The 113,775-nt window shown below is 71.8% G+C and carries 104 protein-coding genes, 1 tRNA gene, 1 pseudogene and 2 riboswitches (2 of these 108 running past the window's edge); of the genes and pseudogenes, 34 read left to right on the plus strand and 72 right to left on the minus strand.

Annotated features, from left to right (window positions below; all coding sequences use genetic code 11):
* Positions 1–496: the 5' end (the start) of a sensor histidine kinase gene (locus OG509_RS11255; RefSeq protein ID WP_406182153.1), read on the minus strand. The gene continues 932 nt to the left of window position 1, outside the view; only the first 496 of its 1,428 coding nucleotides appear in the window; the start codon lies at positions 494–496; the stop codon falls past the left edge of the window.
* Positions 493–1,206, minus strand: a complete 714-nt coding sequence (locus OG509_RS11260; protein ID WP_406182155.1) for a response regulator transcription factor — start codon at positions 1,204–1,206, stop codon at positions 493–495. The genes OG509_RS11255 and OG509_RS11260 overlap by 4 nt, the downstream gene beginning before the upstream one ends.
* Positions 1,207–1,312: 106 nt before the next feature.
* Between OG509_RS11260 and OG509_RS11265 the strand changes: the two genes are divergently transcribed.
* On the plus strand, positions 1,313–2,476 hold the full coding sequence (locus OG509_RS11265; protein ID WP_406182156.1) for a UDP-N-acetylglucosamine--N-acetylmuramyl-(pentapeptide) pyrophosphoryl-undecaprenol N-acetylglucosamine transferase: 1,164 nt from the start codon (positions 1,313–1,315) through the stop codon (positions 2,474–2,476).
* Positions 2,473–3,489, plus strand: coding sequence for an SDR family NAD(P)-dependent oxidoreductase (locus OG509_RS11270; protein WP_385581688.1), 1,017 nt, complete (start codon positions 2,473–2,475; stop codon positions 3,487–3,489). The genes OG509_RS11265 and OG509_RS11270 overlap by 4 nt, the downstream gene beginning before the upstream one ends.
* Positions 3,490–3,519: 30 nt before the next feature.
* Here OG509_RS11270 and OG509_RS11275 read toward each other — a convergent pair whose 3' ends face one another.
* From OG509_RS11275 to OG509_RS11295, 5 genes are all read right to left on the minus strand, one after another.
* Positions 3,520–5,112 carry a Na+/H+ antiporter gene (locus tag OG509_RS11275; RefSeq protein ID WP_406182158.1) on the minus strand — a complete coding sequence of 531 codons (1,593 nt, stop codon included), beginning with the start codon at positions 5,110–5,112 and terminating at the stop codon, positions 3,520–3,522.
* Positions 5,113–5,319: 207 nt separating this feature from the next.
* Positions 5,320–5,787, minus strand: a complete 468-nt coding sequence (locus OG509_RS11280) for a GNAT family N-acetyltransferase (protein ID WP_385581694.1) — start codon at positions 5,785–5,787, stop codon at positions 5,320–5,322.
* Positions 5,784–6,725, minus strand: a complete 942-nt coding sequence (locus tag OG509_RS11285) for an RluA family pseudouridine synthase (RefSeq protein ID WP_406182161.1) — start codon at positions 6,723–6,725, stop codon at positions 5,784–5,786. The genes OG509_RS11280 and OG509_RS11285 overlap by 4 nt, the downstream gene beginning before the upstream one ends.
* 41 nt (positions 6,726–6,766) lie before the next feature.
* Positions 6,767–7,327, minus strand: a complete 561-nt coding sequence (lspA, locus tag OG509_RS11290) for a signal peptidase II (protein WP_406182163.1) — start codon at positions 7,325–7,327, stop codon at positions 6,767–6,769.
* Between the two features lie 130 nt (positions 7,328–7,457).
* Positions 7,458–8,360, minus strand: a complete 903-nt coding sequence (locus OG509_RS11295) for a TraR/DksA family transcriptional regulator (protein ID WP_406182165.1) — start codon at positions 8,358–8,360, stop codon at positions 7,458–7,460.
* 594 nt (positions 8,361–8,954) lie between these two features.
* On the opposite strand from OG509_RS11295, the gene ileS reads away from it, so the two are divergent.
* On the plus strand, positions 8,955–12,101 hold the full coding sequence (gene ileS, locus OG509_RS11300) for an isoleucine--tRNA ligase (protein WP_406182167.1): 3,147 nt from the start codon (positions 8,955–8,957) through the stop codon (positions 12,099–12,101).
* A gap of 62 nt (positions 12,102–12,163) precedes the next feature.
* On the opposite strand, the gene OG509_RS11305 is transcribed toward ileS, so the two are convergent.
* The 17 genes and pseudogenes from OG509_RS11305 to rsmH all read right to left on the minus strand — a co-directional run bounded on the left by OG509_RS11305 (position 12,164) and on the right by rsmH (position 30,661).
* Positions 12,164–12,237 (minus strand) — tRNA-OTHER (locus OG509_RS11305).
* A 130-nt stretch (positions 12,238–12,367) separates the two neighbouring features.
* Entirely contained in the window at positions 12,368–13,621 is a 1,254-nt protein-coding gene (locus OG509_RS11310; protein ID WP_406182169.1) for a DivIVA domain-containing protein, read from the minus strand.
* 82 nt (positions 13,622–13,703) lie between these two features.
* A complete protein-coding gene (locus tag OG509_RS11315) occupies positions 13,704–14,000 on the minus strand; it encodes a YggT family protein (protein WP_053689581.1) in 297 nt (98 codons plus the stop codon).
* Between the two features lie 60 nt (positions 14,001–14,060).
* Positions 14,061–14,669: a cell division protein SepF gene (locus OG509_RS11320; RefSeq protein ID WP_048480482.1), complete on the minus strand. Its 609-nt coding sequence runs from the start codon at positions 14,667–14,669 to the stop codon at positions 14,061–14,063.
* Between the two features lie 151 nt (positions 14,670–14,820).
* A complete protein-coding gene (locus tag OG509_RS11325) occupies positions 14,821–15,540 on the minus strand; it encodes a YggS family pyridoxal phosphate-dependent enzyme (protein WP_406182172.1) in 720 nt (239 codons plus the stop codon).
* Positions 15,540–16,319, minus strand: a complete 780-nt coding sequence (gene pgeF, locus OG509_RS11330; protein WP_406182174.1) for a peptidoglycan editing factor PgeF — start codon at positions 16,317–16,319, stop codon at positions 15,540–15,542. Before pgeF ends, OG509_RS11325 begins: the two co-directional genes overlap by 1 nt.
* Positions 16,316–17,521 carry a cell division protein FtsZ gene (gene ftsZ, locus OG509_RS11335; RefSeq protein ID WP_406182176.1) on the minus strand — a complete coding sequence of 402 codons (1,206 nt, stop codon included), beginning with the start codon at positions 17,519–17,521 and terminating at the stop codon, positions 16,316–16,318. Before ftsZ ends, pgeF begins: the two co-directional genes overlap by 4 nt.
* A gap of 280 nt (positions 17,522–17,801) precedes the next feature.
* Positions 17,802–18,662 (minus strand): cell division protein FtsQ/DivIB, encoded by an 861-nt coding sequence (locus tag OG509_RS11340; protein WP_406182177.1) that lies wholly within the window; start codon positions 18,660–18,662, stop codon positions 17,802–17,804.
* A 16-nt stretch (positions 18,663–18,678) separates the two neighbouring features.
* Positions 18,679–19,773: an undecaprenyldiphospho-muramoylpentapeptide beta-N-acetylglucosaminyltransferase gene (murG, locus tag OG509_RS11345; RefSeq protein ID WP_406182179.1), complete on the minus strand. Its 1,095-nt coding sequence runs from the start codon at positions 19,771–19,773 to the stop codon at positions 18,679–18,681.
* A gap of 6 nt (positions 19,774–19,779) precedes the next feature.
* Entirely contained in the window at positions 19,780–21,186 is a 1,407-nt protein-coding gene (gene ftsW / locus OG509_RS11350; protein ID WP_406182181.1) for a putative lipid II flippase FtsW, read from the minus strand.
* Between the two features lie 78 nt (positions 21,187–21,264).
* Positions 21,265–22,836: a UDP-N-acetylmuramoyl-L-alanine--D-glutamate ligase gene (murD, locus tag OG509_RS11355; protein ID WP_406182183.1), complete on the minus strand. Its 1,572-nt coding sequence runs from the start codon at positions 22,834–22,836 to the stop codon at positions 21,265–21,267.
* The gene (mraY, locus tag OG509_RS11360) at positions 22,818–23,888 is read right to left on the minus strand and encodes a phospho-N-acetylmuramoyl-pentapeptide-transferase (protein ID WP_030156005.1); all 1,071 of its coding nucleotides are present in this window, start codon (positions 23,886–23,888) and stop codon (positions 22,818–22,820) included. The genes murD and mraY overlap by 19 nt, the downstream gene beginning before the upstream one ends.
* Positions 23,885–25,309, minus strand: a complete 1,425-nt coding sequence (gene murF / locus OG509_RS11365; protein WP_406182185.1) for a UDP-N-acetylmuramoyl-tripeptide--D-alanyl-D-alanine ligase — start codon at positions 25,307–25,309, stop codon at positions 23,885–23,887. Before murF ends, mraY begins: the two co-directional genes overlap by 4 nt.
* Positions 25,306–27,039, minus strand: coding sequence for a UDP-N-acetylmuramoyl-L-alanyl-D-glutamate--2,6-diaminopimelate ligase (locus OG509_RS11370; protein ID WP_406182187.1), 1,734 nt, complete (start codon positions 27,037–27,039; stop codon positions 25,306–25,308). Before OG509_RS11370 ends, murF begins: the two co-directional genes overlap by 4 nt.
* A gap of 111 nt (positions 27,040–27,150) precedes the next feature.
* Positions 27,151–29,085: pseudogene (locus OG509_RS11375) on the minus strand (peptidoglycan D,D-transpeptidase FtsI family protein); the annotation flags it as partial.
* Positions 29,082–29,735 (minus strand): hypothetical protein, encoded by a 654-nt coding sequence (locus tag OG509_RS11380; protein WP_406182189.1) that lies wholly within the window; start codon positions 29,733–29,735, stop codon positions 29,082–29,084. The pseudogene OG509_RS11375 and the gene OG509_RS11380, both read right to left, overlap by 4 nt.
* On the minus strand, positions 29,732–30,661 hold the full coding sequence (gene rsmH, locus OG509_RS11385) for a 16S rRNA (cytosine(1402)-N(4))-methyltransferase RsmH (RefSeq protein WP_030156013.1): 930 nt from the start codon (positions 30,659–30,661) through the stop codon (positions 29,732–29,734). The genes OG509_RS11380 and rsmH overlap by 4 nt, the downstream gene beginning before the upstream one ends.
* Positions 30,662–31,001: 340 nt before the next feature.
* On the opposite strand from rsmH, the gene OG509_RS11390 reads away from it, so the two are divergent.
* The 4 genes from OG509_RS11390 to OG509_RS11405 all read left to right on the plus strand — a co-directional run bounded on the left by OG509_RS11390 (position 31,002) and on the right by OG509_RS11405 (position 36,519).
* Positions 31,002–31,553: a beta-class carbonic anhydrase gene (locus OG509_RS11390; RefSeq protein WP_406182191.1), complete on the plus strand. Its 552-nt coding sequence runs from the start codon at positions 31,002–31,004 to the stop codon at positions 31,551–31,553.
* Positions 31,554–31,688: 135 nt separating this feature from the next.
* Complete coding sequence (locus OG509_RS11395) at positions 31,689–32,699, plus strand: AAA family ATPase (protein ID WP_406182193.1); 1,011 nt, start codon at positions 31,689–31,691, stop codon at positions 32,697–32,699.
* Complete coding sequence (locus OG509_RS11400) at positions 32,699–34,093, plus strand: DUF58 domain-containing protein (protein WP_406182195.1); 1,395 nt, start codon at positions 32,699–32,701, stop codon at positions 34,091–34,093. Before OG509_RS11395 ends, OG509_RS11400 begins: the two co-directional genes overlap by 1 nt.
* Positions 34,090–36,519 carry a DUF3488 and DUF4129 domain-containing transglutaminase family protein gene (locus OG509_RS11405; RefSeq protein WP_406182197.1) on the plus strand — a complete coding sequence of 810 codons (2,430 nt, stop codon included), beginning with the start codon at positions 34,090–34,092 and terminating at the stop codon, positions 36,517–36,519. The genes OG509_RS11400 and OG509_RS11405 overlap by 4 nt, the downstream gene beginning before the upstream one ends.
* Positions 36,520–36,880: 361 nt before the next feature.
* Here OG509_RS11405 and OG509_RS11410 read toward each other — a convergent pair whose 3' ends face one another.
* The 3 genes from OG509_RS11410 to OG509_RS11420 are packed head-to-tail and all read right to left on the minus strand — an operon-like array spanning position 36,881 to position 40,465.
* Positions 36,881–37,507 carry a TetR/AcrR family transcriptional regulator gene (locus OG509_RS11410; RefSeq protein WP_030156018.1) on the minus strand — a complete coding sequence of 209 codons (627 nt, stop codon included), beginning with the start codon at positions 37,505–37,507 and terminating at the stop codon, positions 36,881–36,883.
* Between the two features lie 44 nt (positions 37,508–37,551).
* Positions 37,552–39,636 (minus strand): YhgE/Pip family protein, encoded by a 2,085-nt coding sequence (locus OG509_RS11415; RefSeq protein ID WP_406182199.1) that lies wholly within the window; start codon positions 39,634–39,636, stop codon positions 37,552–37,554.
* Positions 39,608–40,465, minus strand: a complete 858-nt coding sequence (locus OG509_RS11420) for an ATP-binding cassette domain-containing protein (RefSeq protein ID WP_406182200.1) — start codon at positions 40,463–40,465, stop codon at positions 39,608–39,610. Before OG509_RS11420 ends, OG509_RS11415 begins: the two co-directional genes overlap by 29 nt.
* 195 nt (positions 40,466–40,660) lie before the next feature.
* On the opposite strand from OG509_RS11420, the gene OG509_RS11425 reads away from it, so the two are divergent.
* The 5 genes from OG509_RS11425 to OG509_RS11445 all read left to right on the plus strand — a co-directional run bounded on the left by OG509_RS11425 (position 40,661) and on the right by OG509_RS11445 (position 44,989).
* Positions 40,661–41,152: an SAV_6107 family HEPN domain-containing protein gene (locus tag OG509_RS11425; RefSeq protein WP_406182202.1), complete on the plus strand. Its 492-nt coding sequence runs from the start codon at positions 40,661–40,663 to the stop codon at positions 41,150–41,152.
* An 85-nt stretch (positions 41,153–41,237) separates the two neighbouring features.
* A complete protein-coding gene (locus OG509_RS11430; RefSeq protein ID WP_406182204.1) occupies positions 41,238–42,026 on the plus strand; it encodes a methyltransferase in 789 nt (262 codons plus the stop codon).
* A gap of 308 nt (positions 42,027–42,334) precedes the next feature.
* The gene (locus tag OG509_RS11435; RefSeq protein WP_030156028.1) at positions 42,335–42,736 is read left to right on the plus strand and encodes a DUF3040 domain-containing protein; all 402 of its coding nucleotides are present in this window, start codon (positions 42,335–42,337) and stop codon (positions 42,734–42,736) included.
* Positions 42,737–42,865: 129 nt separating this feature from the next.
* Positions 42,866–43,501, plus strand: coding sequence for a DUF4126 domain-containing protein (locus OG509_RS11440; RefSeq protein WP_406182206.1), 636 nt, complete (start codon positions 42,866–42,868; stop codon positions 43,499–43,501).
* A 75-nt stretch (positions 43,502–43,576) separates the two neighbouring features.
* Complete coding sequence (locus tag OG509_RS11445; RefSeq protein WP_406182207.1) at positions 43,577–44,989, plus strand: phytoene desaturase family protein; 1,413 nt, start codon at positions 43,577–43,579, stop codon at positions 44,987–44,989.
* Between the two features lie 67 nt (positions 44,990–45,056).
* Here OG509_RS11445 and OG509_RS11450 read toward each other — a convergent pair whose 3' ends face one another.
* The 5 genes from OG509_RS11450 to OG509_RS11470 form a co-directional block, all read right to left on the minus strand.
* The gene (locus OG509_RS11450; RefSeq protein ID WP_406182209.1) at positions 45,057–46,028 is read right to left on the minus strand and encodes a hypothetical protein; all 972 of its coding nucleotides are present in this window, start codon (positions 46,026–46,028) and stop codon (positions 45,057–45,059) included.
* Between the two features lie 51 nt (positions 46,029–46,079).
* Complete coding sequence (metF, locus tag OG509_RS11455; RefSeq protein ID WP_385581772.1) at positions 46,080–46,997, minus strand: methylenetetrahydrofolate reductase [NAD(P)H]; 918 nt, start codon at positions 46,995–46,997, stop codon at positions 46,080–46,082.
* Positions 46,998–47,089: 92 nt separating this feature from the next.
* Complete coding sequence (gene thiE / locus OG509_RS11460) at positions 47,090–47,752, minus strand: thiamine phosphate synthase (protein WP_406182210.1); 663 nt, start codon at positions 47,750–47,752, stop codon at positions 47,090–47,092.
* Positions 47,753–47,887: 135 nt separating this feature from the next.
* Entirely contained in the window at positions 47,888–48,253 is a 366-nt protein-coding gene (locus tag OG509_RS11465; RefSeq protein ID WP_030156038.1) for an Rv2175c family DNA-binding protein, read from the minus strand.
* Between the two features lie 114 nt (positions 48,254–48,367).
* A complete protein-coding gene (locus OG509_RS11470; protein ID WP_406182212.1) occupies positions 48,368–49,588 on the minus strand; it encodes an NAD(P)/FAD-dependent oxidoreductase in 1,221 nt (406 codons plus the stop codon).
* A gap of 104 nt (positions 49,589–49,692) precedes the next feature.
* Positions 49,693–49,805: riboswitch (TPP riboswitch) on the plus strand.
* Between OG509_RS11470 and thiO the strand changes: the two genes are divergently transcribed.
* The 3 genes from thiO (at position 49,803) to OG509_RS11485 (ending at position 52,062) form a co-directional block, all read left to right on the plus strand.
* Complete coding sequence (thiO, locus tag OG509_RS11475) at positions 49,803–51,065, plus strand: glycine oxidase ThiO (protein ID WP_406182214.1); 1,263 nt, start codon at positions 49,803–49,805, stop codon at positions 51,063–51,065. (Overlaps the previous riboswitch by 3 nt.)
* The gene (thiS, locus tag OG509_RS11480) at positions 51,062–51,262 is read left to right on the plus strand and encodes a sulfur carrier protein ThiS (protein ID WP_385581783.1); all 201 of its coding nucleotides are present in this window, start codon (positions 51,062–51,064) and stop codon (positions 51,260–51,262) included. The genes thiO and thiS overlap by 4 nt, the downstream gene beginning before the upstream one ends.
* Before the next feature lie 5 nt (positions 51,263–51,267).
* Positions 51,268–52,062 (plus strand): thiazole synthase, encoded by a 795-nt coding sequence (locus tag OG509_RS11485; RefSeq protein ID WP_406182217.1) that lies wholly within the window; start codon positions 51,268–51,270, stop codon positions 52,060–52,062.
* Between the two features lie 407 nt (positions 52,063–52,469).
* Here the strand turns inward: OG509_RS11485 and OG509_RS11490 are convergent, their stop codons facing one another.
* Both OG509_RS11490 and OG509_RS11495 read right to left on the minus strand, forming a co-directional pair.
* Positions 52,470–52,727, minus strand: a complete 258-nt coding sequence (locus tag OG509_RS11490) for a hypothetical protein (RefSeq protein ID WP_406182218.1) — start codon at positions 52,725–52,727, stop codon at positions 52,470–52,472.
* Positions 52,720–52,920, minus strand: coding sequence for a hypothetical protein (locus OG509_RS11495; RefSeq protein ID WP_406182220.1), 201 nt, complete (start codon positions 52,918–52,920; stop codon positions 52,720–52,722). The genes OG509_RS11490 and OG509_RS11495 overlap by 8 nt, the downstream gene beginning before the upstream one ends.
* 237 nt (positions 52,921–53,157) lie before the next feature.
* On the opposite strand from OG509_RS11495, the gene OG509_RS11500 reads away from it, so the two are divergent.
* From OG509_RS11500 to OG509_RS11520, 5 genes are all read left to right on the plus strand, one after another.
* The gene (locus OG509_RS11500; protein ID WP_406182222.1) at positions 53,158–54,225 is read left to right on the plus strand and encodes a helix-turn-helix domain-containing protein; all 1,068 of its coding nucleotides are present in this window, start codon (positions 53,158–53,160) and stop codon (positions 54,223–54,225) included.
* A gap of 19 nt (positions 54,226–54,244) precedes the next feature.
* Complete coding sequence (locus OG509_RS11505; RefSeq protein ID WP_406182224.1) at positions 54,245–54,826, plus strand: HD family hydrolase; 582 nt, start codon at positions 54,245–54,247, stop codon at positions 54,824–54,826.
* Positions 54,827–55,432: 606 nt separating this feature from the next.
* Positions 55,433–57,367 (plus strand): Stk1 family PASTA domain-containing Ser/Thr kinase, encoded by a 1,935-nt coding sequence (pknB, locus tag OG509_RS11510; protein ID WP_406182226.1) that lies wholly within the window; start codon positions 55,433–55,435, stop codon positions 57,365–57,367.
* 4 nt (positions 57,368–57,371) lie between these two features.
* Positions 57,372–58,259: a deoxyribonuclease IV gene (locus OG509_RS11515; protein WP_406182227.1), complete on the plus strand. Its 888-nt coding sequence runs from the start codon at positions 57,372–57,374 to the stop codon at positions 58,257–58,259.
* Positions 58,259–58,699, plus strand: coding sequence for a DUF4396 domain-containing protein (locus OG509_RS11520; RefSeq protein WP_406182229.1), 441 nt, complete (start codon positions 58,259–58,261; stop codon positions 58,697–58,699). The genes OG509_RS11515 and OG509_RS11520 overlap by 1 nt, the downstream gene beginning before the upstream one ends.
* 22 nt (positions 58,700–58,721) lie before the next feature.
* On the opposite strand, the gene OG509_RS11525 is transcribed toward OG509_RS11520, so the two are convergent.
* Positions 58,722–59,354 (minus strand): sulfite oxidase-like oxidoreductase, encoded by a 633-nt coding sequence (locus tag OG509_RS11525; RefSeq protein ID WP_406182230.1) that lies wholly within the window; start codon positions 59,352–59,354, stop codon positions 58,722–58,724.
* A gap of 201 nt (positions 59,355–59,555) precedes the next feature.
* Here OG509_RS11525 and bfr point away from each other — a divergent pair, with 201 nt between their 5' ends.
* Positions 59,556–60,035: a bacterioferritin gene (gene bfr / locus OG509_RS11530; protein ID WP_030156056.1), complete on the plus strand. Its 480-nt coding sequence runs from the start codon at positions 59,556–59,558 to the stop codon at positions 60,033–60,035.
* Between the two features lie 39 nt (positions 60,036–60,074).
* Here bfr and OG509_RS11535 read toward each other — a convergent pair whose 3' ends face one another.
* Both OG509_RS11535 and OG509_RS11540 read right to left on the minus strand, forming a co-directional pair.
* Positions 60,075–60,314 (minus strand): bacterioferritin-associated ferredoxin, encoded by a 240-nt coding sequence (locus OG509_RS11535; RefSeq protein ID WP_030863597.1) that lies wholly within the window; start codon positions 60,312–60,314, stop codon positions 60,075–60,077.
* Between the two features lie 185 nt (positions 60,315–60,499).
* Positions 60,500–61,864 carry a class II 3-deoxy-7-phosphoheptulonate synthase gene (locus tag OG509_RS11540; RefSeq protein WP_384706323.1) on the minus strand — a complete coding sequence of 455 codons (1,365 nt, stop codon included), beginning with the start codon at positions 61,862–61,864 and terminating at the stop codon, positions 60,500–60,502.
* Positions 61,865–62,154: 290 nt separating this feature from the next.
* Between OG509_RS11540 and OG509_RS11545 the strand changes: the two genes are divergently transcribed.
* Positions 62,155–64,119: an anthranilate synthase family protein gene (locus OG509_RS11545; protein WP_406182233.1), complete on the plus strand. Its 1,965-nt coding sequence runs from the start codon at positions 62,155–62,157 to the stop codon at positions 64,117–64,119.
* Between the two features lie 23 nt (positions 64,120–64,142).
* Here the strand turns inward: OG509_RS11545 and OG509_RS11550 are convergent, their stop codons facing one another.
* From OG509_RS11550 to OG509_RS11575, 6 genes are all read right to left on the minus strand, one after another.
* Positions 64,143–64,442 carry a hypothetical protein gene (locus OG509_RS11550; protein ID WP_406182235.1) on the minus strand — a complete coding sequence of 100 codons (300 nt, stop codon included), beginning with the start codon at positions 64,440–64,442 and terminating at the stop codon, positions 64,143–64,145.
* Between the two features lie 69 nt (positions 64,443–64,511).
* Complete coding sequence (locus OG509_RS11555) at positions 64,512–65,510, minus strand: 2-hydroxyacid dehydrogenase (protein WP_406182236.1); 999 nt, start codon at positions 65,508–65,510, stop codon at positions 64,512–64,514.
* A 107-nt stretch (positions 65,511–65,617) separates the two neighbouring features.
* Positions 65,618–66,646: a 6-phosphofructokinase gene (locus OG509_RS11560; RefSeq protein WP_406182238.1), complete on the minus strand. Its 1,029-nt coding sequence runs from the start codon at positions 66,644–66,646 to the stop codon at positions 65,618–65,620.
* A 176-nt stretch (positions 66,647–66,822) separates the two neighbouring features.
* Entirely contained in the window at positions 66,823–67,467 is a 645-nt protein-coding gene (locus OG509_RS11565) for a response regulator (RefSeq protein ID WP_406187539.1), read from the minus strand.
* A gap of 44 nt (positions 67,468–67,511) precedes the next feature.
* Positions 67,512–68,723 carry a MacS family sensor histidine kinase gene (gene macS, locus OG509_RS11570; protein WP_406182240.1) on the minus strand — a complete coding sequence of 404 codons (1,212 nt, stop codon included), beginning with the start codon at positions 68,721–68,723 and terminating at the stop codon, positions 67,512–67,514.
* A 35-nt stretch (positions 68,724–68,758) separates the two neighbouring features.
* Complete coding sequence (locus OG509_RS11575) at positions 68,759–69,526, minus strand: lysophospholipid acyltransferase family protein (protein ID WP_406182242.1); 768 nt, start codon at positions 69,524–69,526, stop codon at positions 68,759–68,761.
* A gap of 142 nt (positions 69,527–69,668) precedes the next feature.
* On the opposite strand from OG509_RS11575, the gene OG509_RS11580 reads away from it, so the two are divergent.
* Both OG509_RS11580 and OG509_RS11585 read left to right on the plus strand, forming a co-directional pair.
* The gene (locus OG509_RS11580) at positions 69,669–70,451 is read left to right on the plus strand and encodes an alpha/beta hydrolase (protein WP_406187540.1); all 783 of its coding nucleotides are present in this window, start codon (positions 69,669–69,671) and stop codon (positions 70,449–70,451) included.
* On the plus strand, positions 70,444–71,028 hold the full coding sequence (locus OG509_RS11585) for a hypothetical protein (protein ID WP_406182244.1): 585 nt from the start codon (positions 70,444–70,446) through the stop codon (positions 71,026–71,028). Before OG509_RS11580 ends, OG509_RS11585 begins: the two co-directional genes overlap by 8 nt.
* A 52-nt stretch (positions 71,029–71,080) precedes the next feature.
* Here OG509_RS11585 and OG509_RS11590 read toward each other — a convergent pair whose 3' ends face one another.
* The 6 genes from OG509_RS11590 to OG509_RS11615 all read right to left on the minus strand — a co-directional run bounded on the left by OG509_RS11590 (position 71,081) and on the right by OG509_RS11615 (position 76,066).
* A complete protein-coding gene (locus OG509_RS11590; RefSeq protein WP_406182246.1) occupies positions 71,081–71,830 on the minus strand; it encodes an endonuclease/exonuclease/phosphatase family protein in 750 nt (249 codons plus the stop codon).
* Between the two features lie 71 nt (positions 71,831–71,901).
* Positions 71,902–72,843, minus strand: coding sequence for an ROK family glucokinase (locus OG509_RS11595; RefSeq protein WP_053692921.1), 942 nt, complete (start codon positions 72,841–72,843; stop codon positions 71,902–71,904).
* 61 nt (positions 72,844–72,904) lie between these two features.
* Complete coding sequence (locus tag OG509_RS11600) at positions 72,905–73,384, minus strand: DUF5304 domain-containing protein (protein ID WP_406182248.1); 480 nt, start codon at positions 73,382–73,384, stop codon at positions 72,905–72,907.
* 92 nt (positions 73,385–73,476) lie between these two features.
* Positions 73,477–74,718: an ArsA-related P-loop ATPase gene (locus OG509_RS11605; protein WP_406182249.1), complete on the minus strand. Its 1,242-nt coding sequence runs from the start codon at positions 74,716–74,718 to the stop codon at positions 73,477–73,479.
* Positions 74,719–74,721: 3 nt separating this feature from the next.
* Positions 74,722–75,162 carry an SRPBCC family protein gene (locus OG509_RS11610; RefSeq protein ID WP_030863550.1) on the minus strand — a complete coding sequence of 147 codons (441 nt, stop codon included), beginning with the start codon at positions 75,160–75,162 and terminating at the stop codon, positions 74,722–74,724.
* A gap of 121 nt (positions 75,163–75,283) precedes the next feature.
* Positions 75,284–76,066 (minus strand): metallophosphoesterase, encoded by a 783-nt coding sequence (locus OG509_RS11615; RefSeq protein ID WP_406182251.1) that lies wholly within the window; start codon positions 76,064–76,066, stop codon positions 75,284–75,286.
* 229 nt (positions 76,067–76,295) lie between these two features.
* Here OG509_RS11615 and OG509_RS11620 point away from each other — a divergent pair, with 229 nt between their 5' ends.
* A complete protein-coding gene (locus OG509_RS11620) occupies positions 76,296–78,092 on the plus strand; it encodes an AMP-dependent synthetase/ligase (RefSeq protein ID WP_406182253.1) in 1,797 nt (598 codons plus the stop codon).
* 13 nt (positions 78,093–78,105) lie between these two features.
* Here the strand turns inward: OG509_RS11620 and OG509_RS11625 are convergent, their stop codons facing one another.
* From OG509_RS11625 to OG509_RS11660, 8 genes are all read right to left on the minus strand, one after another.
* Positions 78,106–79,722: a GMC oxidoreductase gene (locus OG509_RS11625; RefSeq protein WP_406182255.1), complete on the minus strand. Its 1,617-nt coding sequence runs from the start codon at positions 79,720–79,722 to the stop codon at positions 78,106–78,108.
* A 97-nt stretch (positions 79,723–79,819) separates the two neighbouring features.
* Positions 79,820–80,581, minus strand: a complete 762-nt coding sequence (locus OG509_RS11630) for an SDR family NAD(P)-dependent oxidoreductase (RefSeq protein ID WP_406182257.1) — start codon at positions 80,579–80,581, stop codon at positions 79,820–79,822.
* 153 nt (positions 80,582–80,734) lie between these two features.
* Complete coding sequence (locus tag OG509_RS11635; protein ID WP_406182259.1) at positions 80,735–81,877, minus strand: glycosyltransferase family 4 protein; 1,143 nt, start codon at positions 81,875–81,877, stop codon at positions 80,735–80,737.
* 45 nt (positions 81,878–81,922) lie between these two features.
* Complete coding sequence (locus OG509_RS11640; protein WP_406182261.1) at positions 81,923–83,053, minus strand: hypothetical protein; 1,131 nt, start codon at positions 83,051–83,053, stop codon at positions 81,923–81,925.
* Positions 83,054–83,099: 46 nt separating this feature from the next.
* Positions 83,100–84,140, minus strand: a complete 1,041-nt coding sequence (locus OG509_RS11645) for an NlpC/P60 family protein (RefSeq protein ID WP_406182263.1) — start codon at positions 84,138–84,140, stop codon at positions 83,100–83,102.
* Positions 84,141–84,391: 251 nt separating this feature from the next.
* Positions 84,392–85,426 (minus strand): NlpC/P60 family protein, encoded by a 1,035-nt coding sequence (locus OG509_RS11650; protein ID WP_406182265.1) that lies wholly within the window; start codon positions 85,424–85,426, stop codon positions 84,392–84,394.
* A gap of 259 nt (positions 85,427–85,685) precedes the next feature.
* Positions 85,686–87,050 (minus strand): NYN domain-containing protein, encoded by a 1,365-nt coding sequence (locus tag OG509_RS11655; protein WP_406187542.1) that lies wholly within the window; start codon positions 87,048–87,050, stop codon positions 85,686–85,688.
* A 40-nt stretch (positions 87,051–87,090) separates the two neighbouring features.
* On the minus strand, positions 87,091–87,330 hold the full coding sequence (locus tag OG509_RS11660) for a hypothetical protein (protein ID WP_008738811.1): 240 nt from the start codon (positions 87,328–87,330) through the stop codon (positions 87,091–87,093).
* A gap of 127 nt (positions 87,331–87,457) precedes the next feature.
* On the opposite strand from OG509_RS11660, the gene OG509_RS11665 reads away from it, so the two are divergent.
* Together OG509_RS11665 and OG509_RS11670 are read left to right on the plus strand one after the other, a co-directional pair.
* Positions 87,458–88,180 carry a rhomboid family intramembrane serine protease gene (locus OG509_RS11665; protein ID WP_406182267.1) on the plus strand — a complete coding sequence of 241 codons (723 nt, stop codon included), beginning with the start codon at positions 87,458–87,460 and terminating at the stop codon, positions 88,178–88,180.
* The gene (locus OG509_RS11670; RefSeq protein WP_030291798.1) at positions 88,177–88,458 is read left to right on the plus strand and encodes an Lrp/AsnC ligand binding domain-containing protein; all 282 of its coding nucleotides are present in this window, start codon (positions 88,177–88,179) and stop codon (positions 88,456–88,458) included. Before OG509_RS11665 ends, OG509_RS11670 begins: the two co-directional genes overlap by 4 nt.
* A gap of 51 nt (positions 88,459–88,509) precedes the next feature.
* Here the strand turns inward: OG509_RS11670 and OG509_RS11675 are convergent, their stop codons facing one another.
* From OG509_RS11675 to OG509_RS11700, 6 genes are all read right to left on the minus strand, one after another.
* Positions 88,510–89,892: an aminotransferase class V-fold PLP-dependent enzyme gene (locus OG509_RS11675; protein ID WP_406182269.1), complete on the minus strand. Its 1,383-nt coding sequence runs from the start codon at positions 89,890–89,892 to the stop codon at positions 88,510–88,512.
* Between the two features lie 254 nt (positions 89,893–90,146).
* Positions 90,147–90,263: riboswitch (SAM riboswitch) on the minus strand.
* A 200-nt stretch (positions 90,264–90,463) separates the two neighbouring features.
* The gene (gene trpD, locus OG509_RS11680) at positions 90,464–91,528 is read right to left on the minus strand and encodes an anthranilate phosphoribosyltransferase (protein ID WP_406182270.1); all 1,065 of its coding nucleotides are present in this window, start codon (positions 91,526–91,528) and stop codon (positions 90,464–90,466) included.
* Positions 91,529–91,694: 166 nt separating this feature from the next.
* Positions 91,695–93,323, minus strand: coding sequence for a cytochrome bc complex cytochrome b subunit (locus OG509_RS11685; protein WP_406182272.1), 1,629 nt, complete (start codon positions 93,321–93,323; stop codon positions 91,695–91,697).
* Positions 93,320–94,378 (minus strand): Rieske 2Fe-2S domain-containing protein, encoded by a 1,059-nt coding sequence (locus tag OG509_RS11690; protein ID WP_406182274.1) that lies wholly within the window; start codon positions 94,376–94,378, stop codon positions 93,320–93,322. Before OG509_RS11690 ends, OG509_RS11685 begins: the two co-directional genes overlap by 4 nt.
* Positions 94,375–95,184, minus strand: coding sequence for a c-type cytochrome (locus OG509_RS11695; RefSeq protein ID WP_406182275.1), 810 nt, complete (start codon positions 95,182–95,184; stop codon positions 94,375–94,377). Before OG509_RS11695 ends, OG509_RS11690 begins: the two co-directional genes overlap by 4 nt.
* A 76-nt stretch (positions 95,185–95,260) precedes the next feature.
* Positions 95,261–95,881 carry a heme-copper oxidase subunit III gene (locus tag OG509_RS11700; RefSeq protein WP_030156112.1) on the minus strand — a complete coding sequence of 207 codons (621 nt, stop codon included), beginning with the start codon at positions 95,879–95,881 and terminating at the stop codon, positions 95,261–95,263.
* Between the two features lie 199 nt (positions 95,882–96,080).
* Between OG509_RS11700 and OG509_RS11705 the strand changes: the two genes are divergently transcribed.
* Entirely contained in the window at positions 96,081–96,482 is a 402-nt protein-coding gene (locus OG509_RS11705) for a hypothetical protein (protein ID WP_385591494.1), read from the plus strand.
* Positions 96,483–96,504: 22 nt separating this feature from the next.
* Here the strand turns inward: OG509_RS11705 and OG509_RS11710 are convergent, their stop codons facing one another.
* The 4 genes from OG509_RS11710 to coxB form a co-directional block, all read right to left on the minus strand.
* Entirely contained in the window at positions 96,505–97,752 is a 1,248-nt protein-coding gene (locus OG509_RS11710) for an Ig-like domain-containing protein (protein ID WP_406182278.1), read from the minus strand.
* A gap of 116 nt (positions 97,753–97,868) precedes the next feature.
* Positions 97,869–98,267 carry a cytochrome c oxidase subunit 4 gene (locus tag OG509_RS11715; RefSeq protein WP_030156117.1) on the minus strand — a complete coding sequence of 133 codons (399 nt, stop codon included), beginning with the start codon at positions 98,265–98,267 and terminating at the stop codon, positions 97,869–97,871.
* On the minus strand, positions 98,264–99,994 hold the full coding sequence (gene ctaD / locus OG509_RS11720) for a cytochrome c oxidase subunit I (protein ID WP_385591498.1): 1,731 nt from the start codon (positions 99,992–99,994) through the stop codon (positions 98,264–98,266). The genes OG509_RS11715 and ctaD overlap by 4 nt, the downstream gene beginning before the upstream one ends.
* Complete coding sequence (gene coxB / locus OG509_RS11725; protein WP_385591500.1) at positions 99,991–100,965, minus strand: cytochrome c oxidase subunit II; 975 nt, start codon at positions 100,963–100,965, stop codon at positions 99,991–99,993. Before coxB ends, ctaD begins: the two co-directional genes overlap by 4 nt.
* Positions 100,966–101,248: 283 nt before the next feature.
* On the opposite strand from coxB, the gene OG509_RS11730 reads away from it, so the two are divergent.
* A complete protein-coding gene (locus OG509_RS11730) occupies positions 101,249–102,628 on the plus strand; it encodes a cysteine desulfurase/sulfurtransferase TusA family protein (protein WP_406182281.1) in 1,380 nt (459 codons plus the stop codon).
* A 48-nt stretch (positions 102,629–102,676) separates the two neighbouring features.
* Here the strand turns inward: OG509_RS11730 and OG509_RS11735 are convergent, their stop codons facing one another.
* A complete protein-coding gene (locus OG509_RS11735) occupies positions 102,677–103,654 on the minus strand; it encodes a carbohydrate kinase family protein (RefSeq protein WP_406182283.1) in 978 nt (325 codons plus the stop codon).
* A 133-nt stretch (positions 103,655–103,787) separates the two neighbouring features.
* Here OG509_RS11735 and OG509_RS11740 point away from each other — a divergent pair, with 133 nt between their 5' ends.
* Positions 103,788–104,015, plus strand: a complete 228-nt coding sequence (locus OG509_RS11740; RefSeq protein ID WP_385591506.1) for a hypothetical protein — start codon at positions 103,788–103,790, stop codon at positions 104,013–104,015.
* A 97-nt stretch (positions 104,016–104,112) separates the two neighbouring features.
* A complete protein-coding gene (locus OG509_RS11745) occupies positions 104,113–105,567 on the plus strand; it encodes a hypothetical protein (RefSeq protein WP_406182285.1) in 1,455 nt (484 codons plus the stop codon).
* 73 nt (positions 105,568–105,640) lie between these two features.
* On the opposite strand, the gene erpA is transcribed toward OG509_RS11745, so the two are convergent.
* Entirely contained in the window at positions 105,641–105,997 is a 357-nt protein-coding gene (gene erpA, locus OG509_RS11750) for an iron-sulfur cluster insertion protein ErpA (protein WP_030010511.1), read from the minus strand.
* Positions 105,998–106,219: 222 nt separating this feature from the next.
* Here erpA and OG509_RS11755 point away from each other — a divergent pair, with 222 nt between their 5' ends.
* Positions 106,220–107,110 (plus strand): RNA-guided endonuclease InsQ/TnpB family protein, encoded by an 891-nt coding sequence (locus tag OG509_RS11755; protein ID WP_406182287.1) that lies wholly within the window; start codon positions 106,220–106,222, stop codon positions 107,108–107,110.
* Between the two features lie 158 nt (positions 107,111–107,268).
* Positions 107,269–108,468, plus strand: a complete 1,200-nt coding sequence (gene nadA / locus OG509_RS11760) for a quinolinate synthase NadA (RefSeq protein ID WP_406182288.1) — start codon at positions 107,269–107,271, stop codon at positions 108,466–108,468.
* Positions 108,469–108,548: 80 nt separating this feature from the next.
* Here nadA and OG509_RS11765 read toward each other — a convergent pair whose 3' ends face one another.
* The 3 genes from OG509_RS11765 to OG509_RS11775 all read right to left on the minus strand — a co-directional run bounded on the left by OG509_RS11765 (position 108,549) and on the right by OG509_RS11775 (position 113,462).
* Positions 108,549–111,680, minus strand: a complete 3,132-nt coding sequence (locus tag OG509_RS11765; RefSeq protein ID WP_406182290.1) for an efflux RND transporter permease subunit — start codon at positions 111,678–111,680, stop codon at positions 108,549–108,551.
* 201 nt (positions 111,681–111,881) lie between these two features.
* The gene (locus tag OG509_RS11770) at positions 111,882–112,580 is read right to left on the minus strand and encodes a response regulator (protein ID WP_406182291.1); all 699 of its coding nucleotides are present in this window, start codon (positions 112,578–112,580) and stop codon (positions 111,882–111,884) included.
* A 39-nt stretch (positions 112,581–112,619) separates the two neighbouring features.
* The gene (locus tag OG509_RS11775) at positions 112,620–113,462 is read right to left on the minus strand and encodes an adenosylcobinamide-GDP ribazoletransferase (RefSeq protein WP_406182293.1); all 843 of its coding nucleotides are present in this window, start codon (positions 113,460–113,462) and stop codon (positions 112,620–112,622) included.
* Positions 113,463–113,550: 88 nt separating this feature from the next.
* Here OG509_RS11775 and OG509_RS11780 point away from each other — a divergent pair, with 88 nt between their 5' ends.
* On the plus strand, positions 113,551–113,775 hold the start of the coding sequence (locus OG509_RS11780) for a hypothetical protein (RefSeq protein ID WP_406182294.1). It continues 546 nt past the right edge of the window; only the first 225 of its 771 coding nucleotides appear in the window; its start codon is at positions 113,551–113,553; the stop codon falls past the right edge of the window.

Below are 113,775 nucleotides of genomic sequence, written 5' to 3' on the forward strand. Positions count from 1 at the left end.
CCTCCTCGATCCCGTCCTCGACGGTATCGGCCCGCAGCGCCACCTGGAGCGCCCGCCCCTTCGCGTAGTCGGTGGTGAGCATCCGCGTCGGGTGTCCCGCGTGCACGATGTCTGTGTAGAACGGCGCGTGCCGCCCGGCCGCCACCGCCCGCGTCGCCGCGTCCACCGGCAGCAGGTACCGGGCCGCCGGGTCGTTCGCCGGGTCGGCCGGCACCACCTCCGCGCAGGCGGGCGCCGCCAGGAACCGGCACTCCCCGGCCAGGGTGTCCGGCCCGGAGTCCGGGTTGCGCTGCGCCGCGAGCCGCGCGGACTGGGTCAGGCTCAGGTTCAGCTGCTCGTACAGGGCGCTCCGTACGACGAAGAACGCCGCCGTGCACACCCCGACCGCGACCAGCGCCACCGCCGCGGTGGCCGCCAGTGCCAGCCGGGTCCGCAGCGGCCGGCGTCTGCGCCAGGGCGCCCCGAGCCGGCGCCTGCCCCGCCCGGCGGCGCTCACGCCGGGCCCAGCCGGTAGCCGACCCCGTGGACGGTGTGAACGAGCCGCGGCTCGCCGGCCGCCTCCAGCTTCCGCCGCAGGTAGCCGACGTACACGGCGAGGGAATTGGAGTCCGGTCCGAAGTCCCGCCCCCACACCAGCTCCAGGATCAGCTCCCGCGGCAGCACCTGCCCGGGGTGGCGCAGCAGCAGCTCCAGCAGCGCCGCCTCGGTCCGGCTGAACTCCAGCGGCCGCCCGCCGCGCCTTCCGGTGCGCGTCCCGGAGTCCAGTACGAGGTCCGCGAACCCGAGTACGGCCGTACCGGCGGGATCGGGCGCGGCCCGCCGCAGCAGGGCCCGGACCCGGGCCACCAGCTCGTCCAGCGCGAACGGCTTGACCAGGTAGTCGTCGGCGCCCGCCTCCAGGCCGTCGACCCGCTCGCTCACCGAGTCCAGCGCGGTCAGGACGAGTACGGGCGTACGGTCGCCCAGGGCCCGCAGCCGCCGGCAGACCCCGAGCCCGTCGAGCACGGGCATCATCACGTCGAGCACCACCGCGTCGGGCTGCCAGAGCGCCACCTCCGACAGCGCGGCCAGCCCGTCGCCGGCTCCCCGTACCTCGTACCCCTCGACGGCCAGCCCGTCCTGGACGGCGGCCCGTACCTCGGGCTCGTCGTCCACGACCAGGATCCGCTGCGCGCTCGTGCCACTCGTGCTGCCCATGCTGCTCATGGGTCAAAGCCTGCCAAACAGTTCTGAGAGAACCTCTTAGAACGTTCTTAGGGCGCCCCGGAAGGCTGCGCCCATGACCACACGAGGCACACGAGACACGCAAGGAATGCCACCCCTGTCCGTCGTGATCGGCGCGGGCGGCACCGGCGGCCACATCTATCCCGGGCTCGCCCTCGCCGAGGCGCTGCGCGCGGCCGTCCCGGGTGCCGTGGTCTCGTTCATCGGGACCGAGCGGGGCCTGGAGACCGAGCTGATCCCGGCCGCCGGGTACCGCCTGCACACCGTCGACATGATCCCGTTCGACCCCTCGCTCGGCGCGAAGCGCTACCTGCTGCCCGCCGCGCTGCTGCGCTCCGCCGGGCAGGCCCGCTCGGTGATCCGGGCCCAGGGCGCGCACGCCGTCGTGGGCATGGGCGGCTACCCGAGCGCGCCGGCCGTGCTGGGGGCCCGGATGGCCGGGCTGCCGGCCCTCATCCACGAGTCCAACGCGGTGCCGGGCCGTGCCAACCAGTTCGCCGCCCGGCTCACCGCGCACATCGCGGTGGCCTTCGACCGCAGCCGGGCCCATCTGGCGGGCGGCGCGCACGCGCTGACCACCGGAATGCCGATCTCGGCGGCCCTCGCGAGGCTGGCCGGCCTGTCCCGGCCGGAGCGCGCGGCCCTGCGCGCCGAGGCCCGGCGGGCCCTGCACATCCCCGACGGGCGCCGCCTGATCGTCTTCAACGGCGGCAGCCTGGGCGCCGCCCGGCTCACCGCGGCCGCCGTCGGGCTGGCCGGCCGCTGGCAGGGGCGGGACGACGTACAGCTGCTGATCAAGACGGGTCCGCGGGCGCTGCCGGACACCGCCGCCGATCTCGCCGCCTGCGACGGACAGCGGATCGCCCGGGCCGTGCCGTACCTGGACCGGATGGACCTCGTGTACGCGGCCGCCGACCTGGTGGTGTGCCGGGCCGGGTCCGCGACGGTCGCGGAGCTGGCGGCGACCGGGGTCCCGGCCGTGCTCGTCCCGTACCCGCACGCCCCCGGCGACCACCAGACCCACAACGCCCGGGTCCTCGTCGACGCGGGCGCGGGCCTGCTGCTGCCGGACGCCGCGACCACCGCCGACCAGCTGGCGGTGCTGCTCGGCCCGCTGCTGGCCGACCCGGCCCGGCTGGCCGCGATGGCCGGCGCTGCCGACCCCGGCCCGCACGCCCGGGCCGCCGAACTGCTGGCCGCGGAGGTCCTCCGCGTGGCCGGCGTCCCTTTCCCCACCCTGGAGCGCATATGAACACGCAGACGAACGCCGTGAACCCCTGGGCCGGCCGCACGGTCCTGGTCACCGGAGCCGAGGGGTTCATCGGGTCCACCCTGGTCGACCTGCTGGTGGCGCGGGGCGCCCGGGTCCGCGCCTTCGTCCACTACAAGCCGTACGCGGAGAAGGGCCACCTGGCCCGGTACCTCGCCGACCCCGAGGGCCCGGTGGAGATGTGGGCGGGCGACATCCGCGACGCGGGCCGGGTCAGCGACGCGGTGGCGGGCTGCGACACAGTGTTCCACCTGGCGGCGCTGATCGGGATCCCGTACAGCTACGCCTCGCCGGGCGCGTACGTGCAGACGAACGTGACCGGTACGGAGAACATGGCGGAGGCCTGCCGCCGGCACGGGGTGCGGCGGCTGGTGCACACGTCCACGAGCGAGGTCTACGGCACGGCGCTGACGGCCCCGATCCCGGAATCGCATCCGCTCCAGCCGCAGTCCCCGTACTCGGCGTCGAAGATCGGCGCGGACATGATGGCGCTGTCGTTCCACCACGCGTTCGAGCTGCCGGTGACGGTGGTCCGGCCGTTCAACACGTACGGCCCCCGCCAGTCGGCGCGGGCCGTGATCCCGACGATCCTGGCGCAGCTGCACGCGGGCGCGCGGGAGGTCCGCCTGGGCTCGCTCTCCCCGACCCGGGACTTCACGTACGTGACGGACACGGCCGAGGGCTTCCTCGCGGTGGCGGAATGCGACCGGGCACTGGGCGAGGTGGTCAACCTCGGCACGGGAGAGGAGATCTCGATCGGCGACCTGGCGCAGGCCCTGATCAAGGCTTCGGGCCGGGACGCCGAGGTGGTGGTGGACGCCTCCCGCCTGCGCCCGGCGGGCAGCGAGGTCCTCCGCCTGCTGTCGGACAACTCCCGCGCCCGGGACTGGGCGGGCTGGAAGCCGCAGGTCCCGCTGGCGGAGGGGCTGTCGCGCACGTCGGACTGGATCGCCTCGAACCTGGACCTCTTCGCCCCGTCCCGCTACCAGGTCTGACCGACCGGGCCGGACGTTGCGGACGGCCTCCTAACTGCTGCGGAGGCTGCGGACGTCCAGGTGGCGCAGGACCCGGTCCACGATCTCCGGGTCCGCGCCCGGCTCGCTGCGCGCGGCCAGCACCTCGTGCCGGGCCGCCGACATCATCTCGCGCTGGATCCGCTGGACGTCCCGGATCCGCTCCACCCGCTTCGCGTACGCCTCCCGCCGCTCCTCGTCCACCATCTCGGGACTGATCCTGGCCCCCACGTCGTACGCCCGCCGGTACAGCACCTCCACCAGGTCCTCCGGCAGGTCCTCCACCTCCTCGATCTCCTTCAGCCGCCGCTTCGCGGCCTTCGCCGCGCGGATCGCCAGCTGCCGCTCCGTCTCCCGTTCGGCGTCCTCGTCGGCCTCCACGCCCAGCAGCCGCACCAGCCACGGCAGCGTCAGCCCCTGGCAGACCAGCGTCACCATGATCACGGCGAACGCGATGAAGATGATCTGGTCCCGTGCCGGAAACGGCGCCCCGCCCTCCACCTTCAGCGGGATGGCCAGCGCCAGCGCCACCGAGGCCACCCCGCGCATCCCGGCCCACCACATCACCACGCTCTCCCGCCAGCTCAGCGGGATCTCCTCGTCGTAGTCGCGCCGCGTGTGCAGCCGCTTGGCCAGCCACCCGGCCGGCAGCAGCCACAGCAGCCGTACGCCGACCACCACCGCGGTCACGGCGGCCGCCCACCCCGCCATCTCCCACTCGCGGCCGGCCGCGACGCCGAACACGTTGTGCAGCTCCAGCCCGATCAGCCCGAACGCCGCGCCCGTGACCAGCATGTCCACGACCTCCCAGAACGTGTGCCCGGCGAGCCGTCCCAGCACGTCGTCCGCGTCGGAGGCGTACTCCGCGAGGAACAGGGCCGTCGTCAGCACGGCCAGCACCCCCGACCCCTGGAGCTCCTCGGCGACCACGTACGACACGAACGGCACGAGCAGCGTCAGCCCGATCTGGAGCGTGGCGTCGCCGAGCAGCCCCATGAGCGCGTTGGTGACCCAGCCCAGACCGAGCCCGACGGCTACGGCGACCACCGCGGAGAGCACGAACTCCCCCAGCGCGTCCGGCCAGGAGAAGCTGCCGCTGACGGCGGCGGAGATGGCCACGTGGTAGAGCACGATCGCGGTGACGTCGTTGAACAGGCCCTCGCCCTCCAGGATCGACACCATGCGGCGCGGCAGCCCGAGCGCTCCGGCGACGGCGGTCGCGGCGACGGGGTCGGGCGGGGCCACGAGCGCGCCGAGCGCGACCGCGGCGGCGAGCGGCAGCCCGGGGACGACGGCGTTCGCGACGGCGGCGACCGCGGCGGTCGTGACGAAGACGAGGGCCACGGCGAGCAGGAAGATGGGCCGGACGTTGGCGGCGAACTGCCGCCAGGAGGTGCGCTGCGCCGAGGCGTAGAGCAGCGGGGGCAGGACGATCGGCAGGATGTACTCGGGCGGGATGTCGACGTTCGGCACGGCCGGAACCAGCGCGAGCACGACCCCGCCGATGGTCATCAGGACGGGTGCGGGCAGCCCGAGCCGATCCCCGAACGGCACGCTGACCACGGCCCCGAGCAGCAGTACGAACAGCAGAGCAAGCTGATCCACTCCCCCACCCTGCCGCACCGCCGGCCGCGGATGACCCTGCCCCGACGAAGCCTCGCCCACCTGGCGGCTCCACCGGCACTGCCGGAGCCCGGGGCCGGCCCCGGGAACCCGGTTGCGGCGGAGCCCCGCAAGCGCCCCTGGCTCCGCCGGGGCCTCCGGGGCTCCGCCCCGGACCCCGTGCCTCAAACGCCGGCGGGGCTGGATCTGCTACGGCAGGGCGCGCCGCATCGAGCGGTGCGGGATCCCCGCGTCTTCGAACTCCGGGCCGTAGGCCACGTACCCGAGCCGCTCGTAGAAGCCGAGCGCATGCGTCTGCGCGCCCAGGTCCACGGCGGACAGGCCCAGCCGGCCGGCCTCCGCCTCGATGGCCCGCACCAGCGCGACCCCGACGCCCAGCCCGCGCGCGGCCTTGCGTACGGCCAGCCGCCCGAGCGAGCCGACCGTCGGGTCACCGCCCGTCTTGCCCAGCGCCGCCGGCCCGTGCAGCAACCGGCCGGTGCCCAGCGGCTCCCCGTCCGGCGCCACGGCCAGCACGTGCACCGCGACCGCGTCGTACGCGTCGTACTCGATCGACTCCGGCACGGACTGCTCGACCACGAACACCTCGGTCCGCACGGCGAAGCACGCCGCCAGGTCGGCCTCCCCCTCGGCCACCCGGACCGCGAAAGCCGTCACTCGCTCTCCGCGCGGATCACGTCCAGCGCGTGCTGCAGGTCCGCCGGGTACGTGCTCTCGAACTCCACCCACTGCCCGTCCGACGGGTGCTCGAAGCCGAGCCGCACGGCGTGCAGCCACTGCCGGGTCAGGCCCAGCCGCTTCGCCACCGTCGGGTCGGCGCCGTACGTCAGGTCGCCGACGCACGGGTGCCGGTGCGCGGACATGTGCACGCGGATCTGGTGCGTACGCCCGGTCTCCAGCTTGATGTCGAGCAGCGAGGCCGCGCGGAAGGCCTCGATCAGGTCGTAGTGGGTGACGGAGGGCTTGCCCTCCTGGATCACGGCCCACTTGTAGTCCGCGCTGGGGTGCCGGCCGATCGGCGCGTCGATCGTGCCGCTCATCGGGTCCGGGTGGCCCTGTACGAGCGCGTGGTAGCGCTTGTCCACCACCCGCTCGCGGAACTGGTTCTTCAGCGAGGTGTACGCACGCTCCGACTTTGCGACGGCCATCAGGCCGGACGTGCCGACGTCGAGGCGGTGCACGATGCCCTGGCGCTCGGACGCGCCGGAGGTGGAGATCCGGTAGCCCGCGGCGGCGAGGCCGCCGATGACGGTGGTGCCGGTCCAGCCGGGGCTCGGGTGGGCGGCGACGCCCACCGGCTTCATGATGACGACGATGTCGTCGTCGTCATGGACGATCTCCATGCCCGGGACCGGCTCGGCGACGAGCTCGACCGGCCGCGCCGGCGCGGGCATCTCGACTTCGAGCCAGGCGCCGCCGTGCACGCGCTCGGACTTCCCGACGACGCTGCCGTCGACCGACACCTTCCCCGCGGCGGCGAGCTCGGCCGCCTTCGTCCGGGAAAAACCGAACATACGGGCGATGGCGGCGTCGACGCGCTCGCCTTCGAGGCCATCGGGAACGGGCAGGGTGCGGATCTCGGGAATCGTACTCACCTGTCGAGTATGCAGGACTCGACGGCGCACCCGTCCCGCGATCAGTCCTTGTGGACCGTACCGTCCGGGTCCAGACCCCTGAACGAAAGCAGCACGATCAGGATGCCGCCGCACACGATCGCCGAGTCCGCGAGGTTGAAGACGGCGAAATGGGCGGGAGCGATGAAGTCGACCACGGCGCCCCGGAACACCCCCGGCGAACGGAAGATCCGGTCGGTGAGGTTGCCCAGCGCACCGCCCAGCAGCAGGCCCAGCGCGATCGCCCACGGCAGGCTGTAGAGCTTGCGGGCCAGCCGCACGATCACGACGATCACGGTGGCCGCGATGCACGTGAAGATGATGGTGAAGGCCTCGCCGAAGCCGAACGCGGCGCCCGGATTGCGGATCGCCTCGAACTTCAGCAGGTCGCCGACGATCCGGATCGGCGGCTGGTGCTCCAGCTTCGCGACGACGAGCATCTTGCTGCCGAAGTCGAGCAGGTAGGCGAGCAGCGCGACGACGAGCAGCGCGACGATCCGCCGGCGCCCCTTGGGCGCGGCGGACTCCGACTGGGCGTCGTCCCCGACCTCCGGCGTACCGATGATGCTCTCCGCCTCTGCCACGTGAGTCCCTCGACTAGCTCGAACCAGGTTGCAGACGACACGGCTCCACGGCCCTGCCGGGCCCCTGGACCCCGACGAGACACGAGAGTACGTCAGGGTCCGCCCGTGGCGGCAGCCCGGCCCGTGCCCCTCAGTGCCTGCGCTCCTGCTTCTGCTTGCAGTCCACGCAGAGGGTCGCCCGCGGGAAGGCCTGCATCCTGGCCTTGCCGATGGGCCGGCCGCAGTTCTCGCAGAGCCCGTACGTACCGGCGTCCAGCCGCTCCAGGGCCCGCTCGGTCTGTTCGAGCATCTCGCGGGCGTTCGCGGCGAGGGCCAGCTCGGACTCCCGGGTGATGTTCTTGGTGCCCGTGTCGGCCTGGTCGTCGCCCGCCCCGTCGCCGGAGTCCCGCATCAGGCCCGTGATGGCCTCGTCGGAGGCCTGGAGCTCGTCGCGCAGCCGCAGCACCTCGCTCTGGAGCTCGGCACGGGCCTCGGCCACCTCCGCCGGGGTCCAGGGGTCCTCGCCGGGCCGTACGGCCAGCTCACCCGGCGCCAGGGCCGCTGCTGCGGTGGCCCTGGCCTTCGGCAGCCCGCTGGTGGCGGCCGCAGCCGTCTTCCTGGCCGTGCCGGTGCTCTTCTTGGCAACCACTTTCCGGGCTCCCGTCTGTTGCGCGGCCTGCGCCGCCCCCTCGGCCCCGGCCGCCTTGACCGTGGCCTTCCTCGCGGTCGTCTTCCCGACGCCGGTCGCCTTCTCGGTGGCCGCCTTCGCCGCGGCCGACGCCTTCTTGGCCGGCGCCTTCTTGGCCGAGGTCTTCTTGACGGCGGTCTTCTTGGCGGCGGTCTTGTCGGCCGAGGTCTTCCCGGTCAGCGCTTTCCTGGCGGGCACCTTCTCGGCCACCCGCTTCGTCACCGATTCGGCCGCCGCCTTGGCCGTGGAGTTCACGACCGTCTTCTTCTTCCGGGCCGGAGCCGCGTCCTCGGCCGCCGTAGCCTTCCCGGCGGCCTTTCCGACAGCCTTCTCGGCAGTTCTCCCGGCGGTCTTCTTCGCCACCATGGCCGCGGCCCCTTCACATACTGTGATCTTGCTCGCGAATCGTGCCGGAACGATAAATCGACTCCAGCCTCGCGGCAACGGGGCACGCGTCCATCGATGCCAACCTGCATCCGTTGTGCCCAGCAGGGAGCCCGGTAATCCGCCACTCCCGTCCCACCGGAGCCCGGACCGTCCCATCGGCCCATTCGGGTCACGCCGCGACCCGCCCGGCCCCGCCCCCGAGCCCGGCCGAAACCCCCCGCCCCGACCCCCCGTAAACCGGTCTGCCGAGCGAGCCCCCGCCCCGTACACTGGGCCCAGCGAAAGGCATGGACGGGGACGAGTAGCGTCGGACGCAGCCATGAGCGACCCGGGGACGGTGAGAGCCCGGGGGCGAGCGCGATGCGAAGGATCACCCCTGAGCCGCCGGAAGAAAGCCCGTACGGATTCCCGTCGGGCCAGTAGAACCGGCTTCGCACCCCAATGAGGGGGCCACCGGATCCGTCCGGCGGCCAAGGAGGGTGGTACCGCGGGAGCAGCAGGTCCTTGAAAACGAGGACGGCTCTCGTCCCTCCGGACGGAAGTGACACCCCGCCGGAGGAAGAGTTCAGCCTCATGACCACACCGCCGCAGTACCGCCCGGTACCCGCCCAGGTCGACCTGCCCGCCCTCGAACACGCCGTTCTCGACTTCTGGCGCGAGAGCAAGACCTTCGCCAAGACCCTTGAGCAGTCCGAGGGCCGCCCCGAGTGGGTCTTCTACGAGGGCCCGCCCACCGCCAACGGCATGCCCGGCGCGCACCACATCGAGGCCCGCGTCTTCAAGGACGTCTTCCCCCGGTTCCGCACCATGCGCGGCTACCACGTGGCCCGCAAGGCCGGCTGGGACTGCCACGGCCTGCCCGTCGAGCTCGCCGTCGAGAAGGAGCTCGGCTTCAACGGCAAGCAGGACATCGAGGCGTACGGCATCGCCGAGTTCAACGCCAAGTGCCGCGAGTCCGTGACCCGCCACACCGACGCGTTCGCCGACCTCACCACCCGGATGGGCTACTGGGTCGACCTGGACGACGCCTACCGGACCATGGACCCCGAGTACGTCGAGTCCGTGTGGTGGTCGCTGAAGGAGATCTTCAACAAGGGCCTGCTCACCCAGGACCACCGCGTGGCTCCCTGGTGCCCGCGCTGCGGCACCGGCCTCTCGGACCACGAGCTGGCCCAGGGCTACGAGACGGTCGTCGACCCCTCCGTCTACGTCCGCTTCCCGCTCACCTCCGGCCCGCTGGCCGGCGAGGCCGCGCTGCTGGTGTGGACGACGACCCCGTGGACCCTGGTGTCCAACACCGCGGTCGCCGCGCACCCCGAGGTCACCTACGTGGTCGCCACGAACGGTGAGGAGAAGCTGGTCGTCGCCCAGCCGCTGCTGGAGAAGTCCCTGGGCGAGGGCTGGGAGGCCACCGGCCAGACCTTCACGGGCAAGGAGATGGAGCGCTGGACGTACGAGCGTCCGTTCTCCCTCGTGGAGTTCCCGGCTCCGGCCCACTACGTCGTGAACGCCGAGTACGTCACGACCGAGGACGGCACCGGTCTGGTCCACCAGTCCCCCGCCTTCGGCGCCGACGACCTCGCGGTCTGCCGCGCGTACGGCCTGCCCGTCGTGAACCCGGTCCGCCCCGACGGCACCTTCGAGGAGGAGGTCCCGCTGGTCGGCGGCGTCTTCTTCAAGAAGGCCGACGAGAAGCTGACCGCCGACCTCGACGCGCGCGGCCTGCTCTTCAAGCACATCGCCTACGAGCACAGCTACCCGCACTGCTGGCGCTGCCACACGGCCCTGCTCTACTACGCGCAGCCGTCCTGGTACATCCGCACCACCGCCGTCAAGGACGCGATGCTGCGGGAGAACGAGAAGACGAACTGGTTCCCGGACTCGGTCAAGCAGGGCCGCTTCGGCGACTGGCTGAACAACAACATCGACTGGGCGCTCTCCCGCAACCGCTACTGGGGCACCCCGCTGCCGATCTGGCGCTGCGAGGAGAACCACCTCACCTGCGTCGGCTCCCGCGCGGAGCTCTCCGAGCTGTCCGGGCAGGACCTCTCCGCCCTGGACCCGCACCGCCCGTACATCGACGACGTCACCTTCACCTGCACCGCCGAGGGCTGCTCGCTGGAGGCCGTCCGCGTGCCGGAGGTCATCGACGCCTGGTACGACTCGGGCTCGATGCCGTTCGCGCAGTGGGGCTACCCGCACAAGAACAAGGAGATCTTCGAGAAGCGCTACCCGGCGCAGTTCATCTCGGAGGCCATCGACCAGACGCGCGGGTGGTTCTACACGCTGATGGCGGTCGGCACCCTCGTCTTCGACAAGTCCTCCTACGAGAACGTGGTCTGCCTGGGCCACATCCTCGCCGAGGACGGCCGCAAGATGTCCAAGCACCTGGGCAACACCCTTGAGCCGATCCAGCTCATGGACCAGCACGGCGCGGACGCGGTGCGCTGGTTCATGGCGGCCGGCGGCTCCCCGTGGGCGGCCCGCCGGGTCGGCCACGGCACGATCCAGGAAGTGGTCCGCAAGACCCTCCTCACGTACTGGAACACCGTCGCCTTCCAGGCGCTGTACGCCCGTACGTCGAACTGGGCCCCGTCGGCGGCCGACCCGGCCCCGGCGGACCGCACGGTCCTGGACCGCTGGCTCCTCTCGGAACTCCACACCCTCACGTCCGAGGTCACCGAGGCGATGGAGTCGTACGACACCCAGCGCGCCGGCAAGCTGCTCTCCTCGTTCGTGGACGACCTGTCCAACTGGTACGTGCGCCGCTCGCGCCGCCGCTTCTGGCAGGGCGACGCCTCGGCGCTGCGCACCCTGCACGACGTGGTCGAGACGGTGACCCGCCTCATGGCCCCGCTGACCCCCTTCATCACGGAGCGGGTCTGGCAGGACATGATCGTCCCGGTCACCCCGGAGGCGCCGGAGTCGGTCCACCTGTCCACGTGGCCGACGGCGGATACCTCGGCCGTCGACCCGACCCTCTCCCAGCAGATGCTGCTGGTCCGCCGCCTGGTGGAGCTGGGCCGGGCCACGCGCGCCGAGTCGGGCGTGAAGACCCGCCAGCCGCTGTCCCGGGCCCTGGTCGGTGCGGTGGGCTTCGACGCCCTGTCCCCCGAGCTCCAGGCCCAGATCACGGAGGAGCTGAACGTCTCCTCGCTGGCCTCCCTGTCGGAGGTCGGCGGCTCGCTGGTCGACACCACGGCGAAGGCGAACTTCCGCGCGCTGGGCAAGCGCTTCGGCAAGGGCGTCCAGGACGTGGCGAAGGCGGTGGCGGCGGCCGACGCGGCGGCGCTCTCCCTGGCCCTGCGCTCGGGCGAGGCCGTGGTGGAGGTGAACGGCGAGTCGGTCGCCCTCACCCCCGAGGAGGTCATCATCACGGAGACCCCGCGCGAGGGCTGGTCGGTGGCGTCCGACTCCGGCGCGACGGTCGCCCTGGACCTGGAGATCACCCCGGAGCTGCGGCTGGCGGGCCTGGCGCGTGACGCGATCCGCCTGATCCAGGAGGCCCGGAAGAACTCCGGCCTGGACGTGGCGGACCGGATCGCCCTGCGCTGGTCCTCGTCGGACCCGGAGGTCGTGACGGCCCTGACGGACCACGCGGCACTGATCGCGGACGAGGTCCTCGCCACGGACTACGCGTCCGCCGACGCGGACGCCGCGTACGGCGAGCCGTTCACGGACGAGTCCCTCGGCCTGACGTTCCGCCTCCGCAAGGCCTGATCACGAAGAAACCGAACGGCGCCCTCCGTCCCGGGGGGCGCCGTTCGTCGTTCCACACGCAGCGGGCCGAGCCGGATTCGAACCGGCGTCCTCCCTCCTGCGGAGAATGGCGCGACGACCTCTGCGCTACCGACCCGCTGCGCGCCGCCACTGTACCGGCCGGCACGGCAGCGGGCCGCGACGGCCGGGTACGGAAACGGGCCGGGCCCGGTGCCCCCGAAGGGGAACCGGGCCCGGCCCGTGACTGCCGACCTACTGGCGGGCGCCTAGTTGTCGTCCTCGTCGATCAGGAAGCCGCGCATCGGCGACGGCGCCTGCTGCATCGGCTGCGGCGCGGCCGGACGCACCGGAGCCATCGGCTGCGTCATCGCGGGGGACATCTGCTGCTGACCACCGTACGAGGGGCCACCCATCGGGGACGGGCCACCCATCGGCGAGGGACCGCCCATGGGCGACGGAGCGCCCATGGAGTGCCCCATCGCTCCGGCCGGAGCCATCGACGGGGTCGGCGACGGCGGCAGCGCCGGGCCGGCCGGGTTGCGCGGCGGGGCCAGGGAGTCGTCCGCCTGGGTCTCCAGCTGGCGCAGCTGCGACTCCAGGTAGGACTTCAGACGCGTACGGTACTCACGCTCGAAGCCCCGCAGGTCCTCGACCTTGCGCTCCAGCGTGGCGCGGGCGGACTCCAGGGAGCCCATCGCGACGCGGTGCTTCTCCTGGGCGTCCCGCTCCAGCGCGTCGGCCTTGGCACGGGCGTCCCGCTCCAGGCCCTCGGCGCGGCTGCGCGCCTCGCCGACGATCTTGTTGGCCTCGGAGCGGGCCTCCGCGATCGCCTGGTCGGCGGTCTGCTGCGCCAGCGACAGGACGCGGGCGGCGCTGTCGCCACCGGGGCCCTGCTGCGGGAGCTGCGGCTGCTGCATCTGCTGCATCGGCTGCATCTGCTGCCCCATCGACTGCATCTGCTGGCCCATCGGCTGCATCTGCTGGCCCATGGGCTGCATCTGCTGGCCGAGCGGGTTCTGGCCGCCCATGGACTGCTGACCCATGCCCTGCTGGCCCATACCCTGCTGGCCCATGCCCTGCTGGCCCATCTGCTGCTGGCCGCCCATGGTGTGCATGGGGCCGCCCATCGGACCCGGGCCGCCCGGACCCTGCGGTCCTTGTCCGCCGGGGCCGGCCGGAAGCTGCGGCTGGCCGCCCGGCAGCTGCGGCGGGCCCATCTGCGGCGGGCCCTGCTGCGCCGGCGGGCCGGATATGGCGGCGGGCACGGGGGCACCGGGGCCTCCGGGGCCGCGCTGGTCCTGGGGCTCGGGCTTGCGCATGCCCTGCTGCTGCTGGTTCTGCGCGGCGGCACGCGTGGCGGCGGCCAGCTTGGCGCGCAGGTCCTCGTTCTCGCGCAGCAGGCGCGTCAGTTCGGACTCGACCTCGTCGAGGAAGGCATCGACCTCGTCCTCGTCATAGCCTTCTCGGAGGCGGACGGTCGTGAACTGCTTGTTCCGCACGTCCTCGGGAGTCAGCGGCATGTCTTCTTCACCTCTACGTAGTCGTCGGCAGTCGGCAAGACCGTATCGGGACTGTCCCCGCGCTCACGGGGAAGCTCATCGTTCACACGCTTCTCGCAGCGGTGCTCACGAAACTGATGAGGATGTAAACGATGATCATCAGAACGAAGAAGGACAGGTCGAGTGCCACGCCCCCGAGACGCAACGGCGGAATGAAACGCCGGAGAAGCTTGAGCGGTGGATCGGTGACAGTGTAGGTGGCCTCAAGGACGACCACCATCGCCTTGCCGGGTGTCCATGAACGTGCGAACTGGAAGACGTAGTCCATCACCAGTCGGAAGATCAGCACGATAAGGAAGCACATCAGCACGATGTAGACCACCTGCAGTGCGACGCCCATCCCGCGCTTCCCTCTCCCCTGCTCTCGCTCTGTCCCCGGCCCCGTGTCTGACGGATCGGTCTAGCTTTGGTTGAAGAACCCGCCCTCCGCGATGCGGGCCTTGTCCTCCGCCGTGACATCGACGTTAGCAGGCGACAGCAGGAACACCTTCTGTGTCACGCGTTCAATACTGCCGTGCAGGCCGAAGACGAGGCCGGCGGCAAAGTCGACAAGTCGCTTCGCATCCGTGTCGTCCATCTCCGTGAGGTTCATGATTACCGGAGTGCCCTCACGGAAGTGTTCCCCGATGGTACGGGCCTCGTTGTAGGTCCGGGGGTGCAGCGTCGTGATGCGGTACGGCTCCCGCTCGGAGACGACCTTGGGCATGATCACGGGGGCGTTCTTCTCCAGGTTCGAGCGTTCAGGTGTGATGGATGCCACGGGGGCAATTCGCGCAGGACGTCCGTTTTCCACCGGCAATGGGATGGGTTCCCGTTGCGCCGGGGGCTGGGCAACTCGTACCGGTTCGTCCGTTACGGGCGGTTGGTGCACGGCCTGCTGGCGCCGGCGGTCCCGCTCCGGTTCCGGCTCGGGCTCGAACTCGTCGTCGGGGTCGTACCCCGGGTTGTCGTACCGGTCGTCCTCCACGAGGCCGAGGTAGACCGCCATCTTGCGCATCGCGCCGGCCATTCTCTGAATCCTCCGCTCTGTGGTGGATCGCCCTGTCGCAGGTGTGTCGCTGTGTCACCAAAGTCACCAACTGCCCGCGATCCACGTGGTCTGTCCGCCCGTCAGCGGTAATGACCATATTTTCTGCTGTGGTCCGACTTTCTTCGCGACGTTACCCGAGCCGGGGTCTCGCGCCGAGTACCGCAGTGCCGACGCGTACATGTGTCGCACCGGCCGCAACGGCCTGTTCCAGGTCTGCACTCATCCCGGCCGACACCATCGTGGCAGTCGGATGGTCCGCGCGCAGGCTGGATGACAATTCCACCAGCCGCTCGAAAGCGGCCTGTTCGCGTCCCGCGTAGGCCCCGGCCAGCGGAGCGACGGTCATCAGGCCGTCGAGCCGCAGTCCCGGCGCCCCGGCGACGAGGTCCGCGAGTTCGGCCAGCTGCTCCGGAGCGGCGCCGCCCCGGGTGCCGCGCTCCCCCGACTCCGCGTCGAGGGCGATCTGTACGAGGCAGCCGAGTTCGCGCCCGGCCCCCTCCGCGGCCGCCGAGAGCGCCGTGACGAGCTTCGGCCGGTCGACGGACTGCACGACATGCGCGTATCCCGCCACGGAACGGACTTTGTTCGTCTGCAACTGACCCACGAAGTGCCAGGTGAGCGGCAGATCCGCGCAGGCCGCGGCCTTGGGGGCGGCGTCCTGGTCACGATTCTCCGCCACATGGCGGACGCCCAGGTCCGCCAGCAGTCGTACGTCACTCGCGGGGTAGGTCTTGGTGACGACGATGAGCGTCACCTCGTCCCGTCCCCGCCCCGCGGCCGCGCAGGCGGACGAGATACGTTCCTCCACCCGCGCGAGGTTCCCCGCGAGCTCCGACTTACGGTCCGTCATCAGTCTTTTCCTACCGGGGGTCCGGGGGTTGCCCCCCGGGAAGACACAGTGTCCAACCAGACATATCCGGCAAGCCGCCCGGTCACCCGGTCGCGGCGGTACGAGAAGTGGTCCCGCGACTCCAGTGTGCAGACCGCCGAGCGGTGCAGGTTCACCACCCCCGCCTCCGCGAGCTGGGCGTGCACCCCGGCGACCACGTCGACGGACGGGGTCCCCCAACTCGTCTCGCCGTAGGCGGCCGGTACCACCTCGGCGACCGCGGCCCGCATCTCGGCCGGCACCTCGTAGCAGCGCCCGCAGACCGCCGGGCCGGTACGGGCGACGATCCGCCCGGGCTCGGCGCCGAGGGCGACCATCGCCTCCACGGCGGCGGGCACCACTCCGGCGACCAGTCCGGGCCGCCCCGCATGGGCCGCGCCCGCGACCCCCGCGACGGGGTCGGCCAGCAGGACCGGGGTGCAGTCCGCGGTGAGCACCGCGAGGGCGAGCCCCCGACGTGCGGTCACCACCGCGTCCACCGCCGGGACGTCGGCGGCGGCGCCCCAGGGTCCGGAGACCACCGCCACGTCACGGCCGTGCACCTGGTTCATCCAGACCACCCGGTCCGGCTCGATGCCCAGGGCCCCGGCGGCGGCCGCCCGGTTCGCGAGAACGGCGGTGGGGTCGTCTCCGACCGCGCCGCCGAGATTGAGCTCCTCGTACGGAACGGCGCTCACCCCGCCCCACCGGTCGGTGAAGGCGAAGTGGGCGCCGCTCTCGTCGTACTGGTCCAGCGTCACTTCAAGAAGTCCGGGACATCCAGTTCCTCGGCCGGGCTGTCCTGGTACGGCCGGGCCGTCGGGACCTGCGGCGCGGGGGCCGCGGTCTCCATCGGAGCCGCCTCGACCGGGGCCGGGGGCTCTTCGCGCGGGGTGACCGTGCCCAGTCCGCCGAAGGCCGGGCGCACCGGCTCGGCCGCGCGGACCGGCGCCGGGGCCGGCTCCTCGCGCTTGGTGGACGCGGCACCGATGACGTTGTCCCGGCGGGCGGGGGGCTGTCCGCCGTCGAAGCCGGCGGCGATGACGGTGACCCGTACCTCGTCGCCGAGCGCGTCGTCGATGACGGCGCCGAAGATGATGTTCGCCTCGGGGTGGGCGGCCTCGCTCACCAGCTGCGCGGCCTCGTTGATCTCGAAGAGGCCGAGGTCCGAGCCACCGGAGATGGAGAGGAGCACTCCCCTCGCACCGTCGATGGACGCCTCCAGCAGCGGCGAGGAGATCGCCATCTCGGCGGCGGCCACCGCGCGGTCGTCGCCGCGGGCCGAGCCGATGCCCATGAGGGCCGAGCCGGCCTCGGACATGACGGACTTGACGTCCGCGAAGTCGAGGTTGATCAGACCCGGGGTGGTGATGAGGTCGGTGATGCCCTGGACACCCGAGAGCAGGACCTGGTCGGCCGACTTGAAGGCGTCCAGGACCGAGACCTGGCGGTCCGAGATGGACAGCAGCCGGTCGTTCGGGATGACGATGAGGGTGTCGACCTCTTCGCGGAGCTCGGCGATGCCGTCCTCCGCCTGGTTCGCGCGGCGCCGGCCCTCGAAGGTGAACGGCCGGGTGACCACACCGATCGTCAGGGCGCCGAGCGAGCGCGCGATGTTGGCGACGACGGGTGCGCCGCCGGTGCCGGTGCCGCCGCCCTCGCCGGCGGTCACGAAGACCATGTCGGCCCCCTTGAGGACCTCCTCGATCTCCTCGCGGTGGTCCTCTGCCGCCTTGCGACCGACTGCCGGGTTGGCGCCGGCGCCGAGGCCCCGGGTGAGTTCACGGCCGACGTCGAGCTTGACGTCGGCGTCGCTCATCAACAGCGCCTGGGCGTCCGTGTTGATGGCGATGAACTCGACGCCCTTGAGACCGACCTCGATCATTCGGTTGATGGCATTGACACCACCGCCGCCGACACCGATGACCTTGATGACTGCGAGGTAGTTCTGCGGTGCTGCCACGTCGAAGGCCTCTCGCCTCGAGTTACGTGTCGCCGCCTCGCGGGCCTGCGTTGCGACGACTGATGCCGAAATGTGGGACGGTCCGAACGCGCCGACCCGAACCCTAACCCTGAAGTTTAGGGTTAAGTATGTGCCTGTTCCCTGGACTCTTCCGAACAGGACACTAAGTCGACAAGTAGCGCGTGTTCAACGAACACGCCGAACCTCCCGTTTTTCTTTTCACCCTATGTGATCACCCGTATCGGTGGCCAACCAGGGTGCGTCGCTGTTCGACCCGGCGTCAACTCCCGGACACCGCAGGGGCGGTGGGGACGCTCACGTCAAAGTGGTCAGCCTTGGGCGCGGCTTTCAGCAGGGCGGTCAGCGCACGGCCCTTCGCCTCGCCCTGCTCCCCGCTGCCCCACACCACGGTCCGGCCGCGGGTCAACTCCAGTACGACCGAGTCGTACGAGCCCACCCTGACCTGCACGGTCTCCTTGGCGACCGCTTCGGGGAGGTCCCCGGCGACGCCCACGGCCTCGTGCAGCAGCCGCTCCTCGTCGAAGCGGCGGCCGCTCGGCGACTGCGCCGCGGACAATTCGAGGACCGGAACGCCCGCGGGAGCTTTCGCGGTCGTGTCGAATCGCACACCCGAAGCGTCCACTTCCACGAACTTGGCGTCCTTTTTGATGAGCAGGACGGGTTTGCGCTCCGTCACTTTCAGCCCGATTCCGTGCGGCCAGGCCCGCACCACCTCGACCGAATCGACGCGGGCCAGCCGGCTGCGGACCCGGCCCGCGATCTCGTCGGTGTCCACGGACACCAGCGGCGCCCCGACCGGTACGGCCGCGGCGCCCAGCACCTGCTCGGGGGTCAGCACCTGGGTTCCGCTCGTGGTCACCTTCTCGACGCGGAGCCAGGAGGAGCCGTAGAGCACCCAGCTGCCGCCCCCGGTGAGGAGGACGGCGGCGAGGAGGGAGAGCAGCACGGGACCCCGGCTGCGCAGACGCCGGACGAGGCGCTGAACACCGGGGCCCCGCGGGCCGGACTCCCCTGAGGGCCCCGACGACCTGGGCGGCTTGGGCGGCTTGGGAGAGCCGGAGCCCTTGCCCTTCCGGGCGGACCCGGGGTTGCCGCGCTGTGCGGTCGTCGCTCCGGCCACTCCTGTGCCTCCTGCGCTAGCGGTTCCTGTGTGCGGCGATCGCCTCGTACACCATCGCGACGAGCAGGTCGTCGGCGTCGCGGCGGCCGAACTCGGCGGCGGCGCGGGACATCTCGTACAGGCGGTGCGGGTCGGCGAGCACCGGGAGGACCTGGCTGAGCACCCACTCGGGCGTCAGCTCCGCGTCGTCGACGAGCAGGCCGCCGCCGGCCTTGACCACCGGCTGGGCGTTGAGCCGCTGTTCGCCGTTGCCGATCGGCAGCGGGACGTATGCGGCCGGCAGCCCGACGGCGGAGAGTTCGGCGACGGTCATCGCGCCCGCGCGGCACAGCATCATGTCGGCGGCGGCGTACGCGAGATCCATCCGGTCCACGTACGGTACCGGCACATACGGCGGCATCCCGGGCATGTTGTCGACACGCGGCAGTTCGTTCTTCGGGCCGACCGCGTGCAGGATCTGGATCCCGGAGCGCTGGAGGGTCGGAGCGACCGCCTGGATCACCTCGTTGAGCCGGCGGGCGCCCTGCGAGCCGCCGGAGACCAGCAGGGTCGGCAGGTTGGGGTCCAGGCCGAAGGCGGCGCGCGCCTCCGGGCGGACCGCGGCCCGGTCCAGGGTGGAGATGCTGCGGCGCAGCGGGATGCCCACGTAGCGGGCGCCGCGCAGCTTGCTGTCGGGGGTGGAGACCGCGACGGCGTGCGCGTAACGGGAGCCGATCTTGTTGGCCAGTCCCGGACGGGCGTTGGCCTCGTGGACGATGATCGGCACCCCGAGCCGCTTGGCGGCGAGGTAGCCGGGCAGGGCCACGTAGCCGCCGAAGCCGACGACGCAGTCGGCCTTGGTGCGCTCCAGGATCTCCTCGGCGGCCTTGATCGTCCCGCGCAGCCGTCCTGGGACGGTGATGAGCTCGGGGGTGGGCTTGCGGGGCAGCGGGACGGCCGGGATCAGTCCCAGCTCATAGCCGCGCTCGGGCACGAGGCGGGTTTCGAGCCCGCGCTCCGTGCCGAGGGCGGTGATGCCCACGGAAGGGTCCTGCCTGCGCAGGGCGTCCGCGAGGGCGAGCGCCGGCTCGATGTGGCCGGCGGTCCCCCCACCGGCGAGTACGACATGCACCGAAATTCACCGCTCTCCGGACGGACGCCTCTTGACGCTCCGTCTCATCGACTTCCATCTCTGCCCGGTCCGCTTCCAGCCGGTCTTCGGCTGGCGCATCGCGAGCGCCGCGCGCGCCGCCGGCTCCTCCCGCGCGAAGGCGATGAGCAGTCCGACCGCGAACATCGTCGGCAGCAGCGCGGACCCTCCGTACGAGAACAGCGGGAGCGGGACTCCGGCGATCGGCAGCAGACCGAGCACCGCACCGATGTTGATCACGGCCTGGGCCGTGATCCAGGTGGTCACGCCTCCCGCGGCATACCGTACGAAGGAGTCCTCCGTGCGTCCGGCCACGCGGATACCCGCATAGCCTAGAGCCGCGAACAGGGCGAGTACCGACAGCGTCCCCGCCAGACCCAGTTCCTCCCCGGTGATGGCGAAGATGAAGTCGGTGTGGGCTTCGGGCAGTTGCCCCCATTTTTCCACACTGGCACCCAAACCGGAACCGAACCATCCGCCGGATGCGAGGGCGTAGATCCCGTGCACGGCCTGCCAGCACAGGTCGCCCCGGCCGGGATCCGTCGCGCCGATGCAGGCGAGCCGGTCCATCCGGTGCGGGCTGGTCCTGATCAGCAGTGCGACGATCACACCCGCGAAGGCGAGCACCGCCACGAACATCCGCGTCGGGGCTCCCGCCAGCCAGAGCAGGCCGAACAGGATGGCCCCGAGGATCATCGCGGTGCCCATGTCCCCGCCCAGCATGATCAGCCCGAGCAGCAGGAACGCCACCGGGACCAGCGGCACCAGCAGGTGCTTCCACTGGCTCAGCAGCTCCTTCTCGCCCTTGCGGGCCAGCAGGTCGGCGCCCCAGAGGATCAGTGCCAGCTTGCCGAACTCACTGGGCTGGAGCATGAACGGACCACCAAGGGAGATCCAATTCTGGTTGCCGTTGATCGCCACCCCTATCCCGGGCACCTGGACCAGGACCATCAGGAACAGGGTTCCCGCGAGCACGGGGTACGACAGCGCCCGGTGCAGTTTGACCGGCATCCGGGAGGCGACCAGCAGCAGCCCGGTGCCGATCAGGGCGGCGAGGAACTGCTTCTTGAAGAAGTACGCGTCACCCAGCCCCAGCTGGAGCGCTTTGATCATCGAGGCCGAGTAGACCATCACCAGGCCGAGCACGGTGATGAGCAGCGAGCTGCCGAAAATCAGGTAGTACGCGGTGAGGGGTCGGTCCCAGGCCTTGCGCAACTGCCGCTGCGTACGCCGCAGCCGCTCCAGCGGCCCGCGCCCGCCGGGCGGCCGCACGCTCCCCGCCGGACGCCTGCGGCCCTGGGCCTTGACCGTCCGGGCGGACTTGGCGCCGTTCACGGACTTGGCGGCCTTCACGGCGGACGGCCGCCGCCCCGGCAGCACCTGCTTGGCCGGCATGTGTGACCTTCCCCTCCACTCGTACGAGGCGAGCAGCCGTCGGGGAGGCTCGCCGGCCTGGGAGCGGGCCGGCCGGACCTACGCGCCCTCGGCGGCCAGCTCGCGCACCGCGTCCGCGAATGCGTCCCCACGCTTGTTGTAGTTCGCGAACATGTCCATCGAGGCACAGGCCGGGGCCAGCAGAACCGTGTCGCCGGGCTCTGCGAGCCGGGCCGCTTCCCGGACCGCTGCGAGCATCGCCCCAGTGTCGGTCCGGTCGAGGTCGACGACCGGGACCTCGGGGGCGTGTCGCGCCAGCGCCTCGGCGATCAGCGCCCGGTCGGCGCCGATCAGCACCACGGCGCGCATCCGCTTCTGCGACTTCTGGACGAGCTCGTCGAAGGTCGCGCCCTTGGCGAGGCCGCCGGCGATCCACACGACGGGCTCGAAGGCCGCCAGGGAGGCCTCGGCGGCGTGCGTGTTGGTGGCCTTGGAGTCGTCGATGTACGTGACCCCCGCGACCTCGTCCACGTACGCCACGCGGTGCGCGTCGGGGCGGAAGTCGCGCAGCCCGTCGCGGACCGCGCGCGGCGCGACGCCGAAGGCGCGGGCCAGGGCCGCCGCGGCGAGCGCGTTGGCGATGTTGTGCGGGGCCGGCGGGTTGACGTCCTTGACCTCGGCGAGCTCCTGGGCGTTCTTCTGCCGGTTCTCGACGAAGGCGCGGTCCACGAGGATGCCGTCGACGACGCCGAGCATGGAGGGGCCGGGGGCGCCGAGGGTGAAGCCGATCGCCCGGCAGCCCTCCTCGACGTCGGCTTCGACGACCAGGGCCTCGGTGGCCGGGTCGGCGACGTTGTAGACGCAGGCGACCGTGTTGCCCTCGTAGATCCGGCCCTTGTCGGCGGCGTACGCCTCCATGGAGCCGTGCCAGTCGAGGTGGTCGGGGGCCAGGTTGAGCACGGCCGCCGAGTGGGCGCGCAGCGAGGGCGCCCAGTGGAGCTGGTAGCTGGAGAGCTCGACGGCGAGGACGTCGTACGCCTCCTCGCCGAGGACCACGTCGATGATCGGGGTGCCGATGTTGCCGACGGCCGCGGTCTTCAGGCCCGCGGCCTTCAGGATCGACGCGAGCATCTGGGTGGTGGTGGTCTTGCCGTTGGTGCCGGTGATCGCCAGCCACTCGGCGGGCCCGGCCGGGGCCTGCCCGGCGTCGGCTTCCCCACCGGCATCCGCTGCCGCGGCCCGGCGGGCGGCGCGCAGTTCCACTCCGGCCCCGCGCAGCCGCCAGGCGATCTCGACGTCTCCGACGACGTCGACGCCCGCCTCGGCGGCGGCCCGGAAGAGCGGGCTCTCGGGCTGCCAGCCCGGCGAGGTGACGACCAGTTCGGTGCCCTCGGGCAGGGCTTCCCCGGCCCGGACGCCGCCCGGCAGGTGTCCCAGGCGGACCTCGATGCCCAGCTCCGCGAGTTCGGCGGCCTTCGCGCGGTGCGCGTCGCCGTCGCCGTTGTCGACGACGGTCACCTTCGCCCCGAGCCCGGCCAGCGCCCGGGCGGCGCTGATGCCGCTGATGCCGAGGCCGGCCACGGTGATCCGGCCCGGCAGACCGTACCGGCCCAGGGCATCGGGGCCGAGCAGGCCGGCCAGGTCGGTGGTGCTCACTTGTCGGCTGCCCATCCCGCGTAGAAGAGTCCGAGACCCACGATCACGCACATGCCCTGGATGATCCAGAACCGGACCACCACCAGGACCTCGGACCACCCCTTCAGTTCGAAGTGGTGCTGGAGCGGGGCCATCCGGAAGACGCGCTTCCCGGTGAGCTTGAAGGAGCCGACCTGGATGACGACCGACATGGTGATGAGGACGAAGAGGCCGCCGAGGAGGGCGATCAGGAACTCCGTGCGGGAGCAGATCGCGAGACCGGCGAGGGCGCCGCCGAGGGCCAGCGAGCCGGTGTCACCCATGAAGATCTTGGCGGGCGAGGTGTTCCACCACAGGAAGCCGAAGCAGGCGCCCATCAGCGCGGAGGCGACGATCGCGAGGTCCAGCGGATCTCGTACCTCGAAGCAGGCGTTGGGGTTCGTCAGGGTCTGCGCGTTGGCGCACGACTCCTGGAACTGCCAGACGCCGATGAAGGTGTACGCGCCGAAGACCATCACCGCGGCGCCGGTGGCCAGGCCGTCCAGACCGTCCGTCAGGTTCACGCCGTTGGACATCGCCAGGATCATGAACAGCGCCCAGACCACGAACAGCACCGGGCCGATCGACCAGCCGAAGTCCGTGACGAACGACAGCTTGGTGGAGGCCGGGGCGTTGCCGCGGGCGTCCTTGAACTGCAGTGCGAGCACGGCGAAGGCGATGCCGACGATCAGCTGGCCGGCCATCTTGGCCTTGGCCCGCAGACCGAGCGAGCGACGCTTGACGATCTTGATGTAGTCGTCGAGGTAGCCCACCAGGCCCATGCCGGACATCAGGAAGAGCACCAGCACGCCGGAGAACGTGGCCGGGCTGCCCGTGATCACCTTCGTCAGGGCGTACGCGATGATCGTCGCCAGGATGAAGGAGATGCCGCCCATGGTGGGCGTGCCCTTCTTCCCGGCGTGGCCGCGCGGGCCGTCGTCGCGGATGAACTGGCCGTAACCCTTGCGGGCCAGCAGCTTGATCAGCAGCGGGGTGCCGACCACGGTCAGGAACATGCCGATGACACCGGCGAAGAGGATCTGCCTCATCGGTCGGCGACCTCACCCTCACCGGACAACAGAGCCAGAGCGACCCGCTCCAGGCCGACCGACCTGGAAGCCTTCACCAGCACGACGTCACCCGGGCGCAGTTCACTGCGCAACAGGTCGATCGCCGCCTGCGCGTCGGACACGACCACCGACTCCTCACCCCACGAACCCTCGTTATATGCGCCCAGTTGCAGCCAGGACGCTTCCCTGCCCCCGACTGCGACGAGCTTGCTCACGTTGAGCCGGACGGCAAGCCGTCCCACCGCGTCGTGCTCGGCCAACGATGCGTCCCCGAGCTCGGCCATGGGACCGAGCACCGCCCACGTACGTCCCCCGTCGGCCCTGGCCGCGCCGCCCATCGCGGCAAGCGCGCGCAGAGCGGCCCGCATGGACTCGGGATTCGCGTTGTAGGCGTCGTTGACGATCGTCACGCCGTCCGCCCGCTCGGTGACCTCCATCCGCCACCGGGACAAGGTGCCCGCCCCGGAGAGCGCGGTGGCGATCTCCTCGACGGACATGCCCAGTACATGGGCGACGGCGGCCGCGGCGAGCGCGTTCGACACGTGGTGCTCACCGTACAGGCGCAAGGTCACTTCGCCGCACCCGGTGGGTGTGTGGAGTGTGAAGGAGGGCTGTCCTGCCGGTGTCATACGGACTTCCGAGGCCCGTACGTCGGCGTCGTCGGCCTCGCCGAACAGCACCGTACGGGCCTTCGTCCGGGCGGACATCGCGCGCACCAGCGGATCGTCGGCGTTGAGGACCGCGACTCCGCCATCGGCTTCGGACGGCAGGGCCTCGACGAGCTCGCCCTTGGCCTGGGCGATCTGCTCGCGGCCGCCGAACTCGCCGATGTGGGCGGTCCCGACGTTGAGGACGAGTCCGATGCGCGGCGGGGTCAGGCCGGTGAGGTAGTCGATGTGCCCGATGCCGCGGGCGCCCATCTCCAGCACCAGGTGCCGGGTTTCCTCCGTGGCGCGCAGCGCGGTGAGCGGCAGGCCGATCTCGTTGTTGAGGGAGCCCGGGGTCCACACCGTGGGCGCGTGGGCCTGGAGCACCTGGGCGATGAGGTCCTTGGTGGAGGTCTTGCCGGCGGAGCCGGTCAGGGCCACCACGTCGGTGCCGAGGCGCTCGACGACGGCTCGGGCGAGGGCGCCGAGGGCCTTCTCGACATCGGCGACGACGATCGCGGGTACGCCGACGGGCCGGGCGGCGAGGACGGCCGCGGCTCCGGAGGCGACCGCGCGCTCGGCGTAGTCGTGGCCGTCGACGTGTTCACCGGCGAACGCGGCGAACAGGCTGCCGGCCTCCACCTGGCGGGAGTCGATGACCACGGACCCGGTGATCCGCACGGACGGATCCGGTATGTCGTGGGGCCGCCCGCCGGTGATGTCGGCGATCTCGGCGAGGGAAAGGGCGATCACTGGTTCACCTCGGCCTGTCGGACTTCGTTGCCTTGCAGGTGCTGCTGGTTCTGCCGGAGTTCGATCGCGGCCCGGAGCACCGCGCGGTCGTCGAAGGGCCGTACGACGCCTGCCGTGTCCTGGCCCTGCTCGTGGCCCTTGCCCGCCACCAGCACGGTGTCCCCGGCCTCGGCGCGCGCGACGGCGGCGGCGATGGCCGCGGCCCGGTCGGCGTCGACGAGGACCGTGCCGCGCTCTTCGGCGGGTACGGAGACGGCGCCCTCGAACATCGCGGCGAGGATCACGAGGGGGTCCTCGGAGCGCGGGTTGTCGGAGGTCAGCACGGCGGTGTCGGCGAACCGGGCGGCCGCGGCTCCCATCGGGGCGCGCTTGGTGGTGTCACGGTCGCCGCCGCAGCCGAGCACGATGTGCAGCTTGCCGGTGGTGACTTCGCGCAGCGCGCGGAGCACCGATTCGACGGCGTCCGTCTTGTGCGCGTAGTCGACGACGGCGAGGTACGGCTGGCCCGCGTCCACCCGCTCCAGCCGGCCGGGGACCCCGGGCACCGCGGCGACGCCGTCGGCGGCGGTCTGCGGGTCGAGGCCCGCGGCGGCGAGCGTGACGATCGCGGCGACGGTGTTGGCGACGTTGAACGGGCCGGGCAGCGGGGCCGTGGCTCGTACGCGCTGCCCCTCCGGCCCGACCACGGTCAGCGTGGAGTCCATGTGCCCGAACACGACGTCCTCGGCGCGCCAGTCGGCGGCCGCATCGCCCTCGGCGGAGAAGGTGACCACCGGGATGGCGGCCTCCTTGGCGAGGCGGCGGCCGTACTCGTCGTCGATGTTGACCACCCCGAGGCGGGCGCGGCGCTCGGTGAAGAGCTGCGCCTTGGCCTGGAAGTAGTCCTCCATGTCCGAGTGGAACTCCATGTGCTCCGGGCTCAGGTTGTTGAAGACGGCCACGTCGAAGACGCATCCGTCGACCCGGCCGAGCACCAGGGCGTGGCTGGAGACCTCCATGGCGACGGCCTCGACCCCGCGTTCGCGCATGACCGCGAAGAGGGCCTGGAGGTCGGTGGCCTCGGGGGTGGTGCGCTCCGACTTGATGCGCTCGTCGCCGATGCGCATCTCGACGGTGCCGACCAGCCCGGTGGAGCGTCCGGCCCCGCGCAGACCGCCCTCGACGAGGTACGCCGTGGTGGTCTTGCCGGAGGTGCCGGTGATGCCGATCTGGAGCAGGCCCTCGCCGGGACGGCCGTAGATCGTGGCGGCGAGCTCGCCCATCCGGCCGCGCGGATCGGCGACGGCCAGGACCGGCAGGCCGGTCGCGGCCGCGCGCTCGGCGCCCGACGGGTCGGTCAGCACGGCCGCGGCGCCGAGGGCGGCCGCCTGGGCGGCGAAGTCGGCGCCGTGCAGCTTGGCGCCGGGCAGGGCCGCGTACAGGTCGCCGGGGCGCACGGCACGGGAGTCGTGCGTGATCCCGGTGATCTGCGGGGGCTGCGCCGCGGCGGCCGCGCCGGGGGCTTCGATGCCCAGCAGGGTGGCCAGCTCGCCCAGGGGTGTCGGGCGGGCGGCCTGGGGCCGGGGCGCTCCCGGCGGCGTTGCCGGGGCGTCTTTCTGGGCGGTTCTGGGCTGATCAGCGTGGGACACGGCGGTGAGCGTACCGGGCGCGGCGGGCCGCTCGCGAAGTGAGGGCCCGGCCGCGTGGGCGGCGGCCGACGGGTTCCCGGGTTTCGGGGTGATCGTTGTCACTGATGGTGCCTCACGGATTTCTGGCGGGCCGGCCGGCCCGCCGGGTCACTGGCCGGGCTGCCGGCTGGGCTGTGCGGAGGGCGCTGCGGAGGGCTGGGGGGCGGGTGCGGGGCCGGCGTCGAAGGTGACCGGGAGCCCGGCGGGGGCGGTTCCGGTCGGGGCGACCTGGAGGGTCTTGAGGGCGAACTCCATGACCTTCTTGTAGATCGGGCCGCAGATCTGGCCGCCGAAGTAGCTGCCCTTGGTGGGGTTCTGGATGGCGCAGTACACGGTGATCCGCGGGTTGTCGGCGGGCGCGAATCCGGCGAAGGAGGCGGTGTAGCCCTTGTAGCGGCCGGTGGCCGGATCCACCCGGTTGGACGTGCCGGTCTTGCCACCGACCCGGTAGCCGGGGATGCGGGCCTTGGTGCCGGTGCCCTCCTGGTCGTCGACGACCGACTCCAGCATCTGGGACAGGGCCTTGGCGGTGTCCTGGCTGATGACGCGGGTCTGCTCGGGCGCCGGGGCCGGGGCGAAGCGGCCGTCGGGGCCCTTGGTCCCGCGGACCAGGGTGGGTGCGATCCGTACCCCGCCGTTGGCGATCGTCGAGTACACGGAGGCCGCCTGCATGGCGTTGAGGGACAGGCCCTGGCCGAAAGGGATCGTGTACTGCTGGGAGGTGGACCAGGCCTCGGGCCGGGCGAGGATGCCGCGGGACTCGCCCGGGTAGTTCAGGCCGGTGGGCCGGCCGATGCCGAACTTGTTCAGGTAGGAGAAGAGGACCCGGTTGGCCTCGGGCTGGGTGGCGCCGAGCTGGCCGGTGGCCAGGATGGTGCCGATGTTGGAGGACTTGGCGAGGACCCCGTTGAGGGTCAGGTACCAGGTCGGGTGGTCGATGTCGTCCTTGAACAGCCGGTCGCCGCGGTGCAGCCGGTTGGGGACCTCGACGTGGGTCTCGGGGGTGGCCTTCTTCTCCTCCAGCACGGCCGCCATCGACATCACCTTGGCGGTGGAGCCGGGCTCGTACACGTCCTGGAGGGCCGCGTTGCCCATGGCGGCGGAGGAGGCCTTCGAGAGGTCGTTGGGGTCGAAGCCGGGGGCGTTGGCCATGGCCAGCACCTCGCCGGTGCGGGTGTCCTGGACGACGACGTAGCCGCGGTCGGCCTCGGACTTGGCGACCTGCTCGCTGATGGCGCTCTGCGCCGCCCACTGGATGTCGCGGTCGATGGTCAGCTCGACGTCCTCGCCGGGTACGGCGGGCTTCTCGCTGGACCCGGCGGTGGGCACGCGGCGGCCGCCGGACTGGGCGTAGGTGATCGCGCCGTCCTTGCCGGCCAGCTTCTTGTCGAGGGAGGACTCCAGGCCGCCGGCGCCCTTGCCCTCGGCGTTGACGTAGCCCAGTATCCCGGCGGCCAGGTCCCCGTTGGGGTACACGCGCTTGCTGCTGTCCTCGTTGAACACGCCGGAGAGGACGTTGGCGCCGGGGCCGTTGTTCTTCTTGTCGGCGGCCGCCTTGTCGGCGAAGACCCGCTTGAGGTCCTTGATCTGGTTCCAGACCTGGGGGGTCTGGCGGCGGGCCAGGATCACGTAGCGGGTGTTCTTGGTCTTCAGGCGGGCGGAGAGCTCCTTGGCGTCCTGGCCGAGGATCGGCGCGAGGAGGGCGGCGGCCTGCTCGGGGGCGTCGGGGGCCTTGCTGTCCTGCGGGGTGAACATCTTCGGGTCGGCGGTGATGTCGTACGCGTCGACGCTGGTCGCGAGGGCGACGCCCTTGCGGTCGGTGATCTCGCCGCGCTCGGCGGCGAGGGTGTAGCTGGCGAAGCGGTTCTCGGAGGCCTTGGCGGAGTACGCGGAGGCGTCGACGGCCTGCACCTGGAGCAGCCGTACGACGAAGGCCACCATGACGAGGGTCAGCCCGACGCTGACGAGCCGCAGCCGGGGCTTGGGGCTGCCGAGCCGGATGGTGTGCTGCTGCCTCGTGGGGCCGGGCCGCCGCGTGGCAGGGCGCGAGGTGGCTCGCGTCCGCCCCGGCCCGGGCCCGGGCACCCGCCGCCCGCCCGGCGCGCTCACGCCCCCACCGCCGCACCGGTGCTGGGGGGAGGTCCCGCCGGGGGTACCCCCGGCGGGGGCTGGGGGAGGGTCCGCGTCACGACGTCACCTTCCGGAGGTCGGGTTGGACTGGGGGCACCGCCCGGCGCGGGCTGCCCGGCCTGCGGCGCGCCCGCCGGGGCACCGCCCGGGGTGCCGGTCGGCCCGCCGCCCGGGGCGGAACCCTGAGCGGGGCCGGGGGCGCCGGCCTGGGCGGCGGACTGGGGCTGGCCGGGGGTGGCTGCCGGGGCGGAGCCTGTGGCGGCGGCCGGGCTCGGAGGCGGCAGGGCTTCCGCGGGGGCCGCCGTGCCCGTCACCTTGCCGTCCGGGCCGATGAAGACCGGGCTCCCGCCCGGGACCAGGCCGAGCTCGTGCGCCCGCCGCTGCAGGGCGTCCGGCGCCGAGTACCCGTCCACATCCCGCTGGAGCGCCTGCTCCTCGTCCGTGAGCGCGGTGGTCTCCTTCTTCAGCCGGCTCAGCTGGAAGGAGCCCTGGTTGAGCGCCGAGTTCAGCAGCAGCAGGCTGATCAGCCCACCGGCCAGCAGCGCCACCACCAGCAGGACGAACGGCATCCGCGCCGCCTGCCCCGAGGGGCCACCGCGCAGCCGCCCCAGTCCCCCGGCTCTGCTCACAGCCGCGCCTCCCGGATGCGCTCGACCCCGCGGAAGCGGGCCGGCGCGGCCCGGCGGTTCTCGGCGATCTCCTCCTCCGTGGGCAGCTCCGCGCCCCGGGTGAGCAGCTTCAGCTTGGGCTGGTACTTCTCCGGCACCACCGGCAGCCCCGGCGGCGCCGTCGATGCCGCTCCCGCCGCGAAGACCTGCTTGACCAGCCGGTCCTCCAGCGAGTGGTACGAGAGCACCGCGATCCGGCCGCCCACCGCGATCCGCTCCACGGCCGCCGGGATCGCCCGCTCCAGGACCGACAGCTCGCCGTTGACCTCGATGCGCAGCGCCTGGAAGGTCCGCTTGGCCGGGTTGCCGCCGGTCCGCTTCGCCGCCTGCGGCAGCGCGTCGCGGATCAGCTCGACCAGCCGCGCACTGTTCGTGAACGGCTCCTTCTCCCGCTCGCGGACGACCGCCGAGACGATCCGCTTGGCCTGCTTCTCCTCGCCGTACTGGCGCAGGATCCGTACGAGCTCGCCCGGCGGGTACGTGTTGAGGACCTCGGCGGCGCTCATCCCGGTCGTCTGGTCCATCCGCATGTCCAGCGGCGCGTCCTGCGCGTACGCGAACCCGCGGTCGGCCTCGTCGAGCTGCATGGACGAGACGCCCAGGTCGAAGAGGACGCCCTGGACGGCGGGGATGCCGAGCCGGTCCAGTACGTCGGGCAGCTCGTCGTACACGGCGTGGACGAGGGTGGCGCGGTCGCCGAAGGGTGCGAGCCGCTCGCCGGAGAGCCGCAGGGCCTCCTTGTCGCGGTCGAGGCCGATCAGATGCGCCTCGGGGAACCGGGTCAGCAGGGCCTCGCTGTGGCCGCCGAGGCCGAGGGTGCAGTCGACGACGACGGCCCCGGGCCTCTCCAGCGCCGGGGCCAACAGGTCCAGGCACCGCTGGAGCATCACCGGGACATGTCGGGACTCGCTAGTCAAAGCGCCCTCTCAGATAACGGCGCGGCAGGCATACGCCGCGCCGCGCACGCGGAGTGTTACCAGGGGGCCGGGCGGCCGGTCAGGGCCGGGCTCCGGCCGGTTCGCGTCACTTTAGTGCAACGGTCGCCGCGGTCAACGAACCGCCCCGCGCGCCGTGCGCACCACTCGTACGGAACGTACAAAAGCCGTGAATCACTCAAACGGCCGCTGCCGCCCACCCCTGTGGGTTAGCTCACAACAAGGACGGTTGACGTTCTTTGTCCACCCTCACTCGATGCCTTTACCAGCGGTGACCACTAACGTCGTATGCATGACGACTTCCGCATCCCTGCCCGCAGAGTCCACCCCCAAGGCATCCAGCGGCGGCTCCGTCACGGACCGGCTGGTGGCGGCGAACCGGCAGTACGCCGCGGAATTCGCGGACCCCGGCATGGACGCCCGCCCCGTCCTGCACGTGGCCGTCGTGGCCTGCATGGACGCCCGCCTCGACCTGCACAAGGCGCTCGGCCTGGAGCTCGGCGACTGTCACACCATCCGCAACGCGGGCGGTGTCGTCACCGACGACACCATCCGGTCACTCACGATCAGCCAGCGCGCCCTGGGCACCCGCGCGGTGATACTGATCCACCACACCGGCTGCGGCCTCGAAAGCCTGACCGAGGACTTCCGGCACGAGCTGGAGGACGAGGTCGGCCAGCGCCCCGCCTGGGCCGTCGAGGCCTTCCGGGACGTCGACCAGGACGTCCGGCAGTCCATGCAGCGGGTCCGGACGAACCCCTTCCTGCCCCACCGCGACGATGTGCGAGGCTTCGTCTTCGACGTGCACACCGGACTCCTGCGGGAGATCGATCCCGCCTCGTGAGTGACACAGGGCCACAACGCCGTCAAGAATGCGGGAAGACGCCGCCCGGAAAACCGTCCGGACCGGCGTCCGTGTCGGGGTGGGCCGGAGTGCGCTGAGGGCGTCGGCCCTGCGGAAAGGGCCGAGGAGAACCAGGTGACGACGTATGACGACCGAGCGAGCCTCGCAGATCTGACGAGCACGGCGGAGCGGGTGCGCCAGTCCGTCGAGAGCGTGATCGAGGGCAAGCCCGAGGTCGTACGCATCGCGCTGACCGTGCTGCTCGCCGAGGGGCACCTGCTGATCGAGGACGTCCCCGGCGTCGGCAAGACCATGCTCGCCAAGACGCTGGCGAAGTCCATCGACTGCTCGGTGCAGCGCATCCAGTTCACGCCGGACCTGCTGCCCTCCGACATCACCGGCGTCAGCATCTACGACCAGCAGCGCCGCGAGTTCGAGTTCAAGCCGGGCGCGATCTTCGCGCAGATCGTCATCGGCGACGAGATCAACCGCGCCTCGCCGAAGACCCAGTCCGCGCTGCTGGAGTCGATGGAGGAGCGCCAGGTCACCATCGACGGCACGACGTACACGCTGCCGAGCCCGTTCATGGTGGTCGCCACCCAGAACCCGGTGGAGATGGAGGGCACCTACCCCCTCCCCGAGGCCCAGCGCGACCGCTTCATGGCCCGCGTCTCCGTCGGCTACCCGAGCCCCGACGCCGAGCTCCAGATGCTCGACGTGCACGGCGGGGTCTCCCCGCTCGACGACCTCCAGGCCGTCGCCCACGCCCACGACATCGTCAAGCTGATAGAGGCCGTCCGCGAGGTGTACGTCGCCGACCCCGTCCGGCGCTACGTCGTCGACCTGGTCTCCGCGACCCGCAGCCACCCGGACCTGCGCCTGGGCGCCTCGCCCCGTGCCACCCTCCACCTGCTGCGCGCCGTGAAGGCCTCCGCCGCGCTGTCCGGCCGGGACTACGTACTGCCCGACGACGTACAGGCGCTGGCCGCGCCCGTCCTCGCGCACCGGCTGCTGCCGACCGCGCAGGCCCAGCTCAACCGGCGCACCGCCGAGCAGGTCGTCCACGACATCCTCCAGCGCACCCCCGTCCCCGCCGCGCACGCCCGCGGCGAGATGCCGCCCGGCGCGGGCATCCGGGGCTTCTGATGAGCGCCGGTGCCCCGCGCGGCGCCGGCGGCGAGAGCCGGGGCCGGGGCTCCGGCGGGCTGCGCGCCTCGCTGGCGGGGCTGACCACCCGCGGCCGGTCCTTCCTGGCCGCCGGGGTCGCCGCCGCGCTGTGCGCGTACGTGCTCGGCCAGGGCGAACTGCTCCGGGTCGGGCTGCTGCTCGCCGTCCTGCCGCTGATCTGCGTCCTCGCGCTGCACCGCACCCGCCACCGGGTCACCGGCAGCCGCCGGCTGACCCCGATGCGGGTGCCCGCGGGCTCCGAGGCCCGGGTCCGGCTGCGCATGGAGAACGTCTCCCGGCTGCCCACCGGACTGCTGATGCTCCAGGACCGGGTGCCGTACGTCCTCGGCCCCCGGCCCCGCTTCGTCCTGGACCGGGTCGAGCCGGGCGGCCGCCGCGAGGTCTCCTACCGGGTCCGCTCCGACCTGCGCGGCCGCTACCCGCTGGGCCCGCTCCAGCTGCGGCTGACCGACCCCTTCGGCCTGGTCGAGCTGACCCGCTCGTTCAGCGCGTACGACACGCTCACCGTCATCCCGCGCACCGAGGCGCTGGTCCCGGTCCGGCTGACCGGCGAGACCTCCGGCTACGGCGACGGCGGCCGCCGCTCGCTGGCCCTGGCCGGGGACGACGACGTGATCCCGCGGACCTACCGGCGCGGCGACGACCTGCGCCGGGTGCACTGGCGCTCCACCGCCCGCTACGGCGAGCTGATGGTGCGCCGCGAGGAGCAGCCGCAGCGCAGCAAGGCCACGGTCCTGCTGGACACCCGCGGGGTCGCCTTCGAGGGCGCCGGACCGGACTCCGCCTTCGAGTGGGCGGTGTCCGGGGCCGCGTCGACCCTGGTGCACCTGCTCGAACAGGGCTTCTCGGCGCGGCTGCTGACCGACTCGGGCACCTCGGTGCCCGGCAGCGGAGGCAGCGGCGGCTTCGAAAAGTACGGGGCCTCCTCCGGCGGGCAGGAGTCCGCCGAGGCCGCCGGGCTGATGATGGACACCCTCGCGGTCGTCGGGCACTCCGACGGCGCCGGCCTCACGCGCGCGTACGACGCGGTGCGCAGCGGCGGCGGCCACGGCGGCGGGGGCTTCTCCGGAGCCGGCGGTGACGGGCTCCTCATCGCCTTCTTCGGAGACCTGGACGACGTACAGGCGGAAGTGGCGGCCAAGATGCGCGGACGCTGCGGGGCCGCGGTGGCCTTCGTACTCGACTCCGCGCTCTGGGCCCGGCGGCCCTCGCGGGTGGAGGAACGGGTGGGCAGACTGCGGGACGCGGGCTGGACGGCGCTGGCCGTGCCGCCCGGGGTGGCGTTCGGGGAGCTGTGGCGCCGGGCCGGGAACGCTCCGCTCGGCACGGGTACGTCCGGAGGTTGGGGATGAGCGGGCGGGCGCGCGTGACGCTCTTCGCGATGCTGGCGACGCTGCTCACCTCGTGGTCGCTGGCCGCGCTGGTGGATTCGTCGGGCTGGGTGCTGGAGGCCGGGGTCCTGCTGGCCGTGCAGAGCGCGGTGGGGGCCGGGGCCCGGCGGGTGCCGCTGGGGCGCACGCTCACCGTGGCCTCGCAGGTGCTGGTGTCGCTGCTGGTGCTGATGTTCCTGTTCGCGGGCAAGGGCGAGTCCACCGGGACCGGGCCGATGGCCTATCTGGTGACGGACTTCGGCGCCCTGTTCCAGCGGGGCGTCCAGGACGTCGGCGAGTTCGCGATCCCGGCGCCGCTGACGGACGGCATCCGGCTGCTGCTGCTGGCCGGGGTGCTGCTGATCGGGCTGGTGGTGGACCTGCTGGCGGTGACCCTGAGGACCGCCGCCGCGGCCGGGCTTCCGCTGCTCGCGCTGTACTCGGTCGCCGCGGGGCTCTCCGGCGGCTCCGGGGCCTCCTGGATCTCCTTCCTGCTGGCGGGCTGCGGCTACCTGTTGCTGCTGCTGGCCGAGGGCCGTGACCGGCTCGCCCAGTGGGGCCGGGTCTTCGGCGCGGCCCCGAGCGCGCGGGTATCGGCGGGCTCCGGGTACGGGGGCGTCGGCGCGGGCTCCGGCCAGGCGCTGGCCCCCGTACGCACCGGGCGGCGGATCGGCGCGGTGGCGCTGGGCATCGCGCTGGCGGTGCCGGCGGCGCTGCCCGCGCTCGGCGGCGGGCTGCTGGGCGCGCAGGGCGGCGAGGCGGGCGACGGCGGGGTCGGGGTCGGCGGGACGATCTCGGCGGTCAACCCGCTGGTCTCCCTGCAGGGCAGTCTGAACACCCAGGACAACCGGGTGGTGCTGAAGTACCGCACGGACAGCCCGCAGCTCGGCGAGCAGTACCTGCGGATCCTGGCATTGGACGAGTTCAACGGCGTCAAGTGGGAGGCCTCGGGGCGGGCCCTGACCGACGTGCCGGAGCGGCTGCCGACCCCGCCGGGGCTGAGCGAGCAGGCCCGGGCGACCGGGATCGAGATACGGACGAGCATCTCGGCGGCGGAGACGTACGCGCAGCGCTACCTTCCGATGCCGTACCCGGCGACGTCCGTGGAGATCCCGGGCAAGTGGCGGTTCGAGCCGGCCGGCCGGACGCTGGTCGGGGACCAGCTGGCCCGGGACAGGTTCCAGAACGTCCAGGGCGCGATGTACACGGTGCGGAGCCTGCTGCTGCGGCCGACGGCGGAGCAGTTGCAGGCGGCGCCGGAGCCGAATCCGCTCATCAAGGCCGAGTACACGAAGATTCCGGACAATCTGCCGGCGGTGGTCGGCGATACGGCCCGCCAGGTGACGAAGGGCGCGAAGGACGACTACACGCGGGCGGTGAAGCTCCAGGACTACTTCGCCGTGAACGGCGGCTTCCGCTACGACACGAAGGTGGCCTCGGGTACGGGGCCGCAGGCCATCGCCCGGTTCCTCGCCGACAAGGAGGGGTTCTGCATCCACTTCGCGTTCTCGATGGCGGCGATGTCGCGCTCGCTCGGGATCCCGGCGCGGGTGGCGGTGGGGTTCACGCCCGGCGAGAAGCAGTCGGACGGCAGCGTGAACGTGTCGATGCGCGATGCGCACGCGTGGCCGGAGCTGTACTTCGAGGGCGTGGGCTGGACCCGGTTCGAGCCGACGCCGCGCCAGGGCATCACGATCCCGGACTACTCCCGGGCCGAGGTCCCGGCGGCCCAGCCGTCCGCGCCGACGGCGCTGCCCTCGCAGGGTGCGACGCAGCCGTCGGCGGCGCCTTCGAAGGCCGAGGACTGCCCGCCGGAGGAGAAGAAGCTGGGTGAGTGCGGGGCGGCGGCGCCGCAGCCGAAGGCGGGTTCCGCTGCCGGCGGCCCGTCGCCGCAGACGGTACTGGCCTGGACGCTGTCGGTCCTGGCTCTGCTGGCCCTGCCCGTGCTCCCGCTCCTGTGGCGGACGCGGCTGCGCAAGCGGCGGCTGGCGGCGGGGCAGGTGCTGGTGGCCTGGCAGGAGCTGGCGGACGCGGCCTGGGACGTGGGCATCGCGCCCGACGAGGCGCTGTCCCCGCGCCGGGCGGCGGCCCGGGTGGTGGAGCTGGGCCGGCTGACGCCGGAGGCGGCGGACGCGGTGCACCGGGTCGCCGAGGCGGTGGAGCGCTCGCTGTACGCCCCGCCCGGTACGGAGGCGACGTACGACGGTCTGGCGGCGGACGTCCTGCTGGCCCGCGCCGCGCTCCTGGCTCCCCTGACCCGCGGCGGCCGCGCACGCGCCGTGCTCCTCCCCCGCTCGGCGGCCCGGCTGCGCTGGTCTGCGGCGACCCGCTGGTCGGCCGTGACGGCCCGGAGCGCGATCCTGCTGGCCCGTACGCGGGCCCGCATCCCCGTCCGCAACCGCGGCTGAGGCGGTAGCCCCGCGGGCGGCTTCGCGCCGCCCGCGCAGCGGACCGGCGCCCGCGGATACGAAACGGCGGGGCTCGTTCCCCCCGAGCCCCGCCGTACCGCGGTTAGGTAACCGGTCCGCACCGGCCGCCCCGTGTCGGCGGTCCGGACCGGGTCCCCGTCCATGTCCCCAGTCTGGCGTTCGCCCAGGTGGGGGCCATCCGCGTACGTACTCATTTCCGTCACTAGGTACGCGTACTCACGCGGAGCGGGTCACGCGGAGCGGGTGGCGCCCCCAGTTCTACGCCGTCCCGGCACCCCGCGGCACCGCCGATCGGGGGTCACCCGGGGTCACCCGGGGTCACCCCCGGGCCGCCGCCCCCTCAGCGGTTCCCGCTGACCCGGCCCCGCAGCAGCAGCGACAGCGCCGAGTGCACGTCGTCCAGCGACCGCTCGCTCTGGAACGACTGCCAGTCCAGCGCGGCCACCAGCACCATGCCCACCATCGCGGCGGCGGTCAGCGGCACGTCGATCTCCGCGCTCAGCTCCCCCCGCTCCACGCCCTCCCGCAGCACCGTCTCCACGACGGCCACCGCCTCCCGCCGGACCACCATCAGCGTGGACTGCCACGCCCGGTTGGTCCGCCACAGCTCGGCGACGTACAGCTGCGTGAAGGCCGGGTAGCGGTCGATGAACACGAGACCCGCCCGGATCATCGCGTCGAGCGCTTCGACCCGGCTGCCGCCGCGCCGCTCCGTCTCCTCCGCCGCGTCACGCAGCGAGGCCGTCAGCAGCCCCACTCCGTGCCGCAGCAGTTCCTCGAAGAGTTCGTTCTTGCTCGCGAAGTTGTAGTAGACGGTGCCTTTCGCGACCCCCGCCCGCTCGGCGATCTCGTCGACCGTGGTCGCGGAGAAGCCCTGCTCGGCGATGAGGGTGACGGCCGCCTCGTAAAGCTTCTGGCGGGTCGCCTGCCGGCGGCCGCCGCCGGTACCGGTGCTGCTGCGTTCCATGGCGCTGATTCTCACAGGTCAACCGATCTCTACGGGCCCGGTCTCTACAGGCTCAGTTCCGGGTGCAGCCGGTCCATCGTCCACACCTGCTTGCCGCGGGCGGCGAGCGCGGTGAGGAGGAGCGATCCGACGGTGAAGGCCGCCAGGACCGCGCATCCGACCCAGACCCGGGTGAGGTCGCCGCCGGAGATGAGGCGGCGCAGCCCCTCGACGATGTAGGTCATCGGCAGGTAGGGGTGGATCCAGTTGAAGAAGGCCGGGCTGGTCTGAACGGGGTACGTACCGCCCGCCGAGGTCAGCTGCAGCATCAGCACGACGAGGACGAGGATCCGGCCGGCGGCCCCGAACTTCGCGTTGAGCCACTGGACCATCGCCGCGAAGCAGGCGGAGGCCAGCACGAGGAAGCCGATGGCCAGAGCGGGGCGTTCCATCTCCAGGCCGAGGCCCCAGTGGAGCACGGACATCAGGGCGAGCACCTGCACGACGCCGACGCCCACCACCGGCAGCCAGCCGGCGAAGGCGATCCGCCAGGGCGAGGCGCCTGCGGCCAGGGCGCGCCGGTTCATCGGCGCGATGAGCATGTAGGCGACCATCGCGCCGACCCAGAGGGAGAGCGGGATGAAGTACGGCGCGAAGCCGGTGCCGTAGTTGGGCGCCTTGTGCAGCGACTGGTTGGCGAGCTTGACCGGGTCGGCCATCACCTGGGTGCGCGTGTCGCGCTGCTGCTGGTCGTAGTCCGGGATCTTGCCGACGCCGTCGTGCAGGCCGCCGGCGAGTTCGCCGGTGCCGTCGACGAGCTTGTACATGCCGCCGTCGAGGCTGTGGGCCCCGTCGCCGAGCTTGCCGACGCCGTCGCCGAGGGCCTCGGAGCCGTCGGTGGCCTTGCCGAGGCCGGTGTGCAGCTGGCCCATACCGGTGGCAACCTTGTGGGCGCCGGTGTTGAGGGCGTTGACCTGGGCGACGGCTGCGTCGAGCTTGGAGGAGAGGCCGGGCGCCTCGGCTGCGAGTTTGCGGGCCTGCTTCTCCAGGTCGGTCAGCTGCCGCTTGAGCGTGCCGAGGTCACCGTTGGTGTCCTTGACCAGGGTGTTGACGTCGCCGGCGAGCAGAGCGGCCTCGGCGGCGTCGTCCTTGACCCTCTTCAGCTGGGGGCAGGCCGCGGGCACCGGCTGGGTACCGGCCGTGCAGATCTTCGCGTAGACGTCGGCGGAGCCGGTGGAAACGCGCTGGGTCACGGCGGCGGCTGCCGGGGCCTTCTTGGCGAAGGTGTCCAGGTGGTTGTTGACGACCTTGGCGGTGTCCGCGACGAGGATGGCCGTGTCGGCGATCTGCTGGGGGTCCTTCAGGAACGGCTTGGCCTGGGAGGCGGCGCCGCCGACCTTGTCGGCGAGGGTCTGGGTGCCGTCGGCGATGTCCTTCGTACCGGTCTCCAGCTTGCCCGCGGCCGAGTTGAGCTTCTTCAGTCCGCCGGTGATCTCCCCGTTCTTCTCCTCGACCGTGTCGAGGCCGTCGGCGATCTCCTTGGCCCCCTGCTGGGCCTTGCCGGCTCCGTCCTTGAGCTGGTCGGCTCCGTCGGCGGCTTCGGCGGTCTTGTCGTGGAGGTCGGAGAAGGAGAGGAAGATCTTGTCGAGGAAGCCGCGGGAGGCGTTGGTGGACGCCGCGGAGCGGACCTCGGAGAAGACGGTGCGCGAGATCGACCCGACGATGTAGTTGTTCGCGTCGTTCGTACGGACCTGCAGGGCGCCGGTGGTGGGGTCGGCACCCGCGCTTGAGGTGATCTTGGTGCTGAAGTCGGCGGGCATGGTGAGGGAGAGGTAGTACGTCCCCTTCTCCACACCCTTGGCCGCCTCATCGGCGCTGACCTCGCGCCAGTCGAAGGTCTTGCTGTCGTGGAGCTTCCTGGCGATCTCGCCGCCGGCATCGACGTGCTTGCCGTCGACGGTGGCGCCCTTGTCTGCGTTGACGAGGGCGACGGGCACCTTGTCCAGGTTCTTGTACGGGTCCCAGAAGGAGCACAGGTACAGCGCGCCGTACAGCAGCGGCAGCAGGAGCAGCGCGATGAGAGCGGCGACGGGCAGCTTCCCCCGCCCGAACCGCTTCAGCTCAAGCGCGGCCAGCTTCGGCGAGCGCATCGTCCGCCCCCTTCGTGTCTTCGGTGTCTTCGGTGTCTTCGATGTCTTCGGTCGTCTCGGTGTCTTCGGTCTTCGTGCCGGCCGCGGGCTCGGCTTCGGCCTTGGCCCCGGCCCCGGCCGACGGCTCGGCCGCGGCGGCGCCCGTGCGCAGGACCGTCGCTTCGTCCGGTGCCTCGCTGCACACCGCGAGGACGGTGGTCCCGCCGGCGGCGATCGAGCGCAGCAGGGTCCAGGCCTCGGCGCGTTCGGAGTCCGAGAGCTTGAGGTCCAGGTCGTCGAGGGCCAGCAGCCGCGGCGCGCCCAGCAGGGCGATGGCCACGGACAGCCGGACGGCCTCCAGGCGCTCCAGGTCCCGTACGGAGGTGCGCGGGCCCTTGGGCAGGGTGGCGAGGTCCAGCCCGGCGGCCGCCAGGGCGGCGTCGATCCGGGCCTGGGCCGTGGTGCGGCGCTCGCCGCGCGGGCGCAGCAGGGCGCGGACGGGGCCCTCGTAGCGGCGCTGGAGCAGTGCGCCCTCGCGCAGCTGCTCGACGACGGTGAGGGACTGGTCGAGCTCGTTGACGCCGGTGACCGGGCCGAGGGCGGCGACCCTGCGGACCGCGGTCATGTGCCGCGGCAGCCGGTGGCCGGCGATCTCGGCGTGGCCCTCGGTGGCCTTCATGCGTCCGGTGAGGGCGAGGAGGAGGCAGGTCCGGCCGCTTCCGGAGGGGCCCTCCACCGCGATGAGCGAGCCGGGCTCCGCGTCGAGGCGCACTCCCCGGAACACCCAGCCGCGCGGGCCCTTGAGTCCGAAGTCCTCGGCCTTGACGGCCGCTCCGTGCGGGCTGTCCACGCCGTCCCCCCTTCTTTTGAACTGACCGGTCAGTTCAAAAACTAGCACTTTCGGGAGCACCGCATGCGCAGAAGGGGGCAGTTGACCGGAAGAAGGGGGCAAAGCCGCAGGTCAGCGGAATTGTCAGTGGCGACCGTCACCATGAGGGCAGGCACAAACACAGACACAGCAGTACGCAACGACAGGAGGTTCGTCATGGCCACACCGTCCCCGTCCCCTGTCCACCCCGTCCCGCGCAGGTCGGCAGCACCTCCGGCCGCGCTCGATCTGCTCGCCAAGGCCCGCGCCGGCCTGGCCGAAGCCGCCCGGCTGACCCGGCCCAACGAGCGGTACGCCACCGCCCACCTCGCCGCGCTGCGCACCGCCGCGGCCGTGCTCGCCGCGCGCGGGCGGCCGGAGCCGGTCGGCGCCCGGCGCCGGCCCCGGATCCGCAGCGCGTGGGAGGTACTGCCGGAGATAGCCCCGGAGCTGACGGAGTGGAGCGCGCTGTTCGCCTCCGGCGCCGACCGCCGGGCGCGGGCCGAGGCCGGGATAGCGGACGCGGCGACGGTCCGGGACGCGGACGATCTGGTGCGTGCCGTGGAGATGTTCCTGCGACTGGTGGAGCGGATGCTCGCGCTCCAGCCGGTGGCGCCGACGCTGCCGCAGCCCCGCCCGGAGCACCCGGAGCATCCGGACGCGGGCTGAAGGCCGGGGTGACCGGCACGGCATCTCCCAGGCAATAGGGTGGGGCACGCATCTCTCACCCTGTCGCGCCGAGGAGTCATCAGCCGTGTCGGACACTTCCCGCCCCCGTGCCTCTCTTCGCACCGCCGTGGTGTGGGAGGTCCTCAAGGAGGCCCTCGACCGCCGGGTGAAGGCGACCGGGCGGGACGTGCTGGACGTGCTGGACACCGGCGGCGGCACCGGCAAGTTCGCCGTGCCGGTGGCCCGGCTGGGCCACCGGGTGACCGTGGTCGACCCCAGCCCGAACGCGCTGTTCGGGCTGGAGCGCCGCGTCACCGAGGAGGGCGTGGCCGACCTGGTCCGCGGGGTGCAGGGCGATGCCCAGGGCCTGCTGGACGTCGTCGAGCGCGACGCGTACGACGTGGTGCTCTGCCACGGCGTGCTGGAGTACGTGGACGACCCGGCCGAGGGCGTGGCCAACACGGTCGCCGCCCTGCGCCCCGGCGGCACGCTCAGCCTGCTGGCCGCCGGCGTCGGCGGGGCGGTGCTGGCTCGTGCCCTCGCCGGCCACTTCACCGAGGCCCGTACGGCGCTCACCGACCCGGCGGGCCGCTGGGGCGCGGGCGACCCGGTACCGCGCCGCTTCACCGCCGAGCAGCTCGCCGAGCTGGTCGGCGGGGCCGGGCTGGAGGTCGGCTCGGTGCACGGGGTCCGCGTCTTCGCCGATCTCGTCCCCGGCGTCCTGGTCGACACCGAGCCGGGCGCGGTCGAGGCGCTGCTGCGCCTGGAGGAGGCCGCCGCCGAGCTGCCCGCCTTCCACGCGGTCGCCACGCAGTTGCACGTTCTCGGTCAGAAGCGTCCTGGTCAGAAGCGTCCCGACGGCGAGCGCGCCTGATCTGCGGAGTTCCGCTCAGGGAGTACGACGGACACCCTCCGTTCAGGCCTTGGGCCCCGTATGATCGTGCGCAGTGACCGGCATGGTGGACGGGCCAGTGGGGAATAAGCGCCTCAGTGACCGCCCACCCGGCGGTACGGTTTCGCGCAAGGTTCTGCTCGGGCGGCGCCCTTCGGGGCGGTGCCTGTTTCGGGCGGTGTTTTCGGAACCTTGCGTAGAGGGCGGGTATCACGGGGGCGATTCCCCGCCTATCCTGAAGGGGACCCCTGGTCGCTACCCCCCGCGACCGACGGATGAGGAGGACTCCCGTGCCGCTCTCGGAGCACGAGCAGCGAATGCTCGAGCAGATGGAGCGAGCGCTGTACGCCGAAGATCCCAAGTTCGCGACAGCGCTTGAGGGAAGCGGACTGCGTACGTACACCCGGCGACGGGTCTACCAGGCAGTCGCAGGCATTGTGGTGGGTATCGCGCTCCTCATGACCGGTGTGATCATTCCGAACGTACTCTGGGTCAGCGTGGTGGGATTCCTCGTCATGCTCGGCTGTACGGTCCTCGTGGTCACCGGTTGGCGCAAGGCACCCAAGCCTGGCGAGCAGCCCGTCTCCGGCAGTGCAGGCGGTTCGGCCCACGGCCGCAACCGGCAGCGTCGGTCGATGATGACCCGCATCGAGGAGCGGTGGCAGCGCCGCCGCGACGAACAGGGGCAGTAGGCCCCCCGCAGACATGAGTGAGGGGACGGCCGCCGTACGGCGGCCGTCCCCTCACGGCTCTGCCGCGCCGATCCGCCCGGTCTCCCCGATCGCCCGTACCGTGGCCGGGTCCTGCGGCATGATGGCCCGGTGAGTGTGCTCCCCCTGGTTTTCACCAGCGGCTGGGCCAGCGGGATCAACGCCTACGCCGTGGTCCTCCTGCTCGGCATCTTCGGCGCGACCGGAGTGAGCGACGAGGTACCCGCGTCCCTCCAGCGCACCGACGTGCTGATCGTCGCCGGCGTGCTGTTCCTGTGCGAGGCCGTCGCCGACAAGATCCCGTACGTGGACTCCCTCTGGGACGCGGTGCACACCGTCATCCGCCCGGTGGCCGGGGCGGTGGTCGGCGCCCTGCTGGCCGGCCAGAGCGGCTCACTCTCCGACCTCGCCGCCGGTGCGATCGGCGGCTCCACCGCGCTGGCCAGCCATTTCGTCAAGGCCGGCACCCGGATGGCCGTCAACACCTCGCCGGAGCCGTTCAGCAACATCGCGCTGAGCAGCGCCGAGGACCTGGGCGTGGCCGGCATCGTCACCTTCGCGATGTTCAACCCCCAGGCCGCCGCGATCATCGCGGCCGTCCTGCTGGCGGCAGGTCTGGCCATACTCGTCTTCCTGTGGAGCCGGATCCGCCGCTTCCTACGCCGCCGTGCCCAACGCCGCGAGGAGAGGCGGCTCGCCGCCGACGAGCGCGAGGCGCTCGCGCGGGCCGCGGTGCCACCCCGCTGACCTCGGCCGACCTCCCACCGACCGCCCACCGACCTCCTCCGGTCCCGCTCGGTCCCGCTCGATAGGGTCATCCGCATGGCACGAATTGCGGTGATCGGCGCCGGCATGGGCGCGATGGCTACGGCGGCCCGGCTGGCCGTGGCGGGGCACCAGGTGACGGTGTACGAACGCGGGTCCACGTACGGCGGCTCCGTCGGCCGGTACGAGCGCGACGGCTTCGCCTTCGACACCGGGCCCGGTCTGCTGCACCTGCCCGCCGTCTACCGCGACCTGTTCGTCAAGACCGGCAAGCGGCCCCTGGAGGACTGCGTCGAGCTGGTCCAGGTCGACCCGGCCGTCCGGCACCTCCTCGCCGACGGCACCGCCGTCACCCTCCCCGGCGGCTCGCGCGGCGGCGCCGCCGCCGTCCTCGACCAGGCCTTCGGCCCGGGCGCGGGAGAGCGCTGGAACGGGGTCCTGGGCCGCGCCCGGGACGCCTGGAACGCCACCCGCCGCCCCCTGCTGGAGGAGCCGCTGCGCCCCGACTGGCAGGTGCTGGGCGACGATCCGTACCCGGCGCTGCGCAAGAGCGGGCTGCTGCGCCGCCGCCCCCCGACCCTCGCCGAGGTGGCCGCGCGCGAGCTGGGCGGGGAGCTCGGCGAACTGCTCGCCGCCCGGGTGCGGGCGTACGGGGTCGACCCCGCCACCGCGCCCGCCTCGGCGGCCGTGCTCCCGTACATGGAGCAGACCTTCGGCAGCTGGTACGTGCGCGGCGGGATGCGGGCACTGGCCACCGCCGTGTACGAGCGCTGCCTGGAGCGCAAGGTCGCCTTCGCCTTCGACGCGCCGGTACGGGAGGTCCTGGAGCGAGGCGGCCGGGCGGCCGGACTGCTGCTGGCCGACGGTACCGAGGCCCCGGCCGACCTCGTGGTCTGCGGGGTGGACCCGCGCCGGCTGGGGGTCCCGCTGCCGGCCGGCGGCGCCCCCGCCCGCGGGCCGGGGGTGGCCGGCCGGCTCACCCTGCTGCTCGCGCTGCGCGGCAGGCGCCCCGCGGACGCCGTCCACCGCACCCTGGTCCACTCCCCCGGCGCCCAGCTGACCGTGCTGCGCCCCGACGACCCCGCCGTGCGGCCCGACGCGGACCACGAGGCGGTCACCGTGAGCGCCCTCTGCGGCCCTGGGAGCGCCGCTGCGCCCCGCGCGGAGGAGCTGCTGGAGCTCGCGGCCCGGGCGGTGCCCGCACTGCGCGAGCGGCTGCTGTGGACGCACGAGCGCACGCCGGCGGACATCGAGGCGGACACCGGCGCACAGGGCGGTGCGGTGCCCCCGCCCGCCCTCGCCGGAGCGGGCGGCGCGATGCTCTACCCCGCCAACACCACCGCCCTGCCCGGGCTGTTCCTCGCGGGCGGCTGGGCACACCCCGGCGGCGGGCTCGCGCACGCCGGGATGACCGGGGCCCTGGTGGCCGGGCTGATCGTGGAGGGCGCGGGATTCCGCGGCTCCCAGTGACGGGTGAGCCCCCGGGGAACGTTCCCCAGGGGCTCACCCGTCTCGGTACCGCGATAGGCGTCGTACTTCAGTAGCGGTACTGCTCGTACTCGCCGGTGCCCTGGTACGGGTACTGCTGCTGCGGCTGCTGCTGCTGCGGGTACTGGCTCTGGTCGTCCCCGGGGTAGCCCGCGGCCGCCCCTTCGGTCGAGCGCTGCTGCGGCACCCACACCCCGCCGGGCGGGGTGTCCATCGCGTACTGCTGCTGCCCGCCCGCGCTCGCGTACGGGTCGGCGCCGGAGTAGTCGGCGTACGGGGTGTAGTCGTACGGCTGTTGCGGGATCACGGCGCCGCCCGTGCCGATGTACGGGTCCGAGTAGGCGGCGTAGACCTGCTGTTCGCCGCCGCCCGCCGGATAGCCCGCGGAGTAGTCGTAGCCGCCCTGGCCCTGCGGGTCGTAGCCCTGCCCGTCGTAGTAGGCCGCGTACTGGTGGGCGTCCTGCTCGGCCGTGGAGAACGGCGAGGCGAACGCCGCGGTCCGGCCCGCGTCGGCGGTGGGGGCGAAGCTCTGTATCCCGTACGAGCCCGTGTCCTCGGGCAGCGGCTCCGGGCTGTAGAAATCCTCGGTCGCGGCGTGGAACTGCGGCTCCGGCCGCGCCTGGTCGGGTGCGTCGGTCCGGTCCGCCCCTTCGGAGTCCGGCGCCGTCCCGTCGGGCCCGTACTCCAGCGCGGTCACCTGGAGCGCCGGCTCGGGGCGCGCACCGCCCGCCCGGCGGCGCCGGTTCTGCTTCCGTACGGGCTCGCCGCCGCGGCGCAGCGCCCAGCCTGCCTCGAAGCCCTTGCGGAAGGAGAGCGTCACCAGGGTCTGGCCCACGGCGAACGCGGCCGCACCGATGCCGATGACCGGCACCGACGGCAGCACCACCCCGGCGACCACACCGAGGAACCCGGCGAACGCGAGCAACCGCCAGCGCAGCCGGGCCTTGTACTGCATCAGGACCTCGGCAAGCAGCCACAGCGCGACGAAACCGAACGCGATGTAGAGGACCGTCATTCCCATGCGTGGCACCTCTCGGTACGGCCAACCGCCCAGGAATCGGGGGCCGGCCGATCAGGCCCGCTGGTGCAGGCCCAGGTTCTCGTAGATCTCGAGAGTCGCCGTGGAATTGTTCAGCGTGATGAAGTGCAGCCCCGGGACACCCTCGGACAGCAGCCGCGCGCAGAACTCCGTGGCGAACTCGATCCCAATGGAGCGTACAGCGGCTGCATCGTCCTTGACGGCGAGCATGCGCTCTTTCACGGCTGCGGGGAAGACTGCGTTGCTGAGTTGTGGCAGCCGGTCGAGCTGCTTGATGCCCACAACAGGCATGACCTCGGGGATGATCGGGGTCTCGCAGCCCGCCTTCTGGGCGCTGTCGCGCAGCCTCAGATAATTCTCCGGATCGAAGAACATCTGGGTGATCGCATAGTCGGCGCCGGCGCGGCACTTGTCCACGAAGTGACGGATGTCCGTGTCCCAGTCCTCCGAGCGCGGGTGCATGTCGGGGAAGGCCGCGACGCCCACGCAGAAATCGCCGGACTCCTTGACCAGCCGGACCAGGTCGGCGGCGTAGTGGACGCCCTCGGGGTGCGCGACCCAGGGACCCATGGGGTCGCCCGGCGGGTCGCCGCGCAGGGCCAGCATGTTGCGGATGCCGGCGTCCGCGAACTGACCGATCACGTGGCGCAGCTCGGCGATGGAGTGGTCGACCGCGGTGAGGTGCGCGACGGGGGTCAGGGTGGTGTCGGCGGCGATCTCCTGGGTGGCCTTGACGGTGCCGCCGCGGGTGGAGCCGCCGGCCCCGTAGGTCACGGAGACGAAGCTCGGGCCCACCGCCTCGATCCGGCGCAGCGCGTTCCAGAGGTTGCGCTCGCCCTTCTCCGTCTTGGGGGCCCAGAACTCGAAGGAGTACGACGGGCTCCCGGACGCCAGCAGGTCGCGGACCGTGCGTGCACGGTCCGTACGGGTGGAAGCGGTACCAAGGGCCATACGGGCAGGTTAGACGCGCCTACGCGGACCCCGAAGCCGTGTCCGCCTTTTGGACACGTTTTTGGACACCTGCACGGGCGCCCCGAGAAGACTTAGGCGGAAACGCGCTCGCGGACCCGCTTGGCCAGGTCGGCGGCGGCCGCGCCCGGGTCGGAGGCCTCGGTCAGCGCGCGGACGACCACGATGCGGGTGGCTCCGGCGTCGAGGACCTCGTCGAGGTTGCCGGCGTCGATGCCGCCGATGGCGAACCAGGGGCGGGCGGGGGCCAGCGAGGCCGTGTACCGGACGAGGTCGAGGCCGGGGGCGTACCGGCCGGGCTTGGTGGGGGTGGGCCAGCAGGGGCCGGTGCAGAAGTAGTCCACGCCCGGCTCGACGACGGCGGCGTCGACCTCGGACTCGGCGTGGCAGGACCGGCCGATCAGGACGGACTCGCCGAGGATCGCGCGGGCGGCGGGCACCGGGATGTCGCCCTGGCCCAGGTGCAGTACGTCGGAGCCGATGGCGTGGGCGACGTCGGCCCGGTCGTTCACCGCGAGGAGCCGGCCGTGCCGGCGCGCGGCGTCGGCGAACACCTGGAGGAGTTCGAGCTCCTCGCCGGCCTCCATGCCCTTGTCCCGGAGCTGGACGATGTCCACGCCTCCGGCCAGGACCGCGTCGAGGAACTCGGGGAGGTCCCCCTGCCGCTTGCGGGCGTCCGTGCACAGGTAGAGCCGGGCGTCGGACAGCTGGGCGCTCTCGGACACGTTCGCGGACATGGGTACCCCCCGGGGTGGATGCGGTGCACGGGCCGTCCGGGGCCCGCGCACCGCGGATGGATCAGGCGGCTCGGATCACCCGGGCCGCCCGGGTGCTCCGGTCGCTCGGGTGCTCCGGTGCTCGGGCCGCTCGGCTCAGAGGGCGAGCGCCTGAGCGCGGCGCTTCACCTCCGTGCCGCGATTCTCGCTCAGCGCCTGGACGGGGGTGCCGGGCAGGGTCGGGTCCGGGGTGAACAGCCACTCCAGGATCTCCTCGTCGGAGAAGCCGTCGTCGCGGAGCACGGTCAGCAGGCCGACCAGGCCCTTGACGATCTTGTCGCCGTCGATGAAGGGGGCGGGCACCTGGAGCGAACGGTTCTCGCCCCGGCGTACGGCGATCAGCTGACCTTCCTTGACCAGCTGGCGGACCCGGGTCACTTCGATGTCGAGCATCTCGGCGATGTCGGGGACGTACAGCCAGGCGGGGACAAGGGCATCGATCTTTGCGTCAATCTCGGTCACGGGCACAAGCCTGCCACCTCGGACCGACACCCGGTACCCGAGCCGACCCGTCCGGGTCCCCGCACCCCCTCCGCACCCGGCTCCGTACCGGGCTCGCACCGGGCTCGCACCGGGCTAGACCAGCGCCGATTTCAGCGGGACCGCGGAATCGGCGACCTTGGCCGGATCCACCGGGGCCCCCGTCTCGATCAGCTTCCGCCCCTGCGCCAGGTCCCGCGGCCGGCCCACCGCCAGGACCGCGGCCAGCGCACCGCCCCGCAGCCAGCACACCGACCACGACGCCTCGGCGGGATCCCCGCGCCACAGCAGCTCGTCGGCGTCCGCGTGGTGCCCCGCGTACTGCACGAAGCGCCCGAACTGCTCCGACCAGAAGTACGGCACCGGGTCGTAGACCTGTGCCTCGGTCCCCACCACGATGTTCGCCGCGACCACCCGCGGCCCCTGCAGGGCGTTGTCCCAGTGGTGCACCAGCAGCCGCGCCCCGTAGCGGGCCGAGGGGAACGACGCGCAGTCGCCGACCGCGTACACCCCGGGCAGGGAGGTACGCAGGTACTCGTCCGCCGCGACCGCGCCGTCCGGCCCGAGCTCGACCCCCGAGTCCGCCAGCCACCTGGTCGCCGGGCGGGCTCCGATGCCCACGACCACCGCGCCCGCGGGCAGCTCCCGCCCGTCCGCGAGCAGGACCCGCCCGGACTCCACCGAGGAGACCTTGGCGCCGGTCAGCAGGGTGGCCCCGGCCTCCTCGTACCAGTGGGCCATGGGGGCCGCGACCTCCGCGGGCAGCGCCCCGGCCAGCACCCGGTCCGCCGCCTCGACCACCGTCACCGCGCAGCCCGCCGTGCGCGCCGCGGTGGCGAACTCGGCTCCGATCCAGCCCGCCCCGACCACCACGGTCGCCGGGGTCCGGGCCAGCACCGGGCGCAGCCGGGCCGCGTCGTCCAGGGTGCGCAGCAGGTGCACGCCGGGGACGCCCTCGGACCCGGGCAGGGTCAGCGGTTCGGCGCCGGTCGCCAGGACGAGCACCTCGTACGGGACCGGCCCCGCCTCGGTGTCCAGCTCGCGCTCGGCGGCCCGCAGCCCGGTGACCTCCACCCCGAGCCGGAGCACGATGTCGAGCCCCTCGAAGTCCACGTCGAACGCGGAGTCCTCGGCCTTGCCGAGCAGCACCGCCTTCGACAGCGGCGGCCGGTCGTAGGGCTGGTGGGGCTCGGCGCCCAGCAGGGTCACGGGACCGCGCCACCCCTGCTCCCGCAGCGCGACCGCGGTCTGCACCCCGGCCATTCCGGCGCCGACGATGACGACGCCGCTCTGAGTCTGTTCCGTCTGCTCGCTCACACCGCCCAGCCTAGCGATCTGACGTTTCGTCAGGAACAGCGGCCCGGCGCGGCGGCCGGGGAGGCAGCCTTACCCGCCCCCGGCGCCGGGGTTAGGCTGGCGCCCGTACCTATCGCGGGAGTCCGGGCGGACCGGGCTGAGAGGGAGGCTGAGCGGCCTCCGACCGTACGAACCTGATCCGGGTCATGCCGGCGAAGGGAGGGGCTGGACGCCCATGCACTCATCTCGGAAGGGATCCGAAGCGGGATCCCCAGGGTCCACAGGGTCCACGAGGTCCACAGGGGCCTCGGAATCCACGGGATCCACGGGATCCACGGGATCCACGGGATCCGACGTCCTCGTCATCGGGGGCGGGATCATCGGCCTCGTCACCGCCTGGCGGGCGGCGCGGCGCGGGCTGCGGACCGTGCTCGCCGATCCGGTGCCCGGCGGCGGCGCCGCACAGGTCGCGGCCGGCATGCTCGCCGCCGTCACGGAGCTGCACTACGGCGAGGAGACCCTGCTGGGCCTCAACGTCGCCTCGGCCGCCCGCTACCCCGAGTTCACCGCCGAGCTGGCCGAGGCCAGCGGCGGGATGGACATCGGCTACCGCGCCTGCGGCACCCTCGCCGTGGCCCTCGACTCCGACGACCGGCTGCACCTGCGCGAACTGCACGCCCTCCAGCGCCGCTGCGGCCTGGAGTCCGAGTGGCTCACCGGCCGCGAGTGCCGCCGCCTGGAGCCGATGCTGGCTCCCGGCGTGCGGGGCGGGCTGCGCGTGGACGGCGACCACCAGGTCGATCCGCGCCGGCTGGCGGCCGCGCTGCTGGCCGCCTGCGAGGGCTCCGGCGTGGAGATCCGCCGGGCGGCCGCGGAGCGGCTGCTGACCGCCGCCGACCGGGCCGTCGGCGCACGGCTCGACGACGGTACGGAGCTGCGCGCCGACCAGGTGGTGCTGGCCGCGGGCTCGCTCAGCGGCCGGCTGGCCGGCGTACCGGCGCAGGTGCTGCCTCCCGTACGGCCGGTGAAGGGGCAGGTGCTGCGGCTCGCGGTGCCGGCGGCGTACGCGCCGTTCCTGTCGCGGACGGTACGGGCGGTGGTCCGCGGCAGCCACGTCTACCTGGTGCCGCGCGAGAACGGCGAGCTCGTCATCGGGGCCACCAGCGAGGAACTCGGCTGGGACACCACGGTCACCGCGGGCGGGGTGTACGAACTCCTGCGCGATGCCCATGAGTTGGTGCCCGGCATCACCGAGCTGCCGCTGACCGAGACCCGGGCCGGACTGCGGCCCGGCTCCCCGGACAACGCCCCGCTGCTGGGCCCGACCGACCTGCCCGGCCTGCACCTGGCCACCGGGCACTACCGCAACGGGGTGCTGCTGACCCCGCTCACCGGCGACGTGATGGCGGAGCTGCTGACCACCGGCACGCTGCCGGAGATCGCCCGACCGTTCACCCCGCGCCGGTTCTCCGCCGCACGTCAGGAGTCGTACGCATGACCATCTCCGTCAACGGCGAGCCGCGCGAGATCGCGGCCGGCACCACGCTCGACGCGGTGGTCGCCACCCTGACCGCGGCGCCCTCCGGCGTCGCGGCCGCACTGAACGAGACCGTCGTCCCGCGCGGGCAGTGGGCGCTCACGCCGGTCGGCGAGGGCGACCGGGTCGAGGTCCTCACCGCGGTACAGGGAGGCTGAGCGCGATGGCGGACGACGCTTTCGTACTGGGCGGCCGGACCTTCTCGTCCCGTCTGATCATGGGGACGGGCGGAGCGCCCAGCCTGGACGTGCTGGAACGGGCGCTGATCGCGTCCGGCACGGAGCTCACGACGGTGGCGATGCGGCGGCTGGACCCGACGGTCCAGGGCTCGGTGCTGTCGGTGCTGACCCGGCTGGGCATCGCGGTGCTGCCGAACACCGCGGGGTGCTTCACGGCGGGCGAGGCGGTGCTGACGGCGCGCCTCGCGCGGGAGGCGCTGGGCACGGACTGGATCAAGCTGGAGGTCGTGGCCGACGAGCGGACCCTGCTGCCGGACGGGGTGGAGCTGCTGGACGCGGCGGAGACGCTGGTGGACGAGGGCTTCACGGTCCTGCCTTACACGAACGACGACCCGGTGCTGGCGCGCAAGCTGGAGGACGTGGGCTGCGCGGCGATCATGCCGCTGGGGTCCCCGATCGGCTCGGGGATGGGCATCCGGAACCCGCACAACTTCGAGCTGATCGCGGAGCGGGCCGGGGTCCCGGTGATCCTGGACGCGGGGGCGGGCACGGCCTCGGACGTGGCGCTGGCCATGGAGCTGGGCTGCGCGGCGGTGATGCTGGCCTCGGCGGTGACCCGGGCGCAGGCGCCGGTCCTGATGGCGGCGGCCATGCGGGACGCCGTCTCGGCGGGCCGCCTGGCGTACCGGGCCGGCCGCATCCCCCAGCGCCGCTTCGCGGAGCCCTCGTCCCCGACCGAAGGCCGAGCCACCCTGGACCCGGAACGCCCGGCGTTCTGAGCGGGCGGGGGTACGAGGCTCACGGCGCGGGCCCGCCACCTCCCCCTCGGCCCCCCCCGGGGCGGGTCGGGGGCTGCCCACCCGCCCCCTTGTCCGCGGACCGGTGGGCCGGTGAGCCGGTGAGCCGGTGAGCCGCACCCTCCTGGACCGGATCAGAGAGGGTTCGGGGGCCAGGAGCGACAGGAGCGAGCACCTCAGGGAAGCGACGACCTCTCTGCGGGCCGGCTGACCCTGCATCCGGCCCCTGCGCCTGCAATGCAGGCCGACGGCGACGGCACCCGCATGAAACGGCGACCAGACCGTCCTGCGGAGCACCGAAGCGCAACAGACCACTACGCGCTTCGCCCGGCCAAGCGCCCGCAGGCCGTCCGGGGTCGATTGCCAGTGCCTCCTCGGATGCGCGTGAGCTAACTCGGCGGCCACCGTCGGTCAAGACAGCCCTCCAGGCCTTCGACGTACTCGGCGGGCACGATGTTGCGGACTGCCGTGGTGAATTCGAGGCCGGTCGCGTCCCGGATGTAGGCGAGCTGCATCCATCGCTCGGCGCCGCTGTCCGAGACGTTCTCGTTGATCACGGCCATCAGCTCGCCATCGGTTCCGGACGCGATGTCACGCACGCGACGGCCCAGGAGCCGATGCCGCACGTATTCGTACTGCTCAGTCATCGGTCGACTCCTCGAAGGAGTCGACAAAACGTTCCCAGCCGGCAAGCGCCCGGTCCAGCAACTCCGCACTGACCCCGTAGACATTGGTCCCCGGTGCGCCGACCAGACTTCGGGTGCACTGGCTGTCAGCGAGCGCAGCTGACCGGCGGACGGCGACCTGACTCGCGGCCGGTCCAAACCTGATCATTGTCATGGAAGCCCTCCATGAATCGGGTGGGGCCCGTATCCGGGCAGCACGAATTACCTGTTCAGGGCCTCTGCGCGAGCTATTGCGTGCCTTCAGTCGTCGGTGGGAAATGGGCCCCGGAGGCGTTGACGAGCAGAACCTACGGCCGGTGTAGTTGTCGCAACACTCACTGTGAGTACGAGTGCGAGATTCGATGTCGGACGCGAGCGGGGAAGGCCATGGGCGACAGCCCGGACACAGGGCATGGGGCTCATCGCAGGCTTCGTGCTCCGCACCTCGCGGGAAAGCATCCCGCGCTCGCAGGAGGAAATGGCCGAACTGCTCGGCGTTAGCGTCGCGACCTACCAGGGCTGGGAAGCTGGTCGACGGCCGATCTCGAACATGCGAGGGGCGGATCTGCTCGGTCTGCGCCGCCGCTTGCCCGGGCTCGGCGCGGACCCGGACATTGTCGTGCTCCTGGATGCCGCGATGGACGCCGACCGGGTCATCGGGGCGGCGCTGGCTCCGCCCCGCCCTGGGGTGCCGCATCCTCTCTGCGAATGGGTACACACCCGGGACACCGCGCACATGATCGCGTGGGCGGTCAACGGATCCCCACCACCGGTCCTCCGCCACCGACCCGTGCCGGCACGTCACGGTCCCGTCGCCGCGGCTCCGCGGCTGAGCCCGGCGGAACGGGCCATGCTTTTCGCGCACCTGCGCGAAACAGCCGAGGTCGCGGGGCGCCTTGGGGCCGGGAGCTCGCTCCTCCATCGGCAGGCTCTCTACCTCACCTCCTACGACCACGGGCCCGACGCGGCGTCGTGGACCGCGCATACGCTCCACGCTCGGCGTGGGGGTATGGCAGGACGAGGTTGGACCCCGTTTTGGGCTGAGGCCCGGTCCACTGCCACGGCCCTGGCGCGCCTCGGCGACCCCCAGCTGTTGTGGGATTTCATCGAGCGCTCGATGGTGGACAGCGACGACGGCGAAATCGCCAACCTCAACTACTGGGCGCTTTGGCTCGGTGCGATACAGCGGCCTGAGGCCAATGACGACTTTATGCGTGACCGGAGCATGAAGGGTTGGGACCCGGTCACGCTGCTGCGTGGCCTGGTGGACGGCATCCACCAGGCACCCGGGTTCGTCGATTTGTACGCGCACACCGTATGGGCCCTGTTGGAGACGCACAGGTGGCTCCCGCTGGCGGCAGGCGGCTCGTTGCGGACCCTGGCGCAGCGAACCACTGAACTCCTCGATGGAAGTGCCCTGTCGGAAAGATCCAGGCGTGAGCTGAGCACTGTGCACTACCGTCTAGCCGAGTACGACTGACCAACTCGGAGGGCACCACATGGCAGACGAGACGGCCAACGTCGAGGGCACCGCGGGCTTCCTGTTCGAGCTTGGCGTGCTGAAGCGCGAACGCCGGTCAGGGTGGTGGCACACCGGGGTCAGGGACCCGGAGAGCATCGCGGAGCACAGCTTCCGTGTCGCCGCCATCGGGGCCGTACTCGCCATGATGGAGGGCGCCGACGCCGCCAGGGTGACGCTCATGTGCGTCATGCACGACACCCAGGAGACCCGCATCGGCGACATCCCGCACATCGGCCGCCGCTACCTCAAGGCCGCCTCGAACGAGGAGATCACCGCAGACCAGCTCGCGAGCGCCCACCCGGCCGTCGCGGCCGGCATCCAGGCCGTCGTGGCGGACTACGAGAACGGCACCGACCCCGAGGTGGTCATCGCCCACGACGCCGACAAGCTCGAATGCCTCATCCAAGCCGTCGAGTACCGCGAACAGGGCAACATGAACGTGCAGAACTGGATCGACTCCAGCCTCAGCGCCCTGAAGACCACCTCGGCGAAGTCCCTGGCGGAGGCGGCACTGACCATGTCGTCCCTGGCCTGGCGCCAGACCTTCCTCCCCCGCTGACGGCGCCGGGAGCGGCTTGTGCCCGACCCCGGACGGCCTGCGGGCGCTTGGCCGGGCGAAGCGCGTAGTGGTCTGTTGCGCTTCGGTGCTCCGCAGGACGGTCTGGTCGCCGTTTCATGCGGGTGCCGTCGCCGTCGGCCTGCATTGCAGGCGCAGGGGCCGGATGCAGGGTCAGCCGGCCCGCAGAGAGGTCGTCGCTTCCCTGAGGTGCTCGCTCCTGTCGCTCCTGGCCCCTGACCGTCCCTTTGGGGGTTTCCCGGCAGTCCTTGTCTTTCCGGGGCGGGACGGTCTGTCAAGGGTGGCCGAAGGCCATCGCGTAGCGACGCGACGAAGGAGCGCCCTTGACGGGCCGGCACGAACCGGAAGGACGATGGGACTGCCGAAGCCCCCGAACCCTCTCTGATCCGGTCCAGGAGGGTGCGGCTCACCGGCCCACCGGTCCGCGGACAAGGGGGCGGGTGGGCAGCCCCCGACCCGCCCCGGGGGGGCCGAGGGGGAGGTGGCGGGCCCGCGCCGTGAGCCTCGTACGTCCCGTCCATGTCACGGCTGCGCTGCAAGCGTGGACACCCTGGACGGCCCAAACTCGCCGGCTCGTAGAATCGCCGGGTGGATACGACCCTGGATGACCCGCTCGTCGGCCAGACGCTCGACGGCCGCTACCGCGTCGACGCCCGCATCGCGGCCGGCGGCATGGCGACGGTCTACCGGGCCGTCGACACCCGCCTCGACCGCGTACTCGCCCTCAAGGTGATGCACCCGGCGCTCGCCGCCGACGCCGGCTTCGTCGACCGTTTCATCCGGGAGGCCAAGTCCGTCGCCCGCCTCGCGCACCCCAACGTCGTCGCCGTCTTCGACCAGGGCACCGACGGGCCGTACACGTACCTCGCCATGGAGTACGTCTCCGGCTGCACCCTGCGCGACGTGCTGCGCGAGCGCGGCGCGCTCCAGCCCCGCGCGGCCCTCGACATCCTGGAGCCGGTCCTCGCCGCCCTGGGTGCCGCCCACCGCGCCGGGTTCGTGCACCGCGACATGAAGCCCGAGAACGTCCTGATCGGCGACGACGGCCGGGTCAAGGTCGCGGACTTCGGCCTGGTCCGCAGCGTCGACACCGTCACCAGCACGACCGGCGCCGTCCTCGGCACCGTCTCCTACCTCGCCCCCGAGCAGATCGAGAACGGCGTCACCGACACCCGCGTGGACGTCTACGCCTGCGGTGTCGTCCTGTACGAGATGCTCACCGGCTCCAAGCCGCACACCGGCGGCACCCCCGCCCAGGTGCTCTACCAGCACCTCCACGAGGACGTGCCGGCCCCGTCGGCCGCCGTCCCGGGGCTGCCCGCCATCCTGGACCAGCTCGTCACGTACGCCACCGCCCGCGATCCGGAGCTGCGGCCCACCGACGCCGCCGGACTGCTCGGGCTGGTGCTCGACGCCCGCGCGCTGCTCGGCGACGCCGAGCTGGACGCGGTGCCGCCGCAGGCGCGTGCCGAGGACCGGAGCCCCACCGAGGACCGCACCAGCGTGATCCCGCGGCCCCTCGCGGCGCAGCCGCCCGTACAGCAGACGTCCCGGCTGGAGCTCCCGGACCGCTCGGAGGCCGCGCCGGGCCGCTCCCACTCCCACTCCCCGACCCGGACACCCGCCTCGCGCAGACCGCGCCGCGGCACGCTGCTCGTCATCGTCGGCGTGCTGCTCGCGCTCGGCATCGGCACCGGGGTCTGGTACATCAGCTCGGGCCAGTTCACCAAGGTCCCCAATCTGCTCGGGAAGACCGAGGCGCAGGCCAAGTCCGACCTGTCCGCGGCCGGCCTCGGCGTGAAGCGGGTCGACCGCAAGTTCAGCGACAGCTTCGACCGCGGGACGGTGATGAACTCCGACCCCGAGAGCGGCAAGCGCATCCGCGGCAACGGCGCGGTGGTGCTGACGATCTCGCGCGGCCCGGAGGTCGTCGTCGTACCGGACGTGACGGGCAGGCCGCTGGAGGACGCGAAGGCCGAGCTGACCAAGAGCGGTCTGGCGCCCGGCATGGTCACGCAGGCGTTCAGCCAGGACATCGCCCAGGGTTCGGTGATCTCCACGGACCCGAAGGGCGGGCAGAAGCGGTCGACCGACACGGCGGTCGCGCTCGTGGTCAGCAAGGGCCGGCCGGTGCAGGTGGCGAGCGTGGTCGGACGACCCCTGGACCAGGCGCGGGCCGCCCTCCAGGACCTCGGTCTCAAGGTGGAGACCGCCGCCGAGCAGGTCAATTCGCCGTTCCCGGCCGGTACGGTCGCCAACCAGTCGATCGGCGCCGGCGCCCAGGCCGCGACCGGTGACACGGTGACGCTCACCGTGTCCAAGGGCCCCCGCCAGATCGTGGTGCCGAACATGGTCGGCCAGGAGGCGGACGTGGCCCGCAGGACGCTGGAAGCGGCCGGTTTCAAGGTGAAGGTGGAGCGTCCGCTCATCTCCTTCAGCAACACGGTGGACGCCCAGTCGGTGCAGGGCGGCCAGAGCGCCCCCGAGGGCAGCACGATCGTCCTGCGGACCAAGGGGCTGTAGCGGTATGGGTCAGGGTCAGGGTCAGGGTCGGGAAACGCGCAATCCCGTGGGCGGGCACGTCCCCGTCGCCGGCGGGCTCGCCTCGGTGGGGCTGACGTACGCGCGGGAGATGGGCGCCGAGGCCGTCCAGGTCTTCGTCGCCAATCCGCGCGGCTGGGCCACTCCGGTGGGGAACCCGGCGCAGGACGAGCTGTTCCGCAGCCAGTGCGCGCAGGAATCGATCCCGGCGTACGTCCACGCCCCGTACCTGATCAACTTCGGCTCGCACACCGAGGCGACCGTCGAGAAGTCGGTGGAGTCGCTGCGGCACTCGCTGCGCCGCGGCCGGGAGATCGGCGCGCTCGGGGTCGTCGTGCACACCGGCTCGGCGACCGGAGGGCGCCCGCGCGAGGCGGCGTACGCGCAGGTCAGGGAGCACATGCTGCCGCTGCTGGACGAGCTCACGCACGACGACGACCCGTTCCTGCTGCTGGAGTCCACGGCCGGGCAGGGCTTCTCGCTGTGCTCGCGGACCTGGGACTTCGGTCCGTACTTCGAGGCGCTCGACCACCACCCGAAGCTCGGGATCTGCCTGGACACCTGCCACGTCTTCGCCGCCGGGCACGATCTGGCGGAGCCGGGCGGGACGAAGCAGACGCTGGACCTGCTGGTGGAGACGGTGGGCGAGGGGCGGCTGAAGCTGATCCACGCGAACGACTCGAAGGAGGGCGTGGGCTCCCACAAGGACCGCCACGCCAACATCGGGCAGGGCCACATCGGCCGGGACGCCTTCGCCGAGCTGTTCGCGCACCCCGCGATGGAGGGTGTCCCGCTGATCACCGAAACGCCGGGCGGGAAGGAGGGCCACGCGGCGGACGTGGCCCTGCTGAAGGAACTGCGCGAGCTTCACTGATGGACAGGGCGAGCTGGGCCACGGCCGCCAAGGCCACCCTCCACTGCCTCACCGGATGCGCCGTCGGCGAGGTGCTCGGCATGGTCATCGGCACGGCAATGGGCTGGGGGAACGTTCCGACGATGATCCTGGCGATCGTCCTGGCGTTCTTCTTCGGCTACGCGCTCACCCTGCGCGGGATCCTCGCCGCGGGCGTGGACCTGCGTACGGCCGTCCGGGTGGCGCTGGCGGCGGACACCCTTTCGATCGCCGTGATGGAGCTGATCGACAACGGTGTGATCGCGCTCTGGCCGGGAGCGATGGACGCGCGCCTCTCGGAAGCGCTGTTCTGGATCGCGCTGGCGATCTCGCTCGCGCTCGCCTTCGTCGTGACGACCCCGGTCAACAAGTGGCTGATCGGCCGCGGCAAGGGCCACGCGGTCGTCCACCAGTACCACTGACGGGCCCGCCGGACGGCAGGGCCTAGATCTCGGGGCCGTCCCCCGGCTCCTCCTGGTACGAGTAGCGCTGCTCTCGCCATGGGTCGCCGATGTTGTGGTAGCCGCGCTCCTCCCAGAAGCCGCGGCGGTCGGCGGTCATGTACTCGATGCCGCGGACCCACTTCGGGCCCTTCCACGCGTACAGGTGCGGCACCACGAGCCGTACCGGGAAACCGTGTTCGGCGGTGAGCAGTTCGCCGCCCTCGTGGGTGGCGAAGACGGTCCGGTCGGTGGCGAAGTCGGCCAGCCGCAGATTGGAGCTGAAGCCGTACTCGGCCCACACCATCACATGCGTGACCTGCGGCGACGGCGGCGCCAGGGCGAGTATGTCGCGGGCGAGGACCCCGCCCCACTCGGCGCCCGGCATGCTGAACTTCGTCACGCAGTGCAGGTCCGCCACGACTGATTCGAACGGCAGGGCCGTGAACTCCTCGTGGTTCCAGCAGTGCTTCTCACCGTCGGCGGTGGCCCCGAAGACGCGGAACTCCCAGCGGTCCGGCTTGAACTTGGGGACCGGGCCGTAGTGGGTGACCGGCCAGCCGCGCTGCAGCCGCTGCCCCGGAGGAAGCTCCAGTTGCTCTGCTCCCGGAGATTCCCGGCTTTCCGGCTGACCCATGCCTCCATGGTGACAGACGCGGCAGGGTGGTCACGACCAGGTATGCCCCTATACGGGCAAGTCACGCCAACTCACACTAAGGAGGCACTTACTGGACGGCCCCCTGCGGCGGTGCAAGGATGCGCGCACTCCCCCAGTCACGGCTGGGGCGGTACCCCAGCCCCGTCACGTAGCTGACATTGCCTGGAAGGAGCCTCTGCGATGCAGGGCGACCCCGAGGTCCTCGAGTTTCTGAACGAGCAGTTGACCGGCGAGCTCACGGCGATCAACCAGTACTGGCTCCACTACCGGATCCAGGACAACAAGGGTTGGACGAAGCTCGCGCACTACACCCGTGCCGAGTCCATCGACGAGATGAAGCACGCGGACAAGATCACCGAGCGCATCCTGATGCTGGACGGGCTGCCGAACTACCAGCGGCTCTTCCACGTGCGGGTCGGCCAGACCCTGACGGAGATGTTCCAGGCGGACCGGCAGGTCGAGGTCGAGGCCATCGACCGCCTCAAGCGCGGGATCGAGGTGATGCGCGGCAAGGGCGACGTGACCTCGGCGCGGCTCTTCGAGGACATCCTGGCGGACGAGGAGCACCACATCGACTACCTCGACACCCAGCTGGAGCTCATCGAGAGCATCGGGGAGCCGCTCTACATCGCGCAGCAGATCGAGCAGCCGGAGAGCTGAGCCGCGGCCGAACCCCGGCCGAGCCCCCGTGCCCGGGCCCTACGCGGCTTCCGCGAGCTCCGGGTCGGCGGCCAGCACGGCGGCCGCGTTGCCCTTCTCCAGCAGCTCCCGGCGCGGGCAGGCCCCGCGGCCCAGGATGCCCTGGATGGTGCGTACGCAGGATCCGCAGTCGGTGCCGGCCTTGGTGACCGAGGCGATCTGGCGAGGGGTGCAGGCCCCGGCGGCCGCGTGGTCCTTGACCTGCTTGTCGGTGATCCCGAAGCAAGAGCAGACGTACACGCGGTTCACCTCCCTGACAGGAATGGTCTCTACAGCCATCCCGTATTCGGTGAGGCTTACCTAACCGTACCTAAAGCGAGGCTTACCTAAAACCCCTGGAAACGACTGTGGGGCACGGATCACATCGATCCGTGCCCCACAGTCGTACGTATCTACATGGGGATCCGCCCTACGTACTGGTCCGCCTACTGGTCGCGGTACATCTCGGCGACGAGGAAGGCCAGGTCCAGGGACTGGCTGCGGTTGAGCCGCGGGTCGCAGGCCGTCTCGTAGCGCTGGTGCAGGTCGTCGACGAAGATCTCGTCGCCGCCGCCCACGCACTCGGTGACGTCGTCACCGGTGAGCTCGACGTGGATGCCGCCCGGGTGGGTGCCCAGGGCCTTGTGGACCTCGAAGAAGCCCTTGACCTCGTCGAGCACGTCGTCGAAGCGGCGCGTCTTGTGGCCGGAGGCCGCCTCGAAGGTGTTGCCGTGCATCGGGTCGGTGACCCAGGCGACGGTCGCGCCCGAGGCCGTGACCTTCTCGACCAGCTCGGGGAGCTTGTCGCGGACCTTGTCGGCGCCCATGCGGACGACGAAGGTCAGCCGGCCCGGCTCGCGCTCGGGGTCCAGGCGGTCGATGTACGTCAGCGCCTCGTCCACGGTGGTGGTCGGGCCGAGCTTGATGCCGAGCGGGTTGGCGATCTGCGAGCAGAACTCGATGTGCGCGTGGTCCAGCTGGCGGGTGCGCTCACCGACCCAGACCATGTGGCCGGAGGTGTCGTACAGCTTCCCGGTGCGGGAGTCCGTACGGGTCAGCGCGCCCTCGTAGTCGAGCAGCAGCGCCTCGTGGGAGGCGTAGAACTCGACGGCCTTGAACTCGGCCGGGTCGGTGCCGCACGCCTTCATGAAGTTCAGCGCGTTGTCGATCTCCCGCGCGAGCTGCTCGTAGCGCTGCCCGGAGGGGGAGGACTTCACGAAGTCCTGGTTCCAGGCGTGCACCTGGCGCAGGTCGGCGTAACCACCGGTGGTGAAGGCGCGCACCAGGTTCAGCGTCGACGCGGACGCGTGGTACATGCGCTTCAGCCGCTCGGGGTCCGGGATCCGGGCCTCTTCGGTGAAGGCGAAGCCGTTGACGGAGTCGCCGCGGTAGGTCGGCAGGGTGACGCCGTCGCGGGTCTCGGTGTCCTTGGAGCGCGGCTTGGAGTACTGGCCGGCGATGCGTCCGACCTTGACGACGGGCACGGAGGCCGCGTACGTCAGGACGGCACTCATCTGGAGCAGCGTCTTCAGCTTGGCGCGGATGTGGTCGGCGGACACGGCGTCGAAGGCCTCGGCACAGTCACCGCCCTGCAGCAGGAACGCCTCGCCCTTGGCGACGGCTCCCAGACGGGCGCGCAGCTGGTCGCACTCGCCCGCGAAAACGAGCGGAGGATACGACTCGAGGTCCGCGACGACAGCGCGCAGTGCCTCGGCATCGGGGTACGAAGGCTGCTGCGCCGCGGGAAGGTCTCGCCAGGTCGCCTTGGCGGCGGGGGCTTGGGTTTCAGCGTTCACGGTCACCTCGTACACATTACGGCGTCTTGCGCCACGTCCAGCCCGGCGCCCACTCCGTGAGACGGGTGTCTCTGCGGACGCGTGGGACGCGTGGGGGCTCGCAGGCGGGCTCGCGGGTGGGCTATCGTCGGCGGCATGTACGCGCACTCGAACCAGAACTGGTGGTGGCCCGCTCCCGGCGGCCCACTTCTCGCGCGTACCCACTGACACGCACGACGCGAAGGCCGCCCGAGGGGCGGCCTTCGGTGTTTTCCGGGCCCGGCCGCTCCTCCTTCACCCCTCTTCACGGAGAAGGACGCCACCCCATGCAACCCAGCAGCACCAGCAGCAGCACGCCCGACCCGCTCCGCCGCCTGCTCGACGACGGGTCCTGCCCGCCGTTCGCCCTGCTGCGCCGCCGGGCCCCCGGCCGCGACCACGACACCGTCGAGCTGCTGATCGGCCCGGTGCACGAGGCCGGGCGCCTCGCCGAGCTGCCCGTACGGGAGCTGCCCACCCTCGCCCTCGTGCCGTTCCGGCAGATCCGCGAGCGCGGGTTCGACGTACGCGACGACGGCACGCCGCTGACCGTACTGACCGCCGAGGAGGCGTACGAGATCCCCCTCGCGCAGGCGCTGGCCGCGCTGCCGGACCACCCGGTGCGGGTGGAGGACGGCGGCTTCGACGTGCCCGACGAGGAGTACGCGGCCACCGTCGAGCGCGTGATCCGGGACGAGATCGGCCGCGGCGAGGGGGCGAACTTCGTCATCCGGCGCACGTACGAGGGCCGGATCGAGGGCTTCGGGCGGGCCGACGCGCTCGCACTGTTCCGGCGGCTGCTGGTGGGCGAGCGGGGCGCGTACTGGACGTACGTCGTCCACACCGGAAATGAGAAAGACCCCGAAGGGGCTTCCTTGGAAGGGCGGGGGCGGGCGACGGGTGGGCGCACGCTGGTCGGGGCCAGCCCGGAGGTACACGTACGGATGTCCGGCGGCACGGTGGTGATGAACCCGATCAGCGGGACGTACCGCTATCCGGCCGGGGGCCCGACCGCCGAGTCCCTCCTCGCCTTCCTCGGCGACCGCAAGGAGACCGAGGAGCTGTCCATGGTCGTGGACGAGGAGCTCAAGATGATGTGCACGGTCGGCGACCGGGGCGGGGTCGTCGTCGGGCCGCGGCTGAAGGAGATGGCGCACCTCGCGCACACCGAGTACGAGCTGCGCGGCCGGTCCTCGCTGGACGTACGGGAGGTGCTGCGCGAGACGATGTTCGCGGCGACGGTGACGGGATCGCCGGTGCAGAACGCCTGCCGGGTGATCGAGCGGTACGAGGCGGGCGGGCGCGGCTACTACGCGGGTGCGCTGGCCCTGCTGGGCGTGGACGCCTCGGGCTCCCAGACGCTGGACTCGCCGATCCTGATCCGCACCGCGGACATCGCGGCGGACGGCGCGCTGCGGGTGCCGGTGGGGGCGACGCTGGTGCGGCACTCGGACCCGGCGGGCGAGGTCGCGGAGACGCACGCGAAGGCGGCGGGGGTGCTGGCGGCGCTCGGGGTCCGCCCGGCGGCGCCGCGGGCGGCCTTCGAGGGGGCACGGCTCGGGGAGGACCCGCGGGTCCAGGCGGCGCTGGCGGCCCGGCGGGGGGACCTGGCCCCGTTCTGGCTGCGGATGCAGGAGCGGCCGGCGGCCGTGACCGGCCACGCCCTGGTGGTGGACGGCGAGGACACCTTCACGGCGATGCTGGCGCACGTGCTGCGGGTGACGGGGCTGGAGGTGACCGTACGCCGCTACGACGATCCCGGGCTGCGGGAGGCGGCCCTGTCGTGGGCCGGCCCGATCGTCATGGGCCCGGGGCCGGGGAACCCGGCGGACACCACCGACCCGAAGATGCGGATGCTGCGCGCACTGGCCGGCGAACTGCTCGCGGGACACCGGCACGGCCTGCTCGGCGTCTGCCTGGGCCACGAGCTGCTGGCGGCCGAACTGGGCCTGCCGCTGATCCGCAAGGCGGAGCCGGCGCAGGGGGCGCAGACCCGGATCGACTTCTTCGGCAGGCAGGAGGTGGTGGGCTTCTACAACACGTACACGGCGCACTGCCCCGACGAGGCGGCCGGCCGGCTGGCCGCCGAGGGCGTGGAGGTCTCCCGCGACCCGGCAACGGCCGAGGTCCACGCCCTGCGGGCCCCCGCCTTCGCGGGAGTCCAGTTCCACCCGGAGTCCATCCTCACCCTGGGCGGCTCGCAGCTGCTGCACGAGCTGCTGGCGGGCCTGCGCGCCGCCGCCCCGGCGTAGAGCCGGGGCCCGCTGCGCGGGGGCTACTCCGCGCAGCGGGATGCCGGAGTCGGGTTCTTGCGGCGGGCGGCGACGCTCCGTACCAGCCGGGCGGCCAGGATCGGGCCGAGCACCGCCATGGCGACGAGGAACGCCGTGAGGTTCCCGAAGGCCAGCGCCAGCGCCACCGGTACGCCGGCGGCCGGATCCGCGAACTCCAGCCACGGGTGCACCCGCTCCCCCGGCCGGGAACGGAGCGCGGGCCGCAGGGCCCGTACGGCGTGCACGAGCTGTATCGCGGCGAAGGCGAGGAGGATCCAGCGGCCCGCGGAAGGTATGTCCACGGGGGCGAATCTAGGCCATGTGCCCGCGCCGCGCGCATGGCCCCGGCCTGAACTCGGGGCGAACTCGCGTCACTCGGGTACCAGCGTGTTCTCCGACCTCCGCCCGGCCAGGTAGTCGGCGACGTTGCGGACCGTCGTATCGATGATCTGCCCCACCGCATCGTGCGTGTAGTACGCCTGGTGCGAGGTCACCACGACGTTCGGGAACGTGATCAGCCGCGCCATGGTGTCGTCCGCGACGGCCTCCAGGGACTTGTCCAGGAAGAAGAGCCCGGCCTCCGCCTCGTACACGTCCAGCCCCACCCCCTCGAACCGCCCCGCCCGCAGCTCCGACACCAGCGCATCCGTGTCGATCAGCCCGCCCCGGCTGGAGTTCACCAGGATCGCGTCGTCCTTCATCATCCGCAGCGCCGCCGCGTCGAGGAGGTGGTGCGTCGACTCCAGCAGCGGTACGTGCAGGCTGACCAGGTCCGCCGACGTGAGCAGCTCCTCCTTGTCGACGTACTTCATGCCCAGCTCCACGCACGCCGGGTTCTCCGCGACGTCCCAGCCCAGCAGGTTCATGCCGAACCCGTGCGCGATCCGCGTGAAGGCCTCGCCGATCTTGCCGGTCCCGAGCACCCCCACCGTACGGCCGCGCATGTCGCGGCCCATCAGCCCGCTCAACCGGAAGTCGAAGTCCCGCGTCCGGTTCGAGGCCCGGACGATCCGCCGGTTCACCGCCATCGCCAGGGTCCACGCGAACTCGGCCACGGAGTACGGGGAGTAGTACGACACCCGGCTCACCGTCATGCCGAGCTGCCGGGCGACACCCAGGTCGATGTTGTTGAAGCCCGTCGACCGCTGGGCGATCATCTTCGTCCCGCCCCCGGCCAGGGTCCGCAGCACCCGCCCGCTCAGGTCCGCGTTCACGCTCGACGAGACGACCTCGTACCCGGCCGCGATGGGGGCGGTGTCCTCGGTGAGGAAGACGTCCAGGCAGCGCACCTCGTGCGGTCCGGCGGCCGCGAACGCCCTCTCGATCAGCGGCCTCTCGTCGCCCTGCACCCCGAATGCCAGGATTTCCACGTTCGCTCCCGTGCTGTGCAAAACCAAACGGACCATGGGTCGTTTCGTCACCTTACGTCCGATACGACCCACAGCCCGCGCACCCGCTCCGGGTCAGCGGTCCCAGGTCAGCCGAAGAACACCCCGACCTCCTTGTAGAGCGCCGGGTCCACCGTCTTCAGCTTCGCCGTCGCGTCCGCGATCGGCACCCGCACGATGTCCGTCCCCTTCAGCGCGACCATCTTCCCGAAGTCGCCGTCGTGCACGGCGTCGATCGCGTGCAGCCCGAACCGCGTCGCCAGCCACCGGTCGAACGCGCTCGGCGTGCCGCCCCGCTGGATGTGCCCGAGCACCGTGGTACGGGCCTCCTTGCCGGTCCGCGCCTCGATCTCCTTGGCCAGCCACTCCCCCACGCCCGAGAGCCGGACGTGCCCGAACGAGTCGGTGGTGGCGTCCTTCAGCACCATCTCCCCGTCCTTGGGCATGGCACCCTCCGCGACCACCACGATCGGCGCGTAGCTCGCCTTGAACCGGGAGGTCACCCACGCGCACACCTGGTCCAGGTCGAAGCGCTGCTCCGGGATGAGGATGACGTTGGCGCCGCCCGCCAGCCCCGAGTGCAGGGCGATCCAGCCGGCGTGCCGGCCCATCACCTCCACGACCAGCACCCGCATGTGCGACTCGGCCGTGGTGTGCAGCCGGTCGATGGCCTCCGTGGCGATGCCCACCGCCGTGTCGAAGCCGAAGGTGTAGTCGGTGGCCGACAGGTCGTTGTCGATGGTCTTCGGGACGCCGACGCACGGGATGCCGTACTCCCCGTACAGCTTGGCGGCCACGCCCAGGGTGTCCTCGCCGCCGATCGCGACGAGGGCCTCGACCTCGTACTTGGCGAGGTTCTCCTTGATCCGCCGGACCCCGTTCTCCTGCTTGAACGGGTTGGTCCGCGAGGAGCCGAGGATGGTGCCGCCGCGCGGCAGGATGCCGCGGACGGCGGGGATGCCGAGCGGGACGCTGTCGCCCTCGATCGCGCCGCGCCAGCCGTCCTTGAACCCGACGAAGTCGCACCCGTACTCCTGGACGCCCTTGCGGACGACGGCCCGGATGACCGCGTTGAGACCGGGGCAGTCGCCGCCGCCCGTCAGCACTCCGACCTTCATGGAATCTCCCTTCGCCACAGGGCCCACCGAGCCCGCATGACGGTCACGCTAGTGGTGACTCAGGTCACAGCAAGGGTCTGGGAAGGGTCAATTCCGGTGGAATCACGGGGCGTTGCATCCCCCCGTTCACTCGTACGAGGACATGAGTACGACGTACGAGACGGTGAACGTCCCCGTTACGCGTCGTCGAGGCCGCGCTCTATCGCGTACCGGACGAGCTCCACCCGGTTGTGCAGCTGGAGCTTGCCCAGGGTGTTCTGCACGTGGTTCTGCACCGTGCGGTGCGAGATGACGAGGCGCTCGGCGATCTGCTTGTACGAGAGCCCCTTGGCCACCAGCCGCAGCACCTCGGTCTCCCGGTCGGTCAGCTGGGGGACCTTCGGCTCGTCGGGGGCGGCGGGCGCCGGGTCGGTGGCCAGGCGCCGGTACTCGCCGAGCACCAGCCCGGCCAGGCCCGGGGTGAACACCGGGTCGCCGGCCGCGGTGCGGTGCACGGCGTCGATCAGCTCCTGGGCGCCGGCGGACTTCAGCAGGTAGCCGGTGGCCCCGGACTTCACCGCCTCCAGGACGTCGGCGTGCTCACCGCTCGCGGACAGGACCAGGACGCGCAGCGCGGGGTTGGCGGCGACGAGCTCCTTGCAGACCTGCACCCCGGGCATGCCCGGCAGATTGAGGTCGAGGACCAGGACGTGGGGGGCGGCCGGGACGGCCCGGCGGACGGCCTCGGGGCCGTCGCCGGCCGTGGCGACCACGTCGAAGCCCGCGGCGGCGAGGTCGCGGGCGACCGCGTCCCGCCACATCGGATGGTCGTCGACGACCATCACCTTGATCTCGTGCGGCTGCGGCTGCGGCTCGGCGGTCTTGCTCACTGGGTTCTCCCCCTCGGTACTTTCAGTTCCACTTCGGTGCCCTGCCCGGGGACGGACACCAGCTCGGCGCTGCCGCCGAGGTCCCGCAGCCGGCCGCGGATGGACAGGGCCACGCCCATCCGGCCCTCGCCCTCGGCCTGGTCGAGCCGGCCCGCCGGGATGCCCGGGCCGTCGTCCCGGACGGTCACGATCACCTCGTCGCCCCAGTCCTCGACCAGGATCCACGCCCGGGCCCCGTCCCCGGCGTGCTTGCGCACGTTGTCCAGGGCGGCCCCGACGGCCGCGGCCAGCTCCTTCGCCGCGGGCACCGGCAGCGGCACCGGCGTACCCGGCTCGGCGAAGCTGACCCTGGATCCGGCGTGCGGCGCGAGCAGGCTCCGCAGGTCCAGCTCGCCCTCGTCGGCGCCGGGCTCCTCCACCTCGTACGCGTCCACCAGCGCGCCGAGCGACTCGTCCCGGGAGATCCGGGAGGTGGGCACCAGCCCGCTGGAGACCAGGGTGCGCAGCGCCACCTCCTGATCGCCGGCCATCCGGCCGAGCTCGGCGGCCTCGCCGCCCAGCTCGGTGCCGCGCCGCTGGACCATGGCGAGGACCTGGAGGACCCCGTCGTGGATGTCGCGGGCGAGCCGCTCGCGTTCGCGGGTGGCGGCCTCGATCTCCAGGGCGCGGGCCAGGGTGGCCTCACTGGCCCGGGCGACCTCGACGACGTACCCGATGGCTATGGAGGCGACCCAGACCAGCAGCACGTTGTGCAGGGTGTCGCGGGTGGGCTCGCCACCGTGGACGACGATGTTGGCCACGGCGACGAAGGTCGAGGCGAAGCAGGCCCAGCGCCAGCCGCCCTTGATGGCGAAGGCGAGGACGGAGCCCGCCGTCCAGATGGTGGGGAGGGTGGGGCCGCCCGCGGCGATCCGCGCGTGGGTGTCCGCGAGCGGGGTGAGCAGGATGCCGACGAGCGCGACGGTGAGGTCGGCCCCGAGGAAGCGCTTGGTGCAGCTGGCCGCGTTGGCCACCCGGCGGTGGGTCGCCAGGGTCCAGACGGCGAGTACGGCGAGGTAGCCGGCCGCGACCCAGGGCCGGTCGAAGTCCCGGTACGCCGAGGCGAACAGCAGGCCCGCGTAGACCATGGTCATCAGCCGGTAGGCGGTCAGCGCACGCCACAGCGGCTGCTCGACCGACATGCGCACGACACGCTCGCGTTTCGCCATCTCCCCCACCCCGTGCGGGCGATGCCGCCCGTGCTCTACTCCGCGGCCTTGTCGTTCTTGTCGGCGTGCTTTTCGGCGTTCTTCTCCGCGGCGGCCTTGGCGGCCTTCTCGGCCTTCTCCGCGTCGGCGATCTGCCGCTTGGCGGCCGTCGCGTAGATGTCGACGTACTCCTGGCCGGACAGCTTCATGATCTCGTACATGACCTCGTCGGTCACCGAGCGCAGGATGAAACGGTCGCTGTCCATGCCCTGGTAGCGGCTGAAGTCCAGCGGCTTGCCGATCCGGATGCCGGGGCGCATCAGCTTGGGGACGACCTTGCCGGGCGGCTGGATCTTCTCCGTGTCGATCATCGCCACGGGGATCACCGGCGCCCCGGTGGCCAGGGCCACGCGGGCCAGTCCGCCGGGCTTGCCGCGGTAGAGGCGGCCGTCGGGTGAACGGGTCCCCTCGGGGTAGATACCGAACAGCTCCCCGCGCTCGATGACGTCGATACCGCTCTTGATCGCGGCCTCGCCCGCACCGCGCGCACCGGAGCGGTCCACGGGGAGCTGGCCGACGCCCTTGAAGAAGGCGGCCGTCAGCTTGCCCTTGACGCCCGGGGAGGTGAAGTACTCCGCCTTCGCGATGAAGGTGACCTTCCGGTCCAGCACGGCCGGCAGGAAGAAGGAGTCCGAGAAGGACAGGTGGTTGCTCGCGAGGATCGCCGGCCCCTCGGCGGGAATGTTCTCGAGGCCCTCCACCCACGGCCTGAAGGCGAGCTTCAGGGACCCCCCGATGGAGAACTTCATTGCGCCGTAGATCAACTCGAAAGCCTTCCTGTGTCTGTCGAACAGACCATATCCCCTGGCTCGGGGCAGAGGGGGCGACGACCCTGGTCGGTGTCACCCCCGTCGCGTACGGTGAAGTCACACAGCGCTACGCACCCCCCACCCGTCGAAGGAGACCCTGGTGCCCGTCCTCCCTGGAGCCGAGCCGTTCCGCCACGAGGGCGGAGAGGTCGGTGTCCTCCTCTGCCACGGCTTCACCAGTACCACTCAGTCCATGCGCCCGTGGGCGGAGTACCTGGCCGGGCAGGGTCTGACGGTCTCCGTGCCGCTGCTGCCCGGGCACGGGACGCGGTGGCAGGACATGCAGCTCACCGGCTGGCAGGACTGGTACGCCGAGGTGGACCGGGCGCTGCGGGAGCTGCTGGAGAAGTGCACGCAGGTGTTCGTCTTCGGGCTGTCGATGGGCGGGGCGCTGACCCTGCGGCTGGCGGCCCGGCACGGGGACGCCGTGCGCGGCATCGTCCTGGTCAACCCGGTCAACAAGATCAACGACCCCCTGGCCTTCGCCCTTCCGGTCGCGCAGCACTTCCTGCGGTCCACCCCGGGCATCGCGAGCGACATCGCCAAGCCGGGCGTCGCCGAGGTCGGCTACACCCGGGTCCCGACCCGGGCCGCGGCCTCGCTGCGGCAGTTCCTGAGGCTGGTCGACAGCGAGCTGCCGCAGGTCACGCAGCCGGTGCTGCTGCTGCACAGCGTGCAGGACCACGTCGTGAACCCGGCCGACTCGGCGCGGATCCTCGCGCGGATCTCGTCGACGGACGTCACCGAGACCCTGCTGGAACAGAGCTACCACGTCGCGACGTTGGACCATGACGCGGAGCAGATCTTCGCGGACAGTCATGCGTTCGTCGGGCGGCTCGCGGAGAGCGTCGGCAGGGAGGGGGCGGCCAGCGGTGGCTGAGCACGAGGAGTCCCCGGGGGGTGTCCCCCCGCTGGACGAGGAGGCGGCCTGGGCGGCGATCGTCGCCGGGTACGGCCAGGAGCCGCCGGACCCGCCGGGGGCGAGGCCGTTCCGGCCGATCGAGAACCTGATGCTGCCGGAGGAGGACGTCGAGCCGGAGCCTCCGGCCGCGTCGTCCCCCGAGCCGTCCGCGGAGCCGCCGGCGAAGCCTCCGCCGGCGCCGACGGTGTTGGGCAGCTCGGTGGTGTTCGCGCCGGGGGTGGGTGTCGGCGGTACGGCGCCCGGGAGCGGCCCCCGGGACCACACCCCGGCGGAGCCGGACGAGAAGGACGAGGGGCACTTCGTCCCGCCGGAGCCGGAGCTGCCGCCGGCGGACACGACGGCGAAGTTCGCGTGGCTGGCGGTGGTGGGCGGGCCGGTGCTGCTGCTGGTGGCGGTGCTGCTGCAGTGGGACATGACGTGGTGGCTCACGACACTGGGGATCGGCGGTTTCCTGGGCGGGTTCGCGACGCTCGTCGCGCGGATGTCGCACGACGATGACGAGGACGACGATCCGGGGCGCGGCGCCGTCGTGTAGGCGTACCCGCCGGGGCTGGGCGCCGGGGCGCTCCCGCCCCGGATCCCGCCTCTCAGACGCCGGCCTGTGCCGGGATGCGGAGGGCGGCCAGCACCGGGAGGTGGTCCGTGGCGGCGCGCAGGTCCCGGGGGGTGACGCCGGGCAGGCCCTCGGGGACTCCGCAGGCCAGCACCTCCACCCCCGGCGAGGCGAAGACGGCGTCGATCCGCCGGTCCGGCGCCGCCGCCGGGAAGGTGCGCTCGCCGCCCCACGGGGACACCGTCCAGCAATCGCGCAGGCTCTCGGTGAGGCGCCCGTAGGCCGGCCCGCCCGGGGCCTCGTTCACGTCCGCCGCCACGATCGCGTGCGGCGCCTCCAGCGACGCGGCCCGCTGCGCGAGCAGTCCCGCCTGCGCGGCCCGCTCCGCCCGGTCCAGGGACAAGTGGGCGCTGACGACCCCGACCCGCGCCGCCCCGAAGCGGACCACCGCCGTGGCGAAGCCCCGCCGGTGCAGGCCCGGGGTCCGCGGGAGCAGGACGTCCTCCGTCCGCTCCACGAAGGCCCGTAGCGAGCACAGGAGCAGCGGGCCCGCGGCCGTGGCGCCACCGCTCAGCACCACCAGGTCCGTCTTCGCGGCCAGCCGCGCCGCGTGTTTGCGCCAACGGAAGAACCGCGGGGCCTCCTGGACGAAGACCAGGTCGGGGGCGCAGGCGCGGATCACCCGGGCCAGCGCCTCCTCGTCGTCCCGCATCGAGCGGATGTTGTAGCTGAGGGCTCGGATCACCGCGGAACCGTCGGGTTCCGTCACAGAGTTCGGCAGCATGGACGGCAACATAGCCAGACTGCCCGCCGTGCCACAGAGGGCGCGGCGGGCAGTTCGGCCAACAGTCGGTGTCAACCCTGGCGGGCCAGGTCCGCCGCGCCCACGAGCCCGGCCTTGCCGCCGAGCTGCGCGGCCAGCACCTGCGCGTGCGGGCGCCAGGCGCCGCCGACCAGCCAGCGCTTGAAGGACTTGCGGATCGGGTCGAGGACGAGGTCGCCCTCGTCGGAGACCCCGCCGCCGACGATGAACGCCGACGGGTCGAAGAGCGAGGCCAGGTCGGCCAGGCCCGCGCCCGCCCAGCGGGCCAGCTCGCGGAAGGCGTCGATGGCCACCAGGTCACCGGCGCGCGCCGCCTCGCTGATGTGCTTGCCCTCGATGCCCTCGGGGGTGCCGTCGCCGAGCGCGAGCAGGGCCACCGCGTTCTCGGGGGTGGCGTTGGCGCGCTGCTTCGCGTACCGGACGAGCGCGCGGCCGGAGGCGTACTGCTCCCAGCAGCCCTGGCTCCCGCAGCCGCACAGCAGGCCGTCCGGGACCACCCGGATGTGCCCGAACTCGGCGGCCACGCCGAAGCGTCCACGGCGCAGCTTGTTGCCGATGATGATGCCCCCGCCCAGGCCCGTGCCGAGCGTGATGCAGATGACGTCGTCGTGGCCCTGGCCGGCGCCGAAGCGGTACTCGCCCCAGGCCGCGCAGTTCGCGTCGTTCTCGACGACGACCGGCAGGCCGATGCGCTGCTCGACCTTGTCCTTGAGCGGCTCGTGGCGCCAGTTGATGTTCGGCGCGAAGAGCACCGTCGCGCGCTTGTCGTCCACGTATCCGGCGGCGCCGATGCCGACGGCCTCGATGGTGTGGTTGCTGCTGACTTCGGACACTGCGGCGCAGATAGCGTCCGTCACTCCGTCCGCGGTCGGCGGGGTGGGCACCTTGTACGTCTCAAGGATGGTGCCCTCTTCGTCGACCACGCCGGCCGCGATCTTCGTGCCGCCGATGTCGACGCCGATGGTGAGTCCCATTAGTCCCTCGGTTTCCGGTCAAACCCCGCCACGGCCAACCGTACCCGAGGGCAGCGGCGTCTCAGTCGAGATCGATCCGCTGCGTCGGACCGCTCCCGCCCTCGTCGCGCGGGTCGGAACGGTCGCCGGAGGGATGGTCCGAGGGAGCGCCGGGGGCGGGCTCGTCGCGGGTCCAGCGGCGCTCGTGGCCCTCGACGGCGGAGCGGTACGCGGCGAGCAGCTCGGAGCCGGCGGCCGCGAGGTGGTCGAAGACCTCGGGGTTTCGCTCGACGACGGGCTTGGCGGCGGCCTTCGCCTGGTTGACGAACTGGCGTACGGCGCCCTGGGCGGCGGCGCCGATCAGCGGGTTGTTCAGCCCGGACACCTTGTCGGCGACGGCCTCGAACAGCTTGAACAGCTCCTCGGCGGCGGTCCCGGTGCCGCTCCCGGCGCCCGCGCCGCCCTGGCGGGCCCGGCGGCGCTCCTGCTCCGCGGCGAGGTCCTCGGCGCAGGCCTTGGCCCAGGCGTCGTCGTCGGTGGGACGGTCGGTGGCCTCGCTCATGGCGGACTCTCCTGCGGCAGCTGCTGGGCGGTACGTACTACCTTCGACGGTACCCGAACGGGGGTACCCGGTTCAGGGCCCCTGCGCGGCGTTCAGGGCCTGCGCGGCCACAGGTCCGGGTCCGGCGTGAAGCGGATCCGGAGCACCCCGTCGGCGAGGGCGGCGCCGGACACCGTGCAGCGGCGCAGCGCCGAGGGCAGCGGAACGATCCTGCGGTACGGGCCCGCCGCGAGCAGCAGCTCGTCGCCGCGCCGGACCAGGTCGAGGTCCCGCTTGTGGGCGCCGGGCAGCGGCACCACCCAGACGAGTACCCCGTCGTCGGCGCGCCTGTCCTCGACCATCCACGCGCGGCGCGCCCGCGCCCGGGCCTCGGAGGCCCCCGGAACGAGCCCCTCCGCCCCGGCCAGGCCGATCAGGTCCTCCGGCCCCGCGGGGTCCCGCCCCAGGTGGCCGAGTGGCAGCACGGGCACGTCTCCGGCCGACTCGGCCCCGCCCCACTCGGTTCCGGCCCACTGGGCGGCGTACTTCTCCTGCTGGGCGGCGAGCCCGGCCAGCCAGGGGTCGGGCGAGCCCTGCGGCACCATCCGGTTGGCGACGATCGCGCCGACCGGGAGCTGTTCGAGGGCGAGGCCGAGCAGCCCGGTCCGCAGCGCGGCGTCGGCGCCCGGTCCCGGCTCGGCGACGATCCGCAGCGAGGTGTCGGCGGCCTCCACGACGGCCTGGACGGCGGCCAGCTCCTCGTCCCAGCGCGCGGCGGCCTCGTACAGCCACTGCGCCGGCATGGGTACGCCGGCCAGCTGGGCCAGTACGGGCCGCAGGGCGCGGGCCGCCTGCCGCTCGGCCGGGAGCAGCCGGGCCAGGTAACGGCGCAGCTGGGCGGGGAGTGCGAGGGTGGCCACGGCCTGGTGGAGCGGGGGCAGGTCGACGACGACGAGGTCGGCGGCGGGGGCCGCGGCGGCCCGGCGCAGGGCGCGCAGCAGGGCGAACTGCTCGGCGCCGGGCAGCTCGGTGAGCTCCTCGGCCCCGAGCGGCCGGGCCCCGACCATGCCGAGGAGGGCCGATCCGCGCTCCTGGAGGGCGACGAGCTCCTCTCGGAACTCCCCGCCGGAGTCCACGCGGGCCACGAGCACCCCCGCGGCCGGTACGGCGGCCAGCCCGGGCGCGGCTTCGACGGGCTCCCCCGTCTCTTCCCCGACCAGTGCGGCCAGGTGATCCCCGGGGTCCGCGGAGAGCAGCAGCACCCGCTGCCCGGTCCGTGCGGCGGCGACGGCCGTGGCCGCGGCCACGGTGGTCCGGCCGGCCCCGCCGGGACCGGTGATCAGCAGGATGCGCATGGATCAGGCCGACTCGACGCGCTTCTTCAGGCCCGCCAGGGCGCGGTCGATGATGACCTTCTCGGCCTTGCGCTTGATCATGCCGAGCATCGGGATCTTGACGTCGACGGTCAGCTGGTAGGTGACCTCGGTGCGCTTGCCGCCGTCCAGCGGGGCGAGCCGGTACGAACCGTCGAGCTGGCGCAGCATCTGCGACTTGTCCAGGGTCCAGCTGACCTCGTCCGCGCCCTTCCAGCTGTAGGCGAGGGTGTGGTCGTCCTTGATCGCGCCCGCGTCGAGCAGCAGCCGGACCTTCTCGGCGCGGCCCTCGGCGTCGGTGGCCAGCACCTCGGCCTCCTTCACCTCGCCGGTCCACTCGGGGTAGCGGGCGAAGTCGGCGATCACGGCCATCACGTCGGCCGGCGCCGCCTCGATCGTGATGCTCGAGCTGGTGTGTTCGGCCATGGCGGTCGCCCCTCCAGGGAGTGTTCGAGGAAGTGTGCGGCCTACGGCCGCCGCGTGCAGGCTACCGTGCGTGCGGAGGTCACCACTCCAGGGCCCGGACTCACCACTCCAGGGCCCAGGCTCACCACTCCAGGGCCCAGGGCCTTCCGGTGGCGGCGAAGTGCCCGACGTTCACGCACTCCGTGGCGCCGATCCGCATCCGCCGTGCCAGCGGCTGGTGCACGTGCCCGAACAGCGCGTACCGCGGCCTGGTCCGCCGGATCGCCGCGAGCAGGGCCTCGCTGCCGCGTTCGAACCTGCGCGCGACCGTGTCGTAGCAGAGCTCCGGAACCTCCGGCGGGATGTGCGAGCACAGCACGTCCACCTCGCCGAGCGCCTCGACCTTGGCGGCGTACTCCTCCTCGTCCACCTCGTACGGGGTGCGCATCGGGGAGGGCAGTCCGCCGCCGACGAAGCCGAAGACGCGGCCGCCGATCTCCACCCGCTGCCCGTCGAGGACGGTGGTGCCGGTTCCGGCGTACTCGGGCCACAGACCCGGGATGTCGACATTGCCGTAGGTGGCGTACGTGGGCTGCGGGAAGGCGGCGAACATCTCGGCGTACTGGCGGCGCACCGCGCCCTCGATCAGGCTTTCCCGGTCCAGCCCGGCCCACAGCCGGCGCCCGAGGTCTCGGGCCTCGTCGAAGCGGCGCTCGGTGCGCAGTTCCACGATCCGGTCGGCGTTCTCGACACCGAACAGATCGGGGAAGATGCCGCGCGAGTGGTCGGCGTAGTCGAGGAAGAGCACGAGGTCACCGAGGCAGATCAGGGCGTCGGCACCGTCCCCGGCCCGGGCGAGCGCCTCGGCGTTGCCGTGGACGTCGCTGACGACGTGGACCCGCGTGCTGCTTTTCCTGCCACCCATGCGCTCCACCCTAGGGGGGCCCGGGGGCCGCGGGTAGAGGGGGTGGCACAGGCGGCCTACCTGCGGTTACTTCCGAGTCGCAAACGGGGTCGACTACTGTCGGCATGGCACGGCCGCGTCATGTGACGCACGGAACATCTGGCCGGTTCCCTCTATCCGGAACCCACTACCGGTGGGTAACGTCCGGTCGGTCCACATGGTGGCGATGGCGCCCAGAGGAGCAGCAGTCTTGCGCGAGTTCAGCCTTCCGGCCCTGTACGAGGTCCCGTCGGACGGGAACCTGACGGATCTCATCCGCCGCAATGCCGCGCAGCATCCCGACACCGCCGTCATGGGCCGCAAGGTCGACGGCGGCTGGCAGGACGTGACGGCGACCGAGTTCCTCGCCGAGGTGCGCGCCGCCGCCAAGGGCCTGATCGCGGCCGGCATCCGGCCCGGCGACCGCGTCGCTCTGATCTCCCGTACCCGCTACGAGTGGGTGCTCCTCGACTTCGCGATCTGGAGCGCGGGCTGCGTCACCGTCCCCGTGTACGAGACCAGTTCGCCCGAGCAGATCCAGTGGATCCTCGGCGACTCCGGCGCCGTCGCCGTGATCGTCGAGAGCCCCGCGCACAGCGCGGCCGTGGCCTCGCTGCGCGACCGGCTGCCGGAACTGCGCGAGGTCTGGGAGATCGAGCAGGGCGCGCTCGCGGCGCTGAACGCCGCCGGGGCCGAGGTCACCGACGCCGAGGTCGACGAGCGCAGTTCGCTCGCCAACGCCGACGACCCGGCCACCATCGTCTACACCTCGGGCACCACCGGCCGCCCCAAGGGCTGTGTGCTGACCCACCGCAACTTCTTCGCCGAGTGCGGCAACGTGGTGGAGCGCCTGAGCCCGCTGTTCCGCACCGGCGAATGCTCCGTGCTGCTCTTCCTGCCCGCCGCGCACGTCTTCGGGCGCCTGGTGGAGGTGGCGGCCGTACTGGCGCCGATCCGCCTGGGCTGCGTACCGGACATCAAGAACCTCACCGACGAGCTGCAGTCCTTCCGGCCCACGCTGATCCTCGGCGTGCCGCGCGTCTTCGAGAAGGTCTACAACTCGGCGCGCGCCAAGGCCCAGGCCGACGGCAAGGGCAAGATCTTCGACGCGGCGGCCGAGACGGCCATCGCGTACAGCAGGGCGCTGGACGCCCCGGGCGGGCCGTCCTTCGGCCTGAAGCTGAAGCACAAGATCTTCTCGAAGCTGGTCTACAGCAAGCTGCACACGGTCCTCGGCGGGCGCGGCGAGTACGCGATCTCCGGCGGCGCCCCGCTGGGCGAGCGGCTCGGCCACTTCTTCCGCGGCATCGGCTTCACGGTCCTGGAGGGCTACGGCCTGACGGAGTCGTGCGCGGCCACCGCGTTCAACCCGTGGGACCGTACGAAGATCGGTACGGTCGGCCAGCCGCTGCCGGGCTCCGTGGTGCGCATCGCCGACGACGGCGAGGTGCTGCTGCACGGCGAGCACATCTTCAAGGAGTACTGGAAGAACGAGACGGCGACCGCCGAGGCGCTGACCGACGGCTGGTTCCACACCGGTGACGTCGGCACCCTCGACGAGGACGGCTACCTCGCGATCACCGGGCGCAAGAAGGAGCTCATCGTCACGGCGGGCGGCAAGAACGTGGCCCCCGCGGTGATCGAGGACCGGATCCGGGCGCACGCGCTCGTCGCGGAGTGCATGGTGGTCGGCGACGCGCGGCCGTTCGTGGCCGCACTGGTCACCATCGACGAGGAGTTCCTGGGCCGCTGGGCCGCCGAGCACGGCAAGCCCGCTGGGGTCACGGCGGCGGAGCTGCGCGAGGACGCGGACCTCATCGCCGCCGTCCAGCAGGCCGTGGACGACGGCAACGCGGCGGTCTCCAAGGCGGAATCGGTGCGGAAATTCCGCATTCTGCCCTCCCAGTTCACGGAGGAGTCGGGTCACATCACGCCTTCGCTGAAGCTGAAGCGGAATGTGGTGGCGAAGGACTTCGCGGACGAGATCGAGGCCCTGTACCGGGGCTGAGCCCCTCTTTGCGCTAGCGCGGGTCCTCCGCGAGGATCCGCGCCATGTTCCGCTCGGCGAGCGCGGTGATGGTGACGAACGGGTTCACCCCGAGGGAGCCCGGGATCAGGGAGCTGTCGACCACGTACAGCCCCTGGTAGCCCTTGGCGCGGCCGTAGTCGTCGGTCGCGTCGCCGAGGACGCAGCCGCCGAGCGGGTGGTATGTGAAGTTGTCGGCGAAGTTCCTGTTGTCGCCGAACAGGTCGTACCGGTAGATCGTGAAATTGGCCCGGTTGATCCGGTCGAAGAGGTTCTTGGCGGCCTGGACCGACGGGGTGTTCTGGTCGCGGCGCCAGTTGAGCCGCGCCGAGTCGGTGGCCGCGTCGTACGTGAAGTGCCCGCGCTCGGGGTTCTTGGTGATGGCCAGGTACATCGAGATCCAGTGCTCGAAGCCCATGGGCAGCGGGGCGATCTCGGCGAACACCGGGTTGGCGGCGTTGTCCCAGTCGTCGATGCCCAGGGCGGGCATGGTGGCCTGGTTGCAGCCGACCGTGTCCCACAGGTGGTTGGCCCGGGCGGTCATGATGTTGCCGTTGTGGCCCCAGCCGAGCCCGACCTTCTCGCTGAGCCCGGGCAGGGTGCCCCGCTCGCGGGCGCGCAGCAGGATCTCGGTGGTGCCGAGGCTGCCGGCGCCGAGGAAGAGCTGTTTGCAGCCGAGCTCCCTGACCTGGGTGACCCTTCCCGTCAGATCGCTGGTCCGGACGGTGAGCACGTAGCCGCCGGCCGGGTCCTGGCGCACGCCTACGACGCGCTGCATGGTCTCGATGGTGACGTTGCCGGTGCCGATGGCGGCCGCGAGGTAGGTCTTGTCGACGCTCTTCTTGCCGAAGTTGTTGCCGTAGATGACCTCGCCGGCCAGCGCCGAGCGGGTGGCGGTGCCGGCCGCTTCGCGCTGCATGTACGAGAAGTCGTACACGTTGGGCACGAAGGTGGTCCTCAGGCCGGTGTTCTGGGCGTGCTTGCGGGAGATCCGGGCGAACCGGTACCACTCCGTGGACTCGAACCAGCCCGGGTCGATGTCGCTGACGCCGAGCATCGCGCGGGCGCGCGGGTAGTACGTGCCGTACATCTCGTCGGCGTCGACCCGGGGCAGCACCTCGGAGAAGTACGAGCGCCGGGGCGTCGGGGCCATGCCGCCGTTGACGAGGGATCCGCCGCCGACGCCGCGGCCGACGTAGACGGACATGTCGCCGTGGTTCACCCGGTCGAGGACGCCGGGGTAGGGGCTGATGTCGCGGTTGACGACATCGAGCCAGAGGAACTGGGCGAGCGGGGCCTCGGTGCGGGTGCGGAACCACATGGATCGCTGGTCGGGCGCGGAGGTGGAGGGGAAGACCTTGCCGTCCGGACCCGGGGTGTTCCAGAGCCGGCCCATCTCCAGGACGACGGTCCGTACGCCGGCCTGCCCGAGCCGGAGGGCGGCGACCGCCGAGCCGTAGCCGGAGCCCACGACGATGGCGGGGGCGTACTGCGCGGCGGGGGGCTCGGCGGCGGCGGCCGATTGGAGCCCTATGCGGGTGAACCCGAGGGCTGCGGCGGTCTGGAGGGCGCCGATACCCAGGAAGTGACGGCGCGTCAGCTGAGGTGTCATGGCCGCATCATGGGCGGAATCGGGCCGTCCACCCAGAGGCGGTGTTGACAGACATCTGAGGAACAGTCAGGTGTGGCGGAGGATCACGGGCCCGGCCTCACACCTGCTCGGTCGGCAGGACCACCATCTCAGGCACCGCGACCCGCCGCGGCCGCGTGACCCCGTACGCGATCGCGTCCGCGATGTCCTGGGCCTCCAGCCGCTCGATGCCCCCGAACATCTGCTCCAGCGCCTGCTGCATCTCGGGGGAGTTGTGCCCGCGCAACTCGGTGTCCACGGCGCCGGGCTCGACGACACAGACCCGCACGTGCTGCGGCGCCAGCTCCTGGCGCAGGGCCTCGCTGAAGGCGACCACGCCGAACTTCGTGGCGCAGTACGCCGTGGCCGTGGCCACGGCCCGGCGGCCCGCCAGGGAGGACACGTTGACGATGTCGGCCACCTTCCGGGGGCCGTCCCCGGCGGCGCTGACGAGGTGCGGCAGGGCCGCGTGGGTGGTGTGCATCAGGGCGGTCAGGTTGACGTCCACCATGCGCTTCCAGTCGGCGACGGGCGACTCCGCGGCGTACCCGAGGAGCATCAGGCCCGCGTTGTTGACCAGGGTGTCGAGGCGCCCGAGCTCCTTGACCGTACGCTCCACCACGCGCGCGGCCTCGGCCTCGTCGGCGATGTCGGCGGGCAGGACGAGCGCGGTGCCGCCGCCGGCCTCGATCTGGGCCGCCAGTTCCGTGAGCCGCTCCGCGCGCCGTGCGGTGAGCGCGACGGCGGCGCCCTTTCCGGCGAGCGTCAGGGCGGCCGCCCGGCCGATCCCGCTCGAAGCACCGGTCACCAGGGCCACGGTGCCGCGCAGCACGTCGTCCATCGTCCTCACCACTCCTCGCCGGCGCGCCGCGGTCGGGCACGTCCGCAGACATGCCTTCCGTGTCCGTCGGCGCATGCACGGCCGTGCCGCAGACGCGCCCGGGTCGGCGTAATGGCGCGGCGCGGGCGGCCGGCGGCACGGCATCGGTGTAGGTCAGAGCAGCTCGCGCAGGCGGTCTGCCAGCAGGTCCCAGCGCCACTTCTCCTCGACCCAGGCGCGGCCCCGCTCCCCCATGCGGCGGCGCAGCTCCGGGTCCTGGAGCAGGGCGATCACGCGGTCCGCCGCGTCCTCGGGGACTCCGCCCCGGACCACCCAGCCGGTCTCGCCCTCCAGCACCGCGTCCGGCGCCCCGCCCGAGTCGCCCGCGACCACCGGCAGGCCGGTCGCCGAGGCCTCCAGGTAGACGATCCCGAGGCCCTCCACGTCCAGCCCGCCGCGCCGGGTCCGGCACGGCATCGCGAAGACGTCCCCGGCGCCGTAGTGCGCGGGCAGTTCGGCCCAGGGGACGGCGCCCGTGAAGACCACCGAGTCCGCGACCCCGGTGGAGACGGCCAGCGCCCGCAGGTCCGCCTCGTACGGGCCCCCGCCGACCACCAGCAGTACGGCATCCTCCGCCGCGGCCAGGATCCGCGGCATCGCCTCGATCAGCGTGTCCTGCCCCTTGCGCGGGACCAGCCGCGAGACGCAGACCACCACCGGCCGGTCCGACAGCCCCAGCCGGGCCCGGATCTCCGCGCCGCCCGACCCGGGGTGGAAGGTCTTCTCGTCCACCCCCGGCGGGAGTTGCACCATCCGCGCCGCCGCCCGGTCCGTCAGCGCCGAGGCGATCCGCGAGCGCGTGTACTCGCCCAGGTACGTCAGCGTGTCCGTGCCCTCGCCGATCCGGCGCAGCAGCTGCCGCGCCGCCGGCAGCTGCGCCCAGCCCGCCTCGTGCCCGTGGGTGGTGGCCACGATCCGCTTGGCCCCGGCCCGGCGCAGCGCCGGGCCCATCAGCCCCAGCGGGGCGGCCGCCCCGAACCAGACCGACTCGCAGCCGTGCTCGCGCAGCAGCCCGACCGCCCGCCGGGTCACCCGCGGGGTCGGCAGCAGCATCGTCGTACGGTCGCGCACGACCTGGAACGGCTGCTCGGCGTCGAAGGCGGCGGTGGCCTCGCGGCCCTCCGCGCCGTGCTTCCAGGTGGAGGCGTAGACGACGATCCGGTCGGGATCCAGCCGCAGTGCCATGTTGTGCAGGAAGGCCTGGATGCCGCCCGGTCGCGGCGGGAAGTCGTTGGTCACGATCAGCGTCTTGTGCATCGCCTGCCGACAGTACCGGACGCCCCCGCGCGGCCCCGCCCCCAGCTAGGGCGCGCCCAGCTCCTCGCGCAGGCCCGCCTGCCAGGCCAGCGTCAGGCCGGGCAGATCGCCGCCGATGGTCTCCTCCAGGGCCGTCGCCAGGGGCTCGCGGCCCGCCCGCTCGTAGAGGCGGACCAGCGTGGCGTCGCCCCACTTGGCCGCGATCAGCCGGCAGGCCAGCCACGCGCCCTCGTACGCGCGGGCCAGCGCCTCCGGGTCCCCGCCGAAGGCGAACGCCTCGTCGGCGGGGAGGGCGGCCGGCAGCTCCCCGCGCTGCACCGCCCGGCCCAGCGCGGGCGCGGCCTGCCGCGCGGTGGTGGTCCCGCCGCGGTACGCCGCCCAGTCCGCGAAGCCCTCCGACAGCCACAGCGGGGTCCGCGCGGTGGTCGCGGCCCGGGTGGCCACGTGCGTGACCTCGTGGGTCAGGACGATTCCCCGGCCCGCCGCGCTGAGCTCCGCCCAGCCCTCGGGGTTGACGACGACCCGGTCGGCGGGGGCCTTCGCGGCGCCCACCCGGCCCGTCGTGACCGCCCCCATGCCCCGGTACTCGGCGGCGGGCCGGCCCAGCAGCTGCGCCATCCGCTCCAGGGAGCCCGGCACCAGGACCACCACCCGGCCCGCCCACTCCCGCGGCCAGGCGGCGCTCGCCGCGGGCACCGCCCGCTCGGCCTCCGCCGCGACCGCGGAGAGGGTCTGCGGGGACTGCCCTACACCGAGCACCAGCGCATGGGCGCCCTCGACCACCTCCACCGGGCCCTGGTCCCACAGCTGAGGCGGCGCGCCCGGCGCGGCCCGGTCCCCGGTGACCCGCCACCGCCCGCCGTCCGCGCCGTCCCGGCTCAGCAGCACCTCGCGCGCCGACCCGGCCGGGGCCGTGTCGTAGCCGGTGAGCCGGTAGCGCAGTTCCGCGCGGGTGGTGGCCCGCTCGCCGTCGCGGCGGACCGAGGAGACCTCGTACGCCCATCCCTCCAGCGGGATCCCGGCGAGCTGCGCGGGCGGCGTCCGCGACCAGGCGGCGACGGCCTCCCGGACGTCCCCCTCGGCGGCGTCCCGCGCGGCGGGCGCCCCGCATCCCGCGAGCAGCGCGCTCAGCAGGAGCGGCAGTACGCGTACGAGGAGCCGGTGGACCGGGGACATCCGACGATCGTACGCACGCCCCCGCCGGGGACGGCTCGGGGACGGGTCAGGGGCGGGTCACGGAGGACACCGGCATCATCCCGACCGGGTCGTACCGCACCCGCGCGCCCGGGTACGGGGCGTGCACCACCTGGCCGTTGCCGACGTACATGCCGACGTGACTGGCGTCCGAGCGGTACGTGACCAGGTCGCCCGGCTGCGCCTGCGAGAGCGGGACCCGGCGGCCCGCGTACCGCTGCGCCTGCGAGGTGCGCGGCAGGGAGACGCCCGCCTGCCGGTACGACCACACCATCAGCCCGGAGCAGTCGAACCCGGAGGGCCCGGTGGAGCCCCAGATGTACGGGCGGCCGACCGCGGACCGGGCGGCCATCACGGCGGTCGCGGCGCGGCCCGAGGAGGGGCCGAGCGAGTTCAGATCGGGCAGGCCCTCGGGGCGCTCGCCGGAGCGCGAGGCCCGCTCGAAGTCGGCCCGCTCCTGGCTGGGCATGGCTCCCAGGAGCCGGCGGGCGGCGGCCAGCTTGGCGGTGACGGTGCGCTTCTGGCGGGCCACGTCGGCCCGTACGGAGTCGAGTTCGGCGAGCTTCCGCGAGGCCTCCTGACGCTGCTGGCCCAGCCGGCGCTGCTCCTTGCGCAGTTCGTCGAGCCGGCGGGCCTGCCGGTCCGTCAACCGGTCCAGCTGGGAGGCCTTTTCGAGGTATTCATCCGGGTTCTCGGAGAGCATCAGCTCGATGGCGGGGTCGATTCCGCCGGAGCGGTACTGGGCTCCGGCGAAGGTGCCGAGGAGGCCGCGCATGGTGTTGATGCGGTCCTGGCCGCGGGCCAGTGCGTCCTGGACCCGGTCGATCTCGGTGTGGAGCCGGTCCGCCCGCTCGCCCGCCCGGTTGTAGCGCTCGGTGGCCTGTTCGGCCTCCTCGAAGAGCCGGTCGACCTGGGCGCGGAGACCGGCCGCGGGCTCCCGCGGCAGGGCGGGGGCCGCGCTCGCCGTCGCGCCCGTCATGGCTGCCGCGGCGGCCACGGCGGCGGTCAGGACGGTGACCTTGGTGTTCCTGTCGAGGCTGCCGAGCCCGGGCCGACGATGGGACGCCACTGGAACCGCTCCCTTCCGCTGCGCGGGACCGGGTCCGCCCCCCGTGGACGGCCGTGTGCCGGGTTCCGCGCTGGCAGACAGTAACCGCGCCGCCACACCCCGGCCAACGACCCCCGGCGGGCGCACATGCCGACGCCCCGCCGGAGACGCAGGTCACCGGCGGGGCGTGTGGTCACAGCGGGGCCGCGGAATTCGCCCGGATGGGCGGCGTACGGCGCGTCCCGTGGCGGGCGCGTGGCCCCCGGGGCGGGTCAGCCGACGCGGACGCCGAACTGGAACGGCATGTTCTTCATGGCCTCGTAACGGACGCCACCGGTCGGGTTGGAGGCGTGGAAGACCTGGCCGTTGCCCGCGTAGAGGCCGACGTGGTGCAGGTCGTCGTAGAAGAGGACCAGGTCTCCGGGCTGGAGTTCGCTCTGGTTGTAGATGCGCGTGCCGTCGTTGGCCTGCGTGGTGGTGACGCGGCTGATCTTGACGCCGGCCTGGGCGTAGGCCCACTGGGTCAGGCCCGAGCAGTCCCACGAGTCGGGGCCGGTGTCGCCCATGTGGTAGCGGTCGCCCTTCTGGGTGATCGCGGCGGCGAGGGCCGCCCCGGCCCGGCCCGAGCCCTTCACCGCGCCCTTGGAGCCGGCGGCGTCCGCGGCGGCCTGGCCGTCCTTGGCCGCGTCACTCTTCAACTGGCCCCGCTCCTCGGTGGTCAGCGTGTTGAGGAGGGCCTGGGCGTCGGCGAGCTTGCTCTGGGCTGCCGCCTTCTTCTCGGCGAGTTCCTTGCGGACGGCTTCGAGGTCGGCGAGCTTGCCGGTGGCTTCCTGACGCTGCTGCGCGAGGCTGCGCTGCTTGGCCTGGATCTTCGTTATCGCCTCGACCTGCTTGCCGCTCACCTGCTGGAGCGTGGAGGCCTTGTCGAGGAAGGCATCCGGGTCGGAGGACAGCAGGAGCAGCATGGACGGGTCGAGGCCGCCGCCGCGGTACTGGGCCGTCGCCATCGAACCGAGCGTGTTGCGCAGGCCGTTGAGCTCGTCCTGGCCGCGCGCGACCTGGTCCTGGAGCTGCGAGATCTCCTTCTCCAGCTTCTCCTGGCGCTCTTTGGCCCCGTTGAACTTCTCGGTGGCCTGCTCGGACTCCTCGTAGAGGGCGTCGACCTTGCTCTTGACCTCGTCCTTGCTCGGCTTGGCCGGGGCGGCCATGGCCGACTGGGAGGAGAGGGCGACGGCCGCGGTGGCGAGGGCGGTGAGCACGCTCACGCGGGTGCGGGTCGGCGGCTTGGGTCGACGGTGGGACGCCACGAACGCGAGCTCCTTATGCCTGGAGCCGCCGAATACAGTCGCAAGGCTCGGCAGCGCACCTCCGCCGTCACTCCGAATGAGTGAACTACCGCACGAAGGTTTGAGCCGACCCTAGTGACCTCGCTGTGATCAGTTCAAATCCTGTCGGCAAAAAACTTGGCCACCGACCAGGTTCTTTACCTACAGCCCACGCTCTGTGCAGGGCACTTGACGGTACGTTCCCTGTCCGCCTTGCCAAATCGGGCATTCCGTCGACGAGTTACGAAACGCGCGAAAGCCGCTTCAGCAACAAAGCGGACGTCACGGGGCGGGCTCCGGCCTTCGCCACGCCGTCGGCCACCTCGCGGTCGGTGGATACCACGACCACCGGCCGGCCGGGCGGCTCCGCCCGCACCAGCTGGCGGATCAGCTCGTCCGCCGTCACACCGGGCTTGGAGAACAGCACCCGTACCCCGCGCGGCGGCGCGAGCAGTACCGGGGCCGCCAGCTCCGCGCCGTCGAAGACACAGGTCATCTCCGCGCCCGTCTGCGCGGCCAGCATCGACAGCCCGCCCAGCAGCCGCAGCCGCTGCTTCTCCAGCGGCATCGTCGGATAGCCGGTCTTCGTCACGTTGTAGCCGTCGACCACCAGATGGGCCTGGGGCAGCGCCAACAACTGGTCCAGCAGCGCCGGATCCGTCTCCGACAGGGCGCGTGCCGCGATGTCCTTCGGGGTCATCCGGCCCGGCTCCACGGCGTCCACGGTGTCGGCCGGCCGCGTCGACACCGGCGGCAGTGCCAGCTCGCGGCGCAGCCCCTGGGCCGCGTCCAGCACCGTGTCCAGCAGCAGCCGCAGCCGCATGTCCTCGACGCTGCGGCCCTCGCGGGTGGCCCGGCGGGAGGTCTCCAGCGCCGTCTCGACCTCCGCGAGGCGGGACTTGAGGCGCCGGGTCTCGCTCTCGGCGGCCGCCACCTGCGCGGCCGCGTCGCCCCGGATCCCGTCGATCTCGGCGGTGACCTTGCGCAGGGCCGCCTCGCCGCGCTTCACATCGCTCTGGGCGCTGCGCAGCTTGCGCTGAAGCGATTCCGCTTCCTTGCGCGCCGCGTCCAGCTCGGCCCGTACCTGCTCGCCGCCGAGGCGCTGCGCGTCCCGCGCATGGGCCAGTTCCTCGCGCAGCCGGTCCAGTTCGCGCCGGGTCTCCTCGCCGACCCGCTCGGCGTCGGCGCGCTGCGCCTCCTCGCCTGCGGCGGCCACCAGCTTCACCCAGCCGACCGGGCGCAGTACGTACGCGGCGGCCGCCACGTCCAGCGGGTCCGCGGCGGCCGGCGGGGCGCCGGACTCCAGCGCTCCGGCCAGCTCGGCCTGGGCCTCGCGCAGCTTCTCGGCGACGCGGCCCCGGAAGACGGCGTCCGCCTCCACCGCCGCGGCCATGGCGTTGCCCGCGAACTTGGCGCGCCGGGTCGGGGTGAACCGGGCGTACTGGCGCAGCTGCGCCGGGAGGTCCGCGACCGTCAGTCCGCCGAAGGCGTCCGAGACGAGCGCGACGACCCGGCGCCGCACGCCTTCCGGCAGCGGGCGGTCGAGCACCTCGGCGGCGTCGCCGGCCGCGTCGGCCGGCTCAGCGCCGCTTGCTGGCTCCACAATCCGTCACCCCTACCGTCATTCACCTGTGGGCGGGGCTCCGTCAGGAGTCCGCGCCCGGCCTGTCCACGAGCTCGATCTGGTCCACCGCGTTGCACCACCGGCAGCGGACCGACTCGATGGTCTCATTGACCACCTCGCGCTCCTCGACCTTGGGCTCCCCGGCAAGATCCAGGTGGACGTACTCCACGACCTTCGACGAACGAGTGACGTCGAAACGCGTGAGGTTGCCGCACAGCGTGCAGCGCCACCGGGTGGTGTCGGTCGGCAGGGGAACCGTCATCAGGCCGCTCTCTCCTTCGTAGCTGATTCAATTAAAGCCGCCGTCCGCGTCAATCGCCGGACCGCAGCACGTAACCCTACGGCCTGCCGGTGCTCGGGGCGGGTCCACTTGGGTCATGCTCGATCGCATGATCGTAAAGTGGCAGGCCCTCCGGGAGGCCGCCCGGGGCCCGGTGGTCGTCCACGCGCTGATCGCGGGCTGCTGCGTGGTGTTCCTGCTCGGCCCGGCCTCGGGGACGAATCCCTCGTACGGGACGGGCGAGCGGCTGGTGGAGAGCGGGACCGCGTACTTCCGGCGCTGGGGCGTGGTCCCGGACGAGCTCTTCACCGGCTCGGCGCGGGCCCTGCTGACACCCCTGACCGCCCTGTTCGTACACGGCAGCTGGCTGCACCTGCTCGGCAACATGCTGTTCCTGTACGTCTTCGGCGTGATGACGCAGGAGCGGATGGGGCGGCCGGAGTTCCTGTCCTTCTACATCTGTACGGGCTACCTGGCGCTGGCGGCGTACGCGGCGGCCAACGCCTCCTCGCCGCAGACGCTGGTGGGTGCGTCGGGCGCGATCTCGGCGGTGCTCGGAGCCTTCCTGTGCCTGTTCCCGCGGGCGCGGGTGACCAGCCTGTTCCCCTTCCTCCTCTTCCTCCCGCTCCGCTTCCCGGCGTGGATGGTCCTGCTGTTCTGGTTCGCCCTCCAGTGGGTGGCGGCGCACCGCGCGGGCAGCGGCCCGGGGGTGGCGTACCTCGCCCACCTGGTGGGCTTCTCGCTGGGCTTCGTCTACGCGTGGGTGCGCTATCGGCGTACGACTAGAGTGAGGCGACCAGCGACGGCCACCGAGGGAGACAGCCAGCCGTGATCACCGCGATCGTGCTCATCAAGACCAGCGTGGACCGGATCCCCGAGATCGCCGAGTCGATCGCCGCGCTGGACAACGTCAGCGAGGTCTACTCCGTCACGGGGACGTACGACCTGATCGCCCTGGTCCGCGTGGCCCGCCACGAGAACCTGGCGGACATCATCCCGGGCCGCATCAGCAAGATCCCGGGCGTCGAGGCGACGGACACGCACGTGGCCTTCCGCACGTACTCCCAGCACGACCTGGAAGCGGCCTTCGCCATCGGCCTCGACGCGTAACGAGCCCTCACGTACCGGGTCGGATCCCGGTACGTCATGGACCGCGGCCTGTCAGACGGCCGGCACGCAGCGGCCTTCCTCGGTGCGGTACTGCCACTTGGCTCCGGAGGTGACCAGTTCCTTCACGGCGCCCACGAAGCGGTCGACGTGCTCGTCCGGGGTGCCGGCGCCGAAGCTGACGCGGATCGCGTTCAGGGAGCGCTCGCCCGGGGCCGCCTCGGGGGCTCCGCATTCGCCCTGGGCCTGCGGCTCGCTGCCCAGCAGGGTGCGGACCAGCGGGTGGGCGCAGAACAGGCCGTCGCGGACGCCGATCCCGTACTCCGCCGACAGCGCCGCCGCGAAGTGCGAGCTGTTCCAGCCGTCCACCACGAAGGAGATGACGCCGACCCGCGGGGCGTCGTCGCCGAAGAGGGACAGGATGCGGACGGCCGGGACCTGCGCCAGGCCGCCCCGGACCTTGGCGATCAGATGCCGCTCGCGGGCGACGAGGCCTTCGAAGCCCGCCTCGGTCAGGGCCTTGCAGGCCGAGGCGATCGAGTACACGCCGATCACGTTCGGGGAGCCGGCCTCGTGGCGGGCCGCCGTCGTGTGCCACTCGACGTCGACGCCCCCGTCCGCGCGGCGGGCGACCTTGCGGGAGGCGCCGCCGCCGGCCAGGTACGGCTCCGCCTGCTGCAGCCAGTCCGCGCGGCCGGCCAGCACGCCCGAGCCGAACGGCGCGTACAGCTTGTGCCCGGAGAAGGCCACCCAGTCCACGTCCAGCTCCTGCACGGAGACGGGGTGGTGCGGGGCCAGCTGGGCGGCGTCCAGGACGATCCGCGCGCCGTGGGCGTGCGCCGCGGCGGCGAGCTCCTTCACCGGCCACAGCTCACCGGTGACGTTGGACGCGCCGGTGACGCAGACCAGCGCCGGGCCGTAGGGCTCGCGCCCGGCCAGCGCCCGCTCCAGGGTCGCCACGGCCTGGGCCGGGGTCCGCGGCGCGTTGAGGTACGTGACCTGCGCGTCCCCCCACGGCAGCAGCGAGGCGTGGTGCTCGGTCTCGAAGACGAACACCTGGCAGTCGGCCGGCAGTACGGCGGCGAGCAGGTTCAGCGAGTCGGTGGTGGACCGGGTGAAGATCACCTGATCGGACGGACGGCAGTCGAGGAACTCGGCGACCGTCGCCCGGCTCTGCTCGAAGAGGTCCGTGGACAGCTGGGAGAGGTAGCCCGCGCCGCGGTGGACGCTGCCGTAGTACGGGGCGTAGGCGGCGACGTCGTCCCAGACCCGCTGCAGCGCGGGGGCGCTGGCCGCGTAGTCGAGGGCCGCGTACGTGACCTCGCCGCCGGTGACGAGCGGGACGGTGACGTCCCGGCCGAGGACCGGAAGGGGCTGGGCACAGGCGGGGTCGACGGCGTCGGTGGCGGTGGTGGCGGCGTTCGGGTACGTGGACATGGCGGTGTCTCCCGGCAGGACAGGCTGAATGGCTTCGGACGGCCCGTACGTGGGTGCACGCTGCACGCGTCCGCGGAAACGGGTATGCGGATGCAGCGGATGTGCGGATGCACATGTGCCAGTGGTACGGGAGTTGCCTCGACGCACGGACGACTCAGGACCGCACGGAGGGTGAAGAAGGGGCGGAGTCGCCCTATCGCATTCGCTTGCTCACGGAAAAGCTCCTCGAGGGACCAGGACCCCTGGTGCCGAGGGATCCGCGCTTGCCGCAGGCCTTTCTGCCTACGACCTGGTCATCACCCGGGGCACCCCGCCACGGAAGGAGGGTTGCCGGACAGCGAGCCGGGGCCAAAACGCTGTCACTCGTGACCTGGTCAGCATCCTGCCACAAGATCCCCCACGCACAAGACCCCGGTCCGCATGCTGGACCGGGGTCTCCTCCTCGACGCCGTTCTCGCACCGCTCGGCCGCGGGCGGCCTCACGGGCTTCGCCCGGCTGCGCCGGCCTCCGGCCGTCGGGGCGCGGCCGGTGGCTCCGGCCGACACGGCACCGGGGCCTCGCGCCGGGTCGCTACGCGTTGCTCGCCGCCACCCAGCGGTCCAGGGCCGCGCGGGCCGCGCCCGAGTCGATGGACTCGGCCGCGCGGGCGATCGCGGTGCGGATCTGGTCCTCCAGGGGGCCCGTGCCCGGGTCCAGGGCCACCAGGGCCGCCGCCGAGTTCAGCAGGACCGCGTCGCGCACCGGGCCCGTCTCGCCGGCCAGCAGCCGGCGGGCCACGTCCGCGTTGTACGAGGCGTCCGCGCCCCGCAGCGCCGAGACGTCGACCAGCGGGATGCCGACGTCGCGCGGGTCGAACGACTGCTCGTCCACCCGGCCGTCGCGGACCCACCACACCCGCGAGGTCGCGGTCGTCGTCAGCTCGTCCAGACCGTCGTCCCCGCGGAACACCAGCGCCGAGGAGCCCCGCTCCGCCAGTACGCCCGCCACGATGGGCGCCACCCGCGCGTCCGCCACGCCCGTGGCCTGCGCCCGTACCCGCGCCGGGTTGGTCAGCGGGCCGAGGAAGTTGAACGTGGTCCGGATGCCCAGCTCCTTGCGGGCCGCCGCCACGTGCCGCAGCGCCGGGTGGAACTTCACCGCGAAGCAGAAGGTGATGCCGGCCTCCTCCGCGACCTCGACCACCCGCGCCGGGGTGAGGTCCAGATTGACCCCGAGCTTCTCCAGAACGTCCGAGGAACCGCTCGCCGAGGACGCGGCCCGGTTGCCGTGCTTGACCACCTTCGCGCCCGTACCGGCCACCACGATCGAGGACATCGTGGAGATGTTCACCGTTTTGGCCCCGTCGCCGCCCGTGCCGACGATGTCCACCGTCCGGCCCGGCACCTCGATCAGGTTGGCGTGCCCGTACATGGACCGTACGAGGCCGTTGATCTCCGCGACCGTCTCCCCCTTGGCCCGCAGCGCCACCACGAAGCCGGCGATCTGGGCGTCCGTGGCCTCCCCCCGCATGATCCTGTCCATGGCCCACGCGGTCTCGTCCGCGCGCAGGTCCTGGCCGGTCAGCAGGGCGTCGAGGAGGCCCGGCCAGCCGCGGGCCGCCACGCTGTCGCCGCCTGCCGGGGTCGCAACGTTCATGGTCCGCTCCTGCTGTTGATCGGCCACCCGGTGTCGGGGCCCACTCGATTGGGAAGGGCTTCAGCCTATCCAGCCCAGGGGACGGCAAAGAGCCCCGTCCGGACACTGGACGGGGCTCTTGCCGTGGCGACACCAGGACTGACCTGAATCAGTCCCTCAAGCGGGATCAGTGGTGGCCGTGGCCGCTCTGGATCTCCTTGTACTCCTCCACCGTGGGCTTCGGAATCTGGTTGTTCTCGGCGTAGAAGCCCTTGCTGAGCTTCGCGCGGAGCTTCTCCTTGCGGCCGACCTTGCGCTCGACGCCGTTCTCGTCGACCGTCGGGCCGATCTCGACCGGCTTGTACTGCTCGTGCGCGGTCAGCGTGTGCAGCTTGGCCTGCGAGAGCGGCTCGTGGATCTCGACGAACTCACCGTGCGGCAGGCGCTTGATGATGCCGGTCTCGCGACCGTGCAGCACCTTGTCGTGGTCCCGGCGCTGGAGACCGAGGCAGATGCGCTTGGTGACGATGAACGCGAGGACCGGGACGACGAAGAAGCCGATCCGGACGAACCACGTGATGTTGTTGATCGAGAGGTGGAAGTACTGCGCGAACATGTCGTTTCCACCGCCGATCAGCAGCACGATGTACTCCGCGATCCAGGCGACACCGAAGGCCGTACGGGTCGGGACGTTGCGCGGGCGGTCCAGGATGTGGTGCTCGCGCTTGTCCCCGGTGACCCAGGACTCGATGAACGGCCAGGCGGCGATCGAGCCCAGCACCACCGGGAAGATGACCAGCGGGATGAACACGCCCAGGACGAGCGTGTGGCCCCACAGGTTGATCTCCCAGCCCGGCATGGCACGGATCAGGCCTTCCGGCATACCCATGTACCAGTCGGGCTGCGCACCGGTGGACACGTGGTCCGGGCGGTACGGGCCGAGCGCCCAGATCGGGTTGATCGAGGCGATCGCCGCGATGGCCGCGATGACACCGAAGACCAGGAAGAAGAAGCCTCCGGCCTTGGCCATGTAGACCGGCAGCAGCGGCATGCCGACGACGTTGTTGTTCGTCTTGCCGGGACCCGCGAACTGGGTGTGCTTGTGGTAGAAGACCAGGATCAGGTGGGCCACCAGCAGGCCCATCATGATGCCGGGCAGCAGCAGGATGTGGATCGAGTAGAACCGCGCGACGAAGTCGCCGCCGGGGAACTCGCCGCCGAAGAGGAAGAACGAGATGTACGTGCCGACGATCGGCACGGACAGGATCGCGCCCTCCATGAAGCGGACACCGGTGCCCGAGAGCAGGTCGTCCGGCAGGGAGTAACCGGTGAAGCCGGTGAACATGCCGAGGACCAGCAGCAGGAAGCCGAAGATCCAGTTGACCTCGCGCGGCTTGCGGAACGCGCCGGTGAAGAAGACGCGCATCATGTGCACGACCATGCCGGCGACGAAGATCAGCGCCGCCCAGTGGTGGATCTGCCGGATGAGCAGACCACCGCGGACGTCGAAGCTGATGTCCAGCGTCGAGGCGAAGGCCTCGGACATCTGGACGCCCTGCATCGGCACGTACGAGCCGTGGTACACGACCTCGTTCATGCTCGGGTGGAAGAACAGCGTCAGGTACACACCCGTGAGGATGATGATGATGAAGCTGTAGAGGCAGATCTCACCCAGCATGAAGGACCAGTGGTCCGGGAAGATCTTGCGCATGTTGGACTTGGCCAGGCTGTAGATGCCCAGGCGTCCGTCGGCCCAGTCCGCTACCCGCTCGCCCTTGGAGGGCGCGGAGCGCTTGGTATCAGTGGCAGTGCTCATCCGCGCTCCCAGAATGCAGGACCGACGGGCTCTTCGAAGTCGCCGAGCGCTTCGAGGAAGCCTTCACCGTTCACGCCGATCCGCAGCTGCGGAAGCGCGTGGCCGGCCGGACCGAAGATGACTCGGGCGCCGTCGGAGAGGTCGAAGGTGGACTGGTGGCACGGGCAGAGCACGTGGTGGGTCTGCTGCTCGTACAGGCTGATCGGGCAGCCGACGTGGGTGCAGATCTTCGAGTAGGCCACGATGCCCTCGTGGGACCACTCAAGTTCCTGCTTGTCCTTGATGTCCTCCGGCTTGATGCGGACGATCATCAGGGCGGCCTTGGCGATCTGCGTCTGGAAGTCGTGCTGCGCCTCCTCCAGGCCCTCGGGCCTGGCGAAGGTCAGCGAACCGACCAGCACGTCCTCGGGACGCAGCGGCTCGTTCGTGTTGTCGTTGATGAGCAGCTTGCCCCGGGCCCACACGGTCTTGCGCAGCTTCTCCTCGGGCAGCGGGCCCAGGTCGCGCATGATCATGAGAGCGGACAGCGGCAGCATCGACAGCGCGCCGAGCATGGTGTTGCGGATCAGCGGGCGGCGGGCGATGCCCGACTCGTTCGCGCCGTCGGCGAAGTCCTGCATGACCTTCGCCTTGAGCTCCGGCGGCGCCGCGATCTCGTGGCGCTCGTCGGCGACCTCGACGTCGGACATCAGGGTGCGGGCCCAGTGGACCGCGCCCGCGCCGATGCAGAAGAGGGCCGTGCCCAGGGTCAGACCGAGGGCGAAGTTGAGCCCGCTCACCTTCCCGATCGGGAAGATGTAGACGATCTTGTCGACCGGGATGGTCACGTACGAGGCGATGAAGCCGATCGTGGCCAGCATCGACAGCGTGAACAGCATCGCCACGGTGCGCTCGGAGCGCCTCGCGGCCTGCTCGTCGATGTCCTGGATACGGGGCTTGTGGACCGGCAGGCCCGGGTCGGCGAACGGGTCGTCCGCGACTGCTACGCCACCGTGGTGCGCGTCGCCCTGCTCGCTCGGCAGGTGCTTCTCTTCGGGAATGTCTTGGCTACTCATGACTTCTTGGCCTTAGCGGTGTGGGCCGCGACCCAGACGGCGACAGCGATCAGCGCACCCAGGCCGAAGATCCAGCCGAACAGACCCTCGGAAACGGGGCCGAGGCCACCGAGCTTCAGGCCGCCAGGGCTGACCGACTGCTCGCCGTTCACGTGCTGGAGGTACGCGATGATGTCCTTCTTCTCCTTCGTCGGCATGGTGCTGTCCGGGAAGGAGGGCATGTTCTGCGGGCCGGTGAGCATGGCCTCGTAGATGTGCTTCGGCTCGACGCCCTCGAGGTTGGGGGCGTACTTGCCGTTCGTCAGAGCGCCGCCTTCGCCGGTGAAGTTGTGGCACTGCGCGCAGTTGTTGCGGAAGAGCTCACCACCCCTGGCGATGTCGGCGCCCGCCGGGTCGTACTGCTTGGCGGTCGGCACCATCGGGCCGGCGCCGAGGGAGCCGATGTAGGCGGCGAGCTGGTCGATCTGCGCCTGGTCGTAGATGACCGGCTTCTTCGGCACCTGCACGCCGGGCTGCTGGGCGGGCATGCGGCCCGTGCTCACCTGGAAGTCGACGGCCGCAGAGCCGACGCCGACCAGGCTGGGGCCGTCAGTGGAACCCTGACCGCCGGTTCCGTGGCAGCTTGCGCAGCCCACGGCGTAGAGCTTCTTGCCCTCCTCGATGGCGAGGGACTGGGCGGTTTCATCGGCCTGCGCCTTGCCCGCGGGGGCGAAGGCGGCGTACAGCCCCCCAGTGGCCGCCAGCGCGAGGAGTAGAACGACGACCGCCGCCAGCGGATGGCGTCGTCGTGCGGAGAGCTTTTTCACGGATTACCCCGGTGTCAGGATCTTCTGCGTCGGTGTTTCTGGATGGAGTGCCGGGTCTGGCCCGGTGACGTGTTCGCTACTTGATCAGGTAGATCGTCGCGAAGAGGCCGATCCAGACGACATCGACGAAGTGCCAGTAGTAGGACACGACGATGGCCGACGTGGCCTGTTCGTGGGTGAACCTCTTGGCCGCGTACGTCCGGCCGAGGACCAGCAGGAAGGCGATGAGACCGCCCGTCACGTGCAGACCGTGGAACCCGGTGGTCAGGTAGAACACGGAGCCGTACGGACCGGACGAGAGGCTCATGCCCTCGTGCTTGACCAGCTCGGTGTACTCGAACACCTGGCCGCCAATGAAGATCGCACCCATGACGAATGTGATCATGAACCACGACCGGAGCTTCTTCACGTCACCGCGCTCGGCTGCGAATACGCCGAGCTGGCAGGTGAGGGAGGAAAGCACCAGGATCGTCGTGTTCGTCGCCGAGAAGGGCAGATTCAAGGCCGAAGCCTGCTCTGACCAGTACTCGGCACCTGTCACGGATCGCAGGGTGAAGTACATCGCGAAGAGGGCCGCGAAGAACATCAGCTCGGAACTCAACCAGATGATGGTTCCGACGCTGACGAGGTTCGGCCGGTTGACCGTCGGGTGCGCGTGCCCGGTATCTACTGTCGTTGCTGTCGCCACGACCGACATTATGTCGGTCGCTTATCCCGCCCTCACCCCGGGGGGTGCCGTTCGGAGTGTCAGGGGCGTGTGCAAGGCCCGAACGGCCCATCAGATCGGCCCCGGAACCTTCATCGGCGAGGCTGTCCGAACCGATGTTGACAGCGGGTCGGACGGAGTAGCATCCCGCGCAACATCAACGTGATTCACGGCACCGTGGAGGAACGAAATGCGGTCGACTGCACGGGTTCTGGTCTACAGCGACGACGCGAGCACCCGCGAGCAGGTGCGGCTGGCGGCCGGGCGCAGGCCGGCCGCGGACCTGCCGCCGGTCGAGTTCGTGGAATGCGCCACGCTCCCGGCCGTCCTGAGCGAGCTGGACGCGGGCGGGATCGACGTGTGCGTGCTGGACGGCGAGGCGGTTCCGGCCGGCGGCATGGGCGTGTGCCGGCAGATCAAGGACGAGATCTTCCAATGCCCGCCGGTGCTGCTGCTGATGGGGCGTCCGCAGGACGCCTGGCTGGCCACCTGGAGCCGTGCGGACGCGGCGGTGACCCTTCCGGTCGACCCGGTGGAGTTCGCGGACGCCCTGGCGGGCCTGGTGCGTTCCCGGCTGTCGTCGGCCGCCTGACGCGCGGCCGGACCGGCCGGGCTCAGACCTGCGGGCGCAGCCGGGCCTGGTCGATCGGACTGCGGCCTTCCTGGGTGCCCTTGAGGAGGGCGCTGCCGTCGCGCCACTCCTTCCAGTCCAGGTTCCAGTCGCCGAAGCCGTTGCCGAAGGGCTCCATGTCGTCGCCGATACTGTTGATCACCCGGATGATGTCGCCCTCGGTGATGTTCTCGTAGAACCAGGCGGCGTTGCCCGTGCTCATGCCGGTGCAGCCGTGGCTGACGTTCTCGGAGCCCTGCGAGTCAACGGACCACGGCGCGGCGTGCACGTATTCACCGCTCCAGGTGACGCGGGTCGCGTAGTAGACGGGCAGGTTGTAGTACTCGCTGCCGCCGATGCCGACGGTGTCGCCGCGCATCTGGACGAAGTACTGCTTGCCGAGCACCACCTTGACCCCGTTGCGGGTGGAGAATCCGGGCTTTCCGGTGGTCACCGGAATGGTGTTGATCACTTCTCCGTTGCGCTCGAACGTGAGGTAGTGCGCGGACGCGTCCGTGGTGACCTCGACGCGGTCCCCGATCTCCAGCGTCAGCGGCTTGGCCGCGGCCCCGTGGAACTCGTCGGAGATCTTGATGCCCTCCAGATTGCTCCGTACGGAGACGGTGGAGTGGGCGGGCCAGTAGTCCTTGGGGCGGAAGTGCAGGTGCTTGTCGTCCACCCAGTGCCAGGCGCCCTCGACGCCCGCCGGCGTGGAGACGACCAGGCCGCGCTCCACGATCGCCCGGGCGGCCTTGTCCGAGATGGGCTCGTTGAGTTCGGCCGTGAGGGGCTGTCCGACGCCGTACTTGCCCTCGTCCGGCCCGAATTCGACCTTGAGGACCTGCTTGGCCGGAGTGGTCTCGAACGTCAGCCTGCGCTGCCCCGGAGCGCCGCGCTCGTCCTCGGTGTTCACCAGGACCGTGTAGTGGGCACCGGCGGCCATCGGGGCGGTGCTGTGCCAGCGGTCGCCCTTGGCGCTCAGCTCGCCCGCGAGACGGCGTCCCTGGGAGTCCACGGCGGACACGTCGGTGATCCGGCTGCCGCCGGTGCCCTTGGCGGTGATCTCCAAGGGCTTCTCGGGGTCGACGGGCCGGCCGCCCGGCGGCTGGTTGAAGACGACCTGGTCGCCCGCGTCGTACGGGCGGGCTGACAGCGGGTTGTCTCCGGGCCCGCAAGCGGTGGCGCCGGCCCCGAGGGACGCCACCAGCACGGAGCAGCTGAGTACCGTCCAAAGACGCGGTGAGTGCTTCATGGAGCCCACGCTATGAAGGTATGACCATTGCTGCGCGCGGGGTGACTGCAAACGAGGGGCCCGAACTCCTCCATTGGAGGTGTCCGGGCCCCAGGCCTTGTCTCGGTGCTGCGGTCCTACTGGTTCTGGTTCTCACCGCGGTAGTACTCGTACACCCAGCCCCACAGGCCGATCAGGATGATCGGGGCCGAGAAGTACATGAGCCACCAGCCGAAGATGACGCCCATGAACGCGAGCGCACCGCCGATGCCCAGCGAGAGCGGCTGCCAGCTGTGCGGGGAGAAGAACCCCAGCTCGCCCGCCTCGTCGGCGACGTCGGCCTCCAGGTTGTCCTGGGCCATCTCGTCCACGCGCTTGGCCGTGAAGGCCAGGTAGTAGCCGATCATGACGCTCAGGCCGAAGGCCAGGAAGAGCGCGGTGGTTCCGACGGGCTCCTTCGACCACACGCCGTACACGACGGCCATGATCAGGATGAAGAAGGAGAGCCAGAGGAACATCTTGCCCTGGATCTTCACTTGTCGGCCTCCTTGCCACCGGTGACGGCCTTGGCGGCGACGCTGTGGTCCTCGAGGTGGTCGAGGGCTGCGATCTCAGGGTGGTGCAGGTCGAACGCCGGCGACTCGGAACGGATCCGCGGCAGGGTGAGGAAGTTGTGCCGCGGCGGCGGGCAGGACGTCGCCCACTCGAGCGAACGGCCGTAGCCCCACGGGTCGTCGACCTCGACCTTCTTGCCGTACTTCGCCGTCTTCCAGACGTTGTACATGAACGGCAGCATCGACATGCCCAGCAGGAACGAGCTGATCGTCGAGATCGTGTTCAGGGCGGTGAAGCCGTCGGCCGCGAGGTAGTCCGCGTAACGACGCGGCATGCCCTCGGCGCCCAGCCAGTGCTGCACCAGGAACGTGCCGTGGAAGCCGATGAACAGCGTCCAGAAGGTCATCTTGCCGAGGCGCTCGTCCAGCATCTTGCCCGTGAACTTCGGCCACCAGAAGTGGAAGCCGGCGAACATCGCGAACACCACGGTGCCGAAGACGACGTAGTGGAAGTGCGCGACGACGAAGTACGAGTCGGAGACGTGGAAGTCCATCGGGGGCGAGGCCAGGATGACGCCGGTCAGACCACCGAAGGTGAAGGTGACCAGGAAGCCGATCGTCCAGAGCATCGGGGTCTCGAAGGACAGCGAGCCCTTCCACATGGTGCCGATCCAGTTGAAGAACTTCACACCGGTCGGGACCGCGATCAGGAAGGTCATGAAGGAGAAGAACGGCAGCAGCACACCACCGGTGACGTACATGTGGTGGGCCCACACGGTCACGGAGAGGCCGGCGATCGCGATCGTCGCCGCGATCAGGCCGATGTAACCGAACATCGGCTTGCGGGAGAAGACCGGGATGATCTCGGAGACGATTCCGAAGAATGGCAGCGCGATGATGTACACCTCTGGGTGTCCGAAGAACCAGAAGAGGTGTTGCCAGAGCAATGCGCCGCCATTTGAGGCGTCGAATACGTGGGCGCCGAACTTGCGGTCGGCCTCCAGCGCGAAGAGCGCGGCGGCCAGCACCGGGAAGGCGAGCAGGACCAGGACACCGGTCAGCAGCACGTTCCAGGTGAAGATCGGCATGCGGAACATCGTCATGCCGGGGGCGCGCATGCAGATGATCGTGGTGATGAAGTTGACCGAGCCGAGGATCGTGCCGAAGCCGGAGAAGGCCAGACCCATGATCCACATGTCGGCGCCGATGCCCGGCGAGCGGACCGCGTCCGACAGCGGGGAGTAGGCGAACCAGCCGAAGTCGGCGGCGCCGTTCGGCGTCACGAAGCCGGCCACCGCGATGGTCGAGCCGAAGAGGTACAGCCAGTACGCGAACATGTTCAGCCGCGGGAACGCCACGTCGGGCGCGCCGATCTGCAGCGGCATGATCCAGTTCGCGAAGCCGGCGAAGAGCGGGGTGGCGAACATCAGCAGCATGATCGTGCCATGCATGGTGAACGCCTGGTTGAACTGCTCGTTCGACATGATCTGCGTGCCCGGACGAGCCAGCTCGGCGCGCATGAGGAGCGCCAGCACGCCGCCGATGATGAAGAACACGAACGACGTGACCAGGTACATCGTGCCGATGGTCTTGTGGTCGGTAGTGGTCATCCACTTCACGACGACATTGCCCGGCTGCTTGCGCCGCACCGGCAGCTCGTTTTCATACGAGTCGGCGGCGGCACCCTGAGATTCGTTGAGGATGCTCACAGTTTGTTCGTCTCCGCATTCCGGGCCGGGTCAGTCTGCTTGATGCCGGCCGGGAGGAAGCCGGTCTGCCCCTTCTCGGCCAGTTCCTTGAGGTGCGCCCGGTAGACCTCGGGCGAGACGACCTTCACGTTGAAGAGCATCCTGGAGTGGTCGACGCCGCAGAGCTCGGCGCACTTGCCCATGAAGGTCCCCTCCTGGGAGGGGATGACCTCGAAGACGTTGGTGTGGCCCGGGATGACGTCCTGCTTGAACAGGAAGGGGACCACCCAGAAGGAGTGGATGACGTCGTTCGACGACAGGATGAAGCGGACCTTCTCACCCTTGGGCAGCCACAGCGTGGGGCCGGGGTTGCCGGTCTCCAGGTTGCGGTCGCCGGGAACGCCCTTCTCGTAGACGCCCTCGGCGCCCGCGGGGAATTCCTTGGTGAAGCGGTCCGGGATGTTGGCGAGCTCCTTGGGGACCTCGCCCGCCTTCGGGGTCGCCGCATCGCCGTCGACGTTCTCGACGTAGTTGAAGCCCCAGCTCCACTGGAAGCCGATCACGTTGATCGTGTGAGCCGGCTTCGGGGTGAGGGCGAGCAGCTTCGACTCGTCACGCGCGGTGAAGTAGAAGAGCACCGAGACGATGATGAGCGGGACCACGGTGTACAGCGCCTCGATGGGCATGTTGTACCGGGTCTGCGGGGGGACCTCCACCTTCGTCCGGCTGCGCCGGTGGAAGATGATGCTCCAGATGATCAGACCCCAGACCAGGATGCCCGTGATGAGGGCAGCTGCCCACGACCCCTGCCACAGGGACAGGATGCGAGGCGCCTCCTCCGTGACCGGATAGGGCATTCCGAGCCGGGGGAAGTCTTGCCAGTTGTACGAGCAACCAGTGGCGGTCGCCAGGACCGCGCCCGCAGTCAGCGCCTGCAGCAGCTTCCGCCGCATCGGGCGCCGCGGCGAGCGGTCGGAGCCGTAGGGACTCACGTAGCGCCTTCCCGAGAGTCTCGGCCCGCGCGGCCGGCCGCGGCCGTATTCGGGTCGGTCGCCGGCCCTGACGCAGGCAGGGGTTTGGATGTTTATGCGGACCAAACCCTACTGGACGCTATTTGGGGTCGCGCGGGGAGGGTGCCCAACGCGCCGCTACTGCCCCCGAAGGGATGGATCCGCCGTACGGGGGACGGCCCAACACCCCCTGAATGGCGGCCTCCGGAGGCCATCTGACGACCCCTGACCTCGAACGTCGCCGGCCGGCGACTAGCGTGCCCGTATGCCGTACTTCGACACCGCGTCCGCCGCTCCCCTGCACCCCGTGGCCCGGCAGGCGTTGCAGGCCTCCCTGGACGAGGGCTGGGCGGACCCCGCCCGGCTCTACCGGGAGGGCCGGCGCGCCCGGCTGCTGCTGGACGCGGCGCGCGAGGCGGCGGCGGAGGCCGTGGGCTGTCGCCCCGACGAGCTCGTGTTCACTCCTTCGGGGACGCACGCGGTTCACACGGGGGTGGCGGGAGCGCTCGCCGGGCGCCGGCGCGTCGGCGGTCATCTGGTCGTATCGGCGGTCGAACACAGTTCTGTACTCCACGCGGCGGCGGCGCACGAGGCCGCCGGGGGGACGGTGACCCAGGTCCCGGTGGACCGCGCGGGCGCGGTCTCCCCCGCCGGATACGCCTCCGCACTGGACGCGTCGACGGCCCTGGCCTGCCTCCAGTCGGCGAACCACGAGGTGGGCACGGTCCAGCCGGTGGCGGAGGTGGCCGAGGTCTGCGCGGCGGCCGGGGTGCCGCTGCTGGTGGACGCGGCGCAGTCGCTGGGCTGGGGCCCGGTGGAGGGCGGCTGGTCGGTGCTCACCGCGAGCGCGCACAAATGGGGCGGTCCGGCGGGGGTCGGGCTGCTGGCGGTCCGCAAGGGCGTCCGCTTCTCGCCCCAATTCCCCGCCGACGAGAGGGAGTCGGGCCGCTCCCCCGGCTTCGTCAACCTCCCGGCCGTCGTGGCGGCGGCGGCCTCGCTGCGGGCCGTACGGGCCGAGGCCGACGCGGAGGCGGCCCGGCTGCGGATCCTGGTGGACCGCATCCGGCGGCGCGTGGCCCGGCTGGTGCCGGACGTGGAGGTGGTCGGGGACCCGGAGCGGCGGCTGCCGCACCTGGTCACGTTCTCCTGCCTGTACGTCGACGGCGAGACGCTGCTGCACGAGTTGGACCGGGCGGGCTACTCCGTCTCCTCCGGCTCCTCCTGCACCAGCTCCACGCTGACCCCCAGTCACGTGCTCCGGGCGATGGGCGTGCTGTCGGAGGGGAACGTACGGGTCTCCCTGCCGTCGGGGACGACGGCGCAGGAGGTGAACGGCTTCCTGGAGGTGCTGCCGGGGGTGGTGGCGGGGGTCCGCGCCACGCTCGGCGTCAGCGAACCGGCCGCCGTGGCGCCGGTGTCGGACGCGCTGGAGATCGACGCCCTGGGCCTGCGCTGCCCCCAGCCGGTGATCGAGCTGGCCCGCGCCATCACCGCGGTCCCGATCGGCGGCACCGTCACCGTCCTCTCGGACGACGAGGTGGCCCGCCTGGACATCCCGGCCTGGTGCACCATGCGCGGCCACACGTACGAGGGCGAGGCCCCGCGCCCGGCGGGGGTGGCGTACACGGTCCGCCGCCGGGTATGACCCCGGCGGGACCGGATCCGGCCCCGCCGGGGTGTCAGGCCCGGGGGGCTACGCCGCCAGGTGGGCGCGGACCTCGGACGCCGCGTCCTCGCCGTAGGCCTTCGTGAAGCGCTCCATGAAGTGCGCCCGCGCCAGGGTGTACTCCTGCGTGCCCAGCGTCTCGATCACGAGGGTGGCCAGCATGCAGCCGACCTGCGCCGCGCGCTCCAGCCCGACGCCCCAGCCGAGACCGGTCAGGAACCCGGCGCGGAACGCGTCGCCGACGCCCGTCGGGTCCACCTTCGCCGTCTCGTCCGGGCAGCCGACCACGATCGGCTCCTTGCCGACCCGCTCGATCCGCACGCCCCGCGAGCCCAGCGTGGTCACGCGCGTGCCGACCTTGCCCAGGATCTCCTCGTCGGTCCAGCCGGACTTCGACTCGATCAGGCCCTTCTCGTACTCGTTCGAGAAGAGGTACGTCGCACCCTCCATCAGCGTGCGGATGTTCTCGCCGTCCATCCGGGCGATCTGCTGCGAGAAGTCCGCCGCGAACGGGATCCCCCGCGTCCGGCACTCCTCCGTGTGGCGCAGCATCGCCTCGGGGTCGTCGGCGCCGATGAGGACGAGGTCGAGCCCGCCCACCCGGTCCGCGACCGCCTTCAGCTCGATCAGACGGGCCTCGCTCATCGCGCCCGTGTAGAAGGAGCCGATCTGGTTGTGGTCGGCGTCCGTGGTGCACACGAAGCGCGCGGTGTGCAGCACCTCGGAGATCCGCACGGACTCGGTGTCGACGCCGTGCCGGTCCAGCCACGCGCGGTACTCGTCGAAGTCGTACCCGGCCGCGCCGACCAGGACCGGGCGGATGCCGAGCTGGCCCATGCCGAAGCAGATGTTCGGGCCGACGCCGCCCCGGCGCACGTCGAGGTTGTCGACGAGGAAGGAGAGGGAGACCGTGTGCAGCTGGTCCGCGACGAGCTGGTCGGCGAAGCGGCCGGGGAAGGTCATGAGGTGGTCGGTGGCGATGGAGCCGGTGACTGCGATACGCACGGCGTGGACGCTCCTGCGGAGGACGGCGAGGGGGACAGTCAAAACTACCCGGTCGCTGCCCGGACGCCGACCGCACGAAACTACCCCGTAGTAGGTCTTTCTTCGCCCGCTGCGCCGTGCCTACCGTGCCCCCATGACCTACACCGATGGTTTCGGGTACGCGGGTACGGCCGAGAAGGGCGCCGCCGACACGCGGCCCGGCTTCGCACGGCTGCTGGGTGACTGCGCCAGGATGGCTCCGCACTGGGCGGTCCCGGCGGACCCCCGGCCGGACCGCGTGGCGCCCTCGCAGATCCACGGGATCAGCGTCCCGCCGGCCTCGGCCCGTCTGATCGCCTCCACGGCCGAGTACGGGGACTAGGGGGTAGCGACCGGCCGGCGAGGGGCCGGGGAACCGGTTCGCCGTCTGTTCCGTCACAGCCGCATCAGCCACTGCGGCGAGGGCGAAGGAGCAAGCGGTGACCAGCGAACAACCCGACACATCACGCGGCACACGGCGGCGGCCGGCCTGGGCCATCGGCTCGATCGCGGCCGCCGTCCTGATCGCGGGCGGCGGTACGGCGTACTGGGCGTCGGCGGCCTCGGGCGACGGCAAGCAGGGCGCCCGTACGGCCGACAGCGCGGCCTCGGCGCCCCGCGTCGCGCCGAACCCCTCCGGCCCGGGCATCGCCCCCGGCGAACCGGACCCGCACGGCAGCGGGGTGACGTACCGGGCCGACGTGAAGCTCCCGGACGCCCCGGCGACCGCGCCGTCCTTCGCCGCGACCGGCGAGGTCGGCCCGGAGGAGGCGGCGCGGCTGGCGACGGCCCTGGGCATCCCGGGCACCCCGCGGCTCACCGGCGAGACCTGGCAGGCCGGGGAGGGCGCCGACGGCTCCGGGCCCCGGCTCACGGTGACCCACAAGGCCCCCGGGACCTGGAACTTCTCCCGCTTCCAGGGGACGGGCGGCGCCGGTGACGACTGCAAGCGCGGCAAGGACACCTGCGGCCCGGCCACCCTCCCCCAGGCGGACGGCGCGGACGGCAAGGGCGGGGCGGACGCCAAGGGCGGAACCCCGGTGAGCGAGGAGGCCGCCAAGGCCGCCGCCGCCCCGGTGCTCGCGGCGCTCGGCCAGAGCGGGGCCAAGCTGGACGCCCGGCTCACGCAGGGCTCCGTACGCGTGGTGACGGCCGACCCGGTGATCGACGGGCTGCCCACCCAGGGCTGGGCCACGAAGGTCAGCGTGGGCGCGGACTCCCAGGTGGTGGCGGGCAGCGGTGAGCTGAAGGCTCCCGTACGCGCCGCCGAGCGGCCGGTGGTCGGGGCCGTCGAGGCGCTGGCCCGGTTGAACCGGTCCTCGGCCGGAACCGGCGGTACGGACCCGGGGCCCAGCGGCTGCGCGACCTCGGTCCCGCTGACCCCGGACACCCCGGTCGGCGCCGGGGACACGCCTCCCTGCAACCCGGAGCCGCGGCCGATGAAGCCGCCGCGGACCGAGACCGTGAAGGGGGCGGTGCTCGGACTGGCCCCGGGGACCGTGGACGGGGCGCGCGGCCTGGTGCCGGCCTGGCTGTTCGAAGTGGCGGGCAGCAACGGCGGGCCCGGCCGTACGGTGGTCCAGCCGGCCGGTGAGGACGCCACGGCCGTGCCGTCGGCTCCGAAGGGCGGGCGGACCGTGCCCGGGGTCTCGTACCAGGAGGCCGACCGGAAACTGACCGTGAACTTCTGGGGCGGGGTGTGCAGCACGTACGCCCTGGAGGCGCGGGAGGAGGCCGGATCGGTCTCGGTGCGGATCACCGACACCCCGAACGAGCCGGGCCGGGCCTGCATCATGCTCGCCCAGGACATGACGGTGTCGACGACGCTCCAGCAGCCGCTGGGCGAGCGCAAGGTGATCGACGCGACGACGGGCAAGCCGCTCCCCCGGCAGTAGCCCGCCGAGCACACGGGAGGCCCCCGGCACCGAAGGTGCCGGGGGCCTCCCGCCGTCCGTACTCGCTACAGGCTTAGCTGAAGGAGTCGCCGCAGGCGCAGGAGCCGGTGGCGTTGGGGTTGTCGATCGTGAAGCCCTGCTTCTCGATGGTGTCGACGAAGTCGATCGAGGCACCGTGCAGGTACGGGGAGCTCATCCGGTCCGTGACGACCTTCACACCGTCGAAGTCCTTGACGACGTCGCCGTCGAGGGAACGCTCGTCGAAGAAGAGCTGGTAGCGCAGGCCGGAGCAGCCACCGGGCTGGACGGCGACGCGGAGCGCCAGGTCATCGCGGCCTTCCTGCTCCAGCAGGGTCCTGACCTTCTCGGCGGCGGCGTCGGACAGGAGGATGCCGTCGCTCACAGTGGTCTTGTCGTCCTGTACGGACATCTGCATTCACTCCCGAAGTGGGCGGCTCCCCACCCAAGGCAGGGAAACGTCGGACTCTTGCCGTCGATGGCAACGAGCGGGGCCGCGGATTCATTCCCGGCCCCGATGCTTGATCTTGTCAAGGACTCTCAGGGCATCAGCCACGGAGGAGATTGTATCCGGAACGTACGTGCGGGCGCGCAGTTCCTGGGGCCCAGCGACGTCGGGCGCTAGCCTGGCCGGGTGAAGCTGGTGGTACAGGTCAAGCTCGAACCGACACCTGTACAAGAAGCGGCGCTCGAAGCCACTTCGCGTGCGTGCAATGAGGCGGCATCGTGGGTGAGCACGGTGGCGTTCAACGAGAAGGCGTACCAGGACCTCACGCTCCGAAAACACTCGTACGCCGAAGTGAAGGCACGATGGGGCCGAATCAAGGGTGTGACGTTCACCGGCGGCCCTGAGCAGCTCGCCACTCTCGTCCGTTACCGCAGAGGCGAGTCGGATGGGCGGATCATGGCCGGGCGGCAGCTGAACCGGCTGCGGCTTCAAGATCGGAAGCTGCGGGCCAAGCTGCAGCGCAAGAACACCAAGTCCGCCAGGCATCGAGCGCAGCGCCGCCGCCGCAAGGAGGCCCGGCGGGCCAGGGACGTCAATCACAAGATCGCGAAATACATCGTGGCCGAGGCTGAACGCACCGGGCGCGGGATCGGTCTGGAAGACCTGACCGGGATCCGCGAACGGGTACGACTGAGGAAGCCCCAACGGGCCGCGTTGCACTCCTGGGCCTTCGCCCAGCTCGGAGCGTTCATCGCGTACAAGGCTCGCCGTGCGGGGGTACCGGTGGTGTACGTCGATCCGGCGTACACCTCCCGCACCTGCGCCGAGTGCGGCTACGAGGACGAAGCGAACCGGGTCAGTCAGGCTCGGTTCGCTTGCCGGTCGTGCGGATTCGTTGATCACGCCGACCGCAACAGCTCCCGCAACATCCGCGCCCGCGCGCAGATGCCGTGGCGACGCGGGGCCCGGTCAACGGCCCCGGCCATCTCGAAACCCGAGATGGCCGGACGCGGGCGACAGGCCACAGCCAGTGGTACGGCGCAGCGCAAGCCCGCCCCTTCGGGCGAAGGTAGTTGACATATTCATGCTCATGAACTGCGAGCCCTGGGGCGAATTCGTCACATCGACACTATCGGCATCGTCAAAGTGACGTGAAGCGGCTATCATAGATAGCGTCAAATAGACGAGAAGTCGAAGCTCTGCTTCAGAAGTCCCCTTGTCGCAGAACAGAAAGGGTGCGTGTCGTGACCACCGCCCAGCCTTTGGACGTCCAGCCGACGCCCCTTGCCCTGCTGCTGCTCGGCCGTGAGGCCGACCCCAAGAGCGAGCGCGGGGTGGAGTGCCCGGGCGACCTGCCGTCGCCGTCGGACCCGGACCTCGTCGCGCGCGCCCGCGCGGCCAAGGAGAAGCTCGGGGACAAGGTCTTCATCCTCGGCCACCACTACCAGCGTGACGAGGTGATCGAGTTCGCCGACGTCACCGGTGACTCCTTCAAGCTGGCCAAGGACGCGGCCGCCAAGCCGGAGGCCGAGTACATCGTCTTCTGCGGCGTCCACTTCATGGCGGAGTCCGCGGACATCCTGACCTCGGACGACCAGAAGGTCGTCCTGCCGGACCTGGCCGCCGGCTGCTCGATGGCCGACATGGCCACCGCCGAGCAGGTCGCCGAGTGCTGGGACGTGCTCACCGAGGCCGGCATAGCCGGTGCGACGGTCCCCGTCTCGTACATGAACTCCTCCGCCGACATCAAGGCGTTCACCGGCAAGCACGGCGGCACGATCTGTACCTCCTCCAACGCGAAGAAGGCCCTGGAGTGGGCCTTCGAGCAGGGGGAGCCCCAGCAGACCAAGGTGCTCTTCCTGCCGGACCAGCACCTGGGCCGCAACACCGCCGTCCGCGACATGGGGATGTCCCTGGACGACTGCGTGCTCTACAACCCGCACAAGCCGAACGGCGGCCTGACCGTCCAGCAGCTGCGCGACGCCAAGATGATCCTGTGGCGCGGCCACTGCTCGGTGCACGGCCGGTTCTCGGTCGACTCGGTCAACGACGTGCGCGCCCGCATCCCCGGCGTGAACGTCCTCGTCCACCCCGAGTGCAAGCACGAGGTCGTCGCGGCCGCGGACTACGTCGGCTCGACGGAGTACATCATCAAGGCGCTGGAGGCGGCCCCGGCCGGCTCCAAGTGGGCCATCGGCACCGAGCTGAACCTCGTCCAGCGGCTGGCGAACCGTTTCGCCGCCGAGGACAAGGAGGTCGTCTTCCTCGACAAGACGGTCTGCTTCTGCTCGACGATGAACCGCATCGACCTCCCCCACCTGGTGTGGACCCTGGAGTCCCTGGCCGAGGGCACCCTCGTCAACCAGATCCAGGTCGACAAGGAGACGGAGAGCTTCGCGAAGCTCGCCCTGGAGCGCATGCTCGCCCTCCCGTAGCCGTCCCCTCCCGTACGCCCGAAGGGCCGCCCCTCCCCGATCGGGGAGGGGCGGCCCTTCGGCGTTCACCGGACCGTGCGTCAGACCCTGACCGGGGACTCCTCGTCCGAGGACTCCTCCGGGGTCGGGACCACCGTCAGGCGGGCCGTGCGCTTGGCCTCGCGCTTCGCGCGGCGGCGCTCCTTGCGGAGCTCGATCATCGTGTAGAGGGTCGGCACCAGGAGCAGCGTCAGCAGGGTCGAGCTGACGAGGCCGCCGATCACGACCACCGCGAGCGGCTGCGAGATGAACCCGCCCTCGCCGGTGACGCCGAGCGCCATCGGGAGCAGCGCGAAGATCGTCGCGAGGGCCGTCATGAGGATCGGGCGCAGGCGGTGCCGGCCGCCCTCGATGACGGCTTCGACCACGCCGAGCCCTTGGGCGCGGTACTGGTTGACCAGGTCGATCAGGACGATCGCGTTGGTCACGACGATGCCGATGAGCATCAGCATGCCGATCATCGCCGGGACGCCCAGCGGGGTGCCGGTCACCAGCAGCAGGCCGAGCGCGCCGGTCGCCGCGAAGGGGATGGAGACCAGCAGGATCAGCGGCTGGATCAGCGACCGGAAGGTGGCGACGAGCAGCATGAACACGATCGCGACGGCCGCGAGCATGGCCAGGCCCAGGGAGGCGAACGCGTCGCTCTGGTCCTCGGAGACGCCGCCGATGGTGGCGGTGGCCCCGTCGGGCAGGTCCAGCGCCTTGATCTTCGTCTGGAGTTCGGCACCGATCGCGCCGGTGTTGTCTCCGACCGGCTTCGCGGTGATCGTGGCGGCTCGGGCGCCGTCGATCCGGGTCATCGAGACCGGGCCGGGGACCTCCTTGACCTCGGCGATGTCGCCGAGCTTGACCGGGCCGACCGGGAGCGCCTGCAGTTCGGCCAGGGTGCCGGCCGGGTGCGCGGACTTGATGACGATGTCCCGCTCGGTGTTGTCCAGTACGGCCTTGCCCGCCGGATTGCCCCGTACGGCCTGGGCGACGATCGCGCCGAGGGCGGCCTGGTTCAGGCCCGCCTCGGCGGCCTTCGGGGTGGCGGTCACCGAGATCCGGGGAACGGACTGGGAGAGGTCGCTCTGTACGTCGGTGACGTCGTCGAGCGTGGCCACCTCGGCCCGTACCTGCTCGGCGGCCTTGGCGAGGACGTCCGCCTGGCCGGCCTTGACGACCACGCTCAGGTTCTGGCTGCCGAAGCCGCCGCCCGCCGAGATGCTGGTGTCGCCGATGCCGTCGAGCTTGCCGAGCGCGTCCTCGATGCGCTTCTTGACGCCCTCGGAGTCGCCGGAGTCCTCCAGGGTGACCTGGTACGAGGCCTGGTTGGAGCCCGTTCCGCCGCCGAAGGCGGCCAGGAAGCCGGAGGAGCCGATGGTGACCTGGTAGTCCTTGACGCCCTTGATCTCGGTCAGGGCCTTCTCGACCCGCAGGCTCGCCGCGTCGGAGGCGGACAGCGAGGTGCCCGGGGGCAGCTGCTGCTTGACCGTCAGGACGCTCTGCTCGCCCTGGTCGAAGAAGTTGGTCTTCAGCAGGGGCGCCATCCCGAAGGTGGCGATGAGGACGACGACCGCGACGACGAGGGTGGCGATCCGGCGACGGGTGACCAGGCCCAGGGCCCGTACGTAGAAGCGCTGGAGGCGGCTCTTCGCCTCCTTCTCCTCGGCCTCGCGCCGTGCCTTCTCCGGGTTCTCCGCAGCACCCTCGGGGGCGCGCAGGAACCAGTACGAGAGCACCGGGACGACCGTGAGGGAGACGATCAGCGAGGCCAGCAGGGCCGCGGCGACGGTGAGGGAGAACGGGCCGAAGAACTCGCCGACCATGCCGCCGACGAAGCCGATCGGCAGGAAGACGGCGACGGTGGTGAGCGTGGAGGAGGTGACCGCGCCGGCGACCTCCTTGACCGCGGCGATGATCGCGGCCTCGCGCTCCTCGCCGTAGCCGAGGTGGCGCTTGATGTTCTCCAGGACCACGATCGAGTCGTCGACGACGCGGCCGATGGCGATGGTGAGGGCGCCGAGGGTCAGCATGTTGAGCGACAGGTCGCGGGTCCACAGCACGATCAGCGCGAGGACCACGGACAGCGGGATGGAGACCGCGGTGACCAGCGTCGAGCGCAGCGAGGCCAGGAAGACCAGGATCACGATCACCGCGAAGAGCAGGCCGAGCAGGCCCTCGGTGGTGAGGCTGGAGATGGACTTGGCGACGGGCGGGCCCTGGTCGCTGACGACGGTCAGCTCGGCGCCGGCGCCGAGTGCGGAGCGCAGCTCGGGCAGCTTGTCCTGGACGGCGTCGGAGATCGCGACGGCGCTGCCGTCCTTGTCCATGGTGAGGACGAGGGCGAGGCTGGGCTTGCCGTTGGTCCGGGTGAGGGAGACGGCCTTGGCGGGCTCCTGCGTGACGGTGGCGACGTCGCCCAGACGCACGGCCGGCTTGCCGGGGCCTGCGCTCAGGCGCAGGTCCTGGAGCTGGGCGAGGGAGGTGTAGCCGCCGCCGACGCGGACGGTCCGGTTCTTGCCGGCCTCGTCGAAGGAGCCGGCGGGGACGGTCGCGCCGCCCGCCTGGAGGCCCTGGGCGAGGGAGGCGCCGTCGAGGCCGGCCGCGGCGAGCTTGGCGTTGTCGGGGGTGACGGCGACCTGGAGGTCCCGGACCCCGTCGACGCTGACCTGGCCGACGCCCTCGATGTCTTCGAGGACGGGGACGACGGAACGGTTCAGCTGGTCGGCGAGGGCCTGCTGGTCCTTGTCCGAGGTGACGGCGAGGACGACGGTGGGGATGTCGTCGGTGGAGCCGGCCACGACCTGCGGGTCCACCTCGGCGGGCAGCCGTACGCGGGCCCGGTTCACGGCCTGCTGGACGTCGGCGACGAGCTGCTTGGTGCCGCTGTCGCCGTAGTCGAACTTGGCCATGATGAGGGCGTTGCCCTCGCTGGCGGTGGAGGTGATGCCGGTGATGCCGTCGACGCCCTTGAGGGTGGCTTCGATCGGCTCGATGACCTGCTTCTCCACCACGTCGGGCGAGGCGCCCTGGTACGGCGCGAGCACGGACACCATCGGCAGTTCGATGGACGGCAGCAGCTGCTGCTTGAGCTGCGGGATGGCTATGGCGCCGAAGAGCAGTGCGGTGAGCGACACGAGGCCGATCAGCGCTCTTTGGGCCAGGCTGAAGCGGGACAGCCAGGACATGGGTGTGGGATCTCTCTGCAGTGGCGTGCGCGGGGCTGGGCCTGAAGGCCGCGGGCCTTCAGCCTTCCGTACGCCGGGGTGGTGCTGCGTCGCTCCCAGGTGCCGCGTCTTTATGTGCGGCATACCGCGTCCGCAGTACGCGGCCGTACTCCACGGCCCTGTGCCCGGCCGTGCTCCCGGGCCCGGTGCACGGCCGCGGTGCTACTCCGCCCGGGGCCGGACCAGTCCCGATTCGTAGGCGATGACCACCAGTTGGGCGCGGTCGCGGGCGCCCAGCTTTGCCATGGCCCGGTTCACGTGGGTCTTGACGGTGAGCGGGCTGACTTCGAGCCGTCCGGCGATCTCGTCGTTGGACAGACCCGCGGCGACGTGCACGAGCACCTCGCGCTCGCGGACGGTCAGCGCGGCGAGCCGCTCGGCGTGCGCGGCGGGGGCGCCGGGGTCGGCGCCGCCGCCCTGGGCGAGGAAGGTGGCGATGAGCCCTTTGGTGGCGGCCGGGGAGAGCAGCGCCTCCCCGGCGGCGGCGACGCGGATGGCGTTGAGGAGTTCGTCGGGCTCGGCGCCCTTGCCGAGGAAGCCGGAGGCGCCGGCCCGCAGGGACTGGACGACGTACTCGTCGACCTCGAAGGTCGTCAGCATGACCACGCGGACGGCGGCGAGTTCGGGGTCGGCGCTGATCATGCGGGTGGCGGCGAGCCCGTCCGTGCCGGGCATCCGGATGTCCATGAGGACCACGTCGGGCCGGGTCTGCCGGGCGAGCGCGCAGGCCTGGGCGCCGTCGGAGGCCTCGCCGACGACCTCCATGTCGGGCTCGGAGTCGACCAGCACCTTGAACGCGCTGCGGAGCAGGGCCTGGTCGTCGGCGAGCAGCACCCTGATGGTCGTCGGCGTCTCTTCCACGCCCCGCACCCTACGCGCTCCCCTCCCCGGGGAGGGCGGTCAGCCCAGGGCCAGGACGACGAGGGCCGCGGTCGCCGCGATCTCGGCGAGGGCGCCGAACACGTCTCCGGTGACCCCGTCGAAGCGGCCCACACACCGCCGGAGCAACAGCTCCGCCGTCGCCAGGGCGATCAGGACCGCGCCCGCGCACTGGACGGCGGCGCCCGGCCCCACCGGCAGGGCGGCGGCCCCGGCCGAGGCGGCCACCAGTGCGGCAATCCCGGCGGCCGAGCGCTTGGGGAGCACCCCGGCGACGGCCGCCCCGAGCCCCTCGGGGCGGGCCGGCGGTACGCCGTCCCGGGAGGCCAGCGTCATGGCCAGCCGGGCGGTGACGGCCGCGATGACCGTCGCCAGGGCCCCGTGGACCCAGCTCTCGGCGTAGAGGTCCGCCAGCGCCCCGACCTGGACCAGCAGGACCAGCAACAGCGCCACCACCCCGAAGGGGCCGATGTCCGACTGCTTCATGATCCGCAGCGCCGCCTCGGCCGGCTTCGCGCTGCCCAGCCCGTCGGCGGTGTCGGCGAGCCCGTCGAGGTGCAGCCCCCGCGTCAGGGCGGCCGGTACGGCGACGGTGACGGCCGCCGCGAGCAGCGGGCCGCCGCCCAGGACCAGCAGCAGCACCCCCGGCACGGCCGCGAGGGTGCCCACGACGAGCCCGGCGAGCGGCGCGCAGGCCATGCCGGTACGGGCCGCGGGCCGGTCCCAGCGGGTGATGCGGGCGGGCAGCACGGTCAGCGTGCCGAAGGCGAAGCGCACGCCGTCGCGCAGCGAGGCGCGCTCGTCGGGCGGCGTCAGCGGCGGCTCGGGCGGCTCGGGCGGCTGGTCTTCGAACGAATCTTTCATCGGCGCGAACGCTACCCGCTCGCCGCGGGCGGTAAATTGCCGCATACGGGAAGAATCGGGGAGCTGCCACAACAGGGGAGGCGACGGCATGGGTCACTGGTGGTACCGGAACATCGTCGAGCCGGGCAAACTCCCGCTGCTCCTCGCCCTGCTCTCGTTCGTCATGTCGTTCCTGGTCACCCGCGTGATCACCCGCCTGATCCGGGCGGGACGGGGGCCGTTCAAGAACATCACCCCGGGCGGCGTGCACATCCACCACGTGGTGCCCGGCGTCATCCTCGTGATCATCGGCGGATTCGGGGCCGTCGGCAGC

This window comes from Streptomyces sp. NBC_01006 (assembly GCF_045162725.1).
Classification (GTDB): domain Bacteria; phylum Actinomycetota; class Actinomycetes; order Streptomycetales; family Streptomycetaceae; genus Streptomyces.

Coding starts and splice junctions, on each gene's coding strand:
- OG509_RS11500 (WP_406182222.1), top strand. CDS start 53,158: ATGGGGCTCATCGCAGGCTTCGTGCTCCGCACCTCGCGGGAAAGCATC.
- OG509_RS11410 (WP_030156018.1), bottom strand. CDS start 37,507: ATGGAACGCAGCAGCACCGGTACCGGCGGCGGCCGCCGGCAGGCGACC.
- murD (WP_406182183.1), bottom strand. CDS start 22,836: ATGGGCAGCCGACAAGTGAGCACCACCGACCTGGCCGGCCTGCTCGGC.
- OG509_RS11690 (WP_406182274.1), bottom strand. CDS start 94,378: ATGAGTAGCCAAGACATTCCCGAAGAGAAGCACCTGCCGAGCGAGCAG.
- OG509_RS11635 (WP_406182259.1), bottom strand. CDS start 81,877: ATGCACAAGACGCTGATCGTGACCAACGACTTCCCGCCGCGACCGGGC.
- OG509_RS11740 (WP_385591506.1), top strand. CDS start 103,788: ATGACCTACACCGATGGTTTCGGGTACGCGGGTACGGCCGAGAAGGGC.
- OG509_RS11775 (WP_406182293.1), bottom strand. CDS start 113,462: ATGAAAGATTCGTTCGAAGACCAGCCGCCCGAGCCGCCCGAGCCGCCG.
- OG509_RS11450 (WP_406182209.1), bottom strand. CDS start 46,028: ATGGGAATGACGGTCCTCTACATCGCGTTCGGTTTCGTCGCGCTGTGG.
- OG509_RS11425 (WP_406182202.1), top strand. CDS start 40,661: ATGGCCACACCGTCCCCGTCCCCTGTCCACCCCGTCCCGCGCAGGTCG.
- OG509_RS11565 (WP_406187539.1), bottom strand. CDS start 67,467: ATGGTCGTCGACGACCATCCGATGTGGCGGGACGCGGTCGCCCGCGAC.
- OG509_RS11325 (WP_406182172.1), bottom strand. CDS start 15,540: ATGACGGACCGTAAGTCGGAGCTCGCGGGGAACCTCGCGCGGGTGGAG.
- trpD (WP_406182270.1), bottom strand. CDS start 91,528: ATGAACGTTGCGACCCCGGCAGGCGGCGACAGCGTGGCGGCCCGCGGC.
- macS (WP_406182240.1), bottom strand. CDS start 68,723: ATGGCGAAACGCGAGCGTGTCGTGCGCATGTCGGTCGAGCAGCCGCTG.
- OG509_RS11320 (WP_048480482.1), bottom strand. CDS start 14,669: ATGGCCGGCGCGATGCGCAAGATGGCGGTCTACCTCGGCCTCGTGGAG.
- OG509_RS11710 (WP_406182278.1), bottom strand. CDS start 97,752: ATGAAGCACTCACCGCGTCTTTGGACGGTACTCAGCTGCTCCGTGCTG.
- OG509_RS11400 (WP_406182195.1), top strand. CDS start 32,699: ATGAGCGCCGGTGCCCCGCGCGGCGCCGGCGGCGAGAGCCGGGGCCGG.
- OG509_RS11590 (WP_406182246.1), bottom strand. CDS start 71,830: ATGCTGCCGAACTCTGTGACGGAACCCGACGGTTCCGCGGTGATCCGA.
- metF (WP_385581772.1), bottom strand. CDS start 46,997: ATGGCCCTTGGTACCGCTTCCACCCGTACGGACCGTGCACGCACGGTC.
- OG509_RS11600 (WP_406182248.1), bottom strand. CDS start 73,384: ATGAGCGAGGCCACCGACCGTCCCACCGACGACGACGCCTGGGCCAAG.
- OG509_RS11675 (WP_406182269.1), bottom strand. CDS start 89,892: ATGTCCACGTACCCGAACGCCGCCACCACCGCCACCGACGCCGTCGAC.
- ftsW (WP_406182181.1), bottom strand. CDS start 21,186: ATGCCGGCCAAGCAGGTGCTGCCGGGGCGGCGGCCGTCCGCCGTGAAG.
- OG509_RS11495 (WP_406182220.1), bottom strand. CDS start 52,920: ATGACAATGATCAGGTTTGGACCGGCCGCGAGTCAGGTCGCCGTCCGC.
- bfr (WP_030156056.1), top strand. CDS start 59,556: ATGCAGGGCGACCCCGAGGTCCTCGAGTTTCTGAACGAGCAGTTGACC.
- OG509_RS11640 (WP_406182261.1), bottom strand. CDS start 83,053: ATGTCCCCGGTCCACCGGCTCCTCGTACGCGTACTGCCGCTCCTGCTG.
- OG509_RS11610 (WP_030863550.1), bottom strand. CDS start 75,162: ATGGCCGAACACACCAGCTCGAGCATCACGATCGAGGCGGCGCCGGCC.
- OG509_RS11700 (WP_030156112.1), bottom strand. CDS start 95,881: ATGTCGGTCGTGGCGACAGCAACGACAGTAGATACCGGGCACGCGCAC.
- thiO (WP_406182214.1), top strand. CDS start 49,803: ATGCACTCATCTCGGAAGGGATCCGAAGCGGGATCCCCAGGGTCCACA.
- OG509_RS11485 (WP_406182217.1), top strand. CDS start 51,268: ATGGCGGACGACGCTTTCGTACTGGGCGGCCGGACCTTCTCGTCCCGT.
- rsmH (WP_030156013.1), bottom strand. CDS start 30,661: ATGCTCCAGCGGTGCCTGGACCTGTTGGCCCCGGCGCTGGAGAGGCCC.
- OG509_RS11765 (WP_406182290.1), bottom strand. CDS start 111,680: ATGTCCTGGCTGTCCCGCTTCAGCCTGGCCCAAAGAGCGCTGATCGGC.
- OG509_RS11515 (WP_406182227.1), top strand. CDS start 57,372: ATGGGTCAGGGTCAGGGTCAGGGTCGGGAAACGCGCAATCCCGTGGGC.
- mraY (WP_030156005.1), bottom strand. CDS start 23,888: ATGAGGCAGATCCTCTTCGCCGGTGTCATCGGCATGTTCCTGACCGTG.
- OG509_RS11505 (WP_406182224.1), top strand. CDS start 54,245: ATGGCAGACGAGACGGCCAACGTCGAGGGCACCGCGGGCTTCCTGTTC.
- OG509_RS11730 (WP_406182281.1), top strand. CDS start 101,249: ATGCCGTACTTCGACACCGCGTCCGCCGCTCCCCTGCACCCCGTGGCC.
- OG509_RS11660 (WP_008738811.1), bottom strand. CDS start 87,330: ATGACGGTTCCCCTGCCGACCGACACCACCCGGTGGCGCTGCACGCTG.
- OG509_RS11490 (WP_406182218.1), bottom strand. CDS start 52,727: ATGACTGAGCAGTACGAATACGTGCGGCATCGGCTCCTGGGCCGTCGC.
- OG509_RS11595 (WP_053692921.1), bottom strand. CDS start 72,843: ATGGGACTCACCATCGGCGTCGACATCGGCGGCACGAAGATCGCGGCC.
- OG509_RS11625 (WP_406182255.1), bottom strand. CDS start 79,722: ATGACACCTCAGCTGACGCGCCGTCACTTCCTGGGTATCGGCGCCCTC.
- erpA (WP_030010511.1), bottom strand. CDS start 105,997: ATGTCCGTACAGGACGACAAGACCACTGTGAGCGACGGCATCCTCCTG.
- OG509_RS11390 (WP_406182191.1), top strand. CDS start 31,002: ATGACGACTTCCGCATCCCTGCCCGCAGAGTCCACCCCCAAGGCATCC.
- OG509_RS11315 (WP_053689581.1), bottom strand. CDS start 14,000: ATGGGCGTCGCACTGCAGGTGGTCTACATCGTGCTGATGTGCTTCCTT.
- OG509_RS11310 (WP_406182169.1), bottom strand. CDS start 13,621: ATGCCGCTGACTCCCGAGGACGTGCGGAACAAGCAGTTCACGACCGTC.
- ileS (WP_406182167.1), top strand. CDS start 8,955: ATGACCACACCGCCGCAGTACCGCCCGGTACCCGCCCAGGTCGACCTG.
- OG509_RS11665 (WP_406182267.1), top strand. CDS start 87,458: ATGATCGTAAAGTGGCAGGCCCTCCGGGAGGCCGCCCGGGGCCCGGTG.
- OG509_RS11270 (WP_385581688.1), top strand. CDS start 2,473: ATGAACACGCAGACGAACGCCGTGAACCCCTGGGCCGGCCGCACGGTC.
- OG509_RS11605 (WP_406182249.1), bottom strand. CDS start 74,718: ATGCGCATCCTGCTGATCACCGGTCCCGGCGGGGCCGGCCGGACCACC.
- OG509_RS11615 (WP_406182251.1), bottom strand. CDS start 76,066: ATGGGTGGCAGGAAAAGCAGCACGCGGGTCCACGTCGTCAGCGACGTC.
- OG509_RS11265 (WP_406182156.1), top strand. CDS start 1,313: ATGCCACCCCTGTCCGTCGTGATCGGCGCGGGCGGCACCGGCGGCCAC.
- thiS (WP_385581783.1), top strand. CDS start 51,062: ATGACCATCTCCGTCAACGGCGAGCCGCGCGAGATCGCGGCCGGCACC.
- OG509_RS11560 (WP_406182238.1), bottom strand. CDS start 66,646: ATGAAGGTCGGAGTGCTGACGGGCGGCGGCGACTGCCCCGGTCTCAAC.
- thiE (WP_406182210.1), bottom strand. CDS start 47,752: ATGTCCGCGAACGTGTCCGAGAGCGCCCAGCTGTCCGACGCCCGGCTC.
- OG509_RS11260 (WP_406182155.1), bottom strand. CDS start 1,206: ATGAGCAGCATGGGCAGCACGAGTGGCACGAGCGCGCAGCGGATCCTG.
- OG509_RS11520 (WP_406182229.1), top strand. CDS start 58,259: ATGGACAGGGCGAGCTGGGCCACGGCCGCCAAGGCCACCCTCCACTGC.
- OG509_RS11525 (WP_406182230.1), bottom strand. CDS start 59,354: ATGGGTCAGCCGGAAAGCCGGGAATCTCCGGGAGCAGAGCAACTGGAG.
- OG509_RS11545 (WP_406182233.1), top strand. CDS start 62,155: ATGCAACCCAGCAGCACCAGCAGCAGCACGCCCGACCCGCTCCGCCGC.
- OG509_RS11295 (WP_406182165.1), bottom strand. CDS start 8,360: ATGGTGGCGAAGAAGACCGCCGGGAGAACTGCCGAGAAGGCTGTCGGA.
- OG509_RS11415 (WP_406182199.1), bottom strand. CDS start 39,636: ATGCGCTCGCCGAAGCTGGCCGCGCTTGAGCTGAAGCGGTTCGGGCGG.
- OG509_RS11685 (WP_406182272.1), bottom strand. CDS start 93,323: ATGAGCACTGCCACTGATACCAAGCGCTCCGCGCCCTCCAAGGGCGAG.
- OG509_RS11705 (WP_385591494.1), top strand. CDS start 96,081: ATGCGGTCGACTGCACGGGTTCTGGTCTACAGCGACGACGCGAGCACC.
- OG509_RS11445 (WP_406182207.1), top strand. CDS start 43,577: ATGGCACGAATTGCGGTGATCGGCGCCGGCATGGGCGCGATGGCTACG.
- OG509_RS11630 (WP_406182257.1), bottom strand. CDS start 80,581: ATGGACGACGTGCTGCGCGGCACCGTGGCCCTGGTGACCGGTGCTTCG.
- OG509_RS11405 (WP_406182197.1), top strand. CDS start 34,090: ATGAGCGGGCGGGCGCGCGTGACGCTCTTCGCGATGCTGGCGACGCTG.